At 63.9% G+C, this 99,250-nt stretch carries 96 protein-coding genes, 1 tRNA gene and 1 pseudogene; 69 read left to right on the top strand and 29 right to left on the bottom strand.

What is annotated here, in order from left to right; all coding sequences use genetic code 11:
- The first annotated feature begins 212 nt into the window (after positions 1-212).
- Positions 213-500, top strand: a complete 288-nt coding sequence (locus CV770_RS13490) for a hypothetical protein (RefSeq protein WP_245453755.1) — start codon at positions 213-215, stop codon at positions 498-500.
- 243 nt (positions 501-743) lie between these two features.
- Entirely contained in the window at positions 744-1,067 is a 324-nt protein-coding gene (locus CV770_RS13485) for a hypothetical protein (RefSeq protein ID WP_091963737.1), read from the top strand.
- 178 nt (positions 1,068-1,245) lie between these two features.
- Here the strand turns inward: CV770_RS13485 and CV770_RS13480 are convergent, their stop codons facing one another.
- Positions 1,246-1,770, bottom strand: a complete 525-nt coding sequence (locus CV770_RS13480; protein WP_091963636.1) for a GNAT family N-acetyltransferase — start codon at positions 1,768-1,770, stop codon at positions 1,246-1,248.
- 160 nt (positions 1,771-1,930) lie between these two features.
- On the opposite strand from CV770_RS13480, the gene CV770_RS13475 reads away from it, so the two are divergent.
- The 5 genes from CV770_RS13475 (at position 1,931) to fabI (ending at position 8,306) form a co-directional block, all read left to right on the top strand.
- Positions 1,931-3,022: an AI-2E family transporter gene (locus CV770_RS13475; protein WP_104462690.1), complete on the top strand. Its 1,092-nt coding sequence runs from the start codon at positions 1,931-1,933 to the stop codon at positions 3,020-3,022.
- A 64-nt stretch (positions 3,023-3,086) separates the two neighbouring features.
- Entirely contained in the window at positions 3,087-5,309 is a 2,223-nt protein-coding gene (locus CV770_RS13470) for a DUF3141 domain-containing protein (RefSeq protein WP_104462689.1), read from the top strand.
- Positions 5,310-5,338: 29 nt separating this feature from the next.
- A complete protein-coding gene (locus CV770_RS13465; RefSeq protein ID WP_104462688.1) occupies positions 5,339-6,301 on the top strand; it encodes a phosphate acetyltransferase in 963 nt (320 codons plus the stop codon).
- 5 nt (positions 6,302-6,306) lie between these two features.
- Positions 6,307-7,521: an acetate/propionate family kinase gene (locus CV770_RS13460; RefSeq protein WP_104462687.1), complete on the top strand. Its 1,215-nt coding sequence runs from the start codon at positions 6,307-6,309 to the stop codon at positions 7,519-7,521.
- On the top strand, positions 7,518-8,306 hold the full coding sequence (gene fabI, locus CV770_RS13455) for an enoyl-ACP reductase FabI (protein ID WP_091963651.1): 789 nt from the start codon (positions 7,518-7,520) through the stop codon (positions 8,304-8,306). Before CV770_RS13460 ends, fabI begins: the two co-directional genes overlap by 4 nt.
- A gap of 43 nt (positions 8,307-8,349) precedes the next feature.
- On the opposite strand, the gene CV770_RS13450 is transcribed toward fabI, so the two are convergent.
- The 5 genes from CV770_RS13450 to CV770_RS13430 form a co-directional block, all read right to left on the bottom strand.
- Entirely contained in the window at positions 8,350-8,808 is a 459-nt protein-coding gene (locus CV770_RS13450; RefSeq protein ID WP_104462686.1) for a MaoC family dehydratase, read from the bottom strand.
- An 11-nt stretch (positions 8,809-8,819) separates the two neighbouring features.
- Positions 8,820-9,470: a 3-oxoacid CoA-transferase subunit B gene (locus CV770_RS13445; protein WP_104462685.1), complete on the bottom strand. Its 651-nt coding sequence runs from the start codon at positions 9,468-9,470 to the stop codon at positions 8,820-8,822.
- A gap of 4 nt (positions 9,471-9,474) precedes the next feature.
- Positions 9,475-10,122, bottom strand: coding sequence for a CoA transferase subunit A (locus CV770_RS13440; protein WP_104462684.1), 648 nt, complete (start codon positions 10,120-10,122; stop codon positions 9,475-9,477).
- Positions 10,123-10,221: 99 nt separating this feature from the next.
- Positions 10,222-10,815, bottom strand: coding sequence for a hypothetical protein (locus CV770_RS13435; protein WP_104462683.1), 594 nt, complete (start codon positions 10,813-10,815; stop codon positions 10,222-10,224).
- Complete coding sequence (locus tag CV770_RS13430) at positions 10,812-11,738, bottom strand: alpha/beta fold hydrolase (RefSeq protein ID WP_104462682.1); 927 nt, start codon at positions 11,736-11,738, stop codon at positions 10,812-10,814. The genes CV770_RS13435 and CV770_RS13430 overlap by 4 nt, the downstream gene beginning before the upstream one ends.
- A gap of 126 nt (positions 11,739-11,864) precedes the next feature.
- Here CV770_RS13430 and CV770_RS13425 point away from each other — a divergent pair, with 126 nt between their 5' ends.
- The 10 genes from CV770_RS13425 to CV770_RS13390 all read left to right on the top strand — a co-directional run bounded on the left by CV770_RS13425 (position 11,865) and on the right by CV770_RS13390 (position 20,417).
- Positions 11,865-14,372 carry an alpha/beta hydrolase gene (locus CV770_RS13425; RefSeq protein ID WP_104462681.1) on the top strand — a complete coding sequence of 836 codons (2,508 nt, stop codon included), beginning with the start codon at positions 11,865-11,867 and terminating at the stop codon, positions 14,370-14,372.
- A gap of 8 nt (positions 14,373-14,380) precedes the next feature.
- Complete coding sequence (locus tag CV770_RS13420) at positions 14,381-15,244, top strand: alpha/beta fold hydrolase (RefSeq protein WP_104462680.1); 864 nt, start codon at positions 14,381-14,383, stop codon at positions 15,242-15,244.
- Positions 15,245-15,271: 27 nt separating this feature from the next.
- Positions 15,272-15,622, top strand: coding sequence for a phasin (locus tag CV770_RS13415; RefSeq protein ID WP_104462679.1), 351 nt, complete (start codon positions 15,272-15,274; stop codon positions 15,620-15,622).
- An 87-nt stretch (positions 15,623-15,709) separates the two neighbouring features.
- A complete protein-coding gene (locus CV770_RS42565; protein WP_165637625.1) occupies positions 15,710-15,880 on the top strand; it encodes a hypothetical protein in 171 nt (56 codons plus the stop codon).
- A gap of 92 nt (positions 15,881-15,972) precedes the next feature.
- Positions 15,973-16,236: a hypothetical protein gene (locus CV770_RS13410; protein WP_060736755.1), complete on the top strand. Its 264-nt coding sequence runs from the start codon at positions 15,973-15,975 to the stop codon at positions 16,234-16,236.
- Between the two features lie 692 nt (positions 16,237-16,928).
- Positions 16,929-17,231, top strand: coding sequence for a hypothetical protein (locus CV770_RS13400; protein ID WP_104462677.1), 303 nt, complete (start codon positions 16,929-16,931; stop codon positions 17,229-17,231).
- A gap of 69 nt (positions 17,232-17,300) precedes the next feature.
- A complete protein-coding gene (locus CV770_RS43870; RefSeq protein WP_283811314.1) occupies positions 17,301-17,423 on the top strand; it encodes a hypothetical protein in 123 nt (40 codons plus the stop codon).
- A 392-nt stretch (positions 17,424-17,815) separates the two neighbouring features.
- Positions 17,816-18,061 (top strand): hypothetical protein, encoded by a 246-nt coding sequence (locus tag CV770_RS41595; RefSeq protein WP_146101284.1) that lies wholly within the window; start codon positions 17,816-17,818, stop codon positions 18,059-18,061.
- Positions 18,062-18,616: 555 nt separating this feature from the next.
- The gene (locus CV770_RS13395; RefSeq protein ID WP_161499991.1) at positions 18,617-19,705 is read left to right on the top strand and encodes a sensor histidine kinase; all 1,089 of its coding nucleotides are present in this window, start codon (positions 18,617-18,619) and stop codon (positions 19,703-19,705) included.
- 76 nt (positions 19,706-19,781) lie between these two features.
- Complete coding sequence (locus tag CV770_RS13390) at positions 19,782-20,417, top strand: response regulator (protein ID WP_104462675.1); 636 nt, start codon at positions 19,782-19,784, stop codon at positions 20,415-20,417.
- A 25-nt stretch (positions 20,418-20,442) separates the two neighbouring features.
- On the opposite strand, the gene CV770_RS41590 is transcribed toward CV770_RS13390, so the two are convergent.
- The gene (locus CV770_RS41590) at positions 20,443-20,673 is read right to left on the bottom strand and encodes a hypothetical protein (RefSeq protein ID WP_146101283.1); all 231 of its coding nucleotides are present in this window, start codon (positions 20,671-20,673) and stop codon (positions 20,443-20,445) included.
- 193 nt (positions 20,674-20,866) lie between these two features.
- Between CV770_RS41590 and CV770_RS44230 the strand changes: the two genes are divergently transcribed.
- The 24 genes and pseudogenes from CV770_RS44230 (at position 20,867) to CV770_RS13275 (ending at position 44,713) form a co-directional block, all read left to right on the top strand.
- Complete coding sequence (locus tag CV770_RS44230) at positions 20,867-21,082, top strand: hypothetical protein (protein WP_104462698.1); 216 nt, start codon at positions 20,867-20,869, stop codon at positions 21,080-21,082.
- A 9-nt stretch (positions 21,083-21,091) separates the two neighbouring features.
- Positions 21,092-22,132, top strand: a complete 1,041-nt coding sequence (locus CV770_RS13380; RefSeq protein ID WP_502693596.1) for a formylglycine-generating enzyme family protein — start codon at positions 21,092-21,094, stop codon at positions 22,130-22,132.
- Between the two features lie 46 nt (positions 22,133-22,178).
- On the top strand, positions 22,179-23,777 hold the full coding sequence (locus CV770_RS13375) for an arylsulfatase (protein WP_502693597.1): 1,599 nt from the start codon (positions 22,179-22,181) through the stop codon (positions 23,775-23,777).
- A gap of 63 nt (positions 23,778-23,840) precedes the next feature.
- A complete protein-coding gene (locus tag CV770_RS13370; protein ID WP_245453754.1) occupies positions 23,841-26,375 on the top strand; it encodes a fused MFS/spermidine synthase in 2,535 nt (844 codons plus the stop codon).
- A gap of 12 nt (positions 26,376-26,387) precedes the next feature.
- The gene (locus CV770_RS13365) at positions 26,388-26,696 is read left to right on the top strand and encodes a DUF3302 domain-containing protein (protein ID WP_104462673.1); all 309 of its coding nucleotides are present in this window, start codon (positions 26,388-26,390) and stop codon (positions 26,694-26,696) included.
- A complete protein-coding gene (locus CV770_RS13360) occupies positions 26,693-27,685 on the top strand; it encodes an HlyD family secretion protein (protein WP_104462672.1) in 993 nt (330 codons plus the stop codon). The genes CV770_RS13365 and CV770_RS13360 overlap by 4 nt, the downstream gene beginning before the upstream one ends.
- Positions 27,686-27,737: 52 nt before the next feature.
- The gene (locus CV770_RS13355; protein ID WP_104462694.1) at positions 27,738-28,727 is read left to right on the top strand and encodes an AAA family ATPase; all 990 of its coding nucleotides are present in this window, start codon (positions 27,738-27,740) and stop codon (positions 28,725-28,727) included.
- A gap of 4 nt (positions 28,728-28,731) precedes the next feature.
- Positions 28,732-29,721 carry a DUF58 domain-containing protein gene (locus tag CV770_RS13350; protein WP_245453753.1) on the top strand — a complete coding sequence of 330 codons (990 nt, stop codon included), beginning with the start codon at positions 28,732-28,734 and terminating at the stop codon, positions 29,719-29,721.
- Positions 29,714-30,205 (top strand): DUF4381 domain-containing protein, encoded by a 492-nt coding sequence (locus tag CV770_RS13345; protein ID WP_161499990.1) that lies wholly within the window; start codon positions 29,714-29,716, stop codon positions 30,203-30,205. The genes CV770_RS13350 and CV770_RS13345 overlap by 8 nt, the downstream gene beginning before the upstream one ends.
- A complete protein-coding gene (locus tag CV770_RS13340) occupies positions 30,198-31,196 on the top strand; it encodes a vWA domain-containing protein (protein WP_104462670.1) in 999 nt (332 codons plus the stop codon). Before CV770_RS13345 ends, CV770_RS13340 begins: the two co-directional genes overlap by 8 nt.
- Positions 31,189-32,700 (top strand): vWA domain-containing protein, encoded by a 1,512-nt coding sequence (locus CV770_RS13335; RefSeq protein ID WP_104462669.1) that lies wholly within the window; start codon positions 31,189-31,191, stop codon positions 32,698-32,700. The genes CV770_RS13340 and CV770_RS13335 overlap by 8 nt, the downstream gene beginning before the upstream one ends.
- Positions 32,697-34,070, top strand: a complete 1,374-nt coding sequence (locus CV770_RS13330) for a hypothetical protein (protein ID WP_245453752.1) — start codon at positions 32,697-32,699, stop codon at positions 34,068-34,070. Before CV770_RS13335 ends, CV770_RS13330 begins: the two co-directional genes overlap by 4 nt.
- Complete coding sequence (locus CV770_RS13325) at positions 34,067-35,101, top strand: HAD family hydrolase (RefSeq protein WP_245453751.1); 1,035 nt, start codon at positions 34,067-34,069, stop codon at positions 35,099-35,101. The genes CV770_RS13330 and CV770_RS13325 overlap by 4 nt, the downstream gene beginning before the upstream one ends.
- A gap of 1 nt (position 35,102) precedes the next feature.
- The gene (locus CV770_RS42125; RefSeq protein WP_161499989.1) at positions 35,103-35,279 is read left to right on the top strand and encodes a hypothetical protein; all 177 of its coding nucleotides are present in this window, start codon (positions 35,103-35,105) and stop codon (positions 35,277-35,279) included.
- 22 nt (positions 35,280-35,301) lie between these two features.
- A complete protein-coding gene (locus CV770_RS13320) occupies positions 35,302-35,547 on the top strand; it encodes a DUF3302 domain-containing protein (RefSeq protein ID WP_104462667.1) in 246 nt (81 codons plus the stop codon).
- Positions 35,544-36,485 carry an HlyD family secretion protein gene (locus CV770_RS13315; protein WP_104462666.1) on the top strand — a complete coding sequence of 314 codons (942 nt, stop codon included), beginning with the start codon at positions 35,544-35,546 and terminating at the stop codon, positions 36,483-36,485. The genes CV770_RS13320 and CV770_RS13315 overlap by 4 nt, the downstream gene beginning before the upstream one ends.
- Before the next feature lie 56 nt (positions 36,486-36,541).
- Positions 36,542-37,567 (top strand): DUF1254 domain-containing protein, encoded by a 1,026-nt coding sequence (locus CV770_RS13310; RefSeq protein ID WP_104462665.1) that lies wholly within the window; start codon positions 36,542-36,544, stop codon positions 37,565-37,567.
- 11 nt (positions 37,568-37,578) lie between these two features.
- Complete coding sequence (locus tag CV770_RS13305) at positions 37,579-38,985, top strand: DUF1254 domain-containing protein (protein ID WP_104462664.1); 1,407 nt, start codon at positions 37,579-37,581, stop codon at positions 38,983-38,985.
- Positions 38,986-39,022: 37 nt separating this feature from the next.
- On the top strand, positions 39,023-40,480 hold the full coding sequence (locus CV770_RS13300; RefSeq protein ID WP_104462663.1) for a transporter: 1,458 nt from the start codon (positions 39,023-39,025) through the stop codon (positions 40,478-40,480).
- Between the two features lie 57 nt (positions 40,481-40,537).
- Positions 40,538-42,727: a PAS domain-containing sensor histidine kinase gene (locus CV770_RS13295; RefSeq protein WP_104462662.1), complete on the top strand. Its 2,190-nt coding sequence runs from the start codon at positions 40,538-40,540 to the stop codon at positions 42,725-42,727.
- Entirely contained in the window at positions 42,724-43,113 is a 390-nt protein-coding gene (locus tag CV770_RS13290; protein WP_104462661.1) for a response regulator, read from the top strand. The genes CV770_RS13295 and CV770_RS13290 overlap by 4 nt, the downstream gene beginning before the upstream one ends.
- Positions 43,110-43,406, top strand: a pseudogene (locus tag CV770_RS43290) (response regulator transcription factor); the annotation flags it as partial. The gene CV770_RS13290 and the pseudogene CV770_RS43290, both read left to right, overlap by 4 nt.
- Positions 43,407-43,830: 424 nt before the next feature.
- Positions 43,831-43,920, top strand: a tRNA-Ser gene (locus tag CV770_RS13280).
- 49 nt (positions 43,921-43,969) lie between these two features.
- Positions 43,970-44,713, top strand: a complete 744-nt coding sequence (locus CV770_RS13275) for a DUF7168 domain-containing protein (RefSeq protein WP_104462659.1) — start codon at positions 43,970-43,972, stop codon at positions 44,711-44,713.
- Positions 44,714-44,799: 86 nt separating this feature from the next.
- Here the strand turns inward: CV770_RS13275 and CV770_RS13270 are convergent, their stop codons facing one another.
- The gene (locus tag CV770_RS13270; RefSeq protein WP_104462692.1) at positions 44,800-45,408 is read right to left on the bottom strand and encodes a sll1863 family stress response protein; all 609 of its coding nucleotides are present in this window, start codon (positions 45,406-45,408) and stop codon (positions 44,800-44,802) included.
- 267 nt (positions 45,409-45,675) lie between these two features.
- Between CV770_RS13270 and CV770_RS13265 the strand changes: the two genes are divergently transcribed.
- From CV770_RS13265 to CV770_RS13255, 3 genes are all read left to right on the top strand, one after another.
- Positions 45,676-47,709 (top strand): VTT domain-containing protein, encoded by a 2,034-nt coding sequence (locus tag CV770_RS13265; RefSeq protein WP_104462658.1) that lies wholly within the window; start codon positions 45,676-45,678, stop codon positions 47,707-47,709.
- Complete coding sequence (locus tag CV770_RS13260) at positions 47,709-48,401, top strand: endonuclease/exonuclease/phosphatase family protein (protein ID WP_104462657.1); 693 nt, start codon at positions 47,709-47,711, stop codon at positions 48,399-48,401. The genes CV770_RS13265 and CV770_RS13260 overlap by 1 nt, the downstream gene beginning before the upstream one ends.
- A gap of 160 nt (positions 48,402-48,561) precedes the next feature.
- A complete protein-coding gene (locus CV770_RS13255) occupies positions 48,562-48,753 on the top strand; it encodes a hypothetical protein (RefSeq protein ID WP_091956675.1) in 192 nt (63 codons plus the stop codon).
- 58 nt (positions 48,754-48,811) lie between these two features.
- Here CV770_RS13255 and CV770_RS13250 read toward each other — a convergent pair whose 3' ends face one another.
- On the bottom strand, positions 48,812-49,036 hold the full coding sequence (locus CV770_RS13250; RefSeq protein ID WP_028144631.1) for a hypothetical protein: 225 nt from the start codon (positions 49,034-49,036) through the stop codon (positions 48,812-48,814).
- A 250-nt stretch (positions 49,037-49,286) separates the two neighbouring features.
- On the opposite strand from CV770_RS13250, the gene CV770_RS13245 reads away from it, so the two are divergent.
- Complete coding sequence (locus tag CV770_RS13245) at positions 49,287-49,607, top strand: DUF1476 domain-containing protein (protein WP_038970337.1); 321 nt, start codon at positions 49,287-49,289, stop codon at positions 49,605-49,607.
- Positions 49,608-49,623: 16 nt separating this feature from the next.
- Here the strand turns inward: CV770_RS13245 and CV770_RS13240 are convergent, their stop codons facing one another.
- Positions 49,624-50,202, bottom strand: coding sequence for a TIGR00645 family protein (locus CV770_RS13240; protein ID WP_091956676.1), 579 nt, complete (start codon positions 50,200-50,202; stop codon positions 49,624-49,626).
- Between the two features lie 159 nt (positions 50,203-50,361).
- Here CV770_RS13240 and CV770_RS13235 point away from each other — a divergent pair, with 159 nt between their 5' ends.
- Entirely contained in the window at positions 50,362-50,652 is a 291-nt protein-coding gene (locus tag CV770_RS13235; protein WP_104462656.1) for a hypothetical protein, read from the top strand.
- A gap of 17 nt (positions 50,653-50,669) precedes the next feature.
- Here the strand turns inward: CV770_RS13235 and CV770_RS43865 are convergent, their stop codons facing one another.
- Complete coding sequence (locus CV770_RS43865) at positions 50,670-50,798, bottom strand: hypothetical protein (protein ID WP_283811309.1); 129 nt, start codon at positions 50,796-50,798, stop codon at positions 50,670-50,672.
- Positions 50,799-51,584: 786 nt separating this feature from the next.
- On the opposite strand from CV770_RS43865, the gene CV770_RS13225 reads away from it, so the two are divergent.
- Positions 51,585-52,511, top strand: coding sequence for a septal ring lytic transglycosylase RlpA family protein (locus CV770_RS13225; protein WP_091956678.1), 927 nt, complete (start codon positions 51,585-51,587; stop codon positions 52,509-52,511).
- On the opposite strand, the gene CV770_RS13220 is transcribed toward CV770_RS13225, so the two are convergent.
- A complete protein-coding gene (locus tag CV770_RS13220; protein ID WP_104462655.1) occupies positions 52,508-53,461 on the bottom strand; it encodes an alpha/beta fold hydrolase in 954 nt (317 codons plus the stop codon). The two genes, CV770_RS13225 and CV770_RS13220, sit on opposite strands and share 4 nt — an antisense overlap.
- A gap of 153 nt (positions 53,462-53,614) precedes the next feature.
- On the opposite strand from CV770_RS13220, the gene CV770_RS13215 reads away from it, so the two are divergent.
- From CV770_RS13215 to CV770_RS13175, 9 genes are all read left to right on the top strand, one after another.
- Entirely contained in the window at positions 53,615-54,877 is a 1,263-nt protein-coding gene (locus tag CV770_RS13215) for a D-alanyl-D-alanine carboxypeptidase family protein (protein ID WP_165637329.1), read from the top strand.
- 2 nt (positions 54,878-54,879) lie between these two features.
- Complete coding sequence (tmk, locus tag CV770_RS13210; RefSeq protein ID WP_018320476.1) at positions 54,880-55,566, top strand: dTMP kinase; 687 nt, start codon at positions 54,880-54,882, stop codon at positions 55,564-55,566.
- Positions 55,563-56,609, top strand: a complete 1,047-nt coding sequence (locus CV770_RS13205) for a DNA polymerase III subunit delta' (protein ID WP_104462654.1) — start codon at positions 55,563-55,565, stop codon at positions 56,607-56,609. The genes tmk and CV770_RS13205 overlap by 4 nt, the downstream gene beginning before the upstream one ends.
- Before the next feature lie 108 nt (positions 56,610-56,717).
- Positions 56,718-58,736, top strand: coding sequence for a methionine--tRNA ligase (gene metG, locus CV770_RS13200; RefSeq protein ID WP_104462653.1), 2,019 nt, complete (start codon positions 56,718-56,720; stop codon positions 58,734-58,736).
- Positions 58,737-58,748: 12 nt separating this feature from the next.
- Positions 58,749-59,525 carry a TatD family hydrolase gene (locus CV770_RS13195; RefSeq protein ID WP_104462652.1) on the top strand — a complete coding sequence of 259 codons (777 nt, stop codon included), beginning with the start codon at positions 58,749-58,751 and terminating at the stop codon, positions 59,523-59,525.
- A 13-nt stretch (positions 59,526-59,538) separates the two neighbouring features.
- Complete coding sequence (locus tag CV770_RS13190; RefSeq protein WP_091956684.1) at positions 59,539-60,336, top strand: MBL fold metallo-hydrolase; 798 nt, start codon at positions 59,539-59,541, stop codon at positions 60,334-60,336.
- A gap of 211 nt (positions 60,337-60,547) precedes the next feature.
- Positions 60,548-61,096 (top strand): TRAP transporter small permease, encoded by a 549-nt coding sequence (locus CV770_RS13185; protein ID WP_245453750.1) that lies wholly within the window; start codon positions 60,548-60,550, stop codon positions 61,094-61,096.
- Positions 61,097-61,098: 2 nt separating this feature from the next.
- Positions 61,099-62,412 (top strand): TRAP transporter large permease, encoded by a 1,314-nt coding sequence (locus CV770_RS13180; protein ID WP_104462650.1) that lies wholly within the window; start codon positions 61,099-61,101, stop codon positions 62,410-62,412.
- A gap of 38 nt (positions 62,413-62,450) precedes the next feature.
- Positions 62,451-63,428 carry a TRAP transporter substrate-binding protein gene (locus CV770_RS13175; protein ID WP_104462649.1) on the top strand — a complete coding sequence of 326 codons (978 nt, stop codon included), beginning with the start codon at positions 62,451-62,453 and terminating at the stop codon, positions 63,426-63,428.
- Between the two features lie 58 nt (positions 63,429-63,486).
- Here CV770_RS13175 and CV770_RS13170 read toward each other — a convergent pair whose 3' ends face one another.
- The 4 genes from CV770_RS13170 to CV770_RS13155 form a co-directional block, all read right to left on the bottom strand.
- Positions 63,487-65,136, bottom strand: coding sequence for an acyl-CoA synthetase (locus tag CV770_RS13170; RefSeq protein ID WP_201759833.1), 1,650 nt, complete (start codon positions 65,134-65,136; stop codon positions 63,487-63,489).
- A gap of 21 nt (positions 65,137-65,157) precedes the next feature.
- Positions 65,158-67,047 carry a TRAP transporter large permease gene (locus CV770_RS13165; RefSeq protein WP_091956689.1) on the bottom strand — a complete coding sequence of 630 codons (1,890 nt, stop codon included), beginning with the start codon at positions 67,045-67,047 and terminating at the stop codon, positions 65,158-65,160.
- 15 nt (positions 67,048-67,062) lie between these two features.
- The gene (locus tag CV770_RS13160) at positions 67,063-68,082 is read right to left on the bottom strand and encodes a TRAP transporter substrate-binding protein (protein ID WP_104462647.1); all 1,020 of its coding nucleotides are present in this window, start codon (positions 68,080-68,082) and stop codon (positions 67,063-67,065) included.
- A gap of 470 nt (positions 68,083-68,552) precedes the next feature.
- Positions 68,553-69,428: a ferritin-like domain-containing protein gene (locus tag CV770_RS13155; protein ID WP_091956691.1), complete on the bottom strand. Its 876-nt coding sequence runs from the start codon at positions 69,426-69,428 to the stop codon at positions 68,553-68,555.
- 251 nt (positions 69,429-69,679) lie between these two features.
- Between CV770_RS13155 and CV770_RS13150 the strand changes: the two genes are divergently transcribed.
- Genes CV770_RS13150 through CV770_RS13120 form a run of 7 tightly spaced genes read left to right on the top strand, consistent with a single transcriptional unit; the run spans position 69,680 to position 78,556 of the window.
- Positions 69,680-71,905: a NosR/NirI family protein gene (locus CV770_RS13150; protein WP_245453756.1), complete on the top strand. Its 2,226-nt coding sequence runs from the start codon at positions 69,680-69,682 to the stop codon at positions 71,903-71,905.
- Between the two features lie 22 nt (positions 71,906-71,927).
- Positions 71,928-73,874, top strand: coding sequence for a TAT-dependent nitrous-oxide reductase (gene nosZ / locus CV770_RS13145; RefSeq protein WP_104462645.1), 1,947 nt, complete (start codon positions 71,928-71,930; stop codon positions 73,872-73,874).
- Between the two features lie 24 nt (positions 73,875-73,898).
- Positions 73,899-75,254: a nitrous oxide reductase family maturation protein NosD gene (locus CV770_RS13140; RefSeq protein ID WP_104462644.1), complete on the top strand. Its 1,356-nt coding sequence runs from the start codon at positions 73,899-73,901 to the stop codon at positions 75,252-75,254.
- Positions 75,251-76,171 carry an ABC transporter ATP-binding protein gene (locus CV770_RS13135; protein WP_104462643.1) on the top strand — a complete coding sequence of 307 codons (921 nt, stop codon included), beginning with the start codon at positions 75,251-75,253 and terminating at the stop codon, positions 76,169-76,171. The genes CV770_RS13140 and CV770_RS13135 overlap by 4 nt, the downstream gene beginning before the upstream one ends.
- Positions 76,168-76,995 carry an ABC transporter permease subunit gene (locus CV770_RS13130; RefSeq protein WP_104462642.1) on the top strand — a complete coding sequence of 276 codons (828 nt, stop codon included), beginning with the start codon at positions 76,168-76,170 and terminating at the stop codon, positions 76,993-76,995. The genes CV770_RS13135 and CV770_RS13130 overlap by 4 nt, the downstream gene beginning before the upstream one ends.
- On the top strand, positions 76,992-77,564 hold the full coding sequence (locus CV770_RS13125) for a nitrous oxide reductase accessory protein NosL (RefSeq protein WP_104462641.1): 573 nt from the start codon (positions 76,992-76,994) through the stop codon (positions 77,562-77,564). Before CV770_RS13130 ends, CV770_RS13125 begins: the two co-directional genes overlap by 4 nt.
- Entirely contained in the window at positions 77,561-78,556 is a 996-nt protein-coding gene (locus tag CV770_RS13120; RefSeq protein WP_104462640.1) for an FAD:protein FMN transferase, read from the top strand. The genes CV770_RS13125 and CV770_RS13120 overlap by 4 nt, the downstream gene beginning before the upstream one ends.
- 8 nt (positions 78,557-78,564) lie before the next feature.
- Here the strand turns inward: CV770_RS13120 and CV770_RS13115 are convergent, their stop codons facing one another.
- From CV770_RS13115 to CV770_RS13095, 5 genes are all read right to left on the bottom strand, one after another.
- Positions 78,565-79,392: a hypothetical protein gene (locus CV770_RS13115; protein WP_104462639.1), complete on the bottom strand. Its 828-nt coding sequence runs from the start codon at positions 79,390-79,392 to the stop codon at positions 78,565-78,567.
- Positions 79,393-79,478: 86 nt separating this feature from the next.
- On the bottom strand, positions 79,479-80,768 hold the full coding sequence (fsrB, locus tag CV770_RS13110; protein WP_104462638.1) for a siderophore utilization protein FsrB: 1,290 nt from the start codon (positions 80,766-80,768) through the stop codon (positions 79,479-79,481).
- A 56-nt stretch (positions 80,769-80,824) separates the two neighbouring features.
- Positions 80,825-82,819 carry a TonB-dependent siderophore receptor gene (locus CV770_RS13105; RefSeq protein ID WP_201759832.1) on the bottom strand — a complete coding sequence of 665 codons (1,995 nt, stop codon included), beginning with the start codon at positions 82,817-82,819 and terminating at the stop codon, positions 80,825-80,827.
- A 627-nt stretch (positions 82,820-83,446) separates the two neighbouring features.
- Entirely contained in the window at positions 83,447-85,444 is a 1,998-nt protein-coding gene (locus tag CV770_RS13100) for a primary-amine oxidase (RefSeq protein WP_104462636.1), read from the bottom strand.
- A gap of 15 nt (positions 85,445-85,459) precedes the next feature.
- Positions 85,460-86,650 carry a serine hydrolase domain-containing protein gene (locus CV770_RS13095; protein ID WP_104462635.1) on the bottom strand — a complete coding sequence of 397 codons (1,191 nt, stop codon included), beginning with the start codon at positions 86,648-86,650 and terminating at the stop codon, positions 85,460-85,462.
- A gap of 181 nt (positions 86,651-86,831) precedes the next feature.
- Here CV770_RS13095 and CV770_RS13090 point away from each other — a divergent pair, with 181 nt between their 5' ends.
- A complete protein-coding gene (locus CV770_RS13090; RefSeq protein ID WP_104462634.1) occupies positions 86,832-87,818 on the top strand; it encodes a helix-turn-helix domain-containing protein in 987 nt (328 codons plus the stop codon).
- Between the two features lie 6 nt (positions 87,819-87,824).
- Here the strand turns inward: CV770_RS13090 and CV770_RS13085 are convergent, their stop codons facing one another.
- The 4 genes from CV770_RS13085 to CV770_RS13070 form a co-directional block, all read right to left on the bottom strand.
- The gene (locus tag CV770_RS13085; RefSeq protein ID WP_104462633.1) at positions 87,825-88,490 is read right to left on the bottom strand and encodes a methionine ABC transporter permease; all 666 of its coding nucleotides are present in this window, start codon (positions 88,488-88,490) and stop codon (positions 87,825-87,827) included.
- A complete protein-coding gene (locus tag CV770_RS13080; RefSeq protein WP_201759831.1) occupies positions 88,480-89,631 on the bottom strand; it encodes a methionine ABC transporter ATP-binding protein in 1,152 nt (383 codons plus the stop codon). Before CV770_RS13080 ends, CV770_RS13085 begins: the two co-directional genes overlap by 11 nt.
- A gap of 240 nt (positions 89,632-89,871) precedes the next feature.
- Complete coding sequence (locus CV770_RS13075; protein ID WP_104462632.1) at positions 89,872-91,344, bottom strand: DASS family sodium-coupled anion symporter; 1,473 nt, start codon at positions 91,342-91,344, stop codon at positions 89,872-89,874.
- Positions 91,345-91,455: 111 nt separating this feature from the next.
- Positions 91,456-92,262, bottom strand: coding sequence for an enoyl-CoA hydratase/isomerase family protein (locus CV770_RS13070; protein ID WP_091956707.1), 807 nt, complete (start codon positions 92,260-92,262; stop codon positions 91,456-91,458).
- 122 nt (positions 92,263-92,384) lie between these two features.
- Here CV770_RS13070 and nthA point away from each other — a divergent pair, with 122 nt between their 5' ends.
- Genes nthA through CV770_RS13055 form a run of 3 tightly spaced genes read left to right on the top strand, consistent with a single transcriptional unit; the run spans position 92,385 to position 94,053 of the window.
- Entirely contained in the window at positions 92,385-93,020 is a 636-nt protein-coding gene (nthA, locus tag CV770_RS13065; RefSeq protein ID WP_104462631.1) for a nitrile hydratase subunit alpha, read from the top strand.
- Positions 93,017-93,679, top strand: a complete 663-nt coding sequence (nthB, locus tag CV770_RS13060) for a nitrile hydratase subunit beta (protein ID WP_104462630.1) — start codon at positions 93,017-93,019, stop codon at positions 93,677-93,679. Before nthA ends, nthB begins: the two co-directional genes overlap by 4 nt.
- The gene (locus CV770_RS13055) at positions 93,676-94,053 is read left to right on the top strand and encodes a nitrile hydratase accessory protein (RefSeq protein ID WP_104462629.1); all 378 of its coding nucleotides are present in this window, start codon (positions 93,676-93,678) and stop codon (positions 94,051-94,053) included. The genes nthB and CV770_RS13055 overlap by 4 nt, the downstream gene beginning before the upstream one ends.
- Positions 94,054-94,233: 180 nt before the next feature.
- Here CV770_RS13055 and queC read toward each other — a convergent pair whose 3' ends face one another.
- The gene (gene queC / locus CV770_RS13050) at positions 94,234-94,947 is read right to left on the bottom strand and encodes a 7-cyano-7-deazaguanine synthase QueC (protein ID WP_104462628.1); all 714 of its coding nucleotides are present in this window, start codon (positions 94,945-94,947) and stop codon (positions 94,234-94,236) included.
- 126 nt (positions 94,948-95,073) lie between these two features.
- Here queC and mazG point away from each other — a divergent pair, with 126 nt between their 5' ends.
- Together mazG and CV770_RS13040 are read left to right on the top strand one after the other, a co-directional pair.
- Positions 95,074-95,892, top strand: a complete 819-nt coding sequence (gene mazG / locus CV770_RS13045; protein ID WP_104462627.1) for a nucleoside triphosphate pyrophosphohydrolase — start codon at positions 95,074-95,076, stop codon at positions 95,890-95,892.
- Between the two features lie 13 nt (positions 95,893-95,905).
- Entirely contained in the window at positions 95,906-96,364 is a 459-nt protein-coding gene (locus CV770_RS13040; RefSeq protein ID WP_104462626.1) for a GNAT family N-acetyltransferase, read from the top strand.
- 56 nt (positions 96,365-96,420) lie between these two features.
- On the opposite strand, the gene hflX is transcribed toward CV770_RS13040, so the two are convergent.
- From hflX to CV770_RS13025, 3 genes are all read right to left on the bottom strand, one after another.
- Complete coding sequence (gene hflX / locus CV770_RS13035; RefSeq protein ID WP_201759830.1) at positions 96,421-97,803, bottom strand: GTPase HflX; 1,383 nt, start codon at positions 97,801-97,803, stop codon at positions 96,421-96,423.
- 11 nt (positions 97,804-97,814) lie between these two features.
- Positions 97,815-98,063, bottom strand: a complete 249-nt coding sequence (gene hfq / locus CV770_RS13030) for an RNA chaperone Hfq (RefSeq protein WP_007591126.1) — start codon at positions 98,061-98,063, stop codon at positions 97,815-97,817.
- Between the two features lie 313 nt (positions 98,064-98,376).
- Positions 98,377-99,250: sigma-54-dependent transcriptional regulator (locus CV770_RS13025; protein ID WP_146101281.1), on the bottom strand; the 874-nt coding region annotated here is incomplete at its 5' end.

Here is a 99,250-nt window from a genome sequence, read left to right as displayed (position 1 = left end):
GAGGCGCTGGGCGTTTAGTGTATTTGTGGTCACTTTGCTATTTAATTTTTATTTATTTTCGTTGTTTTTTTATTTAATCGTGCAATCCTAAGAAAAATAGCCGAAATCCATTTTTCCGAATCCGGCCAGGCGGTCGCGCCGTATCCTCCGCAACGGTCCGGATGCCATTAGCGGAGCAAGCCATGAGTCAATCTCCATCGCTCGTGCCGAACATGACGACAGACCGGGACGTCTATCTCGTGCTCGATGATTTCGGCCGGCGGCTCGGCCGCGCCTGGTGTGAAACTGCCGAGGAGGACGCCAATCGGGCGACCCTGCTCAGACATTTGGTCGAGGGGCAATATCTCCATCCGGCACGTGTTGTGGCCTTCAATACAGCGGAAGGATGGTCACGAGATGCCACCGCAGAAATAGCGGACGAGCTGCGCCGCCGCTTTGTCGAATTCGAGGAGACAGATCCCTCGTTGCTGGAGTTTTTGGAAAGAGCGGCGAGGCGCTGAAGCTCGAGCTTGACGGAGGCCGATGAGCGCCTTTCGCGTTAATGCGCGTGGTCAATGAGTTCTTACCGGTCGGCCGCGATTGGCCGTTCGCATTAAGGATGCCCCGACGAAGTTCGGCAGCCCTGGATTTTGCGGCATATACTGCCTGCGACCTTCGCAAATCCATTTTTGGGCAACTGGGGCACCACCGCAATGTCGCGTACTCTCGCTGTTGTTTTCTCGACCGCCGTCGCCGCGATTTCCATGACGGGCGCAGCCTCCGCCGGCTGCTACAATTGCTACGCACCGCCGCCGTGCCAGACCTGCTATCAGCAGCAATACGTCGCGCCGCAGTACCGCACCGTCGATGAGACCGTGATGGTCTCCCCGGGCTCCGTCGTCGCGCATCGCACGCCCGCGCAGTACCGCACCGTGATGGTCCCGCAGACCGTGATGGTCGCGCCGCCGAGCGTCCAGTACGAGCGCATCCCCCCGCAATACGCCACGCGCCAGCGCGTCCAGATGGTCTCGCCGGGGTATTCCTATTACGCCCCGGTGCAGATGGGATGCGCGTCCTGCGGGTACTGAGCTGACGCAGTCACGAAGAACATTCGCGCGGCGCTCCTAACTGGGCGCCGCTTTCTTTTGCGCAGTATAAAAGGGAGCGGATCTTTGAACCGGTAAGCCCTTGTTGCCGAGCTACATGTACCAAAGGACAGAGTGCGGCAGTGTTTTGCGCGGAGTTTGAGGCGTCGTCCGAGAGATTCTATCGGGTCAGCGTCAGTACCATATGGACCGTATCAGGTTCGCGGCGTTCTACGCGTTCGAACCCAAATCTGCCAAGAACCCTGAGCATCGCAGCGTTGTCCGGCAGCACCTCCGCGGTCAGTTCCTTCAGCTTGGCTTCGCGGGCAAGGCTGATCAGGTGACGCAGCAGCAGTCCGCCGATGCCGCGTCCTTGCCAGGCGTCGATCACCATGAAGGCCGTCTCGGCGCAGCCCGGCCCGGCTGCGACATATCGCGCGCCGCCCACGATGGTGCTCCGACCTGCATTCGCCACGCACGCGACCAGCGCCACATGGTTCTTGAAGTCGACGTCGACGAAATAGGCGCGCTCCTTCTCGGAGAAATGACGTTTTAGCATGAAGAAGCGGCGCTGGAGGGACTGTGTGCCCACCTCGCCAAGCGCGGCCAGCATGGCGGCCTCGTCATCTGGCCGGAGAGCACGGATCTCCACGGCCGTACCGTCGCGGAGCTGTTCGTTTCGCGCGTAGTTTGCTGCATTCAACATGCGTTCGCGTCGCAATTGTTGAGCCGTTTCGTGACCACGGCACCCGTCCCATCAAGCCGCCTTCAGTCCTTTGCCGGTTGATTTGGATCAAGCCTGCAGTCCCGGTCCGGCCGCTAGGCTTTCCGCATGGAGCCAACCAGCCGGGCGCAGGCCTCAAACCTTGAAGACACTTCGCCAACTTTTTTCCACCAGCGACGTCGTTCAGCTCGTGATCCGGCTCGGCTTGCTTGCGCTGCTGATCCTGTGGACGCTCCTGATCATCCGCCCCTTCGTGCCGATCTTGACCTGGAGCGCGGTGCTTGCCGTGGCGTTCTATCCGGTCTTCAGCTGGCTCGCGAAATGTCTGGGCGGCCGCCCGCGGACAGCGGCGGTGCTCCTCACCTTCATCATGCTCGGCATCGTCATCGGTCCGGCGGCCTGGCTCGGCCTCAGTGCGGTTGAGGGGGTCAGGGAGCTCGCAGGGCAACTCGGCAGCGGCGATCTCGTGCTGCAGGCGGCGCCGGAGCGGCTCAAGGACTGGCCGCTGGTCGGGCCGCAGCTCTACGATCTCTGGAATCAGGCCTACACCAACATCCGCGCGGCCGTGCGCGAGGTTGCGCCATATCTGAAGCCGATTGCCGGCATGATGCTGTCATTCGCAGGCAGCGCTGGCCTCGGCACGCTGAAATTCCTGATGTCGGTGCTGGTCGCCGGATTTCTCTTTCCATATGGTCCGCAGCTCGTCAGTGCGATCCGCGGCTTCCTGTTCCGAATCGTGCCGGAACAGAGCGAACATTTCCTCGAGCTGGCGGCTGGGACCATCCGGGCGGTGTCGCAAGGCGTCATCGGCGTCGCCATTATTCAGGCGCTGCTCGCCGGCATCGGATTCAAGCTGGCGGCCATCCCGAGCGCGGGGCTGCTCGCCGTCATTGTTCTGCTGCTGTCGATCGTGCAGCTCGGTGCGGCGATCGTCCTCATTCCGGTCGTCATCTGGATCTGGATGGACAAGGACGTCACCACGGCGCTGCTACTGACGGTATTTCTCGTCATCGTCGGTCTTCTCGACAACATCCTGAAGCCGCTGGTCATGGGACGGGGCCTCTCCACGCCGGCGCTCGTCATCCTGATCGGAGTGATCGGTGGCACGCTTGCGCATGGGATCATCGGTCTGTTCATCGGACCGATCATTCTCTCGGTCGCCTGGGAACTCGCAGCGGCCTGGATCCGCATCGACCGGGCCGTGCCGCCTGCGCAGCTTGTCGCTGACCGTTGACTTAAATCAACGTCTCGGCGATGGCGGCGCCTCTTGAATGCCTTGCACGACGACGAGGTCGAACATGGCGATTGAAAATCTGAAGCTCCCCGATGGCCCGCTGTCTGGGTTAGTCGCTTCGGCCGTGGAATACATGGTCGATGCAGGACAGCGCAGCGTCCTCTTTTTGGACATCATGCGCCAGCGCGGCGATCAGTATCGCGAGCATGTCGCGCAAACCGCGCCGCATGTCCTGCAATATGCCGCTGAATTGATCACGGATGGCCGGAAGCTTGATGAGCCGGTCAACTATGCGCTGGTGCGCATCGTTCCGCCCAAGGACATCGACATCGACATGAGCCGGCGGCCATTCGTCGTGGTCGATCCGCGCGCCGGCCACGGTCCCGGAATCGGCGGCTTCAAGGCGGACAGCGAGATTGGCGTCGCGATGAGAGCGGGACATCCCTGCTACTTCATCGGGTTCCTGCCGGAGCCGGTGCCCGGCCAGACCATCGAGCGCATCGCGCGGGCGGAAGCGAAATTCATCGAGACCGTCATCGACCGCCATCCGGAAGCGGACGGCAAGCCCTGCGTGATCGGCAATTGCCAGGCCGGCTGGGCCGTCATGATTTTGGCATCGTTGCGACCTGAGCTATTTGGCCCTCTTATCATCGCCGGCGCGCCGCTTGCCTATTGGGCAGGCGTGCACGGCAAATATCCGATGCGCTATTCTGGCGGCCTGTTGGGCGGAAGCTGGCTCACCGCGCTGACGAGTGATCTCGGCGCTGGCAAGTTTGACGGTGCCTGGCTGGTACAGAATTTCGAGAACCAGAACCCCTCGAATACGCTCTGGACCAAGCAGTACAACGTCTATTCCAAGGTCGATTCAGAGGCGGAACGTTACCTCGACTTCGAGCGCTGGTGGGGCGGGCACGTCAACCTCAATGCCGAAGAGATTCAGTTCATCGTCGATGAGCTGTTCATCGGCAACAATCTTGCCGCAGGCCGGATCGAGATGTCAGACGGGCAGAAAGTCGATCTGCGCAACATCCGCTCGCCGATCGTCGTTTTCTGCTCCCAGGGTGACAACGTCACCCCGCCGCAGCAGGCGCTGGGCTGGATCCTGGACTGCTATTCCAGTGTCGACGAGATCAGGGCCTACGGCCAAACCATCGTGTATACCGTTCATGAGAGCATCGGTCATCTCGGCATCTTCGTGTCCGGGGGGGTGGCCAAGAAGGAGCACGCGGAATTCTCCAGCAATATTGACCTTATCGACGTGCTGCCGCCTGGGCTCTATGAGGCCACTTTCGAGGCCCGCGGTAACGAGACACTCAACGCCGATCTTGCAGCAGGGCAATGGGTGATGCGTTGCGAAGCACGAACGCTGGACGACATCCGAGCGATGGGCGGCAATTCTCCAGAGGATGAACGGCGATTTGCGGCTGCCAAGCGCGTCTCGGAATTCAATCTCGCGGCCTATCAGAAGTTCTTGCGGCCCTTCGTGAAGAGCATGGTGACGCCGCAGCTAGCGGAATCGGCGCGCAACATGCACCCGCTCCGACTGCAGTATGAGCTCTTCAGCAGCCAAAATCCCTGGATGTCCACGGTCAAGGCGGCTGCCGATCGGGTCGAGGATAAGCGCAAGCCGGTATCGAAAGACAATCCGTTCCTGGCGTTCCAGGAGCAGATGTCCAAGCAGATCGTCCATGCGCTGGATAGCTGGCGTGATGCGCAGGAAGCGCTGAGCGAGACCGTCTTCCTGAACGTCTATGGCTCGCCGCTGCTTCAGGCCGCCGTAGGCATTGACCCTAACTCGGTACCGTCCCGCCGCCGCGAGATGTCCGCCGAGCATCAGGCCATGCTCGCGAAGCGAATTGCCGAGCTGAAGTCACAGATCGAGGAGGGCGGCCTGCGCGAGGCGGCGATCCGGGCGCTGCTCTATGTCGGCTCGGCGCGTGGCATGGTCGACGAACGCAGCATCGAGGCGCTGCGGCGGGTCCGGCGTGACCATGCCGGCCCACGGATGACGCTCGCCGAGTTCAAGATGCTGGTGCGCGAGCAGTTCTTTATGCTGCTGCTCGATCGCGGTGCCTCACTCGCGGCCATCCCCAAGCTGTTGCCTGACGACATGAACCAGCGCCGCGCGGCCTTCGTTGCGATGCGCGAGGTGCTATCGGCGAGCGAGGACCTTACCGGCGAGCGCGCCAACCGACTGAAGCAAGTTGCCGAGTTGTTTGGGCTGGAAGGGGAAAAAGAGTGGACGTCAAACGTCGCCCCTTTCGACCCCAAGGCCAAAGCGTCGTGACGCGCATTGGCGGAAGCGGGAGTGACAGGATGCTGACTGAGGCAACCGACGTTCAATCCGGCAGCAAGTATGATCGCTTGATAGCGGCGGCGAGGGCCGCGCCGCCGACACCGACCGTGGTCGTGCACCCCTGTGACGAAACCTCGCTGCGCGGCGCCGTCGATAGCGCGAGCGCCGGCATCATTCGGCCAATCCTGGTTGGACCGGAGCGGAAGATCAAAGATACCGCCGCCAGATTCGATCTCGACGTATCCGGCTTCGAGATCGTCGATGCCGCTCATAGCGATGATGCCGCGGCCAAGGGCGTCGAGCTAATCCATGCCGCGCGGGGCGAGCTGCTGATGAAAGGCAGCCTGCATACCGACGAGCTGATGCGAGCGGTGACGGCCAAGGTTGGCGGCCTGCGGACCGACCGGCGTATCAGCCATGTCTTCGTCATGGACGTACCCGCCTATGCCGAGACCATCTTTGTGACGGATGCCGCCATCAACATCTTCCCCGATCTCGACGCCAAGCGTGACATCATCCAGAACGCGATCGATCTCTTCAACCAAGCCGGCTTCGGCCAGACTCCGCGGGTTGCAATCCTGTCGGCGGTCGAGACGGTGACGTCGAAAATCCCCTCGACGATCGAGGCCGCAGCGCTCTGCAAGATGGCCGATCGCGGCCAGATTGCCGGCGGCTTGCTCGACGGTCCGTTGGCCTTCGACAATGCCATTGACCCCGAGGCTGCGCGGATTAAGGGCATCAAGTCCGAAGTTGCCGGCAGGGCCCAGATCCTCATGGTTCCGGATCTGGAGTCGGGCAACATGCTGGCCAAGAACCTGACGTATTTCGCCAAGGCGGACGGCGCCGGCATCGTGCTCGGCGCCCGGGTGCCCGTCGTCCTGACCTCGCGCGCGGATTCTCCGCGGGCACGGATGGCCTCCTGTGCGGTGGCTGCGCTCTACGCTTACGCGCGGCGCCAAAAGGCGCCGACAGTTGCGGCTTGACGGCTATGGACACCATCCTCGTCGTCAACGCCGGCTCATCAAGCGTCAAGTTCCAGGTCTTTGTCGTCGAGGGCGAAGGCCGGCTTCTTCGGATGATCAAGGGCCAGGTGGAGGGTATCGGTAGCCGTCCGCGTCTGCGCGCGAACGGCGCTGGCGGCGATCCCATGGCCGACCGGGCCTATCCGATCGAGGCGATTCCGGACGTTCCGGCGGCAATGAGCGTGGCAGGCGAGTGGCTGCGGAGTGAGGTTCGTGTCAATCCTCTCGCCGTTGGGCACCGCGTGGTCCACGGTGGGCCGGACTATGAGCGGCCGGTTCTGGTCGATCATGGTGTGGTGTCGCGGCTAGAGCGGTTCGTTGGGTTGGCGCCGTTGCACCAGCCGCACAATCTGGCCCCGATCCGTTCGATCCTCGCCAATTTCCCGACGGTGCCACAGGTCGCATGTTTCGACACTGCATTTCATCGCACGCATGGTCCACTGGCCGATTATTACGCCATCCCGCACCAGCTCCACGCCGAAGGCGTGCGGCGTTACGGTTTTCACGGACTCTCTTATGAATACATCTCCAGGAGCCTGCCGCAGATCGCGCCTGATATCGCAAAGCGCCGGGTGATCGTCGCTCATCTCGGCAGCGGTGCCTCGATGTGCGCCATGAAGGATGGGCTGAGTGTCGAGAGCACGATGGGCTTCACGGCGCTCGACGGGCTGCCAATGGGCACGCGTCCCGGCCAGCTCGATCCCGGAGTCGTATTGTACCTGATCTCGGAAAAGGGAATGACTGCCCCCAAGGTGCAGGAGTTCCTCTATCGCGACTGCGGCTTGAAAGGTCTCTCCGGCGTCAGCAACGACATGCGCGAGCTTGAGGCGAGCACCGATCCGCAAGCGAAGCTCGCAGTCGATTACTTCACCTATCGCATCGGTCTCAATGCCGGCATGCTTGCCGCCGCGCTTCAGGGCCTTGATGCCTTCGTCTTCACAGCCGGCATCGGCGAAAACTCGAGCGGCATCCGCACGCGTGTAGCAGAGCAGCTCCGCTGGCTCGGCGTGACACTCGATGAGGCCGAGAACGCCCGCCATTCGAACCTCATCTCGGCGAAGAGCAGTCTCATTCCTGTCTATGTCATCCCGACGGACGAGGAGGCGATGATCGCGCAGCACACGTTGTCGCTGCTGATGAACGGCCATTCGCGTAACACCAGACATAAGAGGGTGTCATGATTCCAATATTTCCGGACAGCAAGGTCGCCCTTAAAGGCAAGAAGGGCCTGGTGGTCGGTATCGCCAACGATCAGTCAATCGCATGGGGGTGCGCCAGGGCGTTCCGGGCGCTCGGGGCTGATCTCGCCGTCACCTATCTGAATGACCGCGCCAAGAAGCATGTCGAGCCGCTGGCGCAGGCGCTGGAAGCGCCGATCTTCGTGCCGCTCGACGTCATGGTCGAAGGCCAGACTGAAGCCGTGTTCGAGCGCATCAAGTCGGAGTGGGGACAGCTCGATTTCCTGCTGCATTCCATCGCCTTTTCGCCCAAGGAGGCGCTGCACGGCCGTGTCGTCGACGTTGGCCGCGACGGCTTTTTGAAGACCATGGACGTCTCCTGCTGGTCGTTCCTCCGGATGGCGCATCTTGCCGAGCCTCTGATGAAGAACGGCGGCACGATGTTCACAATGACCTATTACGGCAGCCAGATGGTGGTGGAGAACTACAACATCATGGGCGTGGCGAAGGCAGCGCTCGAAGCCTCGGTTCGTTATGCTGCCGCTGAATTGGGTCCGAAAGGCATCCGTGTGCACGCGATTTCGCCGGGACCGCTTGCGACCCGCGCCGCGTCAGGCATTCCCGAATTCGATGAACTCATGGACAAGGCGCAGTCCAAGGCACCGTCGCGCAGTCTGGTCAGCATCGACGATGTCGGCAACGCAACCGCCTTTCTCGCACTTGACGGCGCCAAGCTGATCACCGGTGGTGTGCTTTATATCGATGGCGGGTATCACATCATCGACTGATCAGGCATGCGCGTTGCATGAGGCTGTTTCCGACATGTCGTGTTCAGCGATAGTGCAGGGCGATCAGCTCGGCGACGCAGGCGGGCTTCTTGCCGCCCTCGATCTCGATCACGAGGTGATAGTTCACGCGCAGTCCGTCCGGCGGCATGTCCTCGGCTTCGGCGACCGTGACCCGGCCGCGCAGTCTTGAGCCCGCCGGCACCGGGGCGAGGTACCTGATCCGGTCAGCTCCGTAGTTCAGCGTGTTGCGAAGGCCCTTCAGGCCGATGACAGAGCGGATGAACAGCGGCGCCAGGGCAAGTGACAGCAGGCCATGTGCGATGGTTTTGCCGCCCGGCATCTCCTTGCTGGCACGTTCCTGGTCCACATGGATCCATTGTTCGTCGCAGGTCGCCTCGGCGAACTGATTGATGCGTGCCTGGGTGATCTCGATCCATTCACTGGCGCCGATCTCGGTGCCGATAGCGGATTTGATCTCATTGAAATCGCTGAACATGCGCATGATTGTTCTGCTCAAAGTCTCATTTCCGGGACGGTGTCTTGAATGACCAGTTCGGCCTCGGTGACAGCCATGACCTCTCCGACACTGATGCCGGGCGCCGTTTCCAGGAGGGTCGCCCTGCCACCAGGGAAGCCGATCACGGCCATGTCGGTCACGACGAGGTGGACGGGCCGCGCCGAGGTCAACGGCAGCGAGCATTTTGCCACGAGCTTCGACTTGCCCTTGGCCGCGTGCTGCATGGCGACGATGACGCGCTTGGCGCCGCTGACGAGATCCATGGCGCCGCCCATGCCCGGCACCATCTTACCGGGGATCATCCAGTTGGCGAGATGACCATGCGCGTCGACCTGAAGCCCGCCGAGCACCGTGACATCGACATGACCGCCGCGGATCAGTCCGAAGGACATCGCACTGTCGAAGGTCGAGGCACCCGGCAACGCGCTGATGGGACGCCCGCCGGCGTCAGTGAGCGTCGGATGAGCCATGCCCTGCTCAGGAATTGGCCCTATGCCGATCAGCCCGTTCTCCGATTGGAAGAATACCTTCAGATCTGATGGCACGTAGTTTGCGACCAAGGTCGGAATGCCGATGCCGAGATTGACGAGATTGCCGGTCTTCAGCTCCTTGGCTACCCGTCGGGCGATGATGATCTGGGGATCCATGACGTCACCCGTTGGTGATGAGATAGTCGACGAGCGGCGCGGGGGTGACGACGTGATCGGGCGCAATCACGCCGACGGGCACGATATTCTCGGCCGTCACGATGACGGTGTCGGCCGCCATCGCCATGACCGGGTTGAAATTGCGCGAGGTGAGCGCGTAGGAGAGGTTGCCGAGATAATCGGCGAGGAAGGCGTGGACGAGCGCGAACTGGGCGCGCAGCGCCGTCTCCAGCAGGAATGGCTTGCCGTCGATCTCGATCTGACGCTTGCCTTCGGCGACCAGTGTCCCGACGCCCGTGGGCGTCAGCACGCCGCCGAGACCGCATCCGCCGGCGCGGATGCGCTCGACGAAGGTGCCTTGCGGAACCAGATCGACGGCGATCAGGTTCGCCAGCATCTGCTCCTGCGCCTTCGGATTTAGACCGATATGCGTTGCGGTCAGCTTCGACACGAGAGCCTGATCGAACAGCTTGCCGACGCCCTTGCCGGGCGTTGCAGCGTCGTTGGAGATCAGGGTAAGCCCTGTCTTCTTCTGACGCACGACTTCGTCGAGCAGGCGCTCCGGTGTCCCGACGCCCATGAAGCCGCCCACCATAACGCTGGCGCCCGCCGGAATCATCGCAACGGCTTCTTCGACGGAAACGGCCTTCATGCTTGAAACTCCGGGGTCGGCCGACGATGTCAGAAGGCGGATGTTGGCGCCGGGCGACTCTCTTCCTTTGATCTGCGTCAAGACTCCCGGTCATTCCGATCAGGATGCCTCGATACCGATGTTCGCTAGTGTTTCGCGCCAGAGCTTGCGCACGCTGGCATGACGTTGCTCGAGGATGGCACTCACCGCATCCCGATGCGGCGCAAGGTCCGTGCCCTTGAGGAACAGAATCTGGGCCTGGAGCAGCCGGCCGCTCTCGAACTCGATTCGCCGCAGCGCCATCACAAAGGGATCCTGCGCATTGGCCTCGGTCGGGAGCAGCGCGGCCGGCCGGATACCGGCGTGCACGGCATGGGCAAGCGTCGCAAGGTGAACCGCCTGGGCGAGGCGACGGTCCGGGATTTCGTCGATTGGGGCGGGCAACCAGGCGGTCTCCCAGGACGCAACCATGTACCCCAGGGCCAAATCCGGCACCCAGCTTGTGGCGCGCATCAGCAGCGAAACAATCTCGGTCTCGCGATAGAACTGCGCATTCAATTCGGTCTGCCACGCCGCGTCGAGACTTACAGGCAGCGTGAAGGCGAATTGCCGGGCGAGGGCGCCATGCGCCGAGATCAGGAAGGCTGCGATCCGCGTCTGCTGCGCCGGTGGGACACGTGCGTCTGAGTCTAGCGGGCCGAGGAATCCGCTCATGCCAGCGCTCGCTTGGCCGGTATAGCGCGCAGGTGATCGTAACCGTCAGGGAACGGTGTCAGCTCGCCGCCGGGCTCCTCGGGCGCGACCCATACGGCTTGATTGCCTTGCCAGCGGCCGGCCAGCACATCGTCGGCAAAGCGCGCGAGAAGATCGGCCGTCAGGGCGCCTTTCTCAAGTGTGAAAGCGTGATACGCCTTGGGAATGATCACTAGCGAGCTGTTCGGGATCTCAACCCGCAGGGTCTCGTGCAGATGACGCGGGGTCAGAAAATCGAACTCACCATTGAGGATCATGGTCGGAGCCGAGATCGCTGACAGGCGCGGCGTTAACGGTTGGAAGTCGAGAAAGGACTCCATCAGATTTTGCAGCGCGTAGACATCGTTCACCAGCCAGCCCTGGCGCTTGACGCTGTCGAGCTTGTCCAACAATGGCTTCAACCAATGGTCAGACAGGTTCATAGGCAGCAGCAAATCCTGGAGATAGCCTGTTCCTCCCAGGATCAGGCCGGTCCGTAGGGCGTTGCCGAGAAGCAAGAGCTGCGGCGTCAGCTCGGCGAAGCAGCTCATCGGCACCAGGCCGGACAGCCGCTGCCCATGCTCGATCGCATAACGGAGCGCGATCAGGCCGCCGAAGCTGATGCCGCTCAGGAAGACCGGCCCCTCGCCAAGCGCTTCAATCAGAAGCCTGAGCGCGGCAACCTGGTCGTCCTGACTGATAAATAGCGTCGGTTTGTCGGAGACCCCTTGACCGAGGAGATCGAAGGTTGCGACGCGAAAGCCTCGTGTCAGCAGCGCCTCGCGATAGGCGCCCCATAGCTCCGAATATTGTGTCAGTCCATTGACGAAAACATAGGCCGGCGCTCTCGCCGGCCCATCGAGCTCAAAGCGTATTCGATACGAGCCGTGATTGAGAAAGGGCATCGCATAAGACTACCGACATCGCTGCTACGATGCTCAACTGCCGCGAGCGGATTCCATTGAGCTAGATCAAAGATCCCCGTTGCGACCTTCCTAGCGTTCCAAAAACTGCGCAGGGAGGAATCCGTCATGTCCGCGACCGGCTTCGCGAAACGTTGCTCCGTCGGCCTGATTGTACTGCTGGTCGGCACCGCTCTGGCAGTTGCACAACCCTTCACGCGCCGCTCGTCGCAGGTGCAGCATGACGAGCTGAAGAAGACCTACGAGATCGCCAACTTCCGCCTTGGCGGCAAGTACGACCTTTCCAATCCCTCCAAGTGGGAGAATGGCGGCGAGGGTGGTGTCACGCTCGAGTCCCTCGGCGCTGGTAAGTTGCGAACGGCCTACATCGCCATCGGTAACGCGCGACGCAACGCCGCAGGCGAGATTACCAATGCCGTCGTGATCAACTCCTATTATTCGGGTGACTCCACCGACATGTACGAGCAGTGGGTCAAGGGCGCCGCCTTGTCTGGGGGCGTCCCGATCATCGGTTCGGGACGGCCGATCGATACAGACCGCTATTATGTCATCATGGTCGATCCGCTCGGTACCTGGGGCGCCAGCAAGCCGTCCGATGGGCTCGGCATCAAGTTTCCGCAGTACAGCTACTACGACATGGTGCAGGCGAACTATCGTCTGCTGCGCGACGAACTGAAGGTCGCGCGTGTTGCATTGGTCACGGGCGTGTCCATGGGCGGTACGCAGACCTATGTCTGGGGCGTCATGCACCCCGAATATGTCAGCGCCTTGATGCCGATCGGCGGCACGACGCAGTCGGATGGAGAGGATCCCGTCGGCAATTGGACCTTCCAGATGATGACGGCCGCGATCCAGGGCGATCCGGTCTGGCAAGAGACCAAGGGCGACTATTACAAGCTACCGAAGGAAAAGCATCCGGTGCCGGGTGTCGCGTTCGGCTGGTCGATCCTTGGCATGACTGGTTATGACTTCGCATTCCGCACAACCCAGAACTGGGGCGCCGTGCAGCCCGAAATTTTCTACTGGGATCCGCCGAACGAGAAGGCCGGTTTGAACGTCATCAATCGCGCCAAGCTCTATGACGCGGTCGATCTCGTCTGGCGCAACCGGGTTGGCGAGACCCACAACGTCAATCCGCATCTCGGCCGCATCCAGGCGCGCACGCTGGTGATGCACATCACCAACGATCTCTGGCTCAACTTCAAGCTGGCGCAGCAGGCGGTCGATCGCGTGCCCGGCGCGGACCTGATCGCGCAGGAAAGCCCGGTCGCGCATTACGGCGTATTCCCGATCATCAACCAGCGCAAGAACGATCCGAAATTCGTCGCTTTCATGGACGACGTTGCAAGCCTCGATCGCGCGCAGAAATTCGCCGACAAGAACTATCGCGTGCCCGGTGTTGCCGAGAAGATCGATCCGGAAAAATCCTTCTGGAAGGATTTTGTGACATATCCCTATCCGGTCAAATTCTCCAACGCCAAGGACAAGAGCGGCAAATCCTGGCAGATCGGCTACATGGATGAATATAACGGCACCGACAGAGACCCGAAGGTGCTGGTCATCATCCACGGTAAGGGCGCCTTCGGCGGCCACTACGGCAACATCATGCAATATGCGCTGCGGAGCGGGGTGCGCGTGATCGTGCCCGACCTGCCGCATTATGGGATGTCCGGGCCCGGCAATCTCGACAAGAGTCCGGCGCGCACCATGCAAGACATGCGCGAGGTGATCTACGACCTCGTCGTCAACCAGCTCGGCGTGAAGAAGGCGGTGTATCTTGGCCACTCGCTCGGCGGTCAGTTCGTGATGGGCTATGCCCTGACCTGGCCCGACGCCGTGCAGGCGCTTGCGCTCGAAGCACCATCGGGCCTCGAGGAATATCCGCGCGACATCACGATAGCCAAGGACAAGAAGGCAAAGCTGTTCGACCCGGATCTCGGTCGAGATTTCGACAAATGGAAGTCGGTCTGGGATCAGACTGGCATTCTCGCCGCTGAAAAGGCGCGCGACGAGCAGGGCGTCCGCGATTTCTTCTACTTCAAGAAGCGTGACCCAAACACCGGCGCAGTGTCGGCAGCGAAGAGCGGGTATTTCTACAGTGACAGTGAATATGCCCGCTTCCACACCGATCAGCGCGTTGGCCTCATCAGGGGCAACCCGAAGGAGCTCGATCAATGGTGCAACGTCTTCATTTTCGACATCTATACCATCGGGGCTGAGCTCCAGCAGGACGACCCGAAGAACCTCTACGAGCGGCTCACGCAGATCAAGGCGCCAATCTTCCTGGCCTTCGGCGACAAGGAGCCGTTCATCCCGACGCCCGCTTTCAACGGGCTGACCGATCTCGGTCGCGACGTGATCTCGCCGTTCATGACGCGGATGACCAATGCCGGCAACCGACCAATCCTCAAGATCTACCCGGAAACAGGGCACTTTATTCACACCGATAATCCGGTGGAGTTCTCGGTGGACGTCGTGGATTTCGTAACCAAGGGCAGCATCGACACGTCTTCGCCGGCGAGCATCGACCGCATGATCAAGGGAGCTGTGGTGTCTGCTCTGCCGGTGGCGCCCACGCCTCCCGGAGCCGCGCCCACCGCCGGCCTGAACAAGTAGAGCCGCACATGGCAAGGGTGCAGGCAGGTGAGGTCCAGCTCGGCTGGCGGGAGTGGGGGCGGGGCGACGTCGCCGTCGTCTTCATCCACGGCAATCTCGCCAGCAAGGACTGGATCGAGCTCGCCGCGCCCCTGTTTCCGACGGGCCTGCGCGTCGTCGCCATCGACTGGCGCGGTTGCGGCGACAGCGATCGGCCGAAACCGACCGCGGGCTACGCCAACTATTCCATGCAGCAGCATGCCGAGGACATGCTGGCGGCCCTCGATACGCTCGAGATCAGCTATTGCCATCTTGCGACGCATTCGACCGGCGGCATCATCGCCGCGCGCATGCTCTTGATGCAGCCGGAACGCTTCGGCCGTGTGTTCTCGCTCGATCCGGTGACGCCGCTCGGCATGGCCTTCAATGCCGATCAGATCGGCCTTTTCCGCGCGATGATGGCGAGCAAGGAGTTGACGCGGACGATCATGGCAACGGCGGCGTCTTCGCTGTTCGTGCCCGAGAGCATGGCGCCGAACGCGGTCCCGCGTTTTCGCGAAGGACTGCCTGAGATCCAGGCCCTGTTCGATCGCATCATCGACCAGACCTTTGGCGTCTCCGAAGGAATCTGGATCGGCACTCCCGTCAATCTCACGCGGGAGAAGGAAAGCCGTGAGCTGGAGCGCCGGATGCAGCAGCTACGGCATCCGCATCTGGTGCTGTGGGGCGAATGGGACGGCTGGATTCTTCCGGCCGACCTGCGTGTCATGGCTGAGGCGATGCCGGATTGCCGCCTCGTCATCGTGCCCGGCATCGGGCACTCGATGAATCTCGAACGGCCGGCACTCTATGCCGGCTATTTCGGCGCCTGGTTCGGAGGACTTCCCGCATGAGCGAAACCGTCTGAAAGGAGCGACATCATGGCCGAAATCAATGTGTCCGCCGAGAGCATGCGTGCGTCACTGAGCGAGGCGCTCGGTCGCCTGCGCAAGGCCAATTCGGACTATTTCGAATTGCTGGAGCGTGCTCTCGGCTCGTCGCCGCTGCCGGTCGCGAACCAGGCGAAGGAGTTCTGCGCCTTCATGCAGCACAATGTCACCGCAACTTTCGATCTCGGCGACAAGCTGATCAACGCAAAGGACATGCAGGATGCGCTCAAGCTTCAAGCCGATTTCTTCCAGGACCAGATGCGCTCGCTGACCGACCAGGGCCGGGCCATGAGCGAGTCTGCGATGAAGGCGGCGGGAGGCATGTTCAGTCCGAAGGCCTGACAACACCGGCGATCGCGGAGGGACCTGCCCGCAGGGTAATCCCTCCTATCCCTATTGATGAACGCAGAAGCGCAAGTGAGGTCGGTTATGGCCGGAACGAACAAACTCTCGGTCGAGAAAGCTCTCGAAAAGTTGCGTCAAGATGATCAGATCAAATCGAGCGGAGAGCAGCGTGACGAAAAGAGTGAAGACCTGCGTCAAGAGATCAAGCGCATGAGGGCGCAGCGATCGCGGCTTGATCGCGCGCCCTCCAAGTAAGGCGGGGTGGCAGCAGTAGCCTGCTGAGGTGTGTCCAGGCGCGACCATCCAGGTGCGCACGGATCGAGCCGGCCAAAGCTGGAGTAAAAGCGATGTGGGTGCTGATGTATGTCTTTTCCTACTCGATCAGTCCTGCCGCGACGAACGACAAGGCGGAATGGCGACTCCTTCCGACGGTTGTCTTCCAGGAGTTTTCCAACGAAGAGAGGTGCCGGAAGGCCAAAGTCACGCTTGAAGGAAGCTTGAGCGAGGCGGGCGCCAAGCTCCGAAGCGGCTTGGAGGATCTCAAGAGCCTGGGTAAAGCGGATCCAGCTCAGATCATCATCGCCTACAACGTGGAATGCCTGCCGAAATAGGCCCTAGGCCGCGGTTTAGCCCGGGTGCCCTCATCTGTGGACGCGAATCGGCAATCGGTAAGAGACCGCGGGCATCGTACCGATAGGTCCAAATTGGGTCCAAGTTCGCGTTGCGCTCAGTCCGAAGCTAAGCTAACTCCCTGGGATTGTTACGAGGGAAGGGTGGCCGAGTGGTTTAAGGCACCGGTCTTGAAAGACGCACGGGACTGTCCAGCCCCGTGCTACCCCGTATCAACTTGTCTTGTTTTTCCGTAGGTTGGGGGCGTCGCGCTCACTGCCGAGAAGTCGCTGGAAGACATCGGAAGACACTGATCCGGCGCCTTTGGCCCCAAGATTGGCCCCAAGAGATAGCCCGTACGAATGACCGCGCCTGATCCGGATGTCGACTTCTTGGTTCAGAACGCCAACCGCCTCGTCACGGTCGCGACCAGATGCCTTTGGTCGTTCGGGTCTGCGGACGGCCTCAACGACCTCCTGCTCTCGCCGGAGGACCCCCACGGCGATTGGCGGGAGCCGGTGACGATCTTGCATCGTGATGTCGTGCTGATGGCCGCGTTGAGGATCGCGGTCCTGCTTGACGCCGATGCGAAGCTCCTCAGCTTTCAATCGTTCTATCGTCGCCTCGCCACTGCCGCCCGACACTGCAACGCCTGTCGGAACGAAACTATCGTAAGCACTCGACACAAAGTGTTGTGTCGCGTGGAGTCAGTAGCGTCCCGGCGTCCTACCGTGCCCAGCTTCACATCGCCAACCACGACATCAAGGTCTTCACTCGCAACGGTCTCGACTGGATGCGCCGCTTCCGGAAGGTGGCGCAAGACGCGGACCTGATCAACGCCAGCTCCGCCGTCAACGATGACGAGATCGTCGTACCAGGCCAGGGCGGGACTGACTTCGCGATCCTGCAAAAGAGCCTGACGGACACGGCCGACAACATCGAAGCGGATCGCCGACAGTGGCGTCTGGGTCGAGCTGCAGCTCCTCGCGGAGATTGAATATCGCGGGAAGTTAGGCAATGGGCATCTTCGGCATCCCTTCTTCAAGGGGCCTGCGGGAGAACTGTGATGGCCAACCTCAGTCTCGCCGAACAGATTGAACGGAGCTATGACCTCGCCATGGTGGCGCTTGCCTCCACAGTGAAGACAAGTCGACCTACTAAGCGCCATCCGGTTGCGGTGTTTCCATGACTTACGCGACGGTGCCTGTCCAGATCTTTGATCTGGATCAATCGGGCCTTGGACGTGCGCTCACAAATGCGAAGTGCACCTGAACAGGGGGAGGCTAACATGAGCAGGTTTTTTCGCTTCGTTGTGCCACGGTGCGGAAATACTAGTGGCGGAGCCGCAGCAAGGCACCTCCAATGAACACAGCTGTTTCGACCAGTGACCGTTCCTTCACGTCGGCTTCGGGACGTCGATCGCCACTGTGTTCATTGCGGTCGTACTGTCGTCGGGCTGTCGCTTGTCTATTTGAACTCGCGCGTCACCGACATCACGCGGATTGCAGCCGGAACCTACAAAGGGCGCGCAGCTCGGGGCGGACCGGATCGACTGAGTTCAGAAACGTATGCGACCTCGACATGCTGGGCGGACTTCCCTCCGTCCAGTCCGCAGACATCGACGAAAAAACTTGGCCTGATGACGGCGATGCTGCACAACAACGAGCCGCTGTTCAACTTTTATGTCGATCCCATTTTTCGTCGGCTCAAGAAGGTTGGCACAAGCTGCATATGCCTTCTGCAGGTCGTTCGCTCGATGGCAGCATCGGTTGCGACGCCGACGTCGTTGAGCGCGATTTAGCAAAAAGTCGGGACATTCCCTCGTGAGCGCGACAATCTTACCGCGGATTCATGTTGCCAACATTCGTCCTTCGCCATAGCCTTGGAGGTTGTTGGCGAATTGGAATGCATCTTGTCGCTCACGTGGATGCTTCTTTTCGATTTACGGTTTTACCGAGGGTTCGCCGCGGCGTCTTAAGAGACGTGTTCAGAACCTTTCAATAAAGTGGCGAGCACATGCGCGATTTTGCCCACCGAACCGTCGAACGGGGCGCGGCACGTGAACGAATTGAAGCGACCAAAAAATGCAGGGGCAACCTGATGTCGAACGATTGCTCGATACGAGCCGGCCAGACGATTCATAGGGTGCAGCAAGACGACGCTTTGAGGGACTTCAGGTCGCGCGCGACACGCCCCTCTAGCTCCGGACTGTGGGAGAATTGCACATCGCTACCGGAGGCGCCGCCGATCGCAACCGACGATCACGATGAGATCCCCCTATGCGGGCCATCTGGCCAGGTCCCCGGTAGAGGTTTCCGATCTGCGTGCACGGCGGGCGCGGCAGGGCTCTCGCTTGACCTGACAGATCTTTCCGGGGTCGAGATGGTCATCCTTGACGGCGAAGGACGCGTCGTCGCGGGAAACGATTCATGGCGTCGGTGCGTGCTCGCCGCGAGCGGCGGGATTGACGATAGCGCTGTCGGGCAGCGATATCTGTCGCTGGATTTCTTGCGGCCTGTCCGGGCGGACTACCCCGCCTATCGCGCGGGCTTCGAGGAGCTTTTGCGGGGTTCCGCGAGCGAACTAAATCTTGCCGTGCGCGTCCGGACGATGGTCGGTAAACAGCACTTCCGCGTGCATGCCGCCAGGTTCGCTCGTCCGGACGGAGTTCAGCTCGTCGTCATGCGTGAGGACATTTCCGACCTGCGCGAAGCCCGGCTCGATCTGGCGGCACTGGCCGGCCGGCTGGTCGACGTGCAGGAGCGCGAGCGGGCGCGCTACGCCGAGGAGCTCCACGATTCAACGGCGCAGCATCTGGCCGCGGCATCGTTGAACGTGATGGTGCTCAAGGAAAGGGCTGGGCGAGAAGGCTGGGATATGGACGCCGTGATCGCCGAGCTGGAGCGTTCGATCTCGGAGTCCCTTCGCGAAATCCGTTCCATCAGCTATCTGCTGCACCCGCGGACCTTGGATCGTGACGGCCTGAGCGCCACCTTGATACGCTTCGCGACCGGCTTTTCGACCAGGACCGGAATCGCGGTACGGTCTGCGGTCGCCAATGACATCGAGCGCCTCCCAACGGTCGTTCAGCGTGCGGTACTGCGGATCGCTCAGGAAGCACTGACGAACGTGCATCGGCATGCCAGTGCCGACGCGGTCGAGCTGCGGGCCAGCATGCACGGCGACGCTCTCGCTCTTTCGATTCGCGACAATGGGCACGGCTTCGGACGTGCCGTTGGGTCGGAAGTCGTCGCAGGCGTCGGAATAGCTGGTATGGAGGCCCGGGCTCATCGCTTCGGCGGAAGTTTGCGTGTCAGCTCCGATTCTTCAGGCACGACGGTGGTTCTCCGGATCCCATTGCGAGGCAGGGCCAAGGGGCTTGGCGCAAAGCTTCGGCCGACGTCCGCGAACCGGTCGCGGAGGCATCGCGCCGCTCCAAGGCCGATTCAGGGAGATCTCGCGCTTTTTTAGGGAAACACCCTAATTGTTCCTCCGGGCGGCCCTGCTAGGCTTCGCCCGCCGAACTTCAGTCGAGGCGGGGTCTCGCATGATCAAGATCGTCATTGCCGATGATCATGAAGTCGTGCGGTCCGGGCTGCGGACGATACTCTCGACGCGTCCCGACTGGGACGTGGTCGCCGAAGCGGCCGACGGCAGGGAAGCGTTGACCGCGGTGCTGGCGGCGAAGCCGAACGTCGCCATACTCGACTACGGTCTACCGACCATCAACGGCGTGGAGCTTACCCGGCAGATCCGCTCGCGCTGTCCTGAGACCGAAGTGCTGATGTTCACGATGCGGGACGACGACAGCATCGTCGAACGCGCGCTGGAGGCCGGCGCGCGAGCTTACCTCCTGAAGTCGGAGGCGTCCCAGTTTCTGCTTTCCGCGATCGAGTCGCTGGCGCAGCACAAGGCCTTCTTCACCGGCGTCGGTTCCGAGAAGTTGCTGGACGCATTTCTGAATCCGTCCCGCCGCCGCGACAGGCCGCTCCTCAGCCCGCGGGAAAGGCTGGTCATTCAGTTGATCGCGGAGGGACGCAGCAACAGGGAGATGAGCGACATCCTCAGTGTCAGCGTCAAGACGATCGAGGCGCAGCGCTCCGCGGCGATGAAGAAGCTTGATCTCACGACGACGGCGGCGGTCGTACGGTACGCCATCAGAGAGAAGCTGATCGATCCGTGATCCGATCCGGACTACCAAGTGCGCTTTAGGGCTGCTCCGCAACACCTTTTAGGGTTTGCCCTAATCGACGGCCGGCCGGATCGCTCGCAAACTTCCTCATGGAAGCAGAAGCTGGATCGCCACACCTCCTGCGGCCGGTGGATGCATAAGCCAGGGAGGGTGCAATGATTTCTTCCGCCAGAACCTCAATTGCGATCTGCGCGGGCGTCTTGAGCATGACCATGTTCCACGGCGAAAATGCCGTGTCGGCGCCCATCCATCCCGCAGCGCTGACGTCTACGGCCTCGGGTCCGCCCTTGGAGCAGGTGCGCTACGCCGCCGGTCGTCGCGGCGTAGTGGTCGGTCCTCGTGGGGGTGCCGTAGCTCATCGCGGCGGAGTTGTAGTCGGTCCGCGCGGTGCGGCCTATCGGGGTCGCACCGTCGCGGTCGGTCCCCGAGGTAACGTCGCCGTGCGCCGGACAACGGCCGTCGCCGGCCGCGGCGGCTGGGCGCGGCCGGGCTGGTACGGCTGGCCAGCGGGCGGAGCCATCGCCGCCGGCGCAGCCATCGGGGTTGTCAGCGCGGCGGCTGCGGCGGCCTGGGCAGGTGCTCCTCCAGCGGCGGGCATGTGCTGGTACTATACCGATCCGTCGCGGACCCAAGGCTTCTGGGACTACTGCCGGTAGGGGGCCGCCGTGCTGCAGATCCAGGTCGAAACTAGCGACGCTCGGCCGGTCGGCGACGACATGGTCTGGATCGACGGCGGCACCTTCCGGATGGGATCCGACCGTCACTATCCTGAGGAGGCGCCCCTCCATCGGGTGACAGTCGACGGGTTCTGGATCGACCGAACGCCCGTTACCAACCGGCAGTTCAAGGCCTTCGTGAACGCGACCGGCCACGTCACCCTGGCCGAGCAGGTGCCTCATGCGGAAGACTATCCGGGGGCGCTGCGCGAGATGCTGTACGCCGGCTCTCTCGTCTTCAACTCGCCGAAGCGGGTGAAGACCCTGACCGACTGGACCAAGTGGTGGAGCTTCATGAAGGGCGCCAATTGGCGTCGTCCTTATGGCTCCAAGAGCAACATCAAGGATCTCGACGAACATCCCGTCGTGCACGTCGCTTACGCGGACGCGCTGGCCTATGCGGAATGGGCAGGCAAAGATCTGCCGACCGAGGCCGAGTGGGAGTTCGCGGCCCGCGGCGGTCTCGACGGTGCGGAGTACGCTTGGGGCGACGCCCTGATGCCGGGCGGGCGGCACATGACCAACACGTGGCAAGGCAGCTTCCCGGTCCGCAATCTCGGCGAAGACGGGTTCGAGCGTACCTCGCCGGTTACGGCCTTTCCGCCGAACGGCTACGGCCTCTACGACATGATCGGCAATGTCTGGGAGTGGACCTCCGACTGGTGGTCAGCGGCGCACCAGCCCGATTCCGGCAAGGCGTGCTGCATTCCGAAAAATCCGCGCGGCGGCCCGGAGCGAGGAAGTCTCGATCCCCGGCAACCATTCATTCCCATTCCACGCAAGGTTCTGAAGGGCGGCTCGCATCTCTGCGCGCCGAACTACTGCCGCCGCTACCGCCCCGCCGCGCGACATGCCGAGCCAATCGAGACTTCGGCAAGTCACGTAGGATTCCGCTGCGTTACACGCGCCTTGAGACGTCCAATGCGGCAGCCGTTGCCGCGGTTGGTCCAGTCGGAACATCCTTCAAACCATGGAGACCCGAATGAGTGAGACCAGATTTAAGACAGATACGGGCGCAGGCAAGCCTGCAAAAGGAATGGGCAGGTTTCTAGGGGCCATGTTCGCCACGGCGTTGGTGGCGACGAGCCTTTCCCCATTCGTAAAGTCTCCGGCTTCGGCGCAGCAGAACGCCGCGAAGCCCAACATTCTCGTCATCTTCGGCGACGACGTCGGACAGTCCAACCTGAGCGCCTACACCCGCGGAATGGTTGGCTACAAGACGCCAAACATCGATCGCATCGCCAACGAAGGCATGATCTTCACGGACTACTATGCCGAGAACAGCTGCACGGCCGGACGCTCGACATTCATTACCGGGCAGGCCTGCATGCGGACCGGGCTGTGCAAGGTTGGCATACCGGGCGCGACCGTTGGACTTCAGAAAGGCGACATGACCATCGCGCAAGCGCTGAAGCCGCTCGGCTATGCCACGGGGCAGTTCGGCAAGAACCATCTCGGCGATCGGGACGAGTTCCTGCCCACCGCCCACGGCTTCGACGAATTCTTCGGCAACCTCTATCACCTGAATGCAGAAGAAGAGCCTGAGCGGCCGTACTGGCCGAAGGACGATGCGGCGTTCGTGAAGGCCTATTCGCCGCGGGGCGTCCTCAAGACCTCCGCCGACGGCAAGATCGAAGATACCGGACCTCTCACCAAGAAGCGGATGGAGACTGTCGACGACGAGACGACTGGTAGTGCGATCGACTTCATCACGCGGCAGGCGAGGGCGAACAAGCCGTTCTTCACCTGGATGAACTTCACGCGCATGCATATCTTCACGCACGTGCGTCCCTCGATGCGCGGACAGAGTGGCATGCCGGGCAACGAATACGCTGACGGCATGGTCGAGATGGACATGAACGTCGGCAAGCTGCTCAAGACGCTCGACGACCTCAAGATCGCCGACAACACGATCGTCGTCTTCAGCACCGACAACGGTCCCAACGCCTTCACATGGCCCGATGCGGCGACGACACCTTTCCGTTCAGAGAAGGACACGAACTGGGAAGGTGCATTCCGCGTGCCTGCGATGATCCGGTGGCCCGGTCAGGTCAAGCCGGGCTCGATCTCGAACGGCATCGTGTCGGGGTTGGATTGGTTTCCGACGCTGCTCGCTGCCGCGGGAGATCCCGGTGTAAAGGATCGGCTCCTCAACGGCTGGCAGCCGCAGGGAAGCACGACCACGTTCAAGGTCCATCTCGATGGCTATAATCAGCTCGATTACATCACGGGCAAGACCGACAAGAGCGCTCGCAACGAATTCTATTATTTCAACGATGACGGCGATCTCGTCGCGATGCGGAATGGAGACTGGAAACAGGTCTTCGAAAAGCAGGAACAGCCGGGCCAGTTCGACGTCTGGGCCCATCCGTTCACGGCCCTGCGTGTGCCGAAGTTGTTCAATCTGCGCATGGACCCGTACGAACATGCGGAGATCTCGGGCAGCATGTACGATCAATGGCGCGTGGAGAACGCGTACATGATCGCCCAGGCACAAATAAAGGCGGCGGCATTCCTGCAGACCTTCGTTGAATATCCGCCCAGTCAGAGGATCGCGAGCTTCAGCATTGATCAGATCCGCCGCGGGGTGGACAAGAAGATCGACGAATCCTTCAAGAAGCGAGGTCTCGAATAGTCGTCGAGACACACAAGGCGAAGGCGGCTTCGGCCGCTTCCGCCTTCCGGTAGGGAATCGACGATGGGCGCCCGAACGAACGCAGCCTCCCTCACGATGAGCGATGCCCGGGGACTTTCGGTCTCGCACGGACGGCTCACCGCGATGGTCTGCGGTCTTCTGTTCTTCTCCGGCGGCGCGGCGCTCATCTATCAGGTGCTCTGGATCAAGCAGCTTTCGCTGGTCGTCGGCGCCGAAGTGCATGCCATTTCGATCGCGATCAGCGGCTTCTTTGGCGGTCTCGCGCTCGGAAGCTGGCTGTTCGGACGCTGGGCGGATCGCAGCGGCCAGCCAGTGCGTCTCTACGCCTTCTTGGAACTCGGGACCGCGATCGCCGGCATCGCCGCGACTTTGGCGCTTGCCAATGCCGGCCCGGTCTTCGTTCGGCTGGAAGCCATCAGCCAGGTTCTCGCCTGGGCATCGGTGTTCGTGCTGATTGCGGTGCCGGCCTTCATGATGGGCGGGACGTTGCCTGTACTCGTCCGTTCGCTGACGGGCTGGCAGGACGCCGGCGACGTCGGCGGCAGGTTCTACGCGGCCAATACGGCTGGGGCCATCATGGGCGCATTGCTGCCTGTCTTTCTCCTCATCCCGCTGTTTGGGATTCGCGGCAGCGCCATCTTTGCGACCGCGCTCAATAGCGTGGCCGCGATCGGCGCGTTCCTCCTCGATCGATCCATGCGGCGGCAGGACGTGGCTGCCGCGAATTCGCCGTCGCAGCGGTCGAATCCCGCGACCGCGCGATGGGCCGTTGCATTGTATGCTGCGGCAGGTGGGATCGCGCTCGGTTACGAAATCGTGTGGTCGCAGGCCGTCATCCCGCTGATGAGCACGCGCAGCTTCGCCTTCTCGATCGTGCTGGCGACCTATCTCGCTGGCATCGCCTTGGGGGCCGCGTTGTTCGCCCGTCTTGGCGGTCGCGTCAAGGACACGGGTGCCGCGTTTGGACTCCTGATTGCGAGCGCGGGTTGGCTTGCGCTGGTCGAAATTGCAGCTTACGGGCCTTGGCTGATCGTCGCGCAGACCGTGTTCGAGACGGCGACCTACCGCATCACCGGAAGCGACCTGGCCGGGATGTCCGCCCGGTTCGTCGCGACAGCACTCTGCATCGTGCTGGCGCCGACCCTGTTGCTCGGCGCGGCCTTCCCGGCGGCGCTGAAGCTCGTCGTCGGGGACGGTAAGGTGGGCCGCGACGTCGGGGTCGTGGTCGCCGCGAACACGCTAGGTGGCATCGCCGGCACCCTCGTGACCGGCTTCGTTCTGATCCCCCGTTTCGGTCTCGTCCGCACGCTCGGCATCCTGGCGGTCGCGGCCGCGGTCGTCGGCGCCATCGCAGCGATCAGCTTCGTCAGCAGCAGCCGGAGCAGATGGGCGATCTTCGCCGTTGGCCTGGCCAGCGTCTTCGTCGCCGTGCTTACGCCATCCGAACAGATCATCCGGCTGACGGCGCGGGGAGGCGACATCACGTTCTACGACGAAGGCGCCGCAGGAACGGTTTCGGTCGTCGAGACGTCGAGCGCCGGTCGCAGTTTCCACCGACTCTACATCCAGGGCGTCTCCAATTCCGGCGATGCGATGCCGTCGCTGCGCTACATGCGCCTCCAGGCGTTGCTGCCGCTGATCATTCACAACGGGGATCCAAAGTCGGCGCTGGTGATCGGCTACGGCACCGGAATCACCGCCGGCGCCCTCTCGCAATTTCCTGGCCTGGAACGCCGTGTCGTGAGTGAACTCTTGCCCGCCGTGCTTCGGGCAGCACCGAACTTCAAGGGGACGTTCGACGCAGGGACGGATCCGGGTCTCGAGAAGCGGCTGAGGGACGGACGCCGGGAGCTGCTAAGCAGCGAGCAGCGCTACGACCTGATCACGCTCGAACCGCCGCCGCCTTCCGCGGCCGGGGTCGTCAACCTCTATTCCTCCGACTTCTACCGGCTATCGGCGTCGCGGCTGAACGACAAGGGCATCGTCGCCCAGTGGCTGCCGCTGCCGACGCAGAACGAGGAGGACACCCGCGCCCTTGTCCGCAGTTTCATCGACGTGTTTCCTAATGCTTCGCTTTGGAGTACGGAGCTTCACGAAACCTTGCTCGTCGGCAGCTTGCTGCCCATCGAGCTCGACGTCGCGCGTATCTCGGAAAGGCTGCGGCGAGATCCGACTTCGAAGGCGCTCGCGGACGTCGGCGTCAACTCGCCCGCGGCGCTGCTCGCGACCTGGGTCACCGATCGCGAAGGACTAGCACGCTTCGCCGGCGATGCCTCCGCCGTGACCGATAACAGACCTTCCATCGAATATGCCACCTGGGTCCGCCGCGGGGAGTTCGCACGTACGTTTGCGCGCCTCCAGGAACTCAAGGGCGATCCGCCGATCGCAAACGCCGCATCCGATTTCGTCCCGTTGCTCGCTGTGGAGAGCGAAGAGCTGCGTTCGTTCTATCGCCTCGCCCTGAGCGCCCTGGCCGGTGACCGGGCGACTTACGCCCGCGATGTCGAGCGGACTCGGGATGCTGCCAGGAAAAATCCCTATTACCGATGGTTTGTCGGCGCCAAGGTGCCGCCTTGATGGAATGTCGCAATGGTGCTCGAATACGTCTCGCTCGCGATCCTGATCGCCGTATTGATCATCGTCTTCTATGGCGTCATCGCGGTGCACGACATTCCGCATTCCATAGCGAAGGCCAGAAACCATCCGCACCAGGACGCCATCGGTGCCGCAGGATGGGTCAGCCTGTTCATGCTCGGCGCTTTATGGCCATTTCTCTGGATCTGGGCGATGGCTTACCGTCCCGACCGAGGGTGGGGCGTCGGCGACATGGGAGGTCGAGCGCAGCTTGCCGAGCTGAACGAGCGCCTGATCTGGCTCGAAGAGCGCGCGCCGCCATGATCACGCTGCTCTTCCTCACCTATGCGGCGATCTGCATCGCGGTCTTCAAGCTTTTCGGCGTCAAGGCGAGCACCTGGTCGATATCGACCGCCGTGCTGGGCGGTCTGTTCGGAGTGGGCGGCCTGCTGGTCGCGCTAAACTACAACCAGCCCTTCACGCCGGACGCCCGGTTCCTCTTCTACACTACGCCGATTTTCTCGACCGTGATCGGACGCGTGATCGAGGTGCCGATCACGCCGAACGTTCCGATCAGGAAGGACGACGTGCTGCTGCGCCTCGACCCGGCCCCCTTCCAGGACGCGATCGACCAGAAGCGGGCTCAGCTCGCCCAGTCCAGGCAGAACGTCGAGATGATGAAGGCCGCGCTGGCGCAGGCCGGCGGACAGGAGCGCGAGGCCGAAGCCGCCCGCGACCGCGCAAAGCAGGCCTACGATCGCTACGCTGTCGCCAACGAGGAGGCGAGGCGCCGGCAGTCTCCGCCGCCCTTCTCCGACCTGCAGGAAGCGAACGAGAAGGCGTTCTACCGGGAAAGCGAGGCGAAGCTGTCGGCGGCCAAGGCCGGGACCGAACGGGCAAAGCTCGCCTTTGAATCCTCCATCAACGGCGTCAACACCGACGTCGCGCGCGTCGAAGCCGAACTCCGCCACGCCGAGTTCGAACTGACGCAGGCTACCATTCGGGCGCCGACCGATGGTTTCGCCACCCAGCTTTTCCTGAGGCCGGGCAAGGTGGCGCGTCTCGTCGACAGCGTAGCGCAAGGCCAGCTCCAACCGTCCGGAGATCTCGTTCTTCCCGAACAACGCAGCCAGGCGCCGGGGAAGATCGTCGCGATCATCGAGGTTCTGGACGATTACTCGTCGTACCGCCTGCCGCCCGGCTCGACGGCGCAAGTAGCGGTCTACACGGATCACTGGTCCGAGCTCGCGTTGGTGCGGCGTATCCTCCTGCGGATGAAGAGCTGGATGAACTACGTCACGACGATGAATTGAGGGCGATGATCCTATGGCAGAACCGAAGGCGACGAATACGGCGAAAGCGCCGATGGCTGACAGACCGCCGTCCGCCCGCGACGCCGTGCTCGAGCTCAAGGCGCGGATCGGCAGGTCCGTACTCGGCCAGGAGCGCATGGTCGAGAGCTTGCTGATCGGGCTGCTCGCCAATGGCAACCTGCTAATCGAGAGCTTGCCTGGCCTCGCCAAGACGCGGGCGGTGAAGACGTTGGCGAAGCACCTCGCTGCCGACCTGTCACGGGTGCAGTTCACGCCCGACCTTCTGCCTTCGGACGTAACGGGTGCCGAGATCTACGTCCAGACCGAAAAGGGCGGGCAGTTCCAGTTCCAGCGGGGCCCGATCTTCGCCAATCTGATCCTCGCCGACGAGATCAACCGAGCGCCGGCCAAGGTCCAGTCCGCGTTGCTCGAGGCGATGGAAGAGCGGCAGGTCACCGTCGCCGGCAAAACCTACAAGATGCCCGATCTGTTCATGGTGCTTGCCACCGAGAATCCGATCGAGCAGGAGGGGACCTATCCGCTGCCCGAAGCGCAGCTCGACCGCTTTCTGATGCACGTCGTCATCACCTATCCGGACGAGGCGACAGAAGGCGAGATCATCAGGCTCAATCGCGTCGAAAACGCACAGAAGCCGAAGGACGGGACGGGCGAACCCGCACCGATTCCGCAGCAGGCGATCTTCGATGCGCGCGGCGAGATCGACGGCATCTTCGTTTCTGATCTTGCGCAGAAGTACATGGTCGACGTGATCTACGCGACGCGCTTCCCGGGGCGGTACGGGGAACCGTTGAGCAAGTGGATTCAGGTCGGTGCCAGCCCGCGCGGCAGCCTTGCGCTCGACCGCTGCGCCCGCGCGCGCGCTTGGCTCGGCGAATCCGAGTTCGTGACGCCAGACCATATCCGCGCGGTGATGCACGACTGCCTCCGTCACCGGCTGATCCTCTCTTACGAGGCGGTGTCGCAGGGCGTCACGGCGGACCAGGTGATCGACAAGATCACCGAACTCGTCTCGGCAGCGTGAGGGCATGATGACCGGAGCGGCGAAAAGCGTGCCGGGCGTCTACGTCAGCTTCGACGACCTGCTCGCCTTGGAGTATCGCGGGCGCCACGTGTCGTTCCTTCCGCGTCAGCCGGTCCATAGCCTTTTGGCCGGCCGGTTCGCCTCGCGCATGCGTGGACGCGGACTGAACTTCGAGGAGATCCGCGACTACCGCGTCGGCGACGATGTCCGCTCGATCGACTGGAAGGTCACGGCACGACTGCGCAAGCCGCATATGCGTGTCTTCAACGAGGAGCGGGACCGGCAGACCGTTGTGATCGTCGACCAGCGATTATCCATGTTCTTCGGCAGCCGCCGCGCGATGAAGTCGGTCGCGGCGGCCGAGGCTGCGGCGGTCGCGGCCTGGCGCGTCCTCGGCGCGGGGGATCGCATCGGTGGCGTCGTGTTCAACGACCGCGAGCTCTGCGAATACCGGGCGAAGCGCAGCCGCTCGACCGTGCTGCAAATGTTCATGGCCATCGTGGCATACAACCGGGCCCTGGAAGTGGGCAACGGCAACCCGTCGGCGCCCGCCATGCTGAACAGGGCCTTGCGGCAGGCGCAGGCTCGCACGCTTCACGACGCCGTCGTGATCGTCATCAGCGATTTCGACGGGGCCGACGACGAGACGCGGACGATCGTGGGCGCCATGGCACGTCACAACGACGTCGTGGCGCTCCTGGTCCACGATCCCCTGCAGAGCGATCTGCCGCCGTCGGCCAGCATGACAGTGACGGACGGAGAATTGCAGATCAGGCTGGACGTCGGACGCGACGCCGTCCGCAAGAATATCGCGAAGGCGACGCATGACCGCGTGAGCGGGGTGCTGGCGTGGAATCGCGAACTGAGCGTTCCCGTGCTGCCGCTGAGCGCGGCGGAAGACACCGTTGCCCAGCTTCGACGTCTGCTCGGCCGCCTGCCTACGCCGCATGGCCACGGCGGCGGTCACATCCGGACGGAGGCGACCCTTGGCTGATCGCGCCGACATGCCTCCGGATCCCGTCACCGGACTGATCGACTTCCCGCTACCGAGGGAGGTTAGCCTGTGGCCGCAGACGTGGGAGGCGCGGCTTTCGGTCGTCGTCCTGCTGATCGCAGTGATCGCGGGCATCTGGAGCTTCGCACGGCACCGCTGCCTGACGCGCTATCGAAGAGAAGCGCTGTCGGAGCTGAGGCGGATTGGGCGCGCCCAGGACGGCTCGCGCGAGCAGACACTTGCAAGCCTCGCTTTGTTGGTTCGGCGGACGGCGCTTGCCGGCTACCCGCGCGAGCAGGTCGCGCCGCTGTTCGGTCCTCACTGGCTCGACTTCCTGGATCGAGGCTACGGCGGGACGGAATTTTCGCAAGGCGTCGGCCGGCTTCTCGTCAGTGGGCCTTATCAGCAGAGCGCGCCCACCAAAGTGGAATTGCAATCCCTCATCGTTCTCGTCCGTCGATGGATCAGAGGGCATCATGCTTGAGTTCGCCTGGCCATGGATCTTCCTGGCGTTGCCGCTACCGCTTCTGATGTGGTGGCTGGCGCCTCCGTACCGGGCGCGTCAGGTCTCGGTCCAAGTGCCTTTTTTCGAGCGCCTGGCCGCAGCGACCGGCCAGACCCCGCAGCGGGGTGCCGTAGTCCTGGAGAGACGTGCCGCCCAGATGATCGTGGCGGCGGCGATCTGGATGCTGCTCGTCGCTGCATTGGCTCGGCCGCAATGGGTCGGCGATCCCGTGACGCGCGAGGTCTCCGCGCGAGATCTCGTTCTGGCCATCGACATTTCCGGATCGATGGACCAGCGCGACTTCAAGGCGCCGGACGGCGCGACGCTGACCCGGCTCGACGGCGTCAAGCGGGTGGTCAAGGACTTCATCGCCCGCCGCAAGGGCGACCGCGTGGGGCTGATCCTGTTCGGCACCAAGGCCTACGTGCAGGTGCCCTTCACGCAGGACCTCGAGACGGCCCAGCAATTGCTCGATCAGACCGCGGTCGGCATGGCAGGTCAGCAGACCGCGATCGGCGATACGATCGGGCTCGCCATCAAGACCTTCGAGGCCAGTACGGCGAAGCAGAAGCTGCTCGTCCTCCTGACCGACGGCAACGACACGGGTAGCCGCGTGCCGCCCGAGCACGCCGCCGACATCGCCCGTCAGAACGATGTCGCCGTCTACACCATCGGAGTCGGCGACCCCGCCGCGTCCGGAGAGAACCGGGTCGATCTCGGCGTGCTGCAGGCGGTCGCGTCCACCACTGGCGGCCACTTTTTCCGAGCCGAGGATGGCGTGCAGCTCGAGGCGATCTACGCCGACGTCGACCGGCTGGCGCCGGCGAAGCTTCAGACGCTGTCGTGGCGGCCGAAGCTGCCACTGTTCCAGTGGCCGCTTGGCGTCGCCGTTGTTCTCGGCCTCTTGCTGTGGCTGGCGCTGCTGGTCGAGAGCGAATGGCGGCGGTCAAGGGAGGTACGTCATGCGTGACGCCGTCTTGTCCTTCCATCTCTTACGGCCCCTTTGGCTGATCGCGCTCGTGCCGGTCGCGGCGATCTCGGCGCTACTGTGGTGGCGTCAAGACGTCCGGGCGCAGTGGGGCGGCGTGATCGCGCCGCATCTGCTCGACCACCTTATCGTGGAGCCCGGACGGGGACGCACCATCAATCCCCTTTACTTGGTCGCAGGCGGCATGGTGCTCGGCATCGCCGCGCTGTCGGGGCCGACTTGGCGACGCGAGCTTCCGCCCTTCGTCGAAGACAAGGCGCCCTTGATGGTCGCCCTCTCGCTCGCCTCGTCGATGAACAGGACGGACATTGCCCCCACGCGGCTCGAACGGGCCAAACAGAAGATCAGGGATCTCTTGTTCGCCCGGGCTGGCGCGCGCACGGGGCTCGTCGCCTACGCCGGTACGGCACATCTGGTGATGCCGCTCACCGACGACCGGCGCGTGGTCGAACCGTTCCTGGCAGCACTTTCCACGGCACTGATGCCGAGCGACGGCAGCAATGTCGCGAGCGCGGTCGAACTGGCGTCGGCGGCGTTGGCCTCGGAGCCCGTGGCGGGCACGATCCTTCTGGTGGCCGACGACATCGGCTCCGCAGACCCGAGCTTTCTCCGGAGCGATGCCGGCCGCAACGGGCTTGCCATGCTATCCGTAGCGCCGTTTCCGCCGTCGTGGGGAGCTGCGGTGCTAGTCAGCGCCGACGGGGCTGATCTCGCTCGGCTGGAGCGGCGGATCGAGACGCATTTCCAGGCCGCCCAGGGCGACAAGTTCGGGACCAGATGGCTGGACGAAGGCTTCTGGCTTTTGCTGCCACTGGCGCTGCTGAGCCTGCTATGGTTTCGGCGAGGGACAACCGTCGCTTGGTCGGTCGCTCTGTTTGTCGCGATGCAGGCGCCGCCGTCGCGCGCGGCCGAGACCACGCCCTTCAGCGGTCTCTGGCTGACGCCGGACCAGCAGGGACGCATTGCCTTCGATCGCGGCGACTATGCCGCCGCAGCGACACTGTTTGCCGACCCGATGTGGCGCGGCATCGCGGGGTACCGCGCTTACGATTTCCTGACCGCTGCGCAGGAGTTCGCGAAGGTCGATACGGTCGAGGGCCGATTCGCTCTTGGCAACGCCCAGGCGCAGAACCACGCCTTCGAGAAGGCGATGGCGGCCTACGATGCCGTGCTGAAGGCACAGCCCGGCAACGTCCCGGCCAAGACCAATCGCGCCATCGTGCAGGCGGCTCTCGACGCGCGCGAAGCCAAGCGTCGCAAGCAGGAAAAGGATGATAGCGCGCCTCCGGACATGAAGGCGGACGAGACCAAGGTCGATCCGAACCAGAAGGGCGGGAAGACGGTCAAGGTGACACCCGAGGACCTGACCACGCCGGGTGCCGCGGAAGCTTGGATGCGGCAGGTGCAGACGACCCCCGCCGACTTCCTTAAGCTGAAATTTGCGATCCAGGCCTCCGCGCCCGCACAGACGGGAGCGACCCGATGATGTCCTCGAAACTAATCGCTGTCGCAATTGCCGTCGCCGTTGCACTTTCGCCGCAGGCGGGCGGTGCGCAAGACCGTGCTTCCGAGCCGATCGTTCGGATGACCGTCGAACCGCAACGCGTCGTCGTTGGACAGCCGAGCACACTTACGATCGAGCTTCTGGCACCGAACTACATGACGGCGCCTCCGGAGCTGCCGACGTTCCAGGTGCGTAACGCCGTCACGCGGCAGCTCACGACCATCAACATCAACGAGCGACACGACGACCAGACCTACGCGGGCGTCCGTCTTGAGTTCGCGATCACGCCGCAGGAAGAGGGGGCCTACGCCGTCACCGATCAGAAGATCCGCATCCGGTACGCGGCCGAGCCGCCGGCGACGCGCGAGGTGGAAGTTGCGCTCCCGAAGGTCGGGTTCGAGGCTTTCATCCCTGCCGCTGCGGCAGGCCTCCGCCCGTTCGTGTCGGCCACGAAGCTGACGGTCGAGCAGTCCCTCGAGCGTTCGTCGGAGCAGCTCAGGGTGGGCGACGCGGTCACGCGAAAGATCACGATCACCGCGCAAGGTACGCCGGCGATGCTGCTGCCGCCGCCAGCCTTCCCGGACATTGAGGGGCTGCGGAAGTATGCGGCCCAACCCGTACTCGAAGACAAGGCGGTCGGCCGGTCCGGTGACGCGGTCGCCACGCGCATCGACGCAGCGACCTACATGCTGGAAGGGGCGGGCGGCTACCCGCTTCCCGCCATCGACGTCCGATGGTTCGACGTGACGACCGGGAAGATCGAGACAGCGCATGCGGAGGGCGCATCGTTCAGCGTCGCCGGAGGCGCGGTGTCCGGCGGCTCGGCGGATCGATCCTGGACCTGGAGGAACGTGATCGTCATCATCGCGGACAACTGGCCGGCCGCTCTCGCTGTGCTGGCCGCTGCGGCAGGGCTCCCCTGGTTCGCTCCGCGTGCGGTCAGGGCCTTCACGGTTGCGGTCTGGCGCCGTCGAACGGCCTATCTTCACTCGGAGAACCGGGCTTTCCGCCGGTTGCGCGCCGCCCGCAGCGCTGCGACGACATATTCCCGCTTGCTGGCCTGGCTGCAGCGGTTCGAACCGCTCGGGAACGACAAGACCATCGCCGGGCTGACCTCCGCCGTCCAGGATCCCGCGCTCGAGCGCGAGATCGGCGGACTGCAGGAAGAATTGTTCGCGGCGGTCCCCGCCGGCAGGTGGTCTCGGCGCGCGCTGATGCGACGCATCGCCTCGGCCCGTCGCGCGCTCCGCCGGCAGTCTCGACGCGACAGGAACAGAACCGCTCTGCCTGCGGGCATCAATCCCGTCGGTCAAGCTTCGCCGGCTTTCGGTCATCGGAGGATCACCAGATGAGTGAGTGGAGGGGCCTGACGATGCCCAGGCGGTTTGCGTTGGGCACCCTGATCGCGCTTTCGATCACCGTGCTTCGTGCCGGAAGCATCTCTGCGCAGGCGCCAGATCCCCTGCCGTCCTGGAACGACGGCGCGGCGAAGACCGCGATCACGGATTTCGTCGGCCGTATCACCAAGGAGGGAGGGCCGGACTTCGTCCCGCCGGCCGAGCGCATCGCAACGTTCGACAACGACGGCACGCTCTGGTGCGAGCAACCGTTCTACTTCCAGCTTGCTTTCGCGCACGATCAGGTGAAGACGCTGGCGCCCAAGCATCCTGAATGGAAGACACAGCAGCCGTTCAAGGGGTTGCTCGCGGGAGACAAGCAGGCGGTTGCAGCCGCGGGCGAGAAGGGGCTGCTGCAGATCATGGCGGCGACCCACACCGGAATGACGACCGAGGCCTTCTCGAAGTCAGTATTGGAATGGATCGCGAGCGCCCGGCATCCCAAGTTCGACCGTCCGTACAACAGCCTCGTCTACCAGCCGATGCTGGACCTGATGGCGTATCTGCGGACGAACGGCTTCAAGACCTTCATCGTCTCCGGCGGCGGGGTCGAGTTCATGCGGCCATGGGTGGAGAAGACCTACGGCATTCCGCCGGAACAGGTGGTTGGCTCCTCCGGTGTCGTGAAGTTCGAGATGGGATCCGACGGCAAGCCCGAACTGATGAAGATCGCGAAGGTCGAGTTCATCGACGACGGCCCCGGCAAACCGGTCGGCATCAACCGCTTCATCGGCCGCCGTCCGATCTTCGCGTTCGGCAATTCGGACGGCGATCTGCAGATGCTGCAGTGGACGACGTCGGGGCAGGGACCGCGCTTCGCCGGCATCGTGCATCATACCGATGCCGAGCGCGAGTACGCCTACGATCGGCAGTCGAAGATCGGCAAGCTCGACAAGGCCTGGGACGAAGCGAAGGCGAAGGGTTGGACCGTCGTGGACATGAAGCAGGATTGGAAGTCCGTGTTTCCGGATAAGGGAGGAAACTGAGATGACAGTCGAACGGATCATGGAAGAGCTCGACCGGGCGATTGCGGACAACGAGGCGAAGCTCGAGGCGGCCAACAGCGAGACGAGCGCTCCCGCTCGCACCAACGCCCAGATCGCATACGCGGCCCGCATAAGCGCGCTTCAGGAGTTCAAGGCGTCGATCGCCGAACGTCAGTGATCGGGCGCTCGAGAGGAACGCGATGAGCGGCTATGACATCTTCGCCTGGATCGTGCTGATCATCCTGATAGGGGTGATCGTTCTGGTCGTCTGGCTGATGGGGTCGACCCCCGGCCACGTCGCGCGCCGGCGCGGCCATCCGTGGGCCGATGCCGTCGCCGTTGCAGGCTGGGTGACGCTGATCTTCGGCTTCGCGTTATGGCCAGTCGCGCTGATCTGGGCCTATGTGGACGTGCCCGCCCGTCGGCCGGAGGAGGACCGGCCATGATGATCGCCCTGATGACGTTGTACCTCGCGCTGCTGTTCACGCTGGTCTGGCTCGGCATCATCCGATTCAACGCCTTCTGGAAGGCTTCGCCCCTGATCGTGCTGTTGCTGCTGAACATCGGTCTCTTCATCCCGATGGGCTGGGGTGCTCCGCAAGGGGCGGCCATTGTGGTCCGCAACGCGGTGTCGATCGTGCCGGACGTGGCCGGTGAGGTGACGGATGTTCCGGTCGCAGCGAACGTGCCGCTCAAGGCGGGCGACGTCCTGTTCAAGATCGACCCGACCCTGTACTCCGCTCAGGTCAAGGCCATCGACGCGCAGTACAAGCTCGCCAAGACCCGCCTCGGCCAGATGACGCAGCTCTACGAGCGGGACGCGGGCCGGGGCTTCGACGTCGAGCAGCGGCAGTCAGAGGTCGACCAGCTCTCGGGACAGCTCGAAAGCGCGCAGTGGAATCTGGAAAAGACGGTGGTCCGCGCGCCGTCGGACGGCTACGTCACCAACCTCGCGCTTCGCAAGGGCGCCCGCGTCGCCAACCTGCCGCTGTCGCCGGTCATGGCGTTCATCGACACGTCGAACACGCTGATCGGTGTGGAGATCGACCAGATCGATGCGCGCTATGTGTCGCCGGGGCAGGAGGTCGAAATCACCTTCAAGTTCGTGCCGGGCCACATCTATACCGGCACGGTCGAGACGGTCCTGCAGGCCGTCGCGACCGGTCAAGCGCAGACGTCCGGCACCGCGGTTGCGCCGAAGGCGATCGAAGCCGCGCCCTTCGTGGTCCGTGTGAAGCTAGACGACGAGAGCTTCGCCGCGCGGCTGCCCGCCGGCGCCGCAGGAACCGCGGCCATCTTCACCGACCACGTCAAGGTCAGTCACATCATCAGGCGCGTGCTGCTGCGGCAGGTCGCCATTCTCAATTACGTCAACCCGTTCTGACCGGAAGAGTGACAATTTTTCGCGTGCGAAACCTTGGAAGCTGGAGTTTTTGCGACATGCAAACGAGAATAGGCCTCTACGTTGCGCTGCTGGCCCTTTCGGGAGCGGGCGGCGCGAACGCGCAGTCGATCGGCGATCCCGTCCCGGTCACGGTGGACAATTTCGTCCGCGCCGAATCCGATCTCTACGCCCGCAATCTGGAAAAGCAGAGCGGTCTTGGAAAACTGCTCCACCGGCGCCAGCCGGCATCGATCGACGATCAGACGGTCATTCGGCTCAACCGCGACACGCTGTATTCGTCGGCCGTGTTCGATTTGGATGCCGGGCCGGTCACGATCGCGCTTCCGGATACCGGGAAGCGGTTCATGTCGCTGCAGGCGATCAGCGAAGACCACTATGCGACGACATACTATGGGACGCAGCCCCGCACGTTTTCCCGCGAAGACGTCGGAACGCGCTATCTCGTCGTGGGCATACGGACGCTCGTTGATCCGAACGATCCCGCGGACCTCAACGCGGCTCACGACCTGCAGGACGCGATCAAGGTGAGCCAGGAGGGCACGGGCAAGTTCGAGTTGCCGAACTGGGATCCGGTGAGCCAGAAGAAGGTCCGCGATGCGCTGCTGGTTCTGCAGTCCACGGCATCCGACTTCAGGCGCGCTTTCGGTAGGAAGTCCGAGGTAGATCCGGTCCGGCATCTGCTGGGCACGGCCGCCGCCTGGGGCGGCAACGCGGACAAGGACGCGACCTATCTCAATTTCACGCCGAGCGGAAACGACGGTTCAACGATCTACGGACTCACCGTCAAGGAAGTGCCCGTCGAAGCCTTCTGGTCGGTGAGCGTCTACAACGCCGACGGCTATTTCGAGAAAAACACCTATGGTGCCTATTCCATCAACAATCTGACCGCCCGGAGAAGTGGCGACGGATCGATCGCGATCCAGTTCGGCGGATGCGACGGGAAGATCCCGAATTGTCTGCCGATCTCGAAAGGCTGGAACTACACCGTACGCCTCTATCGGCCGAAACCGGAAATCCTGAGCGGGGCGTGGAATTTCCCCGAACCGAAGCCGGCGAGCTAGGAGCGGTCGTCATGAGCAAAGCTCTCATTGTCGCGGCTGCGGTTCTGCTGATGACTGCGGAAGCGTGGGCGCAAGGTCCATCGGCCGAAGAACTTGCCTCGCGGAACCTCCACCGCCGCGCCGTCGAGGCGATGATTTGGGCCATGCCGGCGGTGAACGCCGATCTGATGCTTCAGGCAATGGAAAAGAGCACCAAGGCCAAGGTCAACGAGATCGTCTACTGGTCGAAGCCGGTGAACTGGAAGAACCAGACGCTGACGCCCAATCCGGATTCGATCTACTTCATGTCCTTCTGGAACGTGAAGGACGGGCCAGTTGTCATCGAGATTCCGCCGGCTCAAGGCGGGTCGATCGCCGGAAACATCGTGACCGTCTGGCAGATGCCGCTCGAAGATGCTGGCCCCGAAGGCGCCGATAGGGGACAAGGCGGCAAGTACCTGATTTTGCCGCCCGGCCACACGGGGCAGGTGCCGGCGGGCTACATCGTTCTTCGGTCAGATACGTTCAGTGGTTTTGCGCTGCTGCGATCCAATCTCGCCAGCCATGCCGAAGCCGACGTCGCGAAGTCGGTCGCCTACGGCAAGCGGATCAAGATCTACCCGCTCGCAAACGCGAAAGAGCCGCCGCCGACAAACTTCAACGATGCGTACGACGTCCTGTTCGATTCCACGATCCCCTATGACGCGCGCTTCTACCGCAGCCTCGACCGCGTCGTGCAGGCCGAGCCGTGGCTCGATCGGGACCGCGTCATGATCGATCAGCTCCGCTCGATCGGCATCGAGAAGGGCAAGCCGTTCGACCCGGACCAGAAGACTGTCGCTGTGTTGGACGACGCGGCGCGGGAAGCCCATGCCCTGCTGTCGCAGCGCTACGATGCTGGCTTTCCTGAGATCAATCCCGGCATCCGCTGGTTTCCGGCCGCGATGGCCGAGATGGTGAAGGCGGCCCAGAACGGATACGCCGATCCGGATGCCTATCCCGTCGACGTGCGCGGCGTCACCTACACGCTCGGCTTTACCGGCATCAAGCGCATTGGTACCGCCCAGTTCTATCTGATGGTCAGCAAGGACAAGAACGGTGAGTCCTTCGACGGCAGCGCGACCTATTGCCTGACCGTGCCTGCGAATGCGCCCGTCAAGCAGTATTGGTCGGCGACGGTCTACGACCGCGAGACGCACGCGCTGGTGCACAACATGCCGAGTGCCAGCCGTGCTTCGATCAGTCCAGGCATCCAGAAGAACGCCGACGGATCCATCGACGTGTTCTTCGGCCCCAAGGCACCGGACGGCAAGGAGGCCAACTGGGTGCCGACCGATCCTTCCCGCAAGTTCGAGCTGCTGTTCCGGCTCTACGGGCCGGAGAAGCCGCTGTTCGACCACACGTGGAAGCTCCCCGACGTCGAGAAGGTTTCGAGGTGAAGTGCGATCGAGGGGACGAGTATGCAGGAGGCAAGACATGAAAGCCGCCGTATTCGAGGGCCCGGGAGAGAAGTCGCTGCAGGAGAGTCCCCAACCCGCGATCACGGAGGCCGGCGACGCGATCGTGAAGATCGTGAAGACGACGGTTTGCGGCACCGATCTACAGATTCTCAAGGGCGACGTGCCAACCTGCGCATCTGGCCGCATTCTGGGGCATGAAGGCATCGGCGTGGTGGACGAGGTCGGCGCAGGCGTCACCGCGTTCAAGCGAGGGGATCGCAGGGAAGATGCAAGCCTTGGTTCCATGCACGAAACAACGGATGTCGTCTCGCTGCCACAACGAGATCTTTTTTGGCGCGACGCGGCAAACTCAGGAATGAGCCAGCTAAGGTTGTGTATCCGGAGTCGTGCCGGGCGAAGACGCGATCAAGGAAGGCTCGCGGAAAGCGGGCCGAAGAACGAGGTGGAGGCAAGTATGCGAGATCGCAAGATCATGATGATGGCCGGTGCGGGCGCGCTGGCGCTTTCGGCGGCTACCGGACCGGCGATGGCCGACGCCGGCGGATTGAGCTTCTGGCTTCCGGGCACCTTCGGCAGCCTGGCTGCGGCCCCTGCCGTACCCGGCTGGTCCTTCGCGTCGATCTACCTGCATCTCCAGGCGAGCGGAGGGAGGGGAGCCAACTTCGTCCTCCCCGGCGGCGGCCGCGGCGCCGTGGCGGTCGGATTGACCGATCATGCCGACGTGTTCGTCCAGGGCATCACCTACACGTCGGCATTGCCTGTCCTGGGTGGCCAGGCGGCGTTCACGGTGCTGGGAGCTCCCGGCAATGTCGGCGTCGGGGTCTCCGGCACAGTCACGGGGCCGCTCGGCAATACCGTCTCGGGGACGAGGACCGACAACAGGACGACGTTTGCCGACATCTTTTACCAGGGCACCCTCAAGTGGAACCAGGGCGTCCACAACGAGATGGTCTACGTCACCGGCAACATCCCGAGTGGCACCTACGACTCAAGCCGTCTCGCCAACCTAAGCTTCGGCTTCGTGGCCTTCGACGCCGGTGCTGGCTACACTTATTTCGACCCGAAGGCCGGCAACGAATTCTCGGTGGTCGCCGGTCTGACCTACAGCCTTCCCAACCACGATCTGCAGTACCAGAACGGCATCGACTTCCATCTCGATTGGGGTGCCTCCAAGTTCCTGACGCAGACCTTCCAGCTCGGTCTCGCCGGCTACTACTTCCAGCAGATCACGGACGACAGCGGCCCCGGTGCGGTGCTCGGGGGATTCAGAGGCATGTCGGTCGGCATCGGTCCGCAGGTCGGGTTCATCTTCCCCAAGCTGTTCGAAGGTTATCAGGGATACTTGAACCTCAAGGCGTATGCGGATCTTGAGACCGAGAATCGCCCGAAGGGCTGGAGCAGCTGGGTGACCTTCCAGATCTCGCCGATGGCTCCCGAGCCGCCGGCGCCCAAGCCGCTCGTGCGCAAGTATTGACGAAAGGCGCCGACGGCCGGCGCAAGCCGGCCGTCCCTTCGCCGAAGGAGAGCGACCATGTCCGGGATCGCGGATCGCAAGGAAGAGGTCGCCGAGGCGCGGACGCCTCTGACGGGCGCGCCCGCCCTGCAGCTGGTCTACGATTCTGCGCCGATCGGTCTCGCCGTCCTGTCTCCGGATTGCCGGTACCTGCAGATCAACCAGCGCCTCACCGAGATCTGCGGCATCTCGGTCGAGGGACATCTCGGACAAACCGTGCGCGACTGCGTGCCGGGCCTGGCCGACGCGGTCGAGAGCATCGTCGGCTCGATCATGTCGACCGGCGAGCCCATCGCGGGAATCGAAGTCGCCAGCCAGCGCAGGGACCGGCCCGAAAACCGCTGGTGGGTCACCTACTGGCATCCGCTGCGGGATCCGGATGGCCGGATCATCGGCGTCAACGTGGCGGCCGAAGAAGTCACCGAGCGCAAGAGGGCGGAAGCGGCGCTGCGCGAGAGCGAAGAGCGCTTTCGCGAACTCACCGACAACATCAGCCAGTTCGCGTGGACCGCCGACGCGAGCGGCTGGATCTACTGGTACAACAGGCGTTGGCACGATTACACGGGGACGACGCTTGAAGACATGCAGGGCTGGGATTGGCAGAAGGTCCATCATCCCGATCATGTGGAGCGCGTGGTCGAGCGGATCCGGCGCAGTTTCGAAATGGGCACTCCCTGGGAGGACACCTTTCCCCTCCGCGGCAAGGACGGCAACTATCGCTGGTTTCTGTCGCGGGCTCTCCCGATCCGGAACGAGGCGGGCGCCGTCGTCCGCTGGTTCGGCACCAACACCGATGTGACCGAGCAGATCGAAGCCGAGAACGCGCTGCGTCTGAGCGTCGAGCGGCAAACGGCGACCGCGGACATTCTGAAGGTCATCGCCGGATCTCCCTCGGACGTCCGGCCGGTATTCGAGGCGATCGCCGAGCGCTCGAACCGACTGATGGGGGGGCTCTCGACCGTATTCCTTCGTCTTGCCGACGACATGGTCGAGCTTGTCGCCTTCACCTCCGCCGATCCTGACGGCGACGCGGCCCTCAAGGCCTCGTTTCCGAGATCCGCCGCCGAGTACCCTCTGCTCGATCTGGTTCGAGACGGCCGGGTTGCCGAGATAGCTGACACGGAAAGCGAGTTGGGAATGAGGACCGGGGCCCGAGACATCGGGCGGGCGCGCGGTTTCCGCAGCGTTCTGCTCACGCCGTTGAAGAACGAGCAGGGTCTTCTCGGCCTGATCAGCGTCACCCGGCGCGAGCCGGGCCCCTTCGCCGAGCATCATGTCCAACTGCTCCGGACCTTTGCCGATCAGGCGCTGATCGCGATCGAGAACATGCGGTTGTTCGATCAGGTCAGGATGCGGACTGAGGAACTGTCGCGCTCGCTGGAGGACCTGCGCGCGGCGCAGACCCGGCTGATCGAGACCGAGAAGCTGGCATCGCTCGGACAGCTTACCGCGGGTATCGCCCACGAGATCAAGAACCCGCTGAACTTCGTCAACAACTTCGCGTCGCTTTCGGCCGACCTCGTGGGAGAGTTGAACGAAGAGCTTGAGTCGGATGAAATCGACCGCTCCGCGGTCGCCGAGCTCTCGGGCATGCTGCGGGGGAATCTCGAAAAGGTCGTCGAACACGGCGGGCGGGCCGACTCCATCGTCAAGAACATGCTGCTGCATTCCCGCGAGGGCGGCGGCGAGCTTCGCTCCATGGATATCAACGCCCTGCTCGAGGAAAGCCTCAATCTGGCCTACCACGGCGCCCGCGCCGAAAATCCGCACTTCAACATCGCCGTCGAGCGCGACTTCGATCCCGAGACGGGCCGCGTCGTGCTCTATCCGCAGGAGATCACGCGGGTCCTTCTCAATTTGATCTCGAACGGCTTCTACGCAGCCACCCAGCGCAAGGAAGCCGGCGGTGCCGGCGAGCCGAAGCTGAAGGCGACGACCAGAAGTCTCGGGAACGAGGTCGAGATCCGGATCCGCGACAATGGTGCGGGGATCCCGCCCGACGTTCAGAAGAAGATGTTCAATCCATTCTTCACGACGAAGCCCGCCGGGCAGGGGACCGGCCTCGGATTGTCGTTGAGCCATGACATCGTGGTCAAGCAGCATGGCGGCCGGATCGAGGTCCTGACGGAGCCTGGCGAATTCACGGAATTCATCGTGACGCTGCCTCGCGACTCGGCGACCCGAGGAAATGCTGGAGTGGGCAAGTGAGCGTGTACATCCTTGTCGTCGACGACGAGCCCGATGTCGAAACTCTGTTCAGGCAGCAGTTTCGGCGCGACTTGAAATCCGGTCGCTTCATGATGGAATTCGCGTCTTCGGCGCCGGCGGCTCTGGCTCGGGCCGCCGAGATCGGGGACGCCTCGTTGGTCCTCATCCTCTCAGACATCAACATGCCGGGCATGAGCGGTCTGGAGATGCTTCCCGTGGTGCGCGCGGAGCGCCCCGAAGTACCCGTCATCATGATCACCGCCTATGGCGACGCGGACACCCGCCGCAAGGCGCTCGAAGGCGGCGCAAAAGGTCTTGTCACGAAACCGATCGATTTCGTCCTGCTGAGGACCGAGATCGATAACATGCTGGGACCAGCGGCATGACGGCAACCATTCTCGTTGTCGACGACGAACCCGACCTGGAGAGCCTGGTGCTGCAGAAGTTCTGCAAGCAGATCCGGGAGGGCTCGGTCTTGTTCGTGTTCGCCCATGACGGTCTGGAGGCGCTCGCTTCGATCGAAGAACACCCGGACGTCGACCTAGTCGTCTCCGACATCAACATGCCTCGGATGGATGGGCTCGCGCTGCTCGCGAAGCTTCAGGAGGCCGACGACCGCAAGTCGACCATCATCGTCTCGGCCTACGGCGACATGAGCAACACATCACGCGGCCAATTCGGATCGTCGGAAGATCGTCTTTTCGATAGTCAGCTCCAGATCGCGGCCGGGCAGGGACTTCGACCCGACCTCCGCGTCCCACGCAACACCTCCAAGGAATTCCGACGCCGCGCCGATCTGCTCAATTTCGGCATCAAGCTCCACACCTTGCGCGGCATCCACGCGACGGCGCCACTCGATGCCGGATGGACCCCCGACATGGTCGCTAGGCGTCTCGGCGACGACCCGGCCGTCGTCATGCGCAACTACGTCAAGCGGAAGCGCAGCACCGAGGCGCAGGAGAAGATGAAGTCGACGCTCACCGCGCTTGCGGCGGGCTTCCTAAAGCCGTAGAGACGCCTTTGTCCCCAAACTGTCCCCAAACCAAGGACTGTTCGCATTGCGTTCATCGGGGCCAGCCGCTAAGTGACTGATATTGTGAGCTGGAAGGGTGGCCGAGTGGTTTAAGGCACCGGTCTTGAAAACCGGCGTGCCCGCAAGGGTACCGTGGGTTCGAATCCCACCCCTTCCGCCAGTCTATCCGAACGGGGTCTCTCGGTCGGGCTTTCCCGAGCAGGTGATCGGTGGATCAGGCGTTAAATCCGGACGGGCTCGACAAGCTCAAGCTCCGCATTCGGGCGTTGCGCGCCAAAACCATCGCAAATGGCTGCACCGAAGACGAGGCGCTGTCTGCCGCCGCCAAGGTTGCCGAGCTGCTGGATCGCCACGATTTGTCGCTCTCCGACGTCGAGCTGCGCGCCTCGCCGTGCGAACGGAGGGTCTACGAGACCTATCGCAAGAAGCGAATTCCCCTGGACGACTGCATCGGCGCGATCGCTCATTTCTGCGATTGTCGGGTATGGCGCGAGAAGAACGCGACCGGCGAGAACATCTATGTGTTCTTCGGTCTCGGCGCGGATGTCGAGGTCGCGCATTACCTGGCCGAATTGATCGACGGCGCCGTGCGCGCCGAACTTGGCCGCTTCAAGACCTCGGTCGACTACGCCCGGTTCCGGCACCAGCAGCGGCATCTGGCCAATGCCTCCTTCGCACTCGGGATGGTGGGGTCCATCGCGGACAGGCTGGTGGCAATCAAGGCCGGTCGCGATCAGGTCAACGAAGGCACCGGCCGCGGGCTGGTGGTCCTCAAGACCTCGGTGGTCGACGCAGAATTCGACAAGCTCGACCTCAATCTCCGGAACCAGCGCAGCTCCGGCCGGATGGTGTCGATGACGGCCTATGAAGCCGGTGGCGCCGCCGGAGCGTCGCTGGCCATCAATCCCGGGCTTGGCGGAGCGCGGTCAGGGACCACTGCCAAAGGAAGCTGAGCGCATCAGGGCGCGTGAGCTACGCCGTGCCACACGTGCCCTACGCCCGTCTTTTTCGAGTGGGCAGCCTTGGCAAACCGAAAACCTCAGCTCTTTGGACCGCCGCCCTTCAGCGCATTCCAGGCGGCCTGGTTCGCTTGATCGAACGCCTTACGGGATTCGGCGAGGGCGGCGCTCAGGACCGACCAGGATTCGCTGCCGGCCTGCTTCAGCTTCTGCAGACGCGCTTCGGCTTCGGACGCATCGGATTTCATCTGCTTGAGCGCGGCATCGATATCGACGGTGCGGGCTTCGGTCACTTCGCCGGCGGCCTTGCGGAATTTGTCCGCAGCTTCGCGCCAGGCCTTGGCCTGTGCCGCTGCGACGTCCTTGAAGGTGGCTTGCTGCTGCTCCAACTGTTTGCCGGCGCCTTCGAAGTAGGTTTTCACCTGGGCTTCGAATCCAGCCCACTGCTTTTCCAAATCGGCCTTGGCGTCCGTCCAGGCGGCTTCACCTGCTTCCGCCTGGGTCTTGAGTATCGCCTGAAACGCGTCACGGCGCGTCGTCAGATCGGACAGAAGTTGATCCGTCTTCACCTTGGACTCGGCCTTGGCCTGACCGGCCTTGACCTCGAACGAGGCCAATGCGGCATCCATCTCGTCGATCCGCTCCTTGGCCCAATTGAGGTAAAAATGCATGCTGCTCTGCTGTGACATGGCCGTCTCCATCTGCTTGACGACGTGAGATTCCCAGAGCTTCGGCCTGCTCGTATTGACCTGTCTCAATCATGCCGTGGTCTCACGAAATTGCGCCGGCGGCAGCACGGACTCAGCGCCTGGCAACCTCTACCTCCTGGATTCGTGGAACCCCTTGAGCGTTCAGCGCGTTTAGACGCGAATGCCAATTGCGAGGTCCACCTGCTTCAGAGCTCATCCACCCTGATCCCCGGCGACACCGTCTGGCGGCGGTGCAAGGCGCGGCACGTGGCGGTTCTGAACGATGCTGCCGCTTATTTCGCAGCCCTGCGCGAGACGCTGCTCGAGGCGGAAGATATCGTCTACATCATCGGGTGGGACATCCACAGCGAGACCAGGCTGGTCGGATCGTCGGGGCGGGCGGATGACGGCTTGCCGGAACAGCTCGGCCCATTTCTGCGTGCCCTCGTTCACCGCCGGCCGGACCTGCGGATCAACATTCTCGTCTGGGACTTCGTCTCGTTCTACGCCTCCGAACGGGAATGGAATTCCGCGGCCAAATTCACTGCCGACACGGACGGCCGCGTCCGATTTCATCTGGACTCCACGCTTCCGTTCGGTTCGGCCCAGCACCAGAAGATCGTCTGTATCGATGGTTCACTGGCGTTCGTCGGCGGGCTCGATCTGACGATCAGGCGCTGGGACACGAGCGATCATCGCGCCGATCACGAACTGCGCTGCGACCCCCAGGGCAAGCCATACCCGCCGTTTCATGATGTTCAATGCGTGGTCGACGGGGATGCGGCCGCCTCGCTGTTCGAGCTGGCCGAGGAGCGCTGGCGTGCGGCAGGCCAACAGATGCAGGATCGGCGTGCGCAAAAGAGTATGCGCTGGCCGGCGGATGTGCCGGTCGAGGCTGAGCTCATGCCGGTTGGGATCGCCCGGACCGAGGTGGTCTGTCCTGCTGGTTCGACCATCAGGGAGGTCGAACGCTCCTTGATTGCGGCGATCCGGTCCGCGACGAGCTTCATCTACATCGAGAACCAGTTCACCAGCGCCATCAAGATCGCGCGTGAGTTGGCGGAGCAGATGCAGCGCGTGCCGTCGCTCCGGGTTCTGGTCGTCGCTCCAAAACTGCATTCCTCGTGGCTGGAATCCCAGGCCATGCAGAACGGCCGTGGCGCGTTCATCGACTGCTTCAGCGAGGCTGGCGTGGCAGATCGCATCCGCTTCGTCTACCCGGTCTCACGAGAGGGAGACACGGAAGCGGCCGTGATGGTGCACAGCAAGCTCATGATCGTCGATGACAGGATCTTGAGGATCGGCTCGGCCAATTTGAACAACCGGTCGATGGGCGCCGACAGCGAATGTGATCTGATCTTTGAAGCCGCATCCGACGAACATCGAGAGTTCGTCGCTTCAGTTCGGCATCGCCTGATAGCCCATTTTTGTGGCCTCGACGAACAGAGCGTCAGGCAAAACGACGATCGTCTTCTTGCTCTTATGGACGAGGTGTCGAAAGCCGATGGCCCGAAGACGCTGCGGGCAGTGGAAGCCTCAGTCCTGACCAGCACCCTTGCAACGATGGTTCAGCCGGTGGCAGACCCTGAGCGGCCCCTTCATCTCGAGCGGGCGGCATCGCGCATGTGGAGCACGAAGACCGTCATCGGGATCGTATCGATCGCCGTGGCGCTTTTTGGCTTGGCGATAGCCTGGTCGTACACCTCCTTAGGCGATTTCGCCGACACGGGCCGCATCTCGAATTTGCTGTCGACTTACTCCCAATCCGTCTGGGGGCCGCCACTCGCAATCGCGGCCTTTGTCGTCGGCGGGCTGGTGGTGTTTCCGGTGCTCGTGCTCATTGCAGCAACGGCTGCCGCGCTTGGGCCATGGCTGGGTTTCGCCACGGCGATCGCCGGTGTCTTGCTCAGCGCCCTCATCCTTTTCGTGATCGGGCGCGCCCTCGGACGGCAGCGGCTTCAGCAGTTGCTCGGACGACGCGCCGCGCGGATCCAGGACCGCGTTGTCGGCAAGGGCGTCCTGGCTGTCGTCGTCATCCGGATGATTCCCATCGCACCGTTCTCGGTCGTGAATGTCGTGGCTGGCGCGAGCACGCTGCCTTTACGCGACTTCCTGCTCGGAACCCTGCTTGGCATGACGCCCGGTATTCTTGCCATGGCCGTGCTGGGGGCTCAGATCGCGGATTTGGCCCGCAATGCATCCTGGAGCAGCATGTTGCTGTTGGTGCTGGCGTTCCTGGGGTGGCTCGGCGTCTGCGCGGGCGCGCAATTCCTCGCGACCTGGCTCGCCGGGAGGCGCTGATGGCGCTGGTGCGCTTCATGACGTGGAATGTGCACGGCACGTTCAATCTCAATCCGAAGTTCGATCTGGAGGGGGTCTGCTCCATCCTTCGCAAATGGGCCCCTGATGTCGTCGCGCTTCAGGAGGTGGATTCGCGATCGAGGTCCGACGATCCGTTCGCGAAGCTGGCGAGTGTCGTCGGCGATCACCGCGTTCACGCCAAGTCGATTGTCACTGCGGATGGCGACTACGGTCAGATGCTCCTGAGCCGCTTTCCGTTCTCCGGGGTGCCCGAAATCGTCGACGTGTCGTATCGGGAGCGCGAGCCGCGCAGGGCCATTGCCACTGGCCTCCTGACGCCGGTCGGTGACGTGCGTGTGGTTGCCACGCATCTCGGCCTGAGCATCCACGAGCGATATGCCCAGGCACAAACCCTGGTGAGCCTGGTGAAACCCGGAAGGACCGTCGTCCTCGGCGATTTCAACGATTGGTTTTGGGTCAAGTCGGTGCGGCGTGTGCTCGCGCAGGCCTGCCCCAACCGTACGCGGCTGCGCACCTTCCCATCGCGCTTGCCCCTTATGCGGCTTGACCGGATTTATGCGACGTCTGATAGCCGGATCGAGAAGGTCTGGACCGACGTGGAGGCGAGAGCCTTCTCGGACCATCTGCCCGTCATTGCCGATGTTGAGATCCAGGGGGCTTCGAGAAGTTAGAAAAACCTTTATTGTCCAATAGCATAGCTACTGTGCATGGGGTTGTTTTTCGATATTTGTTGGAGCGGCCTTCGGGGAGGGCGGACAGCTTGAGTTCCAATTTGCGGGGCCGCGGGGTCCACCTTGTGGAACCCTTTCGCCGCGTCTGCGTTGTCTCCGCATGACTGAAGACCTTTCCTTCCGACGCAAACCCCTGACCCCCGAGCAGCGCCAGGCGCGCGATGCGGCACGCCGGATCGAGGCCGAAAAGGCCATGCGCGACCATGAAGAGGCGCAGAAGGCGTTTTACGCCAACAAGGAGCGGCTGAAGGCCGAACGGCTGGCGCGCGAGGCGGCGGCGGCGAAGGTCTGATCCTGCGCGGGTCCCGCCCGCAATCTTCTGATGCGATCTGTCCGGGCGATGCCGCCGGCTAGTGCCGGTTCGGCGTCCTCGTCGCGCTCCAAGCCAGCCTCAGCGCCTGGACGGCCCCTGTGAACGCACCACGGGGCGATTGCGCCTCGATGGCTTCGGCTGCGATGCGGCAATCGTCGGCGACCTTGAGCAACCCGCTTCGCGCGAGGTCCATGGTGGAGAGGGCGGCCTGCTCCAGGCAGACCCGTTCAAGCCGTCGAAACTCCCGCAGCTCTTTGTTCATGCGTCAGCTCTCGGTATGCCCCAGGCCATGCGGCGCTGAGTCTGCTTAACGATCAGTAAACGATCTCCGCCTAGCCAAGTCGGCTGGCGCCGGGCTTGTGCGGGCCATGCACGCGCCCGGCGCGGGGGCGCATCGGCAGGCTTGACGGCGTTTGGCTTCCGCCGGAAGGTTCAGAACTGACGTGAAGCACGGAGACGTTCGCCCCCAGCCAGTCCGACACCCATCAGCGCAAGTGCAAATGGAGCTGACCATGACCACGTTCGACAAGCGCGAGCAGGGCTTTGAGGCCAAATTCGTCCACGACGAGGAATTCATGTTCAAGGCCACCGCCCGGTCCAACAAGCTGCTTGGGCTCTGGGCTGCAGGCCAGCTCGGACTCAGCGGCGATGCCGCGGCAAGCTACGCAACCACGCTGGTGACGGACCATCTGGAGAGCCGGGCGATCGCCGATGTCGTGGACAAGGTGTCAGGCGATCTCGCCGCCAAGGGCATCGCGCGTGAGCAGGTCGCGCTGAAGCTTCAGGAGTGCCTGCATCAGGCGCTGGCGCAGCTCGAAGTGGACAAGCAATAAGGCCGACGTTGGTAACTCACTCGGCCTGCTTGCGCGTGCCGGAGTCTCCGAGCTTGTCGACATAGGCAATGCCGATCGCCGAGGCGATGAAGGTGAGGTGGATCAGCACCTGCCACATCACGCCGGTCTCGGTGAAGCCGGCGCGGTTCGAGCCGAGATTGCCGGCCTCGATGAAGGTGCGCAGCAGCGCGATCGAGGAGATGCCGATGATGGCCATGGCGAGCTTGATCTTGAGCACGCTCGCATTGACGTGGCCGAGCCATTCCGGCTCGTCGGGATGGCCCTGCAGGTCGAGCCGCGAGACAAACGTCTCGTAGCCGCCGACGATCACCATCACGAGCAGGTTCGAGATCATCACGACGTCGATCAGCGCCAGCACGCTCATCATGATCTGCTGCTCGGTGAGATCGATCGCGTGCCAGGAGAGGTGCCAGAGCTCTTTCAGGAACAGCACGATATAGACGCATTGCGCCACGATCAGTCCGAGATACAGCGGCAGTTGCAGCCAGCGCGAGCCGAAGATGATCATCGGCAGCAGGCCCAGGCGCGGCGAGGGCGAACGGGGTTCGGATTGGGGTGAAGGCTCAACCGACATTCAGGCAGCGTCCTCGCAATCGAAACGATCTCGCTTTCATCTAGCCCGATAACATGGCCGGCGAAAGACGCGCCGCGCGTCTCGCCTTCGGCGGATCGCGCCATTCGTGCTAGCGTGCCGAACGGCCATCGCGCGACGATGTGGATCGGGAGGCGGGGAGTGACGAGGAGTGGCTTTCGCAGATGGTCTGGCGGCATCGCGCTCGCCGGCGCGATCATGGTTGGCGCGGGCACCGCGGAGGTCTCGGCGACACCGCTGACCCCGTTTCGCTACGAGGCGCAGGCGCAGCGTCATTGCCCGCACGACAAGGTGGTCTGGCTCGACTTCAGGAAGGGCATCTACTACCGCAAGGGTCAGAAGCGGTACGGCCAGGGGTTCGACGGCAGCTTCGTCTGCCTGAACGAGGCCCGCGACGGCCGCTATCGCCGCTCCCTGCTGGGCCTGCGCTGAGCGGCGCCTGACGCCGGCTATTTCTGCGCCGGCAGCCTGATCGGCACGTGCGGGGAGGTGCTGATGACCCGGGGGCTGCCGTCAGGATAGGAGCGGTCGCCGCGGATCAGGGATTCCAGGACCAGGAAGAATTTCTCGGCAAGCATTTGCGTCACCCTCGTTGGTGATGGCCTCTGGAAATGAGTCGAGGCACCGAACGCGGGAATTCAATCAACAGAATGGGAGCGGGACATCGGCGCATGATGCGCCGCGATGGAGCCGTGCTGGAGGGTAACGAAGCGGGGCTCAGGCAAACGCCAGTGCCACGAGGCTCGAGCAGAGCAGAACCAAGCCGCCGGCGGTCAATGCCAGGAAGCCGTCAGATACCAGGTCATGGTTGCGCATGTGACACCTGCCGCTCTCGTTTTCGATGCTCGGTCGGATCGATCAAAATTGTCCGAACGCGCCGCTTGAAAGAGGTGATGCTTGCCAATCGCGCGAGTGCCCTTAGGCCCTCGTGCGGTAACCTTCAAACGCATGGGCCAGGAAGATCCCCGCGCTTACCAGACCCATCAGTGCCGAAACCGTCTCGATCATCGTTAAATTCCAAATCCCACCCTTGCATCCGAGAAAACGCGTGCGGCCTTGCACAGTCAAAAGAATTCCAGTGAAGGCAGCGACAATGGGGGTGGAGTGAGGATTTGGCGCAACAGAATGTCCAAGCGTGGCACAGAGTTGGTGCGATCGCTCCGTAGAACAACGGAAAAATGCGAACGTCTCGTTTACCATCCCGGCGGGATCGCTGTGGGCTCCCCATTTCCGCCGTGTTCGGGTTGCGTTATCGTTACCGCTTCCGACGCGGTGGTGGGCCGCCTCGGATTAAAGGACCGGACAGCGCTCCCCGTAGCCAAAGCGGGGTGGGTACGCCTCCGGCAAAGTGGTATTTGGGGCGCATGGGGATCCGACGGTCAGATTCGGTTTTGCGGGCCGCACGCGGTGCTGCGGCGGTCGCGGCCTGCGTTGCGCTTGCCAATTGCGCCTCCTCCAACAAATTCGCCAGCCGCGTCGATCCGAAATACGGCGTGTCCTCGAGCCCCCGGGTCGTGGCGTTCGGGGACCCGGTTCCGAAGGGCGGCGGCACCTATCGCGTCGGCAAGCCCTATGTCGTGGCGGGCCGGACCTACGTGCCGGAAGAGGACGTCAACTATCGCGCCGAGGGCATGGCGTCCTGGTACGGCGATGATTTCCACGGCCGCCTGACCGCCAATGGCGAAGTGTTCGACATGACCTCGCTGACCGCGGCGCATCCGACCCTGCCGATGCCGTCCTATGCGCGGGTGACCAATGTCTCGAACGGCAAGTCGCTGATCGTGCGCGTCAATGACCGCGGGCCCTATCACGGCAACCGCCTCATCGACGTCTCGAACAAGGCCGCCGAACTGCTTGAATTCAAAGGCAACGGCGTCGCCAAGGTCCGCGTCGAATATGTCGGCCGGGCGCCGCTCGAAGGCTCCGACGACCGCCAGCTTCTGGCGACCCTGCGCACCGGCGTTCCGGCGCCGTCGCCCTCGATGGTCCGGGTCGCCTCGGCCAAGCCCTTCGTGCCGGAATTGCCGGGATCGAGCCGCGGTGCCATTCGCGGCGACGTGCCGATGCCGGAGGGGCGGCCCTATAATCTCGGCACCACCTCCGCCGACATGGCTTCGCTCAATGCGACCTCGGAAATGTCGGCCTCGAGCCGCAATCGGGGCCGGGCGGTCCAGAACGCGCGCGCCGTGTCCTATGACGAGGACGGCCGCTACGCCGCCGAGAACGCGCCGTCATCGGCGGACGGGGCCGCCGAGGCCCGCAGCATCCTGAGCGGCCGCGGGCTCTACTAGGCCGCGCTTTCCTTCAGGAATTGCACCAGCGCCGCATTCACCTCGTCGGGCCGTTCCTGCTGTACCCAATGGCCGGCGCCCTCGATGATCAGCTTCTGCTTCAGATTGGGCAGCACGCGCTCGAGCTCGTTGACGCGCTTGGCGCCGATCAGGCCGGTGATGACGGCGTCCCGGGAGCCGGCGATGAACAGCGAGGGCTGATGGATCTGCGCATCCTGCCAGGGCGCCGTCAGCTCCCAATTGCGGTCGATGTTGCGGTACCAGTTCAGCCCGCCGCGAAAGCCAGACTTGCGGAAGCTCTCGGTGAAATAGGCCAGATCAGCCTCGCCGAGCCAGCCGGGCAGCGGTTCCTCGGTGGTGGCGTGGCTGAGAAAGCCCTTGCCCTCCTGCACGAACATGGCGGCGGTGGGATCGGCGAGGCCGCGTCCGCCGAGCACGATGCGCATGGTGCGGGCGACGTCGCGTTCCAGCTCGGCCTCGGCGACGCCGGGCGCCTGGAAGTACTGCCAGTAGAAATTGGTGACGCCGCCCTGGCGCAAGAGGTCGAGCGGCTTGCCGCGGCCGCGGAACGGCGGCGGCACGCTCAGGCCGGCGGCCGCCGTGAAGATTTCCGGCCGGAACAGCGCCGCATGCCAGGCGACCGGCGCGCCCCAATCGTGGCCGACCACCATCGCCGTGGTCTCGCCGAGCGCCTGCACCAAGCCGACCACGTCGCCGACCGTGTCGAAGATCGAGTAGGCAGCAACCTCAGGCGGCGCGGCGCTTTGGCCGTAGCCGCGCATGTCGGGGGCGACGACGTGAAACCCGGCCGCGGCGAGCGCGGGGATCTGATGGCGCCAGGAATAGGACAGCTCCGGCCAGCCATGGCACAGCACCACCAGCGGACCCTGACCGGCTTCGCGGATGAAGAGGTCGATGCCGTTGGCCTTGATCACGCGGGTGGAAGACATCGCTTTTCCGCCTTGTTTCAGGGGTTTGGTCGAGAAACATAAGGCGCCACGATAGGGGCGCGGCGAGAATCGTGCAATCTCAGGGACAGGCGTCGAACCGCGTGTTGTTCGCATCTGTTCCAACTGTTAGAACGCCTCTCTCAGGGCTTCGCCATGGCATTTCGTCTTCCTTTGCTTCGTCGTAACTGGCTCACAGCCGGAACACTGGCGCGCGGGCTGGTCGCCGCGATTCTGGTGGCAAGCATCGGCTGGAGCGGGGCGCTTCTGGCCGCCAACCAGAGCATCCAGGGGGCCAAGAAGCCTGATGATGCCGGCTTCGACGGCGATGCCCCGACTGCGATCCTGATCGAGGCCTCCTCAGGCAGCGTGCTGTTCGAGAAGAACGCGGACGAGCTGCGCGCGCCCTCCAGCATGATGAAGCTGATGACGGCGGAGGTCGTCTTCAATGCCATCAAGAAGGGCGACATCAAGCTCACCGACGAGTACCGGATCAGCGAGAATGCCTGGCGCCGGGGCGGCGCGCCCTCTGGCGGCTCGACCATGTTTGCCGCCATCAACAGCAAGGTCTCGGTCGACGATCTCCTGCACGGCGCGATCATCCAGAGCGGCAACGATGCCTGCATCGCGCTCGCCGAAGCCATGGCCGGCAACGAGAAAATCTTCGCGGCGGACTTCATGACCAAGCGCGCCCGCGAGCTCGGCATGACCAGGTCGACCTTCGGCAACTCCAACGGCTTGCCCGATCCCGCCAACAAGATGACGGTGCGCGAGCTCGGAATCCTCGCCCGGCACATCATCCTGGACTTCCCCGAATTCTACAAACTGTTCGGCGAGAAGGAGTACACCTGGAACAAGATCCGCCAGCCCAACCGCAATCCGCTGCTCAATTCGATGGAAGGCGCCGACGGCCTGAAGACCGGTTATACGAAGGAGGGCGGCTACGGCATGGTCGGCTCGGCCGTGCAGAACGGCACGCGGCTGATCGTCGTCGTCAACGGATTGGAAGATCCCGAGGATCGCGCCACGGAAGCCAAGAAAATGCTGGAATGGGGTTTCCGCAATTTCGAGACCCGCACGTTGATCGCGGCCGAGCAGCCCGTCGGCTACGCCAAGGTGTTCGGCGGCGAGAGCCGCTCGGTCAAGCTCGTCGCCAAGACTCCGGTGAAGGTGATGGTGCACAAGAACGGCAGCGACAAGCTGATTGCGCGCGTCGTCTATAGCGGTCCGGTGCGTGCGCCGGTCGAGGCCGGCCAACGGGTCGGCGTGGTCAAGGTCTGGCGCAGCGGCAACATCGCGGTGGAGACGCCGGTCTATGCGGCCGAGGCGATCGGCACCGGCTCGACCGTGCGACGCGCGATTGACGGTGCCAGCGAGCTCGTGATCGGCATGTTCCGCGCAGGCGCCGAGAAGCTCTGATCATGAGTGAGAGCGCGCTACAGCGGCCGTCCGGACGCGGACGCTTCGTCACCTTTGAAGGCGGCGAGGGCACCGGCAAGTCGACCCAGATCAAGAAGCTTGCCGACCGCCTCAAGGCAGCAAAGCTCCGCATCCGCGTGACGCGCGAGCCGGGCGGCTCGCCGGGTGCCGAGATCATGCGTCATCTGGTGCTGTCGGGCATGGGCAAGCTGCTCGGCCCCGAGGCGGAGACGCTGCTGTTTGCCGCCGCGCGCGACGACCATGTCCGCACCGTGATCCTGCCTGCGCTCAACCAGGGCACCTGGGTGCTGTGCGACCGCTTCGCCGACTCGACGCGGGCCTATCAGGGCAGCCTCGGCCAAGTGCCTGAGGGCCTGATCAACGCGATGCAGCGGGTCACGATCGGCGATCTCAAGCCGGACCTCACCATCATCCTCGACCTGCCGGTCGAGATCGGCCTCCAGCGCGCGGCCGCGCGCCGCGGCAACAGCACGCCGGACCGGTTCGAGGGCGAGAAGCTCGGTTTCCACCAGGGCCTGCGCGAGGCCTATCGCAAGATTGCCGAGGACGATCCCGCACGCTGCGTGCTGATCGACGCCAATTCCGACCCTGACACGGTCGCAGGCCGTGTCTGGACGGCGCTGCGCGATCGTCTCCTTCCCACACCAGCCTCGGTGGTTTCCGTATGAGCCCGCGTCAGACCGAGCGCGAAACCGCCATTCCGCATCCGCGCGAGACATCGAAACTGTTCGGTCATCGCGAGGCGGAGACCGCGCTGTTGACGGCCTATCGCAGCGGCCGCATCCCTCACGCCTGGCTGATCGGCGGGCCGCAGGGCATTGGCAAGGCGACCCTGGCCTATCGCATGGCGCGCTTCGTGCTAGCTCATGGTCAACCGCTTGGGCCTTCCGTGCAGCGCGCCGAAGACCTCGCGATCGATCCCGATGACGCCGTGGCGCGGCAGGTGGCGGCCGGCTCGCATGGCGGCCTGCTGACGCTGGAGCGTACCGCCAACGACCGCGGCGTGATGCGCACCGTGATCACCGTGGACGAGACGCGCGAGACGATCGGCTTCTTCGGCTCGACCGCCGCGGCCGAAGGCTGGCGCGTCTGCATCGTCGATACCGTCGACGAGCTCAATCCGAACGCGGCCAACGCGCTGCTGAAAATCCTCGAGGAACCGCCGCAGCAATCGCTGTTCCTCTTGGTCAGCCACGCGCCCGCGCGCGTGCTCGCCACGATCCAGTCGCGCTGCCGCAAGCTGCGCCTGCGATCGCTCGCCACGAATGATGTGATCGGGGCGGCGGCGTCGGCGGCCGAGCTCGATCCGAACGTTCCTGCGCTGCGCGAGGCGGCGGAGGCCTCCGAGGGCAGCGTTGCACGGGCTCTGACGCTCCTCGGCGGCGATGCGCTCAAGCTTCAACAGCGCACGGCGGCGCTGCTCGCGCGCCTGCCGCAGGTCGATCCGCGCGAATTGCACACGCTCGGCGATTCGCTCGGCACCAGTGACCGCGTCGCGCTCGCGGCCTTCATCGACGGCATCGATCGCTGGATCGCGGAACGCCTGCATGCGGACGAGGCCAATGCCAACCAGAACCTGCCGCGCCTTGCGCGCCTAGCCGAGGTATGGGAAAAGATCGTCCGCGCCGCGCGCGACACCGAAACCTACAATCTGGAACGAAAGCCCTTGGTTTTCTCGGTGTTCGGCTGGCTGGCGGACGCAACGCGCTAAAGCATGATCCGGAACAGTGCGCAGCGGTTTTCCGAAAGATCATGCGCAAATCAATAATCGAACCCAGGTTCGTTTCCAGATTTCGAGAAGCCGGTAAAGGAATTCGTCGTGGCAACGCGAGCTAAGAAGACTGCTAAAGGCAAGGGCCGCAACAAGGCTGCGAAGAAGGCCGCAAAGAAGGCCGTGAAGGCGCGTGCGTCCAAGGCCAACGCCAAGGCGGCCAAGAAAGTCAAGAAGACCAAGAAGGCCACGGCCAAGAAGGGCGCGAAGAAGAGCGCCGTGAAGACGGCAAAAAAGGCGGTCAAGAAGGCTGCGAAGAAGCCGGCCGTCGCCAAGAAGGCTGTGAAGAAGGCCGCCAAGAAGCCAGCCAACAAATCAGCCAAGATCCCCGCCAAGTCGCCTGCGAAGACGGTGGCCAAGAAGGCGAGGGTGGTCGCGCCTGTGATCGCAGCGCCGGCCCCCGCCGCCACGCCGCCGAAGGCTGCAAAACCGAAGGCCCCGCGCGCGCCGAAGCCCGCTGCAGCACCGCAAGCCGCAGCGCCCGCAGCCACACCAAGGGCTGCCGCGCCCGTTGCCGCCCCCGCGCGCGACAACGTCTTCTACATCACGACCGCCATCGCCTATCCCAACGGCAGTCCGCATATCGGCCACGCCTATGAGGCGATCGCGACCGACGTGCTGGCGCGCTTTGCGCGGCTCGACGGCAAGGACGTGTTCTTCCTGACCGGCACCGACGAGCACGGCCAGAAGATGGTGCAGACGGCGGCCGGCGAGAACATGGCCGTCTCCGCGCTCGCTGCCCGCAATGCCGGTCGCTTCAAGGAGATGGACGAGCGTCTGAACGTGTCGTTCGACCGCTTCATCCGCACCACCGAGGAGCAGCATCATCGCTCCAGCCAGGAGATCTGGCGGCGCATGGAAGCGAACGGCGATATCTATGCCGACATCTATGCCGGCTGGTATTCCGTGCGGGAGGAGGCGTATTACGCCGAGGATGAAACGCGCTTGAACGATGACGGCGTCCGGCTCGGCCCGCAGGGCACGCCGGTCGAATGGGTCGAGGAGAAGAGCTATTTCTTCCGCCTGTCGGCATACCAGGACAAGCTGTTGAAGCTTTACGCGGACCAGCCTGACTTCATCGGGCCAGACTCTCGCAAGAACGAGGTGGTGAGCTTTGTCAGAGGCGGCCTGCGTGATCTCTCGATCTCGCGCACCACCTTCGATTGGGGCGTCAAGGTGCCTGGTGACGAAGAGCACGTGATGTATGTCTGGGTCGACGCGCTGACCAACTACATCACCGGCGTTGGCTTCCCCGACGAGAACGACGGAAACTGGCGCTATTGGCCGGCCGACGTGCACATCATCGGCAAGGACATCATCCGTTTCCACGCGGTGTATTGGCCGGCGTTCCTGCTGTCGGCCGGGATTCCGCTGCCGAAGCGGGTCTATGCCCACGGCTTCCTGTTCAGCAGGGGCGAGAAGATGTCGAAGTCGGTCGGCAACGTCGTCGATCCCTTCAATCTTGCCGACCAGTACGGCGTCGACCAGGTGCGCTATTTCTTCTTGCGCGAGGTGCCGTTCGGACAGGACGGCAACTACAATCACGAAGCCATCGTGGCGCGCATCAACGCCGATCTCGCCAACGATCTCGGCAACCTCGCGCAGCGTTCGCTGTCGATGATCGCCAAGCAACTCGGCGGCGTGTTGCCCGAGCCCGGCGAATTCAGCGACAACGACAAGGCAATCCTGGCGATGGCCGACGGCATGGTCGCCGCGTCACGCGCGGCCATGGCGACGCAGCAGATCCATCACTGGCTCAACGCCGTGTGGGCCGTGGTCGCGGAGGCCAACCGCTATTTCGCGGGCGAGGCGCCGTGGGCGCTCGCCAAGACCGATCCGGCCAGGCAGAAGACGGTGCTCTACGTCACCGCCGAAGTCGTGCGCCAGATCGCGATCCTGGCGCAGCCCGCGATGCCGACCGCCTCGGGATTGCTGCTCGACAGCCTCGGCATCCCGGATGGGGAGCGTAACTTCGCCATGCTCGGCGGTGCCAAGCGCATCGCGCCCGGCTCGACCCTGCCGGCGCCGACGCCGGCGTTCCCGCGCTACATCGAGCCGGCAGCCTAGGACGTTTGCGCGATGCTGGTCGACAGCCACTGCCATCTGGATTTTCCGGATTTTGCGGAAGATCTCGACGGGATCGTATCGCGGGCACGCGCGGCCGGCATCGGCCGCATGGTCACGATCTCGACCCGGGTGCGGAAGCTCGACCAGCTTCTGGCCATCACTGAGCGCTATGACGACGTCTACTGCTCGGTCGGCACTCATCCGCACAATGCGGATGAGGAGGACGGTATCGCATCGGATGAGCTGGTTGCGCTGACGGAGCATCCCAAGGTCGTCGCGCTCGGCGAAGCCGGGCTCGACTATTTTTACAACAACGGCTCGCCAGAGGCGCAGGCGAGGGGCTTTCGCGCCCACATCGCCGCCGCCCGCACCACCGGCCTGCCGCTGGTGATCCACACCCGCGAAGCCGACGAGGACTGCGCGCGCATCCTGGAGGAGGAGGCGGCCAAGGGCGCGTTTCGCGCCGTGCTGCATTGTTACACCGGCGGGCGCGAGCTGGCGCTGAAGGCCGTGTCGCTCGGGCTCTATATCGGTTTCACGGGCATCCTGACCTTCAAGAAATCAGAGACTTTGCGGGCGCTGGCGGCCGAACTGCCGGCCGATCGCATCCTGGTCGAAACGGACTCGCCCTATCTTGCGCCCGGCAAGTTCCGGGGCAAACGCAACGAGCCCGCTTATGTGGTCGAGGTCGCCAAAGTGCTGGCCGAGACGCGCGGCGTATCGTTTGACGAGATCTCGCGCCAGACCAGCGAGAACTTCCTCCGCCTGTTCTCGAAGGTGAAAGCTTGAAACCGGGAGCCGCATGACGCTGACGCTGACGATCCTGGGCTGCGGCTCCTCCGCCGGCGTGCCGCGCCCGGCACTGGGCTGGGGCGCCTGCGATCCCAACAATCCCAAGAACCGCCGCCGCCGCTGCTCGCTGCTGGTCGAACGGACCTCCGAGCACGGCACCACGCGCATCGTGATCGACACCTCGCCGGACCTGCGCGAGCAATTGCTCTCGACCAATGTCGATCACATCGACGCGGTGTTCCTGACGCATGAGCATGCCGATCAGACCCACGGCATGGACGATTTGCGTTCGGTCGTGATGCACATGCGCCGTCGTATCCCGACCTATTTCAACCAATCGACGGCCAAGGACATCCTGTCGCGGTTCTCCTATTGCTTCATCGCGCCGGAGGGCAGCGATTATCCGCCGATCCTGACCCGGCATTCGATCGAGGCGGGCGAAAGCCAGACCGTACTGGGGAAGGGCGGCGCCGTGGAGTTGACGGCCTTCCTGGTGCAGCACGGCAACATTCCCGCGCTCGGCTATCGCATCGGGGATGCGGCCTACACGCCCGACCTCAACGACATCCCGCGCGAGAGCTGGGGTGCGCTGGAAAATCTGGACCTCTGGATCGTCGATGGCCTGCGCTACACCAACCATGTCAGCCATTTCAGCATCAACGACGCGCTGTCCTGGATCGAACGGTTCAAGCCGAAGCGCGCGGTCATCACCAACATGACGGCCGACGTCGATTACGAAGTCATCCGGCAATCGCTGCCCGCGGGCGTCGTGCCCGCTTATGACGGGCTGCGGCTGGAAACGCACTGAACCTGCGGTAGAAATTCCCGCCACAAGCGGGCATAGTCCTTGCTTGCACCGGTTGCATCATGTTGATCTAACGTCTGAAAGACAGACGTTGGGCAAGAGCGATATTGAAGAGGATCGGCGGCACGAGATATGTGACCGCCGGGTCGGCTGTATCGCCCACATGTGAGATGGGGATCGCGTGGCAGGGGACGACGTAACGGCAGGGGGACTGGTGCGCCGCGCTCTGGATCTCCTTTATCTCGGGGCAGGCTACGCCGCTGGCGTCTTCCTGGTTGCGATCTTTGCAATCATGATGACGATGTCGGTCGGGCGCCAATTTGCGATCAACATTCCCGCCGGCGATGATTTCGCGTCCTGGTGCATGGCCGCGATGGCGTTCCTCGGCCTGGCCCATACCTTCAAGCGCGGAGAGATGATCCGCGTCGGCCTGCTGCTGGAACGTCTGCACGGGCGGACCAAGCAGATCGCGGAGATCGTGGCGCTCGGGATCGCCACCGCCTTCGTTCTCTATTTCACCCGCTATGCCGTGCAGATGACCTACGATTCTTGGCGCTTCAACGATATGGCGCAGGGCGTCGTCGCGCTTCCGCTCTGGATTCCGCAGCTCGGCTTCGCCGGCGGTCTTGCGATCCTGTCGATCGCGTTGATCGATGAAATGGTCAATGTCGTCGCCGGCAACCGGCCGACCTACGAAAAGGGCTCGCCGGACGAGACGCCGGACGAGTTCATCGAGCGCATCTCGCAAGGCGGCGGAGGTTGACCATGGCCAATCTCGGCATGATCGAGCTGTCGTTCATCCTGCTCGGCGTCATGATCCTGCTGCTGGGAAGCGGCGTCTGGATCGCGGTCTCGCTCGGGCTCGTCGGCTTCGTGGCGATGGCGTTGACCACGAGCCTGCCGCTCGGCGCCGTGCTCGCCACCACCACTTGGAGCGCCAGCGCGTCGTGGACGCTGGCCGCGTTGCCGCTGTTCATCTGGATGGGCGAGATCCTCTTTCGCACCAAATTGTCGGAAGAGATGTTCCGGGGCTTGTCGCCGTGGGTTCAGTGGCTGCCCGGGCGCCTGACCCATGTGAACGTGATCGGGTGCGGCATCTTCGCTGCGGTGTCGGGCTCTTCGGCAGCGACCTGTGCGACGATCGGCAAGATCGCGCTGCCCGAGCTCGACAAGCGCGGCTACGACAAGGGCTTGAGCCTCGGATCGCTCGCAGGCTCCGGCACGCTCGGCCTCCTGATCCCACCCTCGATCCCGATGGTGGTCTACGCGGTCACGGCGAATGTCTCCGTGCTTCAGGTGTTCCTCGGCGGATTTCTGCCGGGTGTGCTCGTGATGGTGCTCTATTCGGGCTACATCATCATCTGGTCGCTGCTCAATCCGAAGAAGATTCCGCCGCGCGATCCTCCGATGCCGTTCCGGCAGAAGCTGCGCGAGTCGGCGAGACTTGCGCCCTGCCTGTTGCTGATCCTGGCGGTCTTCCTCTCGCTCGTGCTCGGCTTCGCGACGGCGACGGAATGCGCCGCATGGGGCGTCGCCGGCGCCCTGCTGCTGGCGTGGTGGAGCGGCACGCTGACGCGCAAGAACTTCCTCGAGAGCATCATGAGCGCGACGCGCCTGACCTGCATGATCATGCTGATCCTGGCAGGCGCAGCCTACACCACGGCTGCGATGGCCTATACGGGCATTCCGGCGGCGCTTGCCACCTGGGTGCAGGGACAGCAGCTCACGCCGGGCATGCTCGCGCTGTATCTGAGCATCATGTACATCATCCTCGGCTGCCTGATCGACGGCATCTCGATGATCGTCCTGACCGCCGTCATCGTGCTGCCGATGGTCAGGCAGGCCGGACTCGACCTGGTCTGGTTCGGCGTCTATCTCATCATCCACGTCGAGATGGCCCAGATCACACCGCCGGTCGGATTCAATCTGTTCGTGCTGCAGAACATGAGCGGGCGCGACACGTTCACCGTTGCGCGCGCAGCGTTTCCGTTCTTCGTCCTGCTGCTCGTTGCCGTGTTCATCATCACGGAATATCCGCAGATCGTCATGTTCTTGCCCAAGCTCGCCTTCCCAGACTGAGCGTACCGGTGTTCAAATTGACTGTGAGGAGAAGCCTGATGATGTCTCGTTTGTTTCGCGCATTCTTGATCGCCGGCGTGATGGTGGCCGCGACGCCCGCTTTGGCCCAGACCAAATGGAATCTGCCGGCAGCGTATCCCGCCGATAATCCGCACTCCGAAAACCTGGTCGCCTTCGCCAAGGACGTCGAAGCCGCCACGTCCGGAAAGCTCCAGATCACGGTTCATCCCGGCGCCTCGCTGTTCAAGGCACCGGACATCAAGCGCGCGGTGATGACCGGGCAGGCGCAGATGGGCGAGGTGCTGCTCTCGATCCACGAGAACGAGGACCCGATCTTCGGCATCGACGTCGTACCGTTCCTGGCGACCAGCTTCCCGGACGCGATGAAACTGTATCAGGCCTCCAAGCCTGCGATCGCCAAGAAGCTCGATGCACAGGGTCTCAAGCTGCTGTTCGTCGTGCCGTGGGCCCCGCAGGGGGTCTATGTCAACAAGCCGCTCGCCACGATCGAAGATATGAAGGGCCTGAAATGGCGGGCCTACAATGTCGGAACCTCGCGCATCGGCGAGCTGGTCGGCGCGCAGTCGGTCACGATCCAGGCCGCGGAATTGCCGCAGGCGCTTGCGACCGGCGTGGTGAATTCCTTCATGTCGTCGGGCGGGACGGGCTACGACGCGAAGGCGTGGGAGTCGCTGAAGTATTTCTATGACGTGCAGGCCTGGATTCCCAAGGACTACACCTTCGTCAACAAGGCCGCGTTCGACGCGCTCGACAAGCCGACCCAGGAGGCCATCCTGAAGGCGGCGGCAACGGCGGAGACCCGCGGCTGGAAGGCCTGGCAGGACAAGAGCACCTGGTACATCGATCAACTCAAGGCCAAAGGCATGACCGTCGAGCCGCCGAGCCCGGCGTTGAAGGCCGGCTTCCAGAAGATCGGCGAACAGCTCACGACCGACTGGCTCAAGAAGGCGGGGGCCGATGGCCAGGCGGTCGTCGACGCCTATAAGAAGATGTGAGGACTGATGTCTTCCGCCCGCCACGTGCTCGTGCGGGCGGAAGACTCTCAGACGATGTTCAGGCCGAGATCGCCTTCACTGATCCCACTTCGTTGCGCAGCAGGAACTTTTGGATCTTGCCCGTGGACGTTTTCGGGATCGGCCCGAACACGACGGCCTTCGGCGTCTTGAAGCCCGACATGTGGTTGCGGCAGAACGCGATGATGTCGGCTTCGCTCGCGCTGGCGCCGTCCTTCAGCTCGACGAAGGCGCAGGGCACCTCGCCCCATTTCGGATCTGGCTTTGCGACCACGGCGGCAAACAGCACGGCCGGATGCTTGTAGAGGATGTCCTCGACTTCGACGGAGGAGATGTTCTCGCCGCCGGAGATGATGATGTCCTTGGAGCGGTCCTTGATGATGACGTAGCCGTGCTCGTCGAGTACGCCGAGATCGCCAGTGTGAAACCAGCCGCCCTCGAACGCTTCCCTGGTCGCCTTCTCGTTCTTGAGATAGCCCTTCATCACGATGTTGCCGCGGAACATGACCTCGCCGATGTTCTCGCCGTCGCGCGGCACCTCTTGCATCGTCTGCGGATCGATGACGGTGACGCCTTCCTCGAGCGGGTAGGGCACGCCCTGCCGGCGCTTCATGCGCGCGCGTTCGGCCGGTGGAAGCTCGTCCCAGCCGGGCTGCTCGGCGCAGACGGAAGCGGGGCCGTAGACCTCGGTCAGGCCGTAGACATGGGTCAGCTTAATGCCGATGCTCTCGGCACCTTCGAGCACCGCGACCGGCGGCGCGGCGCCGGCGATCAGGCCGACGACGCGGCGGGCCGTACCGCCCTTGGGCGCATCGGGTGCGTTGATCAGCGTGTTGTAGACGATCGGCGCGCCGCACATGTGGGTGACGCCGTGCTGCTTGATCAGCTCGAAGATCCTGGTCGGCTCGACCTTGCGCAGGCAGACATTGATGCCGGCGGCCGCCGCGATCGTCCAGGGGAAGCACCAGCCGTTGCAGTGGAACATCGGCAGCGTCCAGAGATAGACCGGATGCTGGCCGAGATTGCCGGCAAGGATGTTGCTGACGGCGTTCAGATACGCGCCGCGATGATGGGTGACGACGCCCTTGGGATTTCCGGTCGTGCCCGAGGTGTAGCTCAGCGCGATCGCGTCCCACTCGTCCTGCGGCGGAATCGCCGTGAACGCAGGATCGCCTTCCGCGACTGCGGCTTCATATTCGATCTCGCCGATGCGCTGTCCGCCCTTGAAGGCGTTGTCGTCGACGTCGACGACGAATGGTTTCGGCCCGCTCATCTGCGCCAGCGCATCGGTGATGACGCCCGAAAATTCGGGATCGACCAGGATGATCTTCGCGCCGCCATGGTCGAGCTGGAATGCGATCGAGGGCGCATCGAGGCGGATGTTCAGCGCGTTGAGAACGGCGCCGGTCATGGGCACGGCAAAATGCGCCTCGTTCATCGCCGGGATGTTCGGCAGCATCGCCGCTACGGTGTCGCCGACGCCGATGCCCTTGCGCGCGAGCCACGACGCAAAGCGCTTGCAGCGCTCATAGGTCTGGGCCCAGGTGAAGCTGCGGCCCTCATAGACCGTGCTGACATGATCGGGATAGACGGCGGCGCTGCGCGCGAGGAAGCTTAAGGGGCTCAGCGGCACGTAATTGGCAGGCGTCTTGTCGAGGCCGATATTGTACTGGTTCTGCCGCTCACTCATCGACACCCTCCGTCAAACGCCTCAAAGGAATCCGATCGAGATCCACGGGAAGATCGCGACGATGATCAATCCCACCAGCAGCGCCAGCAGATAGCCCCAGATCGGGCGGATGCCCTCGGCCGGATCGACGCGTCCGATGGCGCAGGCAGCATAATAGCCGACACCGAAGGGCGGGGCGAATAGTCCGATGCCCATGGCGAGAATGATCACCATGGCGTAGTGCACCTCGTGCACGCCGACGGCCCGGGCGATCGGAAACAGCAGTGGGCCGAACAGCACGATCGCCGGGATGCCCTCCAGCACGCTGCCGAGGATGGTGAAGGCCAGGATCGAGACGGCGATGAAGGTCGCCGCTCCCCCGGGCAATCCGGTCATGGCCGCTGCGAGCGAGCGCGAGAAGCCTGATTGCGTCAGGCCCCAGGCCATGCCGGTCGCCGTGCCGATGATCAGCAGGATGGCGCCCGACAGCGCCGCGGTCTCGACCAGCATCGGGAACAGACGCGACCAGTCGAAGCGGCGGTAGACGAGGAGGCCGACCAGGGCGCCATAGACGATGCCGATGGTGGAGACCTCGGTCGCGGTCGCGATGCCCTCGACCACGGCGTAGCGGATCACGAAGGGCAGCGCGAGCGCGGGCAGGGCGATGACGAAGGTCTTGCCGATCTCGCCACCGCTGGCGCGGCGCACGTGACTCATGTCCTCGTGGCGGTAGCGCCACCATACCAGCATGCAGAGCGTGATCGCGAGCACGACGCCGGGCAGCAGGCCGCCGGTGAACAGGGCGGCGATCGAGACGCCCGTCACCGAGCCGATCGTGATCAGCACGAGGCTCGGCGGAATGGTTTCGGTTTGGGCTCCGGTGGCCGCCAGCAGCGCGACGAGATCGCCGGGCTTGGCGCCGCGCTGCTTCATCTCCGGAAACAGCACGGGCGCAACGGCCGCCATGTCCGCGGCCTTGGCGCCGGATATGCCCGAGACCAGGTACATGGCGCCGACCAGCACATAATGCAGGCCGCCGCGGACATGGCCGAGCAGGCTCGCCAGGAACGCCACCATGGCCCGCGCCATGCCGGTCATCTCGATCAGGAGCCCCAGGAACACGAACAGCGGCACCGAGAGCAGGATGAGGTGGCTCATGCCCTCGTCCATCCGCCCGACCAGCACCATGACCGGCGTGCGCGTGGTCAGCGCGAGATAGCCGAAGATCGCAAGGCCGAAGCCGAAGGCAATGGGAACGCCGGCGAAGACGCAGAAGCCGGCGACGCCGACGAAGAAGATGACGAGGTTGAGATTGCCGAGCGGCCGCAGCAACGGCTCCGCCAGCCAGAACAGGCCGATGATGACGGCAACGCTGACGACGGCGGCTGCGACCATCCGGTAATCGGCCGCGCGCAGCAGCCGCAGCAAGGCAAAGACCGCCATCAGCCCGATTCCGGCCGGCAGCGCGGCGGCGCGCCACATATTGGAGATCTGCAGCGCCGGCGTCGTGATGTAGCTTTCCTCATAGGCGTAGTCGCAGGCGGGCCAGACGATCAGGATCAGGAACGCCAGCGCCGCCGAGGTCGCGACCAGATCGAGATAGGCCCGCATGGCAGGCGTGGCGCTGGCGACGATCGCGGTCATACGCATGTGCTCGGAGCGGCGGAACGCAACCGCCGCGCCCAGCATGGCGAGCCACAGGAACAGGATCGAGGCGAGCTCGTCCGACCAGATCAGCGGCCGGTGCAGGCCGTAGCGCGCGACTACGCCGGCAAACAGGATCACGATCTCGGCGACGACCAGGATCGCCGCCGGGATTTCGACGACGAGACCGAGCGCGCGCTCGAGCGAAGCCAGCAAGGAAGGTCGGCGAGGGGACTGAAACGCCGCCTCGCCCACCACTCCGGTCACCTCGACCTCGACGTGAGCCATGATGGCCCCAACGCGTTACGACAGCTTGCCGACGGCCTTTTCCAGGAGGTCCCAGGCCTGATCGCCATACTTGCCCTTCCACTCGGCATAGAAGCCGGCGGTCCGCAGCTTGTCGCGGAACGGCGCGACCGTGGGCTGATTGAAGGTCAGGCCCTTGGCCGCGAGCTCCTGCTGCAGATTGGCATTGAGCTTGGCGGTGTCCTCACGCTCCTTGACGGCAGCGGCATTGATGTTCTTGGCGACGACGGTACGCACGTCCTGCGGCAGCTTCTCCCAGGCGCGGCGGTTGGCCAGGAACCAGAAGCCGTCCCACATGTGGTTGGTCAGCGAGCAGTACTTCTGCACCTCGTAGAGCTTGGCAGTCGAGATGATCGCCAGCGGGTTCTCCTGGCCTTCGACAATCTTGGTCTGGAGCGCCGAATAGACCTCGCTGAAATTGATCGAGGCCGGCGCCGCGTCGAACGCCTTGAACATCGAGGTCCACAGCGGCGACACCGGCACGCGGATCTTGAAGCCCTTGAGGTCATCAGGCCCGGTGACCGGCTTGCTCGACGAGGTGGTCTGGCGGAAGCCGTTGTCCCAGATCTTGTCCATGACCTCGAGGCCGGCCTTCTTGATCTCGCCGCGGACATGGGCGCCGAGGTCGCCGTCCATGGCCTTCCAGACCGTGTCGTAGTCCGGGAACGCGAAGCCGATGCCGTTGATGGAGGCCGCCGGCACCAGGGTCGACAGGATCAGGCCCGACAGCGTGAAGAACTCGACGCCGCCGGAGCGGATCTGGCTCAGCATGTCGGTGTCGGACCCGAGTTGGTTGTTCGGGAAGATCTGGAGGTCGAACTTGCCGTTGGTCTCGGTCTTGATCGCCGCCGCCATCTCCTTGGCGCGTACGTTCAGCGGATGGGTGTCCGGCAGGTTATTGGCGTATTTGTAGGTGAACTCGGCGCTCTGGGCGCGGGCCACATGGGGCGCACCGATGCCGCCCAGGACCGCGGTCGCGGCGGAGGCCTTGAGAAGCGTGCGTCGGGAAAAACTCATGGGTCTGCTTCCTCGGAAGTTTGTTGTTGTTCTGAGACGCAAACCTATACGGACGGAAGGCCTGAAGGTCATCTGCGATCTCGCGAGGCCTCGCTTATTGCAGCCGGACAAGGTCACGGCAATATCGGCTTTCGCAGAGATGGGCCGGATTCAAAATCTGAAAAACAACCCCATGCACAGTAGCCGTCGAGAAACCGGGGCGGCGTCGAGGTCCGGACTGAAAATCGCGCTTCGGCGAAGGTGCGGTGACAGGAATTCCGTCTAAATAACTGATCTGATTGTATATCAAGATATTCCATAATATACCTTATGCGAATTATGGATTAGGCTATAGCCGCTTGCGACCTGCCAGTCGGATCTCGCCTGAACTGAGCCCCTGTCGCCAAACCTGTGCGTCTGTTCCGCCGGCGAAGGACGTGCGGCCACTGCCCCGGCCGTGCGGCTATGCGGTTCTGGAGTGCAGCAGCGCGTCACTCCGCCGAAAGCGATCGCAGCCAGGCCAGCCGTGAGATCGCGCGCTCGGCAAGTTGCTGCAGGCTTTCCAGGTGTGCCGCGTCGCTCGACCGCTCGGCGCCGTCGAGGTAGCCGTCGACCAGCGCTTCGGCGATCTCCAGCGGACCTTTGTGCTCCATGGATGCCGGATAGCTCCCGAGGCCCACGGTGGCGTCGGCCATCTCGATCGTCTGCTGGCGAATGTCCCGGGTCCGGATTGCTGCTGGCCCGCTCAGGCGTTGTTCCATGTCGCCGAGCTGCATGACCAGGCGAAGCTCGAGCCTTTGCGCATCAATTTGCCGCAGAGGCACGGACGATGCCTCGGCGCCGCTCCGTTCGTGCTCGCGATGATAGGCACGGCGCCTCTCCTTCCGCAGCGTGGCGACATGGCCGAGCTCTTCCTTGGCCATCGCCTCGGACGCCTTCTTGATATCGGGATCATCGGAGTAGGCGGCGAGATAGGACCAGAACGCAAAGGCGCGCTCCTCGTTGCGGACCGCCATCGCAAGCGCGCGGTACGGCGTCATCAAGCGCGACGTTCTCACCTGGGCGGCAGCTTCCGGATCGAGCGTCTCCGGCGCCTCCCAGCGCACCAGAGCTGAATCCGGGCTCTTGCCGCGCCGCGATTGCGACCAGCGTGTGACGCTGTCGACATGCTCGCGCTCGGCGGCCGCGAGCTTCGTGAACACGTCAGCGAGATCATCCTTGCCCTGCCCGCGCATGTCTTCAGCAAGAGCATCATACCTTTTGGCTGCCTCCTGCTCCATTGCATGCGCTAGCGCAAAGAGTTCATCGAGCGATTGCAATACACCTGCGGGCTCAGCGCTCAGCAATGAAGTGCGCAGGAATGGCATGGCAAGGACTCCAAATGCAGGCTTCTGATTCAGCTCAGCGCGAATACAAATATTTTTGCTGGCCTTGACAGACGTGGGCACGCGCGATGACTTTGACACGTCAGCGACGACAAATCATCGAAGAAGAATCTCAAGGCCCGCGCGTCCCGGTGGGTCGCGCAGATCGCATTTGAATCGATATGTTGAAGCGACCGGATGACGATACCGCCTTCACAAGGCGTGCAGCGCTAGCGCTTGCGGGCTTGCTGCTGATGTGTCTGGCGTACATCTCGCCCGCGTTCGCCGCTGGTGACTTACCAACATACCTGCCGAAGATTACGCCTGCCGAGTTTTTCCCGGATGCGGATCGTTTCGGCCCGCCGCAAGGCGATCCGCCCATCGTACCAGTGTACCGCGGCGACCAGCTCCAGGGATTCGTTTTCCTCAACTCCGATTTCGCGAACTCAGTCGGGTACTCGGGCAAACCGATTCACTTGCTGGCCGGGATCGATCCGAAAGGCGTCATCACCGGCATCAAGCTCGTCGATCACAAGGAGCCGATCGTGCTGGTCGGCATCCCGGAGGCGCGCATCGTCGCCGCCATGAACTCCCTGATCGGCAAGGACATGAAGCCGGTCGCAAGTGGTGCCGAGAAACCGCCGCAGGTCGACATCGTGAGCGGCGCGACCGTCACCGTGCTGGTGATGGGCGACAGTGTCGTCCGCGCGGCGTCAAAGCTCATTCGGAGCGGTCGCGTCGGTGGCGGTGACGGCGCGGCGGCTTCGGCGTCCCTTCCCCCTGTCATCAAGACGCTCGATCTCGAGCGCAGTGAAGTGCGCGACTGGGAGAGTCTCGTCGGCGATGGCTCGGTGCGCCGGCTTCATCTCGGCATCGGCGATATCAACGAAGCCTTTGCGAAGTCCGGCAGCGCCGCGGCGGGCCAGTATCCCGAACCGGGTGACGCGAGCGATACCTTCATCGAGCTCTACGTGGCGCTCGTGACCGCGCCCACGATCGGCCGCAGCCTGCTTGGCGCCGACGGCTATCAGCGGCTGAAGGACAGCCTGAAGCCCGGGCAGCAGGCCATCGTCGTTGCCGGCAACGGCCCCTACTCCTTCAAGGGTTCAGCCTACGTCCGCGGCGGTATCTTCGATCGCATCGAAATCCTGCAGGAAGGCAACAGCACCCGCTTCCGCGACCGCAACCACACCCGTCTCGGCGCACTGGACGCGGTCGGCGCGCCCGAGTTCAGGGAAATCGGCCTGTTCGTCACCCCGCCTGAGTTCACCCTGGATCCGACGCAGCCGTGGCAGCTTCAATTGCTGGTGCAACGCAGCCTCGGCGGCCGCGACAAGGCGTTCCTGACTTTCGATCTCGGCTACACCCTGCCCGACAGTTATATACGCCGCGAGCAGCGTGCGGTGACGGTACCGGAGAGCGCGGCGCCTCCGGCCTCGCAGCAGGCCACCGCTGCGGCCGCCCCGCCCCCGGATGCAGACGAGCCGTTGTGGATGCGGATCTGGCGGTCGAGCACCGTCTCGATCGGCATCACCGCGTTCATGCTGGCCACCCTCACCGGTATCTTCTTCTTCCAGAATCTGCTCGTGCGCCGCCCAGTGTTCTACACCTGGGTGCGGCGGGGCTATCTCGCCCTCGTTCTGGTCTGGCTTGGCTGGTACGCCAACGCGCAGCTCTCCGTGGTCAACGTCGTCACCTTTACCAATGCGCTGGTGACGGGCTTCCGCTGGGAATTTTTCCTCGCCGCTCCGCTGATCTTCATTCTGTGGGCTGCAACGGCCGGCGGGCTTCTGTTCTGGGGCCGCGGCCCATTTTGCGGCTGGCTGTGTCCCTTTGGCGCGCTCCAGGAGCTCACCAACGCGGCCGCGAAATGGCTGAAGGTGCCGCAGATAACGGTGCCGTGGGGGCTGCACGAACGTCTATGGCCGATCAAGTACATCATCTTCCTCGGTCTGTTCGGCCTGTCGCTCTATTCGGTCGAGATGGCCGAGCGGTTCGCCGAGGTCGAACCGTTCAAGACCGCGATCATCCTGAAGTTTTCGCGAAGCTGGCCGTTCGTGGCCTACGCAGTAGCCCTGCTCGTCATCGGCCTCTTCATCGAACGCTTCTTCTGCCGCTACCTCTGCCCGCTCGGCGCCGCGCTCGCGATCCCCGGCCGCATCAGGACGTTCGAATGGCTCCGCCGCTGGGAAGAATGCGGGTCACCCTGCCAACGCTGCGCCAAGGAATGTCCGGTGCAGTCGATCCATCCCGAGGGGCACATCAACGTCAATGAGTGCATCTACTGCATGCATTGCCAGGAACTCTATTACGACGATCACCGCTGCCCGCACATGATCCAGGTGCGGCTCAAGCGCGAGAAGTTCGCGGCGATGTCCTCGCCCGCGATGCGCTCAGGCGGCAAGGGTCCCGCGACCGTCATCACCGCCGGCGGCAAACCTGTCGGCGCTTCATCCGTCATCTCTCCACCACCAAACTGAACTGGAAGCCGAGGAGGCAATCATGAGCGAAAACGAAAAAGCAAAGGGCGTCAGCCGACGAACTGTGCTGGGAACGACGGCGGCCGCAGCGGGCGTGGGCCTGGCTGGCGGAGCGGCGATGAAGGACGGCGGTTTCGTCTCGTCTGCGGATGCGCAGACCAAGGCGGCTGCACCGAAGGCCCCTCCTGCCCGGTCGGCCGTGCTGAAGACCGAGGTCGCGCCCGGCGAGCTCGACGAATATTACGTGTTCTTCTCGAGCGGCCAGTCCGGCGAGATGCGCATCGTCGGCCTTCCGTCGATGCGCGAATTGATGCGTGTTCCGGTGTTCAACCGCTGCAGCGCGACCGGCTGGGGCCAGACCAATGAAAGCCTCAAGGTTCTGACCGAGGGGCTGCAGCCCGCGACCCGCGAATTCCTCAAGGATCGCGGCGGCACCTACATGAACGGCGACCTCCACCACCCCCATATTTCGTTCACGGACGGCACCTATGACGGGCGCTACGCCTTCATGAACGACAAGGCCAACAGCCGCGTCGCGCGGGTGCGGCTCGACGTGATGAAGTGCGACAAGGTCATCGAGCTGCCGAACCAGCATACGGTGCACGGTTTGAGGGTGCAGAAATATCCTCGGACCGGTTATGTGTTCGCCAATGGCGAAGATGGAGTGCCGCTGCCGAACGACGGCAAGATCCTCAACGACTCCAAACAATATCGCTCCATCTTCAGTGCGATCGACGGCGACACCATGAAGGTGGCCTGGCAGGTGATCGTCAGCGGCAACCTCGACAACGTCGACGCCGACTATCAAGGCAAGTACGCCTTCGCGACCTGCTACAACGGCGAGGAAGGCGTCACGCTGGCCGAGATGACCGCCAGCGAGCAGGACTGGGTCGTGCTCTTCAACCTCAAGCGGATCGAAGAGGCCGTGAAGAAGGGCGACTTCAAGGAAATGAACGGCGTGCCCGTGATCGACGGACGCAAGGGCTCGCCCTACACGCGTTACGTCCCGGTCTCGAACAATCCGCACGGCATGAACACGGCTCCGGACGGCATCCATATCGTGGCGGCCGGAAAGCTCTCGCCCACCGTGACGGTGATGGACGTGCGCCTGTTCGACCAGTTGTTCGACGACAAGATCAAGCCGCGCGACGTCGTCGTCGCAGAGCCGGAGCTTGGCCTCGGCCCGCTGCACACCGCCTATGACGGCAAGGGCAACGCCTACACCACCCTGTTCCTCGACAGCCAGGTCTGCAAGTGGAACATCGACCTCGCCAAGCGGGCTTTCAAGGGCGAGAAGGTCAATCCCATCATCCAGAAGCTCGACGTGCATTATCAGCCGGGCCACAACCATACCTCGATGGGGCAGACCAAGGAGGCGGATGGAAAATGGCTCATCTCGCTGAACAAGTTCTCGAAGGACCGCTTCCTGAACGTCGGACCGCTCAAGCCGGAGAACGATCAGCTGATCGACATTTCGGGCGATCAGATGAAGCTCGTGCATGACGGCCCGAGCTTCGCCGAGCCGCACGACGCGACCATCGTCCACCGCTCCAAGATCAACCCGATCTCGATCTGGGATCGCGCGGATCCGATGTTTGCCGATGCGGTCAAGCAGGCCAAGGCGGACGGCATCAATCTCGAAGGGGATTCGAAGGTCATTCGCGACGGCAACAAGGTGCGCGTCTACATGACGTCGACCGCGCCGGCGTTTGGTCTGGAGGAATTCCAGGTCAAGCAAGGTGATGAGGTCACCGTCTTCATCACGAATATCGACGCGGTCGAGGACCTCACGCACGGCTTCTGCATCGTGAATTACGGCATCCAGATGGAGGTGGCGCCGATGGCGACCGCGTCCGTCTCGTTCACGGCGAACAAGCCCGGAGTTTACTGGTACTATTGCTCCTGGTTCTGCCACGCCATGCACATGGAGATGAAGGGCCGGATGTTCGTCGAACCGAAATCGGTTTGAAGTCGGTCTGATCGGAGCGACCTCGTGGGTCTGTTGTTACGCATGTTTCCGGCGGCGCTGGTCGCCGCCGGACTGTCCGGCTTCGCTGATGCGGAGACATTCACGGCTGCGCCCGGGCGGCCGCTGCAAGCGGTGCTGGATGGCGCGCGCGCCGGCGACGTCATCGAGCTTGCTCCCGGCGAATATCACGGCTCGATCCGGATCGACCGTCCCCTGGAGCTGGTCGGGAGCCGAGGCGCGGTGCTCGACGGCGACGGCTCCGGCAACGTCATCACCGTCAGCGCGCCCGACGTCATAATCCGCGGCGTGACCATCCGGGCATCCGGCCGCGACCTGCAGGAGATGAATTCCGGGATCTTCCTGCAAAAGACCGCCGAGCGCGCCAAGATCGAGGACAACCACCTGGTGGGAAACCTGTTCGGCGTCTACGTGCACGGCGCCAGGGGCTCCCGGGTCGTTCGCAACGAGATCGAGGGACTGCGCGGCGGGCGTCTCAGCGAGGCAGGCAACGGCATCTCGCTGTGGAATGCGCCCGACGTCACCATCGCGAACAACATGTTTCGCTATGGCCGCGACGGCATCTTCTCGATCTCCAGCAGCAAGGACCGCTTCATCAACAATCGCTTCGAGCAGGTTCGTTTCGCCGTCCACTACATGTACACCAACGACAGCGAGATCAGCGGCAACGTTTCGATCGGCAACCATGTCGGTTATGCCATCATGTATTCGAACCGTCTGGTGATCCGCGGCAACTCCTCCGATCACGATCGCGACTATGGGATGCTCTTCAACTACGCGAACTATGCCCAGATCGAGGACAACCGGGTCACGGGCGGCCCGCTCGGCTCGATGACACAGAGGGCGGAGGACGGTCCCGCCGACGAGCGAGGCATGCTTCCGCAGCAGGCCCGCGAGACCACTCTCAAGAGTGGTCCGGAGAAATGCGTGTTCATCTACAACACCAATCACAACAAATTCCGCAACAACTGGTTCGAGCGCTGCGCCATCGGCGTGCACTTCACGGCCGGCTCCGAAGGCAACGAAATCACCGGCAACGCCTTCGTCAGCAACGCCAACCAGGTGAAATATGTCGGCACCCGGCACCTCGACTGGTCGACCGGGGGGCGCGGCAACTACTGGAGCGACAATCCAGCATTCGACCTCAATGGCGATGGAATCGCCGACACGGCGTACCGGCCAAACGATCTCATCGATCGCGTGCTGTGGACGGCGCCGGCTGCGAAGGTCCTGATCAACAGCCCCGCCGTCCAGGTGATCCGCTGGGCGCAGGCACAGTTTCCCGCGCTGCTGCCGGGCGGCGTGGTCGACAGCCATCCGCTGGTGTCGCCGCCGCGGACCCCGGTGAAGGAAACACGATGACCAGCACGGTACGTGTCAGCGACGTCACCAAGGTGTTTGGCCGGCTCGAGGCCGTGCGCGGTGCGTCGTTCACGCTTGGCCAGGGCGAGTTGGTCGCCTTGATCGGGCACAACGGCGCCGGCAAGACCACGCTCATGAAGCTCATGCTCGGATTGATCCGTCCGACCAGCGGCGCCATCGAGGTTCTCGGAGACAATCCCGCCGCCGGCGAATTCGCAGGCCGACGGCAGCTCGGCTACCTGCCGGAAAACGTCTCCTTCGACCCTGCCCTGACCGGCCGCGAGACACAGGCCTTCTACGCCAGGCTGAAGCGAGAGCCGGTTGCCAAGGCGCTGGAGCTGCTCGACGCGGTCGGACTGGGGGCCGCCAGCCGCCGCCGGGTCAACACCTACTCGAAGGGCATGCGTCAGCGGCTGGGGCTCGCGCAGGCGCTGCTTGGCGAGCCGCGCGTGCTGCTGCTGGACGAGCCGACCACCGGTCTTGATCCGGAGCTGCGGCAGACCTTCTACGACATCATCGCGCGGCTCGCGGCTCGCGGCGCGACCGTGCTGCTGTCGTCGCATGCGCTGACCGAGCTCGAGGAGCGCGCCGGCCGGGTCATCATCATGAACCGCGGCATCAAGGTCGCGGACGGATCGATCGACGAGCTGCGTCGCCTCGCCCGCCTGCCCACCCGGATCCGCCTCAAGGTGGCTGGCCTCGCCCCGAGCGAGATGCCGCCCTGGGCGCCCAACGACGCGGCCTGCCGCCGTCTGAATGGCCACATCGTCGAGATCGACGCCGCGCCGGAGCGGAAGATCGAGCTTCTGCATCGCGCGACGGCCGCCGGCAATTCGGTCGAGGACGTCGACGTGGTCCCGCCCACACTCGACGAGCTCTATGCTCATTTCCTCCGGCAATCGGAGCAGGCGCCATGAATGTCCTGATCATCGCCGCCAAGGAAATCCACCAGGCCATCCGCAATCGCTGGGTGCTTGCCGCAACGCTCCTGCTCGCCGGGCTTGCGCTGTCGCTGACCTTTCTCGGCAGCGCGCCGACCGGGAATGTCGGCGTTCGCACCCTGGACGTGGTCGTCGTCAGCCTGTCGAGCCTGACGATCTTTCTCGTTCCGCTCATCGCGCTTCTGATTTCCCATGATGCCATCGTCGGCGAGATGGAACGCGGGACGATGCTGTTGCTGCTGAGCTATCCGGTCGCGCGATGGCAGGTGCTGCTCGGCAAGTTCTTAGGGCACCTCGCCGTCCTCGCCTTTGCGACCTGCCTCGGCTACGGCGCGGCGGTCGGAGCGCTGGCGGCGACGGGCAGCCAGATCGATAGCGACAGTTTTCTGGCGTTCGCGGCGATGGTGGGTTCCTCGGTGCTGCTCGGCGCCGCTTTCGTCGCCAACGGATATCTGATCAGCGCGCTCGTGCGCGACCGCGGCACCGCGGCCGGAATCTGCATCGGATTATGGCTGCTGCTGGTGCTGATCTACGACATGGCGCTACTGGGCGTGCTTGCGCTCGATCAGGGACGCAGCATCTCGGGAAGCGTGCTCAACGCCATGCTGCTGTCGAATCCGACCGACGCCTACCGGCTGATCAACCTGACCGGGTTTGCCAATGTCAGCACCTTCGCCGGCATGGCTGGCCTTGCCCAAACCACGTCCTTGACGATACCGGTCCTTCTGACCGCCCTGCTCTGCTGGACGCTGCTGCCGCTGGGGCTGGCCGCGCTCGCCTTCTCGCGGAGGGAGCTATGAGGCGCCGAACGATCCTCCTCGCCTTGCTCGTGCCGCTCGCGCTCGCGGGCTGCAACGAGAAGCAGGCCGCGAAGATCCCGCCGCCGCATCGGATGACCGCGGAAGACATCGGCCATTACTGCGGCATGAACGTGCTCGAGCACCCGGGACCGAAGGGCCATATCTTCGCCGCGAGCCTCATGGAGCCCGTGTGGTTCTCGTCCGTGCGGGACACAATCGCCTTCACCATGCTGCCGGACGAGCCCAAGGACATTCAGGCGATCTACGTGTCCGACATGGGCAAGGCGCCGGACTGGGACAAGCCCGGCGCCGACAACTGGATCGAGGCGCGCAAGGCGCTGTACGTGATCGAGAGCCGGGTCAAAAGTGGCATGGGCGGCGACGAGGTCGTTCCGTTCTCGGACCGGGCGGCGGCGGAGAAGTTCGCCGGAGAAAACGGCGGCAGGATCGTCGGCTTCGACGAGGTGCCCCGGGACTATGTCTTGACGTCGGCGAATGCCGCCGGCGCCGCTGCGGCCGACGAAGCGGCCGAAGCCCCGCCGGGCGAACGATCGAGGAGGACGCCATGACGCGAACACTGACGCGCCGACGCTTCATCCGGATCAGCGCCGCAGCGGCAGGTCTCGGCGCGCTGTCTCCAGGACACCCCGCTCGTGCAGAGGTCGCGCCGGTGGCCTGGCGTGGCACGATGCTGGGCGCGGTGGCCACGATGGAGATCCACGACGAAGACCGCAGCCGGGCGGAGCGGCTGATCTCGCTGGCCTGCGCCGAGGCGCGGCGGCTCGAGCGGCTGTTCAGCCTTTACCTGAACGATTCCGCCCTGGTCGCGCTGAACCGGACCGGGGTCCTGATCGATCCCGCCGCCGAAATGGTCGATCTGCTATCGACCTCGCAGCACTATTCCACGCTGACGGGCGGTCTCTTCGATGTCACGGTGCAGCCGCTGTGGGATCTCTACGCCAGCCATTTCGCGCGAGATGACGCGGACCCGGCCGGTCCTGCGGCAGCCGCGATCGAGGCCGCGCTCGCGCGCATCGGCAGCAGTCGGCTGTCGATCAACCGCGACCGGATCGTGATGCCCAAGGGCATGACCGTCACCCTGAACGGGATCGCGCAAGGCTACGTCACGGACAAGGTGGTCGACCTGCTGCGTGCGCACGGCATCTCTCGCAGCCTGGTCGACATGGGCGAGGCCCGCGCGATCGGCGCGCGTCCGGACGGACGGCCCTGGGAGATCGGCATCGCCGATCCCGACATTGTGGGCCGCACGAAGACGGTGCTGCCGATCGTCGACCGCGCCGTGTCCACCTCGGGCGGCTACGGCTGCCAGTTCGATTCCAGGGAGCGCTTCAACCATTTGTTCGATCCCCGATCGGGCGGCTGCGCCCACCGCTATCGCAGCGTGACGACCGTATCCCGCAGCGCCACCGCCGCGGATGCATTGTCGACGGCGTTCAGTCTGATGTCGGAAGATAAGATTCGATCGCTCTTGCCGCATGTCGACATCGACCGTGTGCATCTGATCGATGGGGCCGGTCAATCGGTCGAATTGTCGGCGTAACCTGCGCGCTACTGCAGTGGCAGCAGCTCCAACTGGCTCTGCGCCTTCTTGACCGCCGCTGCGTACCAGCTCTGGCTCGGCGCTTCCTTGGCGAAGCATTTCGTGTAGGCGTCCATGGCCTGATCCTCGCGGGCCATGTCGCCGCGCGGGTCCTTCTTGTTGACGGGTTTCGCCATCATCTGCTTCCACACGCGCTCGCAGGCCGGGATTTCAGCCGTCTTCACGGCGTTCGATGTGGCGAGGAAGTAGACCTTGTCGCCCTTGGTCGCGACGACGTCGATTTCATCCGGCGGTCCCTTGAGCCCGCCATTGCCGCGCACGCCGAGCACGGCGACCACGGCACTTGCGGATGCTGGCTTTGTGATCGGCAGCTCGGCATATTTGGCGAAGGCGGCGTCCTGGATCGCCTGATAATAGAAGCGGTCGGACTTGAACGCGGCGCCGCTCTCCTGCGGCATGCCGTCCTCGCGATGCTCGCGCAGCCAGTGCGCCAGAAGCGTGCTCGTGGTTACGACGGCTTGGGTCTTGTAGCCTTCCGAGGCGAAACTGAGCCCGTCGAGATGGCCGAAGCCGATATCACTCTTGAACAGCGTATCGACGTTCGACTTGCCCTCTGCCGGAAGCCCCTTGATCGTGACCGGTCCCACCAGGCCGCGCAATGCGCCTGCAAGCTCCTTCAGGGCGGCGTCATGCTGCTTGTAGATCTCGTCGCTCTCCTTGGCACTCGAGAATTTTGCGATGTAGCGATCGCGCAGGTCGAGATAGTGCTGCTCGGGCGTGGCCGCATGGACGGGCGTCGCCAGGACGAGCAGGCAGAGCAAGGCAAGCGATTTCATTCGATGTCCGCGGACTGGGAGCGATCTCCAGTCTTTGTGCCGCCTAAAGGCGTGAAGGTTCATCCGCAACGACCGTGCGGGGAGCCCTACTCCGCCGGCGTCAGCTGCCGATCCAGGCGCATGGCCGCGGTCTCGCGCACGCGGACCCGGGCGCGGCGTTTGCGCCACCAGATCACGACGCCGGTCACCGAGAGTGCGGCGACCACGAGCCCCATGATCGAGATCAGGATGCGGCCGAACAGTCCGACGATGCGGCCCGAATGCAGCGGAAATTGTGCCTGGACGAAGATGTCGGCGGCGGTGCCGACCCAGGGCAGACGCTCGCCGATCGGGCGGCCATCCTCGCTGTCGTAATAGAGCTGGGCCGGGCCGACGCCGCCGGCGCCGTGGTCGTCGCCGGGGTGGAAGAAGGCGGCGGCATAGACGCCATGGGCCGGGCCGTAATTGACCGAGCCGACCGGGATCGTCCACCCTCGCGCCTTGCCGTCGGCGGCGGCGCGGGCGGCGATGTCGGCGAAGGTGACCTTGGGCTCGATGGGATCGTCGAGATCGCGATACGGCCGCTGCTCATAGGGTGTCGGCGTGTAGTTCGACACCATCTTCATCAGCGGCGAGAACACCTCGAAATAGAGGTTCAGCGAGAACGCGGTGAAGGCGATGATGAAGAGCACGCCCCAGGTCCAGAGACTGAAGGCGCGGTGGATGTCGAAATTGATCCGGTAGGCGCTGCCGGAGGTCTTGATGGTCCAGGCCGGCGCCCATCGCGCCCAGAAGCCGCGATCGAGCTGGCGTGTGACGGCTGGCGCTCGCGCGGCCTTGGCCCGTCTGCGCGAGGGCAGCGTCAGATAGAAGCCGACGAAACAATCGATGGTCCAGATGATGGCGATCACGCCGAGCACGCGCATGCCCCAGCGATCGCTGCCCCAGAACTCCGGAATGTGCATCGTGTAGTGCAGCTTGTAGAGAAACGAGACGAAATTCTCCCGTGTGACCGGCCAGACCGCGCCCCAATAGCGCCGGCCCAGCTCCGCGCCGGTGTTGGGATCGAGGAAGACCTGATTGTAGTCGAGGGCGTAGCGCTTGCCGGTCGCGGGATCGATCCGCGGCATGACGAAGAACCACAGCGAATGGCCCTCCTCCGGCGTCATGAAGAGGTAGACGACGCGCGCGCGGGGATCGCGCTGCTCGATCATCTTGGCGAGCTCGATCGAGGGAATCGCCGGGCCTTTGGTCGAGACGTCGAACAGATGGCTGTTCAGGACGTCGTCGATCTCGTGATCCCAGGAGATGATCGCGCCGGTGATGCCGGAGAAGAACAGGAATCCGGCCGTGAGCAGTCCCGCCCAGCGATGCAGCTTGCCGAATATCGCTCTCATCGTCTTGCACTCTCATCCAGCAGGTCCGGCTCGCCATCGCCGGACCGTCTTCGATTTCACCAGCGATAAGTCAGCTTGCCGATGGCTTTCCGTCCCTCGGCATACATGCAGCCCGAAAGGCCGTAGCACGCCGCGACATAGCGCGTGTCCGCAAGATTGGTGACGTTCAGCGACAGCCGCCAATTGTCACGGGTATAGGCAAGAAGCGCATCCAGCACTGTGGCCGATCCCACCTTGAACGTATTGGCATCATCGCCCCAGGTCGCGCCGACATAGCGAACGCCGCCGCCGAACTGCAAGCCCGCCAGCATGCCGTTCTGAAGCGTGTAGTCGCTCCACAGCGAGGCGCGGTTGAGCGGCACGGTGACCGGCGCCTTGCCGACATTGACCGGATCTTGCGTGACCATGGCATCGATATAGGCGTAGGCCGCCCGCAGGTTCCAGCCGTCGGCGAGCGACATCGAGCCTTCGAGCTCGATACCGCGCGACTTCACCTGCCCGATCTGTTCGTAAAAGGTGGTTGCAGGAACGTACACAGCGACGTTGTCACGCGTCAGGTCGAAGGCGGCGAAGGTGAACAGCGCATTCCAGCCGAGCGGTTGATACTTGACGCCCACCTCGTACTGCACGCCGGTCTCGGGATCGAGCATCTGTCCGGACGGGCTGGTCGCGAGCTGCGGCAGAAACGACTCGGAATAGCTGAAATAGGGCGCGATGCCGTTGTCGAAATTGTACATCACGGCAGCGCGGCCGGTGAAGGCCGAGGCGTCCTTCGAGGTCGACGTGTCGGCCGGGGGCAGATTGGTGTCGAGCTGCGTCGTCACGAAGTCCTGGCGGCCGCCGAGCTGGAACGACAGCCGGCCGAGCTTGATCTGGTCCTGCGCATAGAGGCCGAGCTGCGACTGCTTGATGCCTTTGTTGTCGTACATGCCGCCGAGAGCCCAGTCGTAGCTGTAGACCGGGTTGAAGACGTTGATCTCCGGCGCCGAGGTCGTGACGGCAAAGGCCGTATCCCGAAACGAGGTGTTGCGATAGTCGAGCCCGACCAGCGTGGTATGGCTGAGGATGCCGGTATTGAACTTGCCCTGGAGCTGATTGTCCACCGCGAAGGAGTTGATGTACGAGTTGCTGTAGCTGCCGAAACGCCCGAGCTGCCCCGCCGCCTCGTCGGTGTATCCGGTGCCGTAGAAAGTCTTTTCCTCGTTGTGCTGATAGGCGTAGCGCAGGTTCTGCCGGAACGTGATGTTGTCGGTGAAATTGTGCGACAGCTGATAGCCGGCGGTCGCGATCTCGGTGTTGAACGCGTTGAAGCTCGGCACGCCCGCGAAGAACGAGACCGGGATGGTGCGGCCGTTGTTCGGCCACACCGTGCCCGAGGCCGGCAGGAACTGAAGGCCCCACCCTGCCCGGTCGCGCTGGTAGTTGGCCAGCAGCGTGATGGTGGTGTCTTCGTTCGGCTTGAACGTGACGGCGGGCGCGATGAAGACGCGGTTGTCCTTGGTGAAGTCGACCTGGGTCTGGCCGTCGCGGACGACGCCGGTGAGGCGCCACAGCACGGTGCCTTCCTTGTTGGCGGCGCCGCCCATGTCGAACTGGCCCTGATAGCGGTTGAAGCTGCCGCCGGAGATCGAGACCTCGCCGAACTGCTGCGCCGTCGGCAGTTTTGTCACGTAGTTGAGAATGCCGCCGGTGCCGCTGCCGCCATACATCGCCGATGACGGTCCCTTGAGCACCTCCAGGCGCTCGGCCCCGTAGGGATCGAGGCCATTGAAGTGCACATAGTTGCTCGAGGGGATCCGCAGGCCGTCGACGTAGAGACCCGACATGGTCGTGTCGAAGCCGCGGATCTGGAGAGCGCCGAAGCGGGTGTCCGAGCCGCCATTGACGTCGCCGCTGACACCGGCGGTGTAGCGCAGCGCCTCGCCGATCGAGACCGCGCCCTGGTTCCTGACCTGGTCGGTGGTGACGACGGAGACCGACTGCGGGGTTTCGATCAGCGGTGTGTCGGTCTTGGTGGCCGTGCCGCTTCGCGTGGCGACGAAACCGCGCACCGGACCATTGGCACGCTCGCCCGTCGCGCCGTTCGATGAGGCCGACTGAGTTGGGGTGGCTGGTTGCGCAGATGAGCGACGATTGGCGCGAGAGGTGCGTGTCGCCGCTCTTCGCGACGAAGCAACCGCCGCAGGACGGGCGCGCTCAACCGGCGCATCGACGGTGACAGCGGGAATCTGCGTCTGCGCCTCCACGGAACCAAAGGGAACCACGAGCGAGAATGTGCTGACCGCTCCGAGGAGCAGCATCCGAACCTGTCGACGACGCGTGCCCTCACGCGAAGAAAGTTGGTAGTCGGTCACGTCTTTCGAGGCCCCACGCACTGCCGGCTTTGCCGGTATCGTTTTTGGTGCCCCGCCCTAACTCAGGCGGTTTGCGAGTGCGATAGGAACGAAGTTAGAATCTCTCCAGAGGCGTGCGCAGCGCGTGCGACGAATGCGCTCATGCCGAATTGCCGCGCACGGTGCCAGGCAGTCGTCGTGCTCCACATTTGGAATGCTTCTAGATGGAAACACTCCCTCACCATTCGGCAATGGCTGGAAACGATCAGCTTGCTACCGCGCGAGAATCGCCAATGACCACGACGGTCGGCGCTACCGAAAAATCCGATCGAGCCCGATCGAACTCTATGATTTGCCGGCGTGACAACACGATTCGTCGGCAGTGTTGCTCGCGTGTGCCAGCACGCTGCGGCTGTTGCGGTCCGGCGGGATGTCGCCGGCCGCATTGGCGGCGAAAAAGCCGGTCGGCTTCAGCAGGAAGCCGGCATATTCCACCGGCATGATCGGAAAGTCCTCGGGCTTGCAGACATGGGTGTGGCCGAAAGAGTGCCACACCACGATATCGGCATTCTCGATGTTGCGGTCCTTCGCGGCATAACGCGGCAGGCCATCGCCGCCGGCATGGACGTTGGGATAATCGCCGCTTGCGTATTTCTCGGCCGGATCGAATGCAGTCACCCAGACATGCTTGGTTGCGAAGCCGCCGCGCTTGCGCACGTAACTGCCCTCCTGCGCCAGCATCAGCGGGCTCGGATTGACGACGAGCTTGTAAGCGGGAGCATTGCCGACCGAATTGGTCTCGTTGGGATTGCTGATCTTCCAGAACCGGCCGGTCTCGCCATTGGCGATGCCCGCCGCATCGCGCTCGCGCGACAATACCCGCGTCGTGGTGTCGAACACGTTGCCGTGCGGATTGTCGTCACCCCAGGGCCGCGGCACAAAATCGTGCTCGGTGACGGTGTTGCCGCCGCCGTCGAGATCCATGTGCAGGCGGACGTTGAAGAAGTGCTGGTGCGTCGGTCCGCCCAGATTGTCGTCGACCATGCCGCCCCATTGGTACGTCTCGCCTGATGGCACCGCGGCGGTCTGGATGATGCCGGTGAGCTTGGTCTCCAGCTGGATCGTGCCGTCCTGGTAGAGATACCAGTAGAAGCCGTAGTCGTAATTGCCGACGGTCGCGAAAAACGAGATCACGAGCCGCCGCGAGCGGCGGACCTCGAACAGGCCGTTGCGGAATTCGTAGTGCTTCCAGGCGATCCCGTAGTCTTCCTCATGCATGCAGACGGCGTTCTGCATGACGAAGGGCTCGCCCTTGTTGTCGGCGGCGGGCACGTCGAAATAGCGGATGTTGCCGAGACAGTCGCAGCCGAGCTCGAGCGCGTTGGCGAGCATGCCGAGGCCGTATTCGCCGGCATCGAACGCCGACTTCCAGAAATGGTTCGCTGTCGGATCGGCGTAAGGCACCACCATCTCGGTGACGCTGGCGCGATGGATCAGAGAGCGCTTGCGCGCGCCGTCCTGGTAGGCGAGCTGATGCAGCAAGAGGCCCTCGCGCGGCGTGAAGCCGATGCGAAAGCTCCATTTCTGCCAGTCGACCTTCCAGCCATCGACCTGAAAGCTCGCACCTTCCGGCTGCTCGATATGCAGCGGCTTGATGTCGGCGCGCGGATTGGTCGCCTCGTGCGCGCCGTAGTTCCGCTTCTTGCGCGGAATCGGCACGATCGGATCCGCATCCGTGAGGTCGATGACCTTGCCGCCGATCAGATCGACGACAGCGACCACGCCCTCGATGGGGTGTGCATAGCCGTTGTCCTGAAGGTGCTTGCGAAAATAGCTGACGGCACGCACGATACGGGCGCCACGCTCGAACTCCTTGTCGAAGAAACCCGACGAGAACGGATCGACCTGGACCAGCTCGATGTCCTTGTCGGAGAGCCCGCGCCGCACCATCGCTGCCCGCCAGCCCGGATCGGCCTTCACCACGGCCTCGCACTTGAAGAACTCTTCCAGCATTACCGGCGGCTGCCCGTAAGGTGCCTCGCGGTTCGGGATGATCTTGCGGCCGACGATCTCGCCACGGCCGAGATCAACGATATGCTCGATCGCCTCGCCCGTGGTGACGTCGAGCGTCAACGCGAAGGCGCGCCGCCCTACGCCGCCTGCGGCCAGCTCATGCTTGGTCGGCTCCTCCAACCGGACTGTCGGGAAGCGGCAGTTCTCCGATGAGGTCACGGCGGCGCGCACCAGCGTGCAGGTGGCGGTGATCTCCTCGGCCGTCAGTGGATCGAGCGGATGCGGCGTCGCGGTCTCTGTTTGCGATTTGGCTTTGACGGTATCGAGCATGGGAATGTCCAGAAATCAGGCGAGATGCGCGGTGATGGCGCTGAAGGCGGCGAACCAGCGCTGGTCGATCGGCACGTCCATCGCCTTGGGCTGTGTCGCGAGCTTGACGATGACCGTGTCCGAGTCGAGATCGACATAGAGGTGCTGGCCGTGAATGCCGATCGCGGTGAGTGCGTTGCGCGAGGGATCGATCGTGAACCATTTGCTGCGGTAGCGCGCGCCCGGGAAGAACTCGGCGAGGTCGCCGTCGGCCCAGGCCTTGGGATCGCCATTCTCGCGGATGTCATCGATCCACCAGCCCGGCACCACCTGTCGCCCCTCGACCACGCCGCGGCAGCGGATCATCTCGCCGAAACGGATGAGGTCACGCGCGGTGACGGAGATGCCGCCGGCGATGCGGCCCATGCCGTGGCTGTCGAGTGTGAGCGAGCCGTCGTCCTCCGCGCCCAGGGGCTGCCAGAGATATTCGGAGAGGATGCGCTGGTAGGGCATGCCGCAGGCCCGCTCATAGACCCAGCCGAGCACCTCGGTATTGGGCGAGACGTAGTGGAACACCTTGCCGTGCGGCTTGCCGGTGCCGCGCAAGGTTGTGAGGTAGGCGCGCTGGTGGCCTGCTTCGACGCCCGGCGGCGGCACGTCCCACCCCGAAGAGAACCGATAGCGCGCAACGTCGCCGGCGGGGTCCTCGTAATCCTCCTCGAATTTGATGGCGACGGCCATGTCGAGCAGGTTGCGGACGCTGCAGCCGGCGTAGACCGACGTCTCCAGTTCCGGCACGTAGCGCAGCACCCTCGCCTCGGGATCGAGCAGCCCGCGCGCGGCGAGCACGCCGCCGAGCGTGCCGGCGATCGCCTTGCTGATGGAGCAGACCAGATGCGGCGTGGTCACGCTCATGCCGTCGCCGTACCATTCGTGGATCAGCGTGCCCCGATGCATGACGAGGAGCGTATCGGCAAAGGTCTCGCGGAGCGTGGCTTCGATCGTGGTCTCTTCGCCATCAGGCGCGGTGAAGCCGAGTTTTGCCAGTTCGCGCGGCGCGCTTCGCATCAGCGTCGGCTGGGCCGAGCGGCGGATCTCTGCGGTCGGCAGCACTTCACGGGTGTGAATAAAGCCCCAGCGGATCGCGGGAAAGCTGCGCCAATTGGCGCGCGTCACCTGCGCCTCGGGCGCGGGCGGGCTGCCGCGCATGATCTCGGTCGGTCGCATCTCAATCCCTCCGCAAAGCGCCGTCCCGGCTGCGTTGTCGAAACGGCAGGACCGAAGCCTGCACCACGGCGCCATCGGGCGTTATCGAGATCCGGCAATATTTTGCTGGACAGCGTCCGTAGCCGTGCCAGTCTGGCGTGGTTCTTGCTGGCTGTCGGGTGGTGAATTTCGACGTGTCGTCATGCCCTTAGGCGCAACTCTTCCCACTCTGGACTCGGCTGCCGGCCTGTTTCGGGCCAGCAGTACCGATGTCGACGAGCATTGCGCTTCGCTCGGTCGCTGGCGGCTCAGCTACGACCAGATCAGCGCCGGAGCCTTCAGGGGCAGCTTCACCCAACTCTCCCTGCCCCAGCTCGACGTCTTCCGCGAGATCACCAGCCAGCAGGTCCGCCAATACGGCCAGTTGGGGGCCGACAGCTTCGGCATCGGTCTACCCTGGCACGGTGACGGCGAGGTCAATTGCAACGGCGCCAGCGTTGCAGGTGCTCAGGTCATCGCCTGCATCGACGCCGAGGTCGATATGTGCACGCCGAAGTCATTCGAGCTGCGCGGTGTTGTCGCCAGCGCGGCGCTGATCGAGGAGCTTGCCGCCCGGCTCGATATCGAGCTGCCGCGCGCGGTCTGGCACCAGTTGCGGGTGATCGAGATGGCGCAGGCACCGGTCGCGCGATTGCGCGCTCACCTTGCCGCGATCCACGAGACGATCTCGACCGCCCCGGAAACGTTCAACGATCCGGCGGCGCGGCAAGCGCTGGAAGACGCCCTCCTCGTCGAGATCATGGACATGCTGCCGACCGCACGCCCCAGCGATCCCGGCCGCAGCGCCGCGGCGCGCAAGCGCACCGTCGATCGTGCGCGGGCGCTGATGCATGGCAGCGGCGATCGCTCGCTCTCGCTGCTGGAGGTCTGCAAGGCGGTCGGCGCCAGCCCGCGCAAGCTCGGCTATTGCTTCCAGGAGGTTTTGGGAACGAGCCCGATGCACTACTGGCGAGCAATGCGGCTGAACCGCGTGCGGCGGGATCTGAAACGCGCCGGCGGCACCGATGCCTCGGTCTACGACGTCGCCGTTCAGCACGGCTTCTGGCACTTCAGCCAGTTCTCGCTCGACTACAAGCGCCACTTCTCCGAACTGCCGTCGGAGACGCTGCGCCGCGCCAGGTGTACCTGATCCGGCTCAGCGATGCCGCAGCCGGCGGTTGACCCGGCGCGCGAGATAATCGCCCGCGCTCTGTACCAACTGCACCAGCGCAATCAGCACGACGACAACGGCCAGCATCATCTCGGGCATGAAGCGCTGATAGCCGTAGCGGATGCCGAGATCACCCAAGCCACCGCCGCCGACCGCGCCGACCATCGCGGAGTAGCCGAGCAGACTGACCACGGCGAGCGTGAGTGCCAGCAGAAGTCCCGGCAGCGCCTCAGGGATCAGCACCTTGAACACGATCTGAAGCGGCGAGGCGCCGAACGAGGACGCCGTCTCGATCAGGCCGCCATCGACCTCGCGGATGGCAGCTTCGACCAGACGCGCGATGAAGGGCGCCGACGCGATCGTCAGCGGCACGATTGCGGCGGTCGATCCGATCGAGGTGCCGGCAACGAAGCGCGTGAACGGGATGATGGCGACGACGAGGATGATGAAGGGTGTGGACCGCGTCGCATTGACGACGATGCCGAGGACGCGATTGACGATGGGGGCGGCGAACAGCTCCCCTTTCCGGCTGGTCGCGAGGAAGACGCCGAGCGGAAGGCCGAAGGTGGTGCCAAGCAGCGCCGCGATGCCGACCATGTACAGGCTCTCGAAGGTGGCCTGGACGATCAGGTTGATGAGTTCAGGCGACATAGCCGAGATGCTCCGCCGGGAATTGATGTTGAGAGAGGAAGGCGAGCGTGCGCGCCACTGCGTCCTCGCCGCCAGAAATACCGAGAGGAATGCCGAGAACGAGCGAGCCGACGTGCTGACCGCCGATCTCGTCGATGCGCGCTGCCAGCAGCGATACGTCCAGGCCGAGCTCGCGGGCCAGCCGCGCGACTAGGGTGTCGCCGACCCCTGCCCCTCGCACCCCGAGGCGGATCACGGCTTGCCCGGCGGCGGACGGCTCCGCCACGATCCGGCTCGCCAGCGAGACGGGCAAGCTGTCGCCGGTCACCTCGGCCAGGAAGGATTGTGTGATCGGATGCTTGGGGTGGGTGAAGATATCCGCGACATGGCCGCTTTCGACCACATGGCCGGCGTCGAGCACCACGACGTCCCGGGCGAGCTGGCGCACCACGGACATTTCGTGGGTGATCAATACGATGGTCACCCCGAGCTCGCGGTTGATGTTCGCGAGCAGATCCAGGATTGCGCGCGTGGTCTGCGGATCGAGCGCGGAGGTCGCCTCGTCCGACAGCAGCACGCTCGGCCGGGTCGCCAGCGCCCGGGCGATGCCGACGCGCTGCTTCTGGCCGCCCGAGAGCTCCGACGGATAGCGGTCGTGCTTGTCGGCGATGCCGACGAGCGCGAGCAGCTCGGTGACGCGGGCCTTGATATCGGCCTTGGCCCAGCCGGCGATCTCGAGTGGCAGCGCGATGTTGTCGGCCGCCGTGCGCGACGACAGCAGGTTGAAATGCTGGAAGATCATGCCGATCGAGCGCTGCGCCAGCCGCAGCTCGCGCCCCGCCAACGCGGAGATGTCGCGACCGTCGACGACGACGCGCCCCGTGGTCGGCTTCTCCAAGCCGTTGATGAGCCGCACGAGGCTCGACTTGCCGGCGCCGGAGCGGCCGATCACACCGGTGATGGAACCGCGCGGGATCGCGAAGTCGATGTTTTGCAACGCGTTGACGCCGGGCTTGCCGCGATAGGCCGGATAGGTCTTCGAGATGCTGGCGAAACGGACCATCGCGTCCGGCTCAGCTGCGGCAGGTGAAATCGCTTCACACCTCTCGATCGGCTGTCCGATCGCGAGCGATTGGTGGGCATTCATGGAAGCGGCCTTCATGCACAATAGTTCGCTTGCCCGCCGGCCCCTCGGGGCGCACGGGAACCGGGTCGCATCGGGCGACGGGGATGAAACTGCGGTGAGGGTTCGGGTGGAACGCGCTGCATCGCAGCACGCACCATCGCCCTTTCAGGTCGGTCTTGCAATGTCAGATATTTGGAAGGAGTTGGACGAAGTTTTCCCAAATCCTGCCCGGAGAAGAATTTTCCTTCGCCGGGGCTATCGGCGTCCCGCCCGAGCTCATCCCATCTGCAACCATGGCAGCACGATCAGCAGGAGCCCGGCGAAATAGAGCAGCCCGAACAGCAGGCCAAAACCCCAGAACTGGCCCTTCCCGATATAGCCGCTGCCGAAATACATCGGCGCCGGCCCGGTCGCGTAAGGCGAGATCACGCCCATCAGGCCCAGCGAATACATGCAGAGCATGGCGAGCGTCGTGACCGGCAGGCCGGGGATGCCCGATCCCACCGCGAGCACGACCGGCAGCACGGCGGCGGCATGCGAGGTGATGCTCGAGAAGAAATAGTGGATCCAGAAGAACAGCGCGACCAGCAGCAGCATCGCGGTCGATGGCGACAGCCCGGCGAGCGGTTTTGCGTATTCGGTCGCGAACCATTTGATGAAGCCGATCTCGTTGAGGCCGGAGGCCAGCGTCAGTAGCGAGGTGAAATAGAAGAACACCTCCCAGGCGCTCTTCTCGCTGACGATGTCGGCAAATTCGATCACGCCGGTCACCAGCATCAGCGAGATCACGATGAACACGACGGTGGTGGCATTAACGAAGTTCGAGCCGAGCACGGGAATGTGGATGTCCGGGCTGGAGCCCGCGATCCACAGGAACATCGCGAGCACGATCAGGCCGAGCATGATCCACTCGTTGCGCGACATCGGGCCCATCCCGGCGAGTTCCTTCGCCGCCCATTCGGTGATTTCCGGGCTGCTCTTCACCTCTGGCCGGCACACCAGATAGCTGAGCAGCGGCACGAGCACCATCAGCAGGATGCCGAGCGGCGCGAAGCCCAGAAACCACTGGCCCCAGCTGACCTCGACGCCGGCGGTCTTCTTGGCGATCGCCAGCGCCGCCGCGTTGGGCGCAAGCGCGGTGAAGAACAGCGAGCTCGTGACGGCGGTCGCGGCAAAGGCGGTCCACATCACATAGGTGCCGATCCTGCCGGCGGTCGGCCCCGGCTCGGATCCATAGATGCGCGGAATGTTGCTGATGATGGGATAGACGATGCCGCCGCTGCGCGCGGTGTTCGACGGCGTTGCCGGCGCGAGCAGGAAGTCCGACATCGCCACCGCATAACCGAGGCCGAGCGTGTTGCGGCCTAGGCGCTGCACCAGCACCAATGCAATGCGCCGGCCGAGCTGGCTCTTGCGATAGCCGATCGAGAACACGAAGGCGCCGACGATGAGCCAGACCGTGCTCTCGGCAAAGCCTGCCAGCATCCAGCGCAGCGACTTGCCGGGATCAGGGTCGATATAGCCGGCAACGCCCGCGACCGTCAGGCCGATGAAGCCGACCGCGCCGACCGGCATCGATTCCAGGATGAGCCCGGTGATGACGGCCGCGAACACGGCGAAATAGTGCCACTGATTGACGTTGAGCCCTGCAGGCACCGGCCACAGATAGATCACCAGCCACACCGCGAGCGGCGCGACCAGTTTCCAGCGAAAGCCTTTCGCCTCCGGCGCTTGCGAGCTAGCAGTCATGGGCCCTCCCCCTCGATCGTCGTCGCCTGTGCGGCCCGTGGGCGAGCCTGCTCTTGTCCCTGCGCCGCGTATACGAACTGCCGGTTGTGCGATCAATGGCCCGGCATAGATCTACCGCCCCTTGAAGCGCGGCTTGCGGCGGCCCAGGAACGCCTCGACGCCCTCCTTGTGATCCTCGCTGAGGCTGGCGAGCGCGAACTGATCGACGTCCATGTGGCTGGCGAGATCGTCCAGCGCATGCGCGAGCCGGTTGACGGTCAGCTTCGTCATCGCCACCGAGAGCGGCGGCTGCGCGGCGACCTTGCGCGCAAGATCCATGGCGGCATCGAAGGCATGGCCAGGATCGACCACCTGCTCCACCAGGCGCCATTCATGGGCCTCATCCGCTGAGATGCGCTCATCAGCCAGGATCACCGCCTGCTTGGTGCGGGCCGGCCCCATCAGGTGCAGCATGCGCGGGATGCTCTGCCAGCTCATGTTCATGCCGAGCCCGATTTCGGGTACGCGCAGATGCGCATCGCGGCCCATGATGCGGAAGTCGAGCGCGACGGCCAGCGCGACGCCGCCGCCGACGCAGAAGCCCTCGATCGCCGCGATCGTGATCTGCTCCATCTCCTGCCAGGCGTGCGTCAGACGCGGCCCGAGCTTGAGGTGCCGCCGCAGCGTGCCGAGGTCCATCTCCTTGCGCGAGCGCCCCTCGGCGTCCTTGAGGTCGAAGCCGGCGCTGAATGCGCCCGAGCTGCCGGTCAATACGACGACCGACGTCGCGGCATCGTCCTCGAAACTGCGAGCCGCCGCGGTCAGCTGCCGCAATGCCTCGGGTGACAGGGCATTGATGCCGTCGCCCCGATCGAATCGCACCACTGCAATCCGCCCCTCAGGCCCGAGGCCCTTTTCGATCTTCACGTAGTCCGTCACCCACGTCTCCCCATCTGCTTTGCGGCGATGCTAGCCTACATCCGGCCTCACGAATATGGGACCCGGTTGCGCCGCAGCGCATACTCGACAGGCCCAGGCCATTGCGCTTAATCTTCGTCGCCATGAGCCATGATCACGACCATCACCACCACCACGATCACGACCATTCCGAGCTGTCGGAGACCGAGCTGCGCGTGCGCGCGCTCGAGACGATCCTGACCGAAAAAGGCTATGTCGAGCCCGCCGCGCTCGACGCCATCATCCAGGCCTATGAGACCAAGATCGGCCCGCACAACGGCGCACGCGTCGTCGCCAAGGCCTGGACCGATCCGGCGTTCAAAAAGGCGCTGCTGGAGGACGGTAGCAAGGCGATCGGCACGCTCGGCCATGTCAGCCGCGTCGGCGACCATCTCGTCGTGGTCGAGAACACGCCTGCGCGACACAACATGGTCGTGTGCACGCTGTGCTCCTGCTACCCCTGGGAAATGCTGGGATTGCCGCCGGTCTGGTACAAGGCGGCGCCCTACCGCTCGCGCGCCGTGAAGGATCCGCGCGGCGTGCTCGCCGATTTCGACGTCACCCTGCCGAAGGACATCGATATCCGGGTGTGGGATTCTACCGCGGAGACGCGCTTCCTGGTGCTGCCAATGCGGCCCGAAGGCACCGAGGGCTGGAGCGAGGAGCAGCTCGCCGAGCTCGTCACGCGCGATTCCATGATCGGCACCGGATTCCCGCGAAAGCCCGGAGCGCCGTCATGAACGGCGTGCACGACATGGGCGGCATGGACGGCTTCGGCAAGGTCGAGCCGGAGCCGAACGAGCCTGTCTTCCACGAGGAGTGGGAGTCCCGCGTGCTGGCGATGGTGCGCGCGATGGGCGCGGCCGGCGCCTTCAACATCGATACCTCGCGCTTCTATCGCGAGATGATCCCGCCGCACGTGTATCTATCGAGCTCCTACTACAAGAAATGGTTTCTCGGGCTCGAGGAGATGCTGATCGAGAAAGGCTACCTCACCCGGGAGGAGGTCGCCGCCGGCCATGCGATGCAGCCTGCAAAGGCGCTCAAGAATGGCACGCTGAAGCGCGACGATGTCGAGCGCACCATGGTGCGCGGCAAGTTCGCCCGCCCTGCTCCGGCCCCGGCAAAATTCAACATCGGCGATCGCGTGCGTGCGAAGAACATTCATCCGGCCACGCACACGCGGCTGCCGCGCTATGTGCGCGGCCATGTCGGCGTGGTCGAATTGAACCACGGCTGCCACGTGTTTCCGGATTCAGCGGCGATGGAGCTCGGCGAGAATCCGCAATGGCTCTACACGGTCGTGTTCGAAGGCCGCGATCTCTGGGGCGAGGATGGCGATCCCACCCTGAAGGTCTCGATCGACGCGTTCGAGCCCTATCTGGACCCGGCGTCATGAGCGGCACCGCTGCTGCCGCAGCCACCGCGGCCATACCCAGCATTCCCCGCGATGACGACGGCCCGGTGTTCCGCGCGCCCTGGGAGGCACATGCGTTTGCGATGGCATTGACGCTGCACGAACGCGGCGTGTTCACCTGGCCGGAATGGGCCGCCGCCTTGGCCTCCGAGATCAAGCGGGCCCAGGCGGCCGGCGATCCCGATACGGGCGAGACCTATTATCTGCACTGGCTCGCCACGCTGGAGGGTCTGGTTGCGCGCAAGGGCGTCGCCTCGACGGAGACCCTGCACCGCTACCGCGACGCCTGGGACCACGCGGCCGATCGCACCCCGCACGGCAAGCCGATTGAGCTCAGGCCGGAGGATTTTGGCTAGCTCTCGCCAAGCCCGTCATTCACTCGTGTCCCGGACAAGCTGCAACGCGTAAGCGTTGCGGCGCAGAGCCGGGACCCAGACGGCGACACGATACACTACGGAAGCATGGGCCCCGGCTCTGCAGCGCACCGCCGAAGGAGCGCTGCGCTGCGTCCGGGGCACGAGAGCAATGCGGCGAACCTACTTCGCCGCCACAAACTCCCGCCACCCCTTCGCCCGCAAGCTGCACGCCGGGCACTCGCCGCAGCCATAGCCCCACTCATGCTGCGCGCCGCGTTCGCCGAGATAGCAGGTGTGGGAGTGCTCGCGAATGAGATCGACCAGCCCCTCGCCGCCGAGATCCTGCGCGAGCTGCCAGGTCGCGGCCTTGTCGATCCACATCAAGGGCGTGTGCAGCTCGAATTGTCTGGCCATACCGAGCGAGAGCGCGGCCTGCATGGCGCGGATGGTGTCGTCGCGGCAATCGGGATAGCCGGAGTAATCCGTCTCGCACATACCGCCGACGATGTGGGTGATGCCGCGCCGGTAGGCCAGCGCCGCCGCAAAAGTCAGGAATACCAGGTTGCGGCCGGGCACGAACGTATTCGGAAGGCCGTCGGCGCCCATCGCGATCGCGACATCGCGTGTCAGCGCGGTCTCGGACACCGCCGCCAGCGTCGGGATCGACAGCGTATGGCTCTCGCCGAGTTTTGCGGCCCAGTCCGCGCGCAGGTCCTTGATGCCGTCGAACAGCCGGTCGCGGCAGTCAAGCTCAACCGCATGACGCTGGCCGTAGTCGAACCCCAGCGTCTCCACGCGCGAAAAGCGGCTGAGCGCCCAGGCGAGGCAGGTGGTGGAATCCTGGCCGCCGGAAAACAGCACCAGCGCGGTTTGTGATGACAATGGATCACTCATGGACCGCGCTTTAGCACTGCGGACGCGGCCCGCCAATCAGTGGAAATCGGCCTGTTCCGCCCCGCCGCGCTGGGAACGGCGGGCCGCTTTTGGCATAAGGTTTTGGAGCCAGGAGAGCGCCCCGCAATGACCCCTTCCCGCGACATTTCCCGCCTGATCGAGATCATGGCGGCGCTGCGCACGCCGGTGACCGGCTGCCCCTGGGACCTCGAGCAGGATTTTGCGACCATCGCGCCCTACACGATCGAGGAGGCCTATGAGGTGGTCGAGGCCATTAGCCGCGGCGATCTCGACGATCTCAGAGAGGAGCTCGGCGACCTCCTGCTCCAGGTGGTCTTCCACGCCCAGATGGCTTCGGAGCAGAACGCCTTTGCTTTCGGAGACGTGGTCGAGGCGATCACGCGAAAAATGATCCGGCGCCATCCCCACGTCTTCGCCGACAAGGACGGCAATCTCGCCTCCTCCCATGTCAAGGAAGTCTGGGACCGCATCAAGGCCGAAGAGAAAGCCGAACGCGCCGCGCGCCGGGCGCCGGAAGACATGCCTGCGCACAAATCGCTGCTGTCAGGCGTCAAGGCCGGCCAGCCCGCGCTGACGCGCGCGATGGAGCTGCAGCGCAAGGCCTCCACCGTCGGCTTCGACTGGAACGACCCGCGCGCGGTGCTGCAAAAGATCCGCGAGGAGGCCGACGAGATCGAGGCCGCGCTCGACCGCAACGACAAGCAGGAGATTGCGGAAGAGACCGGTGACCTGATGTTCGCCCTCGTCAACCTCGCCCGCCATGTCGATGCCGATCCGGAGGCCGCATTGCGTGCAACCAACGCAAAATTCGAGCGGCGCTTTGCCTACATCGAACGGGCGCTGGAAGCGCACGGCCGCACGCTGGAGCAGGCGTCGCTGGCGGAGATGGACGCGCTGTGGAATGCGGCGAAGACGGCGACTTGATACGGGGCACGCAGTGGACATCAGACAGGACAATCCGAAGGCGCCGCATGTCGCCGACTTGTTGGCACATCACCTCGAAGAACTCCGCAGCGTCATGGGCGAGCACGCGCAGGCCCTGGACGCAAGCGGCCTTTCGGCTCCGACCGTGACGTTCTGGACGGCTTGGCAGGACGGTGTGCTGGCTGGCTTCGGGGCCCTGAAGCAGCTGGATGAGACGCACGGCGAAGTGAAGTCGATGCGCGCTGCGCCCAGTGCGCGGCGGACCGGGGCCGGACGCACGATTCTGAACCACATCATTGCCGAAGGCCGCAAGCGCGGATATGCGCGTCTCAGCCTGGAAACCGGCACGGGGCCGCTGCACGTGCCGGCCGTCGCGCTCTACCGCAGCGCCGGGTTCGTATCCTGCGAGCCGTTTGCCGACTATCAGGCGAGCCCGCATAACCAGTTCATGAGCCTTGATCTGTCCAGGTGATTATCTCGGCGTGTAGCCCGGATGGAGCCAGCGCAATCCGGGCTACGAAGTGCGCTTTACGCGGACAGACGCGGCACGGCATCAAACCTGTTCACCACGATGTCCCGCTTCGTTTCATCCACCCGCACGGTCATATCAAAACGGCCGTCGTGCAGCTCTTTCGCCAGCACCTCGGCATTGCGGTGCAGCCAGCTGATGCCGGCGCCGTCGGCGGCGTCGATCGAGAGATCGAGCGTCGTGCGCTTGGCCGCTAACCGCTCCTCGATCGCGGCGAGCAATGCGTCGACGCCCTCGCCCGACACGGCCGAGACCAGCATCGCGGGATGATCCTCCGGCCTGCGCGCGACGATGTTCAGGAGCTCTTCGCGCTGCTCGGAATCGTAGCGGTCGATCTTGTTCCAGACCTCGATGATGCGGCCGGAATCATCGGGGTTGATGCCGAGCTGGCGCAGCACGGCGTCGACGTCGCTCTGCTGGGCCTCGGCATCTTCATGGGATATGTCGCGCACATGCAGGATGACGTCGGCTTCGAGCACCTCCTCCAGCGTGGCACGGAAGGCGGCGACGAGCTGGGTCGGCAGGTTGGAGATGAAGCCGACGGTGTCCGACAGCATCGCCTTGCCGCCATGCGGCAGGTTGAGGGCGCGCAGCGTCGGGTCGAGCGTGGCGAACAGCATGTCTGCGGCTTGCACGTCGGCGCGCGTCAGGCGATTGAACAGCGTCGACTTGCCGGCATTGGTGTAGCCGACCAGCGCGACGACGCGATACGGCACGCGCTGGCGGCCGGCACGATGCAGCCGCCGTGTCGCCTGCACCTTCTTCAGCTCGCCCTCGAGCTTGGAGATGCGCTCCTGGATCAGGCGTCGGTCCGCTTCGATCTGCGTCTCGCCGGGACCACCCATGAAGCCGAAGCCGCCGCGCTGGCGCTCCAGATGGGTCCATGATCGCACCAGGCGCGAGCGCTGGTAGTTGAGATGCGCGAGCTCGACCTGGAGCGAGCCTTCCTTGGTCTTGGCGCGGCGGCCGAAGATTTCCAGGATCAGCCCGGTGCGGTCGAGCACCTTGGCGTGCAGCTCCTTCTCGAGATTGCGCTGCTGGATCGGCGCCAGCGCGCAGTCCATCACCACGAGCTCGACGTCGAGGTTCTTGGCCAGCGCGGCGATCTCCTCGACCTTGCCCTTGCCGATATAGGTCGCGGGGCGGATCTGGCTGATCGGCGCGATGATCGCGTCGGCAATGACGAGATCGATCGCACGCGCGAGGCCGGCGGCTTCATCGAGCCGGGCCTCGGCGTTGCGCTGGATATGAGTCTCCGATTGCGCGTCGGCTCCGCCTGCGCGCACCCGCAAATAGGGGCCGATGACAAGCACCCGCCCCGTCCGCTTAGCCCCTGCCGACCGCGGACGGTCGGCATCCCCGTCGAAATTCCGGGGTTCCAATCAGATCACTCTCAAGCCGGCTGATCCTCGCCGCCTTCGAACAACTGGATCGGCGCACCCGGCATGATGGTCGAGATCGCATGCTTGTAGACGAGCTGCGAATGACCGTCGCGCCGAAGCAGTAAACAGAAATTGTCGAACCAGGTCACGATGCCCTGGAGCTTCACTCCGTTGACCAGAAAGATCGTCAGTGGCGTCTTGGTTTTGCGAACGTGATTAAGGAAGGTGTCCTGTAGGTTTTGTGCGCGGTCTGCCGCCATTGTTTTTTTCTCGCTTTGAGTTTCTTTTTATTGCGCCGGTTGCGGCCCTCTTTGTGAAGGTCGGAGCCTCTCCCGGTTGCCGTTCCTCATGAGATCCCCCTCGGAAGGAACAGCTGTGCAATTAGAGGACAGGTGGACCTATTAGGCAAGCCGCTTCACGCGGCAACGGTCGCCGTATTGCCCCGAAAAACTACGGAAATCGATGAATTTCCTCGTTTTCTTCCAAGGTGTCGCCGCAACGTCGCGGCGTTAGAATCCTGTTTTGACGGCATTTTCCCAGTGCGAACCGGTACCCGCTTCGCACGAAAACGCGCTAGCCGACACCGAGCGCTTTCAACTTTCGATGCAGCGCCGACCGTTCCATGCCAACGAACTCGGCTGTGCGAGAAATATTTCCTGAAAAACGACTGATCTGTGCAATCAAATAGTCGCGCTCGAACACCTCGCGCGCCTCGCGCAGCGGCAGGCCCATGATGTGCTCGCCATTGTTGCTGGTCGGCATCGCCGGCACCATGGAGCCGACGTCCTGCGGCAACATGTCGGCCGTGATGATGACCTCCGGTCCGCCGGCGGCGAGAATCATGACTCTTTCAACGTTGTTGCGGAGCTGGCGCACATTGCCCGGCCAGACATGCGATTGCAGCACCGCCATCGCGTCCTGGCCGATCTGCCGCTTGGGCAGGCCGCTGCCGGCCGAGATCTGCTCCATGAAATAGTCGATCAATTCCGGGATGTCCTCGCGCCGCTCGGAGAGCGCAGGCACGCGGATCGGCACCACCGAGAGCCGATGATAGAGGTCCTCGCGGAAGTGGCCGGCCGCGATCTCCTCTTCGAGATTTCGCGCGGTCGAGGAGATGATGCGGACGTCGACCTGCACCTTGGCGGTGCCGCCGACGCGCTGGAACGACTGCTCCACCAGCACCCGCAGGATCTTGTTCTGGGTCTCGCGTGGCATGTCCGCGATCTCGTCAATGAACAGCGTGCCGCCATGGGCTTCCTCGAGCGCGCCGGGCTTGCGTGCCTGTTCGCCGTTGGACTGCTCGACGCCGAACAGCTCGTGCTCCATGCGGTCGGGCGTGATCGCGGCTGCGTTGATGACGACGAAGGGACCGTCGGCGCGGCCCGAGGCCGTATGCAGCGTGCGTGCCGTCAATTCCTTGCCGGCGCCGGCGGGACCGACGATCAGG

This window comes from Bradyrhizobium sp. AC87j1 (assembly GCF_002936975.1).
In the GTDB taxonomy this organism is placed as follows: Bacteria; Pseudomonadota; Alphaproteobacteria; order Rhizobiales; family Xanthobacteraceae; genus Bradyrhizobium; species Bradyrhizobium shewense.
Note: the sequence above shows the minus strand (reverse complement) of the source record. Positions and strands in the feature narration are given on the sequence as shown.

What these genes read in the sequence shown, in the direction of transcription:
- nosZ (WP_104462645.1), top strand. Translation starts at nt 71,928, where the DNA reads ATGAGCGAAAACGAAAAAGCAAAGGGCGTCAGCCGACGAACTGTGCTG.
- CV770_RS13430 (WP_104462682.1), bottom strand. Translation starts at nt 11,738, where the DNA reads ATGCCCTTTCTCAATCACGGCTCGTATCGAATACGCTTTGAGCTCGAT.
- CV770_RS13425 (WP_104462681.1), top strand. Translation starts at nt 11,865, where the DNA reads ATGTCCGCGACCGGCTTCGCGAAACGTTGCTCCGTCGGCCTGATTGTA.
- CV770_RS13330 (WP_245453752.1), top strand. Translation starts at nt 32,697, where the DNA reads ATGATGTCCTCGAAACTAATCGCTGTCGCAATTGCCGTCGCCGTTGCA.
- hfq (WP_007591126.1), bottom strand. Translation starts at nt 98,063, where the DNA reads ATGGCGGCAGACCGCGCACAAAACCTACAGGACACCTTCCTTAATCAC.
- CV770_RS13095 (WP_104462635.1), bottom strand. Translation starts at nt 86,650, where the DNA reads ATGCGACCGACCGAGATCATGCGCGGCAGCCCGCCCGCGCCCGAGGCG.
- CV770_RS13180 (WP_104462650.1), top strand. Translation starts at nt 61,099, where the DNA reads ATGGCCAATCTCGGCATGATCGAGCTGTCGTTCATCCTGCTCGGCGTC.
- tmk (WP_018320476.1), top strand. Translation starts at nt 54,880, where the DNA reads ATGAGTGAGAGCGCGCTACAGCGGCCGTCCGGACGCGGACGCTTCGTC.
- CV770_RS13465 (WP_104462688.1), top strand. Translation starts at nt 5,339, where the DNA reads ATGCTGACTGAGGCAACCGACGTTCAATCCGGCAGCAAGTATGATCGC.
- CV770_RS13205 (WP_104462654.1), top strand. Translation starts at nt 55,563, where the DNA reads ATGAGCCCGCGTCAGACCGAGCGCGAAACCGCCATTCCGCATCCGCGC.
- CV770_RS13480 (WP_091963636.1), bottom strand. Translation starts at nt 1,770, where the DNA reads ATGTTGAATGCAGCAAACTACGCGCGAAACGAACAGCTCCGCGACGGT.
- CV770_RS13160 (WP_104462647.1), bottom strand. Translation starts at nt 68,082, where the DNA reads ATGAGTTTTTCCCGACGCACGCTTCTCAAGGCCTCCGCCGCGACCGCG.
- CV770_RS42565 (WP_165637625.1), top strand. Translation starts at nt 15,710, where the DNA reads ATGGCCGGAACGAACAAACTCTCGGTCGAGAAAGCTCTCGAAAAGTTG.
- CV770_RS13435 (WP_104462683.1), bottom strand. Translation starts at nt 10,815, where the DNA reads ATGAGCGGATTCCTCGGCCCGCTAGACTCAGACGCACGTGTCCCACCG.
- CV770_RS13175 (WP_104462649.1), top strand. Translation starts at nt 62,451, where the DNA reads ATGATGTCTCGTTTGTTTCGCGCATTCTTGATCGCCGGCGTGATGGTG.
- mazG (WP_104462627.1), top strand. Translation starts at nt 95,074, where the DNA reads ATGACCCCTTCCCGCGACATTTCCCGCCTGATCGAGATCATGGCGGCG.
- CV770_RS13350 (WP_245453753.1), top strand. Translation starts at nt 28,732, where the DNA reads ATGATGACCGGAGCGGCGAAAAGCGTGCCGGGCGTCTACGTCAGCTTC.
- CV770_RS43865 (WP_283811309.1), bottom strand. Translation starts at nt 50,798, where the DNA reads ATGCTTGCCGAGAAATTCTTCCTGGTCCTGGAATCCCTGATCCGCGGC.
- CV770_RS13120 (WP_104462640.1), top strand. Translation starts at nt 77,561, where the DNA reads ATGACGCGAACACTGACGCGCCGACGCTTCATCCGGATCAGCGCCGCA.
- CV770_RS13250 (WP_028144631.1), bottom strand. Translation starts at nt 49,036, where the DNA reads ATGAACAAAGAGCTGCGGGAGTTTCGACGGCTTGAACGGGTCTGCCTG.
- CV770_RS13395 (WP_161499991.1), top strand. Translation starts at nt 18,617, where the DNA reads ATGGTCATCCTTGACGGCGAAGGACGCGTCGTCGCGGGAAACGATTCA.
- CV770_RS13440 (WP_104462684.1), bottom strand. Translation starts at nt 10,122, where the DNA reads ATGAAGGCCGTTTCCGTCGAAGAAGCCGTTGCGATGATTCCGGCGGGC.
- CV770_RS13390 (WP_104462675.1), top strand. Translation starts at nt 19,782, where the DNA reads ATGATCAAGATCGTCATTGCCGATGATCATGAAGTCGTGCGGTCCGGG.
- CV770_RS13170 (WP_201759833.1), bottom strand. Translation starts at nt 65,136, where the DNA reads ATGAGTGAGCGGCAGAACCAGTACAATATCGGCCTCGACAAGACGCCT.
- CV770_RS13340 (WP_104462670.1), top strand. Translation starts at nt 30,198, where the DNA reads ATGCTTGAGTTCGCCTGGCCATGGATCTTCCTGGCGTTGCCGCTACCG.
- CV770_RS13300 (WP_104462663.1), top strand. Translation starts at nt 39,023, where the DNA reads ATGAAAGCCGCCGTATTCGAGGGCCCGGGAGAGAAGTCGCTGCAGGAG.
- CV770_RS13260 (WP_104462657.1), top strand. Translation starts at nt 47,709, where the DNA reads ATGGCGCTGGTGCGCTTCATGACGTGGAATGTGCACGGCACGTTCAAT.
- CV770_RS13215 (WP_165637329.1), top strand. Translation starts at nt 53,615, where the DNA reads ATGGCATTTCGTCTTCCTTTGCTTCGTCGTAACTGGCTCACAGCCGGA.
- CV770_RS13490 (WP_245453755.1), top strand. Translation starts at nt 213, where the DNA reads ATGACGACAGACCGGGACGTCTATCTCGTGCTCGATGATTTCGGCCGG.
- CV770_RS13310 (WP_104462665.1), top strand. Translation starts at nt 36,542, where the DNA reads ATGCAAACGAGAATAGGCCTCTACGTTGCGCTGCTGGCCCTTTCGGGA.
- fabI (WP_091963651.1), top strand. Translation starts at nt 7,518, where the DNA reads ATGATTCCAATATTTCCGGACAGCAAGGTCGCCCTTAAAGGCAAGAAG.
- CV770_RS13075 (WP_104462632.1), bottom strand. Translation starts at nt 91,344, where the DNA reads ATGACTGCTAGCTCGCAAGCGCCGGAGGCGAAAGGCTTTCGCTGGAAA.
- CV770_RS13320 (WP_104462667.1), top strand. Translation starts at nt 35,302, where the DNA reads ATGAGCGGCTATGACATCTTCGCCTGGATCGTGCTGATCATCCTGATA.
- CV770_RS43870 (WP_283811314.1), top strand. Translation starts at nt 17,301, where the DNA reads ATGGCCAACCTCAGTCTCGCCGAACAGATTGAACGGAGCTATGACCTC.
- CV770_RS42125 (WP_161499989.1), top strand. Translation starts at nt 35,103, where the DNA reads ATGACAGTCGAACGGATCATGGAAGAGCTCGACCGGGCGATTGCGGAC.
- CV770_RS13460 (WP_104462687.1), top strand. Translation starts at nt 6,307, where the DNA reads ATGGACACCATCCTCGTCGTCAACGCCGGCTCATCAAGCGTCAAGTTC.
- CV770_RS13220 (WP_104462655.1), bottom strand. Translation starts at nt 53,461, where the DNA reads ATGTCTTCCACCCGCGTGATCAAGGCCAACGGCATCGACCTCTTCATC.
- CV770_RS13150 (WP_245453756.1), top strand. Translation starts at nt 69,680, where the DNA reads ATGTGTCTGGCGTACATCTCGCCCGCGTTCGCCGCTGGTGACTTACCA.
- CV770_RS13245 (WP_038970337.1), top strand. Translation starts at nt 49,287, where the DNA reads ATGACCACGTTCGACAAGCGCGAGCAGGGCTTTGAGGCCAAATTCGTC.
- nthA (WP_104462631.1), top strand. Translation starts at nt 92,385, where the DNA reads ATGAGCCATGATCACGACCATCACCACCACCACGATCACGACCATTCC.
- CV770_RS13445 (WP_104462685.1), bottom strand. Translation starts at nt 9,470, where the DNA reads ATGGATCCCCAGATCATCATCGCCCGACGGGTAGCCAAGGAGCTGAAG.
- CV770_RS13450 (WP_104462686.1), bottom strand. Translation starts at nt 8,808, where the DNA reads ATGCGCATGTTCAGCGATTTCAATGAGATCAAATCCGCTATCGGCACC.
- CV770_RS13420 (WP_104462680.1), top strand. Translation starts at nt 14,381, where the DNA reads ATGGCAAGGGTGCAGGCAGGTGAGGTCCAGCTCGGCTGGCGGGAGTGG.
- CV770_RS13090 (WP_104462634.1), top strand. Translation starts at nt 86,832, where the DNA reads ATGCCCTTAGGCGCAACTCTTCCCACTCTGGACTCGGCTGCCGGCCTG.
- CV770_RS41590 (WP_146101283.1), bottom strand. Translation starts at nt 20,673, where the DNA reads ATGGGCGCCGACACGGCATTTTCGCCGTGGAACATGGTCATGCTCAAG.
- CV770_RS13470 (WP_104462689.1), top strand. Translation starts at nt 3,087, where the DNA reads ATGGCGATTGAAAATCTGAAGCTCCCCGATGGCCCGCTGTCTGGGTTA.
- CV770_RS13295 (WP_104462662.1), top strand. Translation starts at nt 40,538, where the DNA reads ATGTCCGGGATCGCGGATCGCAAGGAAGAGGTCGCCGAGGCGCGGACG.
- CV770_RS13225 (WP_091956678.1), top strand. Translation starts at nt 51,585, where the DNA reads ATGGGGATCCGACGGTCAGATTCGGTTTTGCGGGCCGCACGCGGTGCT.
- CV770_RS13485 (WP_091963737.1), top strand. Translation starts at nt 744, where the DNA reads ATGACGGGCGCAGCCTCCGCCGGCTGCTACAATTGCTACGCACCGCCG.
- CV770_RS13360 (WP_104462672.1), top strand. Translation starts at nt 26,693, where the DNA reads ATGATCACGCTGCTCTTCCTCACCTATGCGGCGATCTGCATCGCGGTC.
- CV770_RS13410 (WP_060736755.1), top strand. Translation starts at nt 15,973, where the DNA reads ATGTGGGTGCTGATGTATGTCTTTTCCTACTCGATCAGTCCTGCCGCG.
- CV770_RS41595 (WP_146101284.1), top strand. Translation starts at nt 17,816, where the DNA reads ATGCTGGGCGGACTTCCCTCCGTCCAGTCCGCAGACATCGACGAAAAA.
- CV770_RS13365 (WP_104462673.1), top strand. Translation starts at nt 26,388, where the DNA reads ATGGTGCTCGAATACGTCTCGCTCGCGATCCTGATCGCCGTATTGATC.
- CV770_RS13115 (WP_104462639.1), bottom strand. Translation starts at nt 79,392, where the DNA reads ATGAAATCGCTTGCCTTGCTCTGCCTGCTCGTCCTGGCGACGCCCGTC.
- fsrB (WP_104462638.1), bottom strand. Translation starts at nt 80,768, where the DNA reads ATGAGAGCGATATTCGGCAAGCTGCATCGCTGGGCGGGACTGCTCACG.
- CV770_RS13100 (WP_104462636.1), bottom strand. Translation starts at nt 85,444, where the DNA reads ATGCTCGATACCGTCAAAGCCAAATCGCAAACAGAGACCGCGACGCCG.
- CV770_RS13085 (WP_104462633.1), bottom strand. Translation starts at nt 88,490, where the DNA reads ATGTCGCCTGAACTCATCAACCTGATCGTCCAGGCCACCTTCGAGAGC.
- CV770_RS13130 (WP_104462642.1), top strand. Translation starts at nt 76,168, where the DNA reads ATGAATGTCCTGATCATCGCCGCCAAGGAAATCCACCAGGCCATCCGC.
- CV770_RS13325 (WP_245453751.1), top strand. Translation starts at nt 34,067, where the DNA reads ATGAGTGAGTGGAGGGGCCTGACGATGCCCAGGCGGTTTGCGTTGGGC.
- CV770_RS13305 (WP_104462664.1), top strand. Translation starts at nt 37,579, where the DNA reads ATGAGCAAAGCTCTCATTGTCGCGGCTGCGGTTCTGCTGATGACTGCG.
- CV770_RS13135 (WP_104462643.1), top strand. Translation starts at nt 75,251, where the DNA reads ATGACCAGCACGGTACGTGTCAGCGACGTCACCAAGGTGTTTGGCCGG.
- CV770_RS13055 (WP_104462629.1), top strand. Translation starts at nt 93,676, where the DNA reads ATGAGCGGCACCGCTGCTGCCGCAGCCACCGCGGCCATACCCAGCATT.
- CV770_RS13195 (WP_104462652.1), top strand. Translation starts at nt 58,749, where the DNA reads ATGCTGGTCGACAGCCACTGCCATCTGGATTTTCCGGATTTTGCGGAA.
- CV770_RS13315 (WP_104462666.1), top strand. Translation starts at nt 35,544, where the DNA reads ATGATGATCGCCCTGATGACGTTGTACCTCGCGCTGCTGTTCACGCTG.
- CV770_RS13375 (WP_502693597.1), top strand. Translation starts at nt 22,179, where the DNA reads ATGGGCAGGTTTCTAGGGGCCATGTTCGCCACGGCGTTGGTGGCGACG.
- CV770_RS13155 (WP_091956691.1), bottom strand. Translation starts at nt 69,428, where the DNA reads ATGCCATTCCTGCGCACTTCATTGCTGAGCGCTGAGCCCGCAGGTGTA.
- nthB (WP_104462630.1), top strand. Translation starts at nt 93,017, where the DNA reads ATGAACGGCGTGCACGACATGGGCGGCATGGACGGCTTCGGCAAGGTC.
- CV770_RS13370 (WP_245453754.1), top strand. Translation starts at nt 23,841, where the DNA reads ATGGGCGCCCGAACGAACGCAGCCTCCCTCACGATGAGCGATGCCCGG.
- CV770_RS13125 (WP_104462641.1), top strand. Translation starts at nt 76,992, where the DNA reads ATGAGGCGCCGAACGATCCTCCTCGCCTTGCTCGTGCCGCTCGCGCTC.
- CV770_RS13080 (WP_201759831.1), bottom strand. Translation starts at nt 89,631, where the DNA reads ATGAAGGCCGCTTCCATGAATGCCCACCAATCGCTCGCGATCGGACAG.
- CV770_RS13255 (WP_091956675.1), top strand. Translation starts at nt 48,562, where the DNA reads ATGACTGAAGACCTTTCCTTCCGACGCAAACCCCTGACCCCCGAGCAG.
- CV770_RS13335 (WP_104462669.1), top strand. Translation starts at nt 31,189, where the DNA reads ATGCGTGACGCCGTCTTGTCCTTCCATCTCTTACGGCCCCTTTGGCTG.
- CV770_RS13190 (WP_091956684.1), top strand. Translation starts at nt 59,539, where the DNA reads ATGACGCTGACGCTGACGATCCTGGGCTGCGGCTCCTCCGCCGGCGTG.
- queC (WP_104462628.1), bottom strand. Translation starts at nt 94,947, where the DNA reads ATGAGTGATCCATTGTCATCACAAACCGCGCTGGTGCTGTTTTCCGGC.
- CV770_RS13355 (WP_104462694.1), top strand. Translation starts at nt 27,738, where the DNA reads ATGGCTGACAGACCGCCGTCCGCCCGCGACGCCGTGCTCGAGCTCAAG.
- CV770_RS13240 (WP_091956676.1), bottom strand. Translation starts at nt 50,202, where the DNA reads ATGTCGGTTGAGCCTTCACCCCAATCCGAACCCCGTTCGCCCTCGCCG.
- CV770_RS13165 (WP_091956689.1), bottom strand. Translation starts at nt 67,047, where the DNA reads ATGGCTCACGTCGAGGTCGAGGTGACCGGAGTGGTGGGCGAGGCGGCG.
- CV770_RS13270 (WP_104462692.1), bottom strand. Translation starts at nt 45,408, where the DNA reads ATGTCACAGCAGAGCAGCATGCATTTTTACCTCAATTGGGCCAAGGAG.
- CV770_RS13415 (WP_104462679.1), top strand. Translation starts at nt 15,272, where the DNA reads ATGGCCGAAATCAATGTGTCCGCCGAGAGCATGCGTGCGTCACTGAGC.